Here is a 112,230-nt window from a genome sequence, read left to right as displayed (position 1 = left end):
GATCGCGTTGTTGCCGAACCCGCCGACGTTGAGCGCGAGTCCGGTTTCGGGGCCCGCAACCTGCCGGGCGTCGGCGTCGCCACGCAGTTGCCAGGTCAGTTCGACGAGTTGTGCGACCCCCGTCGCGCCGAGCGGGTGGCCGCGGGCCTTGAGCCCACCGCCGGGGTTGACCGGTAAGTCGCCGTCGAGCGCCGTCTCGCCCTCGAGGGTCGCTTCCCACGCCCGTCCGCCGTCGTAGAACCCCAGCTCCTCGAGTTCGAGCAACTCGAGGACGGTGAACGCGTCGTGGATGCAGGCGACGTCGACGGCCTCGCGCTCGAGGCCGGTATCGGCGAACGCGCGGTCGCCGGCCCGCGAGACGCTCTCGATGGCGAGCGGGTCCGGTCGCTCGGCGACGGCGTGGGTGCCCGTCGCGCCCGCGACGCCGGCGAGTTCCACGTCGTCGTCCCCGCCGGCCCGGAGAACGATCGCCGCGGCCCCGTCGCTGGTCGGACAGCAGTCGTAGAGTCGCAGCGGGTCCGCGACCGCCGGCGACGAGCGTGCCTCCTCGGCCGTGATCTCCCGCTGGAACTGCGCGTAGGGGTTTGCAGCCCCGTTGCGGTGGTTCTTGACCGCGACGGCCGCCAGCGCGTCCTCGTCCGCGCCGGTCGTCTCGAGGTAGCGGTCGGCCGCCAGCCCGGCGAACGAGGGCAGCGTCAGCCCTTGCTCGTACTCGCGGTCGTGGACCAGCCGGCTGATGAGTTCGGTCGCATCGTCGGTGTCGACCGCCGACATCGTCTCGACGCCGACGACCAGCGCGACCGACGACCGTCCGGCCCGGACGGCGTCGACCGCCCGGAGGACGGCGCTGGCCCCGCTCGCACTCGTATTCTCGATCCGGTCCGCCGTCGCGCCGTCGACGCCGAGCGCGCCACAGAGCGCGTTCTCGAGGCCGGTTCGCTCGTCGAACGCCTCGGCGGCCATGTTCCCGACGTGGACCGAGGTCACGTCCCCGGGCGCGACGTCCCCGGCGTCGTCGAGGGCGCGCCAGGCCGCCCGTTCGGCGAGTTCGAGCGCCCCGGCGTCGCTCTCGGATTCGAACGCCGTCATCCCCGCTCCCGCGACGCCGACGTCGGTCATGCCGAATCGCCGAACGCGCCCCGCTCCTCGAGGGCGTCGAGTTCGTCCTCGTCGTACCCGAGGTCGGCGAAGACGCTGCGGTTGTGCTCGCCCAGTTGCGGCGGCGGCGACTCGAAGCCGCTGTCGGCCCGGTCGTAGTTGAGCGGGTGTTCGACGACGGGAATCTCGCCGCGCTCGGGGTCCTCGATCGTCGTCGTGGTCCCGCGGGCCTCGGTCTGTTCGTTGTAGAGGGCGTCCTCGACCTCGTAGACGGGGCCTGCTGGAACCCCGGCGTCCTCGACGAGCAGCGTCATCCACTCGTCGGTCGTCAACTCGCGCAGTCGCTCCTCGAGTTCCGCCTCGAGTTCGTCCATGTGCTCGACGCGGTCGCCGTTGGTCTCGAAGCGCTCGTCGTCGGCCAGTTCCGGCCGGTCGATCGCCTCGCAGAACGTCCGCCAGAGCTTCTGGTTGAGACAGGCGACGTTGATGTAGCCGTCGGCGGTCTCGAACGTCTGGTAGGGCGCGAGGACGGGGTCTTTCGTCCCCATCCGGGAGGGTGACTCGCCGGCGAACACCTTTCCGGCCTGCTTGGTCAGCCACGGGAGGGTGGCGTCTAACATCCCGAGGTCGATGTACTCGCCCTCGCCGGTCAACTCGCGGCGGTAGAGCGCGTTCGAGATCCCGAACGCGGCCCACATCGCGGTGATGAGGTCGGTCATCGGAAGTCCGACCTTCACTGGTCTGCCGTCCTCCTCACCGGTGACGCTCATGATGCCGCTCATCCCCTGGATCATCAGGTCGTAGCCGGGCCGTTCCCGCCACGGACCGGTCTGGCCGAACGCCGAAATCGCACAGTAGACGATGTCCTCGTTGTGCGAGCGGATCGTCTCCTCGTCGACGTCGAGTCGTTCCGCGGTTCCGGGGCGGTAGTTCTGCAGGAAGACGTCGGCCTCGCTCACGAGGTCGTACAGCGCCTCCCGGCCGGCCTCGCTCTTGAGGTTCAGTTCGACGCTCTTCTTCCCGTAGTTGACCGTCCAGAAGTACGGCGACTCGCCGTCGATGAAGGGCGGTCCGGAGTGTCGGTTGTCGTCCCCCGCGCCGGGTCGTTCGACCTTGACGACGTCGGCACCCTGGTTCGCCAGCATCAGCGAACAGAACCCGCCGGTGACGAACGTCGTGAGATCGACGACTCTAATGCCATCGAGAATCCGATCGCTGTCTGTCATGCGGTGCCATGACAATCCAGTCGTCGCGTCAAAAACTTTCCTATCGTCACCCCCTGGTCACTCGAGGGCGGTCGTCGGCACCACGTCGACCCGCTCGCCGGCCTCGAGCGGGTCGGTCGTGAGCACGAACCCGTCCGCGCTCGCCGCCCGGGTGCTCGAGGAGAGCACGCTCGGATCGAACGTCTCCTCGTAGACAGACAGCGGGGAGTCGGCGTGGCCGAGCGGGTTCGCTTCCTTGCCATCGGGGTCGAGAGTGACCGGGATCGCGTACGTGAACCCCGCAGGTCCGAGGCCGACGTCCGCGCCGAACGTCCGCTCGAGGGTCGCCGGCCGCCGTTCGCCGGTGAAAAGGGGCCGGGCGACCAGCGCCGTACTGACGTACGCGCCGATCGGCTTCCCGGGGACTGCGACGGCGACGGCGTCGTGGTCGGGGAGGGACGCGATCGCGATCGGTTTCCCGGGACGCAGCCGAACCCGGTGGAAGTCGACCTCGCCGAGCGACGCGAGCGCGTCGATCACGTGGTCTTTCTCGCCGACGCTCGTTCCGCCGGTCGTGACGACGACGTCGTGGTCGCCGGCGAGGTCGTCGATCCGTTCCCGGACGCGGTCGCCCTCGTCCGGTACCGATCCCTCGTAGTCGGGGTCGTGGCCCCACGCCCGGAGGAGGTTGCACAGCATCGGCGAGTCCAGATCCGTGTGTTTCCCCTCGTGGATCTCGGTCCCGGTGGCCTGTACGCCGATCGAAAGCGGGTCCGCGACCGCGACCGACTCGCGGCCGAGGTCCCGCAACAGGATCGCGTCGGCGGCGTCGAGTCGGTCGCCGGCCGCGTAGAGGCGCTCACCCGCCGCGAGGTTCGACCCCCGCTCGTAGACGTAGGTGCCGGGAGCCAGGTCGGGGCCGTCCAGACGGCCGTCCTCGAGAACGGCGTCCTCCCGTTTGACGACCGTGTCGGCCCGCTCGGGGAGCGGTGCGCCGGTCGCGATCTCGACCGCCTGACCGGGCTCGAGCGCGGGCGGTTCGCTCTCGGGGTAGACGGCAGGGTCGACGACCTCGAGCGGTCCCGCCTCGGCGTCGGCGGCCGCGTACGCGTAGCCGTCCATCGTCGCCCGGTCGGTCGCCGGCCGGTCGGCGTCGGCGACCACGTCCTCGGCAAGGATCCGGCCGGCGATTCGCTCGAGCGGAACGGTCGTCGCCGGGCGATCCTCGAGAAGGGCGTCGCGGCGAGCGAGCGACCGGTCGATCGCGTCCTCGAGGGACAGGAGATCCGCGTGACTGTGGTCGTCGCGGTCGTCGTTCTCGTCGTCGGACATGACGGGGACGTTCGACCTGATCCGAGAAAGAGTTTGTTATGGCGTGACGATGGGGCGAGATGACGCGAGGACGAGGTGCCGGGATGACGGGATAGCGTGCTCAGGACGTCGGCTCGCCGCGCTCACCGCGCTCACCGTGCTCGCCGTGCTCGTCCGGCTCGCGGTCCTCCTTGACCGCCTCGATCGCCGGCTCGAGTTCGTCGTAGAGTCGGTCGACGTCTTCCGGATAGACGTCGATCGGTTTCGCCTGGCTGTGGGTGTGAATGCGGATCCGGTCCCGGTCGCGGTAGGTTCGATAGACGCTCCAGAGACCGAACGCCGTCAGTCCGAGCCCGACGAGGGCGTTCTCCGACACCGAGTAGACGCCGAACGCCGCGAGTGCGAGGCTCATGATGACCAGCAGCCAGTCGATCCACTCGTGGGTAACTTCGCTGACGTTGGTGTAGGGGACGCTCGTGACCTCGTCGGTCCGCACGAGGAGGACGCGACGGTCGGTCACCGCGATTTCGTCGCCGTCCCGGAGCCCGCCGCGGTAATGGAGACGTTCGCCCGTCTCGAGGTCGAGACCGTTTCGGTTCGGCATTACCGGCACTGATGGGGGACTCGTTATCAAACTTTCCCAGCGAGGAGGGGTCGCGGTTGGGTTAGTCGGCTCTGTCGACGGGAGTGGGCTCGTCCGAGGAGCGCATCGACTCGAAGAACGTGACGAACTCCTCTTCGTCTTCGGCGAGTTGCTCCCACTGGGTGAGGCCGCGTTCGTCGCGGGTCCCGCGGACGGTGTTGTCGAGGACGAACGCGATGATGCCGCCGACGGCCATCGTGGTCGATCCGATCACGAAGATGGTGTCGGCGATCAGCGGTTGGCCGAGCACCGGTCCGACGAGCGCCGCGTCCGCGGCGATCTGCTGGAACTCGGCCGCGCCGCCGACGTTGTCCATGTACTGAGGTACCGAGAGCCCCAGGAACAACGCGATGCCGATGATGAAGACGTTCCGGGAGGCGTCGAGATCGACGTACCGGAGGTTCGAGAGACCGATCGCCGCGATCTGTCCGAACATGGCGATGTACAGCGCGCCGACGATGGGGCTCGGGATCGTGGTGATCAGGGCCCCGAAGTAGCCGACGAAGCCGACGATCAGCATGACGATCGCGCCGATCTGGACGACGTACCGGGAGGCGACGCCGGTAATGCCGATCGCCCCGATGTTCTCGCCGTAGGAGGTCGACCCGTTGCCGGTCCCCATGATACCGGCGATGATGTTACCGATACCTTCCATGCCGATGCCGTGGTTGATCCGTTTCTCGCTTGGCGCGCCCACGCCCGCGATCCGGGCGACGGCGTAGTAGTCGCCGAGGCTCTCGACCATCGAAGCGAGCACGCCGGCGAAGATCCCGACGGCGAACGCCGGGGTGAACTGGGGCATCCCCCACTGCAGCGGCGTGATGACCTGGATCGCCGACGCTTCGGCGATCGCGCCGGTGTCGACGTAGCCGACCGTTTCAGGTCCGTACACACCGGTTACTGACAGTATTGCCGCGACGACCCAGGCGGTGACGATTCCGAGAAGCACCGGGAACAGTTTCGCGTATCGGCTGTACCGATCGAGGTACTGTGAGAACAGCACGATCAGGAACAGCGTCAGTCCCAGCAGCCACCAGTTCTGGTCGGGTCGGGTCACGTCCTGGACCCCGACCAGCGACAACCCGATCAGCACGATCACCGGCGCGATCACGACCGGCGAAAGGTAGTACTTGAGTTTGCCAAGCGCCCCGACGTAGCCCAGGATGACCTGGACCGTCGCGGCGGCGATGATCGCCCCCTGTAACTCGAGCAGGGTCGTTTGCCAGCCGACGCCCTCCGCGGCGAGCGCGCCGATCACCGCCAGTGCGGGGGCGAGCAGGGCGAAGGTCCCGCCCTGCACGATCGGGTACCGGTTCCCGACCGTCGTCTGTAACAGCGTGGCGATCCCCGACACGACGAAGAAGGTCCCGATAAGCCGTGCCGTTTCACCGGCCGGCATCTCCATCGCGCCCGCGAGCACGAGCGGGATCGCGACCGTCGCGCCGATCATCGTCAGGTAGTGCTGGATGCCAAGCAGTATCGATTCACCGAGCGGTGGTTTGTCCTCGATGCCGTACTCGACGAACGACGCCTCCTCGCGGGATACGTCCCCGCCGTCCGTCCGAATCTCGTTCGAAGTCTCGCTTTGGTCAGTCATATCTCCATCTCCTGGATTGCTACCGTGTCGAGTGTCCACACTCGACAGGTTGAGTCAAGAAAACTAAGCGAACGCCCATAAAGATACCGCCGTTCTGTCGGCCGTGCACGGCTATTACCGTCGGAAAGAGGTCCTCGTTCCGAGGCGTCTTCGGGTCGGTCGCCACGTTCCCCACTGGGGAATAACTATTACACTCCGCCCACATCGGTTAGTGTGATGGTATCTCATCCCGAGTACGCAGTGACCGCTGAGCTAGACGTGTCGATCGAAACCCGGGACGGGGTCGAACTCGCGACCGACATCTACCGGCCGGCGGATCCGGAGACGGGCGAGCCGATCGCCGAACCGAAGCCGGTGTTGCTCGACCGGACGCCGTACAACAAGCGTGGGCGGATGGAACGACACGGCGAGTGGTTCGCAAAGCGCGGCTACGTCGTCGCGATCCAGGACTGCCGCGGTCGCTTCGAAAGCGAGGGCGACTACTACATCTTCGTCAACGAACCCGAGGACGGGTACGACACCGTCGAGTGGCTCGCGGACCAGTCCTACTGTGACGGGCAGGTCGGGACGATCGGGACCTCCTACGGTGCCTGGGTCCAGACCGCGCTCGCGACCCAGGACCCGCCCCACCTCGAGGCGATGTTCGTCAACCAGGGAGCCGCGAACGGGCGGGAGGCCACCTTCCGTCACAACGGTACCTTCGAACTCCGGTGGCTGTGCTGGGCGCTCACGCTCGGCGGCGGGTTCGCGAAGCGAGCCCTCGAGGACGAGGACGTTCAGCAGCGACTCGCGAACGTCGACGTGCGGGACGTTCTCGCGAACGGCCCCGTCCAGCGCGGCCAGTCGCCGCTCCGGCACATCCCCGACTACGAGGAGTGGACGTTCGACATCATGACGAAGGGTGCTGCAAGCGACGAACTCTGGCAGGAACCCGGTCTCAACTTCGAGGCCTACTACGACGAGATGGCCGACGTGCCGACCGTCTACGCGGGCGCGTGGTACGACTCCTACACGAAGGCGACCTGCGACAACTTCGAGGGACTTGCCGACCGCAAAGACAGCGACCACTACCTGCTGATGGGGCCGTGGACCCACGGCTGGAACACGTATCCGCTGCCCTCCTGGAACAAGTCCTACTCGGGGGAACTCGAGTTCGGCGAGCAGGCGTTGCGGGACTATCAGGAGACGCGCCTGCGCTTTTTCGACCACTACCTCAAAGGGAAGGATACCTGGTCGGATCAGCCGACGGTCCAGTACTTCCGGATGGGGACCGGCGACGGCTCACAGACCCGCGACGGCCGCCTGTTCCACGGCGGGGAGTGGGCCGAAAGCGAGGAGTGGCCCCTCCCCGACACCGAGTTCGAGACCTACTACATCCACGAGGACGGCCGGCTCTCGACGGAGGAGCCGACCGTTTCCGACTCCGCGACCAGCTACGAGTTCGACCCCCGCGACCCCGTGCCGACGATCGGCGGCAACTGCTCGTCGTACATCACCTACGAACCCCGCGAGGAGTCGCTCCTCGAGTACCCGCTGAGCGAGCGCAAACTCCAGGACATCACCGGTCGCGGCGGCTTCGACCAGCGGACCCGTCCCGACACGTTCGGCGCGGAACCGCCCTACGGCCCGCTCGAGGAGCGCAACGACGTCCTGGTCTACCGGTCGGAGCCGCTCGAGGAGCCGCTCGAGATCGTGGGCCCGATCCGCGTGCGGGTCTACGGCTCGACCGACGCCCCGGACACCGACTTCACGGCGAAGCTGATCGACGAGTACCCGCCCAGCGAGGAGCATCCGAACGGCTTCGCGGTCAACCTCTGTGACTCGATCTGTCGGGGCCGCTACCGTGGCTACCGCGACGAACCGGACCTCCTCGAGCCCGGCGAGGTCTACGAGTTCTACATGGAGCCGTACCCGACGGCCAACGTCTTCGGCGAAGGCCATCGCATCCGGCTCGACATCTCCTCGTCGAACTACCCACGGTACGACGTCAACCACAACACGGGCGGCCCGCTGTACGACGACCGGGAGTACGAGGTGGCGACGAACACGGTCCACCACGACGCCGACTACGCGACACACGTCGAACTGCCGGTACAGCCGCGCTGAGAGGCCGATCCTTTTCCCGGCCCGCTACCGGGACCGGGACCGGGACCGGGACCGGGAAGCGCCCTCCGACTCGAGTTCGAAGCCCGTCAGCGTCCCCTCCATCTCGGCGGCCATCCCGTCGATCGCCTCCGAGACGTCGACGACCCGGTCGACGGTCGCCGTCTGCTGTTCGATGCTCGTCGAGACGTCGGCCATCCGGCGTTCGATCTCGTCGCTGCGCTCGGAGAGTTCCCGGACCACGTCCTCGACGGTCGCCGTGTCCTCGGCCTGTTCCTCGGCGGCGCGGGCGATCGCCTCGATCTCGCGGTCGGTCTCGCGGACGGCGTCCTCGATCTCCTCGATGTGGTCGACGACCCCCTCGACCGCGTCGGCCCCGGCCTCGACCGTCCGGTTGCTCCGTTCGATCGCCGCCGTCATCTCGTCGATCCCGTCCCGCAACTCCTCTAGATCGTCGGTGATCTCGGACACCGTCGCCTTCGACTCGTCGGCCAGTCCCTTGATCTCGTTTGCGACCACCCCGAACCCGTCGCCGGAGTCGTCGGCGTGGGCCGCCTGGATGTTCGCGTTCAGGGCAAGCAGGTTCGTCTGGTCTGCCACGTCCGCGATCAACTCCGCCATCTCGCCGATCGCGTCCATCCGATCCTCGATGCGCCGGACCTGTTCGACGTTCTCCTCGGAGGCCGCCATCGCCTCGCGGATCCGCTCGAGGGCGCGTTCGGCGTCGTCGACCCCCTCCTGGGTTCGCTCGCTTGCCGTCGCCGCGCGCCCCTCGATCCGGGCCGCGTTCTCGGAGATCTCCTCGACTGCGCCCGCGAGGTTCGAGACGTTCTTCGCGGCGATCGTCGCCTGTTCGGACTGCTCGCTTGCCATCTCGTCGACCGCGTCGCTCGCGTCGTCGATCTCCTCGGTCGCCGAGGTCGTCTCCTCGCCCGCCGCGACCAGTTCGTCGCTGATCTCGGCCAGTTCCTCGGCGGTGTCGCGGGCGTCGGCGAGCGCGTCGTGAATGCTCTCGATCGCGGTCCCCAGGTCCGCCGCCATCTCCGAGAACCGCTCGTGGGCCCGCTGTACCTCCTCGAGGTCGGAGTCGGGTTCCGGCACCTCGGGGTCGACGGTGAAGTCGCCCCGACTCAGCCGGTCGGTCCACCCCTTGAACGCCTCGATCACCTCGTCCTGGTAGTCCTGGTACTCCTCTAGGGTCTCCTGGCGGTTGACGGCCTCGACTCGCTCGGAGACGTCGCGGTTGATCTCGATCGCGCCCGCGAGTTCGCCCGCGGCGTCGAAAAGCGGGAAGAAGGTCCGGCTGACGTGGACCGTCTCGCCGTCGACCTCGACCTCGCCCTCGAGGTTCTGGATGGCTTCGCCGGTGTCGAGCACCTCCCGCATCACCGTGTTGTCGGCCTCGTCGTAGTCGAAGAGGTTGTCGCCGATCAGTTCGCCCGGTACCCGACCGAACAGGTCCCGACACTCCTCGTTGGAGTGGGTGAAGTTCCCTTCCGCGTCGACGACGAAGATCGGGTCGCTCGAGCCCTGCAGGTAGCTGACGATGATCGATTCGGCGGTGGCGCTGCCGAATGGCGTCCCCTCACGGGGCCGTTCGACGTCGCCGTCCGCGTCGAGGAGGGCGTCGCCTTCCGTTCGCCACTGCTCGCGGTCGATCGCGCCGTCGGTAGCCGCGTCGGTCGCGGAGTCGCCGTCCGAACTCGAGTCCGTGTCCGCGTCCGCGTCCGCGTCGTGGTCGGAACTGGTCGCGTCGGCCCGATCGAACAGCGATGTCAGCGAGGGGGTCATACCTATGTCAGTGAATCTATGTCACTTAAACTTACTCGCCGCTCGAGGTCGATGGAATCGAATACCGGAATTCCGCTCTCAGCCGCCGACGGTCCGCCGCCAGCAGAGCCAGATCGCGCCGACCGTCGCGCCCATCGCCGCGAACCCCGCGGCGTAGCCGTCCGTCGCGGCCAGCAAGCGCCCGACGAGCCAGGGATACGCCAGCGCGGCCCCGTTGCCCACGAGCATCATCCCCGAGAGCGTGACGCCGGCGTCGTCGGCGAGTTCCGAGAACGCGAGGCCGAACAGCGGTCCGAACGGCACGCCGAAGCCGAACCCGGTCAACACCAGGCCGGCGGTGATGCCGGCCGCCGAGTCGACGTCGATCGCCGCCGCGAGTCCGAGGAGCACGAGGGCGAGTCCCAGCAGCGTCCCGCCGACGGTCGCCCGCTCGCCGTAGGTCCGCGAGAGCCAGCCGCCGACGCCCCGGCCGAGCACTGTCGCCAGGGCGAACCCGACGAGCACCGCGGTGCCGGGCAGCGCCGCGTCGGCGACCACCTCGGCGTACCAGGTCGAAGCGACCATCAGGAACCCGAACGTGGCCACGTTGCCGAACCCAAGCGCCAGCCCGCCGGCGGAGGTGAACGGCTCGAGGTAGGCCCCCAGGACCGTTCGCGCGTCGGGGCCGACCGTCGCCAATCGAGCGGTGAACGCGCCGCCGGCGAGCGCGACCACGGCCGCGCCGACGGCCGGGAACGCCGGGCCGGCCCACGGCACGACGACGGGGCCGGCGGCGAGGCCGACGGCCAGTCCGAGGGTGAACAGCGCGCCGAGCATTCCCTGTGCGGTCGCGGTGTCCGCGCCGGTCGTCCGCAATCCGACGTACTTCATTCCGGCGACGAACGCGGCCCCCTGGCCGAGTCCCAGCAGGAGTCGGGAGGCGTAGGTGGCCTCGAGCGTCAGGACGGCCCCGAGGCCGATTCCGATCCCGGCCAGGACGAACCCGGCTGCGGCGACGCGCTCGACGGCCGTCCGGCGGGTCATCAGGTCAGCCGGGACGACGGCGGCGAACTGCCCGAACAGGAACAGCGACATGCCGAGTCCCGCCGCGTCGGGCGACACGCCGCGGGCTATCAGCAGTGACACGTAGGCCCCGTAGCCGCCGACGGCGAGTCCGAGCCCGAACAACCCAGTTCCCACGGCGGCGATCGCCGACCACGGCAGCGGCCGTTGCTCGCTCGTCGCTCTCGAGCGGAGCGTGCTCATCGTCCGGATATCCGGCTACCCGGCAATATGCGTTACGGGGCCTGACCGTCAGGCCAGACCGAACGTCATCAAGATTTATATATGGTTTGTTGAATGTTACACTATATCATGGCTACAGGTGACGAACTCGAAGCGACGGAACCGGAGACCGAACTGATCGCGTACGATATCGACGACGAACCGCCGCTGTCGGAAGCGGTCCCGCTCGGGCTCCAGCACCTGCTGGCGATGTTCCTCTCGACGGTCGCGTTGCCGCTCGTCATCGCGGGGGCGATCGGTCTCGACGGCGCACAGACGACCTACATCGTCCAGATGGCGCTGCTCGTCGCCGGCGTCGCGACCGTCGTCCAGGTGTACTCCGTCGGCCCCGTCGGTGCGAAGTTGCCGATCGTCATGGGGACGAGCGCGATCTTCGTCGCGCCGCTGATCGACATCGGGTCGACGTTCGGGCTCGCGGCGATCTTCGGGGCCGTCATCGTCGCCGCGCCCGTCGAGATCGCGATCGGCTACTTCTACGACGACCTCGAGCGGTTCTTCCCGCCGCTCGTCACGGGCACGGTGGTCATGCTCGTCGGCCTGACGCTGATCCCGACGGCGATCGACTACGCGGCGGGCGGCCCGGGCGCGGAGACCTACGGCTACCTCGAGAACCTGGCGCTTGCCGGACTCGTCTTCGTCGTCGCGGTCGGGTTCAACCAGTACTTCGAGGGCCTGCTCTCGATCGCCAGCGTGTTGATCGCCGTCGTGATCGGCTACGTCGTGGCGGTCCCCCTCGGGTTGCTCGACCTCTCGGGGGTCGCCGACGCCGGCTGGATCGCCGTCCCCGTCCCGCTCGAGTACGGCGTCGAGTTCCACCCGAGCGCGATCCTGGTGGTCGCGTTCGCCTACGTCGTGACCGCGATCGAGACGATCGGCGACGTCGAGGGGACGACCGGCACCGTTGGCCGCCGCGCGACCTCGGACGAGATGCGGGGTGGACTGTTCGCCGACGGCGCGATGAGCATGTTCGCCGGCCTGTTCAACGCCTTCCCGAACACGTCGTTCTCCCAGAACGTCGGGCTCATCGGGTTCACCGGGGTCGCCAGCAAGTTCGTCGTCGCGATCTGTGGCGGGTTCCTCGTCCTGCTGGGCCTCGTCCCGAAGGTGGCCGCCGTGGTCGCGGCGATGCCCAATCCCGTCCTCGGCGGCGCGGCGATCGTCCTGTTCGGGATGATCTTCTCCATCGGCCTCCGGATCGTCGCGAACCGGGTCGACCTGACCCGGCGCAACCTGACGATCGTCGCCGTCTCCGTCGTGCTCGGCGTCGGCGTCGAGGTCCGCCCCGACGCGATCGCCCAGTTCCCCGACGAGGCACAGGTGCTGCTCGGCTCGGGCCTGCTCGTCGGCGGCGTCACTGCACTCGTGTTGAACGCCGTTCTCCCGCGGGACGAGGCCGCTTCCGACCACGAGGCGGCGCCGAGTCCGGAGCCCGAACCGACCGACGACTAGGGCTCGAGTACGACCATCCCGTGGCTCTCGCCCGATCGGATCCGCTCGTGGACGTCCGGGACGTCCTCGAGGCCGACCCGCTCCGTGACGACGGGGGAGATCCGGCCGTCGGCGAGCAACTCGGCGGCCCGGACGACCTCGTTTTTCGTGGCGTACCGCGAGCCGAGGACGGCTGCCTCCTTCTCGACGAACTCCCGCAGAAGCGGCCCGAACGCGCGCTCGTGGTGGGTCGTCAGCGAGACCACCCGGCCGCCCATCGCGAGCGCGTCCCAACCCGCCCGCAGCGTCTCCACGTCGCCGACGGTGTCGACGACGACGCTCGGCCCGTTGCGCTCGCCGCCGGCAGCCTTCCGCACGCGTCGTGCAACGTCGTCGGGATCACCCCGGACGTCGACCGGCTGGACCGCACCGTCCGTGACGGCGTCGACGTGCTCAAGGCGGTCGTCGACGACGTCCGCGGCCAGCACCCGTGCCCCGCGGCGCGCGGCCAGTTGCGAGAGATGGACTCCGACCCGGCCAGCGGCGCCGATCACCAGCACCGTATCCGTGTCGTCGACGGCGGCCCGCCGGCAGACGTGCAGCGGCGTCGCGAGCCCGTCGGCCGCGATCGCACCCTCGGCGAACGTCGCCCCGCCGGGAAGCGGCAGGGCGTTCTCGGCCGGCAGGACGGCTTTCTCGGCGTAAGCCCCGTCGCGGTGGACACCGTACCAGCCGTCGAACGCCGTACACCGGTTGGCCTCTCCGCGGCGACAGGGGGCACAGTCGCCGCAGGTGAGATAGAAGTACGCGAGGACGCGATCCCCCGGCTCGAGGCCGTCGACGCCCTCACCGACCGCGTCGACGACGCCCGCGAACTCGTGGCCCGGGATACGTGGTGTAAGCGCGGGATCGTCGGACAGTCCACCGCCGATCGCGTTCTCGATCGTTCGGGTTACACCGCAGGCCCGCACGTCGACCCGGACCTCGCCGGGCCCCGGTTCCGGTTCGTCCACCGTGTCGATCGAGAGCGGGCCGTTCCACTCCTCGAGGACGCACGCGTCCATCGTGCTCATACCACACGATACTCGGCCAGGGTCTTAGCGTTCACCCTCGTGGCCGGTTTCGCTCGTTCCCGCGACCGGAGCGTTCGGCGAAGCTATATGTTGGTTGCGTTCGAAATGGGTGGTATGCCGAACCATGTCTTGGTACCGGTCGACAGCTCAGAACAGTCCGAAGACGCACTCGAGTACGCCATGGAGACGTTCCCGGAGGCCGACATCACCGCGTTGCACGCCCTCGAGATCGGGCAGGGCGACATCGGCACGTTCTCCGGGATGACCGGGGAGGTGCCGGACGAGGAGGCCGAGCGCGAACGCGCCGAGGAGTTGTTCGAGTCGGTTCGCCAGCGGGCCGCGGATCACGACGGCGAGATCGACACGGTGCTGGGTCGCGGTCGACCGGACCGCGTGATCGTCAAGGAAGCCGAGAAGGGAGAGTACGACTCGATCGTCATCGGCAGTCACGGCCGCGACGGCGTCGCTCGCGTGTTGCTCGGTAGCGTCGCGGAGAAAGTCGTGCGTCGGTCGCCGGTGCCGGTGTTCGTCGTTCGGTAACCGGTCGGACGACCCTCGTTTTCCGAGTTATTTGAAGGCGACACACCGACAGACGCTGGACTCCCCGCCGCGGAACCGCCACGGGAAGGTGCCGATCTGGACGCGCTCGTTGAGCAGTTCCTCGGGCACCTGTGCGTTCTCGACGTGGATCGTCCCCTCGGGGAACAGCTCGGTGTGCATGAGCTGGTACCCCTCCGGCGGGAAGATCTCGTCTAAGTCGTCGACGCCGAGGTGGTCGGCCGCTTCCTCGGCCAGTTCGGGGCGAATGTCCCGAATGACCGTGTTCATCGGGTGGTCCGCACTGCCACAGTCGAGGATGAGGTAGTTGATGTCCATCTCCTTGCACCACTCGGCGAACTCCGCGTTCGGACCGGGATGTTTGCAGAAGTACCGATGGGGGTCGGCGTTCTCCGTGTGCCAGGCGTACTCCTGGTAGCCCGTGTGGATGAACAGGATGTCGCCCTCGCGGACGTCACAGACGTCCTCGATCATCTCGCTCGTGTAGACGTCGTAGTCGCCGACCTTGTCGGAGATGTCGGCGACGACGGCGTCCCCGACGAGTTCGTCGAGGCCCACCTGTTCGATGTCCCGCCCGTGAGCGACGAAGTGTTTCTCGCCGTCCAGGTGGGTCCCGGTGTGGTTCATGAACTCGATCTTCTGGCCGTTGACCTTCTCGGTGTCGAGACTCTTCTCGTACCACACCTTCGGGTTGTCGTAGGTCGGCCACGCCGGCGTATCCTGTGACCACGGCTGGGTCAGGTCGTACATCTCGTAACCGTCGAGCATACCATCCACATTTCGCGCTCGTCACTTAAACTTACGTGAACGGGCGAAACCGAGTCGGGTGGGGCGACCCCTAAGTGTGCCAACATGCAACAACACTTATTAGTAACGTTACGGAAAATACGTGATATCCGCGTGACCGACACATGATTTCCCATACCACCCACCAGTATCGCTCGCGTTCGCGCCCGCGTTCGGACGGGAACGGACGGCGGACCGCCCTACACACGCTGTCGCGAGGGGATCCATGAAGCCGGCTCCGTTCACCCACCACCGACCGGAGACCGTCGAGGAAACCGTCGAGTTGCTGGCCGACCTCGAGGACGTGGAGTTGCTCGCGGGCAACCAGTCGCTGGGGATCGTGATGGCAAACCGGCTGGCGACGCCGGATCACCTCGTCGACTTGAACGGCCTCGAGGAGCTCCAGTACGTCGAGGAGACCGACGACGGGGTCCGGATCGGGGCGATGACCCGCCACCGGACGCTCGAGCGTTCGGACCCGCTCGCGGAGCTCGTCCCGATGCTCCCCGAAGCCGCGGAACAGATCGCTGGCCCCTCGGTTCGCAACCAGGGAACGATCGGCGGCAGCATCGGCGAGGCGGACCCCGCGGGGAACTACCCGGCCGCGCTGGTGGCGCTCGACGGCGTGCTCCACCTGCGCTCGGCCGAGGAGAGCCGCGAGGTGACCGCCGACGACTACTTCATCGCCTACATGTTCACGGACCTCCGCGAGGAGGAACTCATCGAGGCGGTCACGGTGCCGACCGACCCGTTCCCGCCCGAACGTACCGGGATGGCGTTTCTCGAACTCAAGCGGGCGGCCCAGACCTGGCCGACGGTCAGCGCGGCGACCGCCGTACGGGTCGACGACCCCTCAGCTGACGATCCGGTCCTCGAGGAGGTCCGGATCGCCCTCGCGAACGCCGCGGACATCCCGCTTCGGGTCCCGGACGCGGAGGACGTCCTCGAGGGCGAACCCCTCTCGGAGGCGGGTCTCGCGGAGGCGGCCGAGATCGTCACCGATGCGGTCACGCCGGAGGGGGAGATGCACGCGGATCGAGACTACAAGGAGGAAGTGGCCGGCGAGTACGCGAAACGCTCGCTCGAAACGTCGTACGAACGCGCGATCGATGCGGAGACCAACTGAGGAGACACAACATGCTAGAATTCACTGGCGAAAACGAGATGGAACAGTCGAAGGACGAACTCTGGCCGTACTTCACGGACACCGACGTCCTCGCGGAGTGTGCGCCCGGATGCAAGGAGATGACGCTCAAGTCGCCCCACGAGATCGAGGCGGTGCTCGCGGTCGGCGTGGGCAGCGTCAAACCCGAGTTCGACGTGGACGTCGTCGTCACCGAGGCTGACCGCCCCAACACGCTCGAGATGAAGGCGGTCGGCCACGCCCCGCGCAACGAGTTCGAGACCACCGCGGAGATGGAGTTGCAGGAGAACGACGACGGGACGACGGTCGTCTGGTCGGCCTCGGCCGACGTCTCGGGGACGATCGCCAGCCTCGGCGGCCGTGCGCTGAAAAGCGTCACTAACCGCCTGGTGAAGAAGTTCTTCTCGAACATGCAGGAGAAAGCCGCCGACGGCGTCGACGCCGAGTCCGAACTCGAGGCGGCACCGACAGAGGACGTGACGCTCGAGTCGGGCGACTGACGCCGCGCTTTTGATTCGGGTCGTTCCCGGGTTCGCCGGATTCGTCGTATTCATCGTGTTCGTCCCAGGTCCGTAGTGACGTCGCTGTCAAACGAGACGAACGGGACTCGAGAAGCGGAGTCGAGTCGAGTCCGATGCCGAAAGAAGCCGGGCCAAAACTGCGCCGTCGCGTCGTGGGGACGGGGGTTGGGGCGCTACGTTACTCCTCGTCTTCGCTTTCGTCCTCCGCCTCCTGGACTTTCCCTAGCAGGTGATCCGGCGCGACCGGGATCCGATCTGCCGGCTCGTCGGCCCCTATCGGCTCGAGGGCCGCGTTGATCGACGTGGCGATGCTCGCGGGGGCGTCGATCATCCCGCCCTCGCCGACGCCTTTCGCGCCCGTCTCGGTGTACGGCGACGGCGTCTCGGTGTGTTCCATCTCGATCTCGGGGACGTTCTCGATCGACGGCAGCAGGTAGTCGAACAGGGTGATCGCCTGGGGCTGGCCGTCGTCCTCGTAGCCGAACTCCTCGAGCAGGGCGGCGCCGACGCCCTGGGCGATCCCGCCGTGGGCCTGTCCCTCGACGATCATCGGGTTGAGCATCGTCCCGCAATCCCGGACGGTGTAGAACTTGAGGATGTCGACCTCGCCCGTTCGGGAATCGACCTCGACGATCGGGGCGTTCGCGCCGAACGCAGCGGTCGGGTAGACGGGGAACTTCTGGGTGAACGCTTCGTCGAACTCCTCGTGCTCGGTCGCGGGGTGGTCGTAATTGTAGCTGACGCTCGTCAGTTCGCGGTCCTCGACGTCGCGCTCGGCGTCGACGGCCGCCAGTTCGGCGAGCGACAGCGACTCGTCGCCGCCGATCCGGTCGACGGCGCCGTCCTGGTAGGCGACGTCGTCGGTCGAGACGCCCCAGCGGTCGGCCGCGACTCGCTCGGCCGCCTCGCCGACGCGCTCGGCGAGGCCGACCGTCGCCCCCGAGAGCATGACGGCCATCCGCGAGGCCGCGCTCCCGTACTCGGTCGGGGCGTCGACGCTGTCGAGATAGTCGACCTCGATGTCGCTCGGCAGGACGCCGAGTTCGTCCGCGAGCAGTTGTGAGACCAGCGTCTGGTGGCCCTGTCCGGACGAGTCCGTCGCCAGGTACGCCTGGACCGTGCCGTCCTCACGGACCGTCGCCCGGAGGTGTTCGGGCAGTTCGTCGACCTCGTCGCGGGACCGTTCCTCGAGTTCGTCCGTTTCGGTCCGCTGGCGGTCGGTCCAGTCGGAGCCGCTGACGCCGGGTTCGATGATGACGCTCGGCTGAACCCCGCGGTACTTGCCCTCCTCGCGCCGTTCCGCGACGACCTCGGGATCGAGCAGCCCGCCGTCGCGCTCGTCGGCGATGATCTCCTCGATCCGGTCCAGGGTCGCCGGGTAGTCCCCCGAGTCGTAGATGTTCTTCGAGGGGAGGGTGTATGGCAGCTGATCGGGCGTGATCAGGTTCCGCCGGCGGAACTCGGTCGGGTCGATTCCGATCTCGCGCGCCGCCTCGTCGACGATCATCTCGAGGGCGTAGATGTGGGGGTCGACGCCGAACCCGCGGTAGGCGGTCTGGGAGGTCTTGTTCGTCAGCACGAGGTCGTACTCGTAGCCGACGTGGTCGATCTCGTAGGAGTTCGTGAGCACCGACAGCGGCTTCAGTACCTGATTGACCGGGTATCGCGGGAACGCGCCGAAGTCGTCGACGAACCAGATGTCGAGGCCCCGCATCGTCCCGTCGTCGTCGACGGCCAGCCGCATCTCGTACTCGCGGTCCGAGGAGTGCATGTCCCCGCCCTGGAGGTTCTCGAGGCGGTCCTCGTTGAACTTCACGGGCCGCTCGAGTTCCTTGCTGGCCATCGCGGCCAGACAGCAGTAGCGGTGGATGCCGATCTTCGTCCCGTAGCTGCCGCCGACGTCGGCCGGGACGTTGACCCGGACGTCGTCGGCGTCGTAGCCCAGCGGCTCGTGGATCATCTCGTCGACGAGCGTGTGCAACTGGATGTTGCAGTCGATGTCGAACGAGTCGGTCTCGTCGTCGTACTGGGCGACGACGCCCGCGGTCTCGAGCGGGACGCCCGAGATCCGGCTCCACGAGTACTCGCCGGAGACGACGTGATCGGCCTCCTCGAAGGCGTCGTCGAGGTCGCCGAACTCGAGCCGTTCGCCGTCGACGACGTTCGTCCCGACGTTGTCGTGGACGAGGACCTCGTCCTCGCGGGCCTCCATCCCGTCGGCAACGGCGTCCCGGGGATCGTACTCGACGTCGACCAGGTCGGCGACGTCCTCGGCGGCGTACCGGTCGCTCGCGACGACCACTGCCACGGGCTCGCCGACGAACCGGACTTTCTCGTCGGCCAGCGACCACTCTTCCAGGGTCGCGACGCCGTCGTCGGTCTCGACCTCCGGGATGCCGACGGGCATCGGGCCGTACTCGGCCTTGACGTCGGCCGCGGTGAGGACGAGTTCGCAGTCGGGGTGGTCCTCGGCCGCGCTCGTGTCGATCGAGACGATGTCCGCGTGAGCGTGCATGCTCCGGACCAGCGCCATGTGCAGGCAGTTCTCCGGCGTGATGTCGTGGATATACTCGGCTTTCCCCGTGAGGATCCGCCGGTCCTCGACGCGCGGGAGGCCGGTTCCCGTGAACGATTCCGTTTCGGTCTCCGGTTCGACGTCGACGTCTACCTCGTCGGTTTCGGACGGCTGTGAACTGGACATGGTTACTCCCTCATCTCTTCGGCCGCCCGCTCGACGGCCTCGTAGATGTTCTGGTAGCCGGTACAGCGACAGATGTTGTCGGCCAGCCCCTCCTCGATCTCCTCGCGGGTCGGATCGGGGTTCTCCTCGAGCAGTTCCTTCGTGGCCATCACGAACCCGCTCGTGCAGAACCCACACTGGAGGGCGTGACTCTCGTGGAACGCCTCCTGGATCGGGTGCAGTGAGCCGTCCTCGTTCTCGGCCTCGTCGGTCAGTCCCTCGACGGTCTCGATCTCCGCGCCGTCGGCCTGGACCGCGTAGGAGAGACAGCTCTTGACGGTCCGGCCGTCCTGTTCGACGGTGCAGGCGCCGCAGACCCCGTGCTCGCAGCCGACCCGTACGCCGTTGAGTCCGCACTCGTTACGGAGGAAATCGGAGAGTTTGAGCCGTGGCTCGACCTCGGCGGTGACCTCCTCGCCGTTGACTGTCACGGTGATCTCTTCCGTGACTCGCTCGTCATAATCACCCGTGGCATCGGTACTCATGGGAATACGTACTATGTCTTCCGACCAGGACATAAACGTTGTGTTGCCCGGAGCCGCGACTGCGTCGGGTAACGTCACGCCGGTGTCGGATCGGCGGTCGACCAGGGGGCCACGGGATACACTCAAGTAGGATGAGGTGAGTTATCACGTATGGTCGAACAGACTGCAGACCTGCGTGTGACGAATGCGCGAGTCGTCACGCCGAACGGCACCATCAACGGCGGCGTAGCAGCGACCGACGGCACCATCGTCGGCGTCGGAACCGAGTCGAACCTCCCCGAAGCGGACCGGGAGATCGACGCCGACGGCAACTACCTGATCCCGGGCTTCATCGATCCCCACGTCCACTGGGGACTCTCGCGGTACGAGTACGAGTACCACGAGGGTCTCGAGCACGACTTCGAGACCGAGACGCGGGGGGCGGTCCACGGCGGCGTCACGACCGTCGTCAACTTCCTCCTGCAGAAGGAGCCGTACCTGCCGGACATGGACTTCTTCAAGCGCGCGGGCGAGGAGAACTCCTACATCGACTTCGCCTACCACGCGATCGTCCACCAGGACCACCACGTCGAGGAGATCGAGGGGCTGGCCGAGGAGGGGATCCGCTCGTACAAGGTCTTCTTCAACTGGTACAAGAACGCCTCCCCGGAACTGGGCATCGACCACTCCAACGCGGGCGGCGTCTACAAGGTCCTCGACAAGGTCTCGGACATCCCGAACGGCGTCGTGATGTTCCACGCCGAGAACGAGGACCTCGCGACCGAGCGCCGGAAGGAACTCAAGGAGGAGGGCCGCAACGACCTGAAAGCCTGGAGCGAGTCGGCACCGAACATCTGCGAGGCGATGCAGATCGAACAGATCGGCCGCCTCACCGAGTACACCGACTCGAGGGCCTACATCGTCCACATGAGTACGGCCGAGGGGGTCGACATCTGCAAGCGGTTCCAGGAGCAGGGCGTCAACCTCCACGCTGAGACGCTGCCGGCCTTCCTCTCCCATACCTACGAGCAGGAGGACCTCGGCGTCTGGGGCAAGATCTCGCCGCCACTGCGGGGCGAGGAGAGCAAAAAGCGCCTCTGGGAGGGGCTGCGTAACGGCGTCGTCGACTACGTCGGCACCGACCACTGCCCACACAAGATCGAGTTCAAGGAGAAGGAGGAGGGGAAACACGGCGACATCTGGGACGCGATCCCCGGCGACAACAACGGCATCGAGTACTTCCTCCCCGTGATGATGAGCGAGGGGGTCAACAAGAACCGCATCAGCATGGAGCGACTCGTCGAGGTCTGTTCGACCAACAACGCCAAGCGCTGGGGACTGTACCCGCGCAAGGGCGCGATCGCGGAGGGGTCGGACGCCGACATGGTCATCGTCGACCTCGACAAGAGCGCGGTCGTCGACGACGACTTCTATCACACGATGGAGCCTCGCTACTCGACGTTCCACGGCGAGGAACTGACCGGGCTGCCGACCCACACGATCGTCGGCGGCGAGGTCGTCGTCGAGGACGGCGAACTCCGGACCGACCCGGGCGGCAGGAACTACCTCCCGCGCGGTCCCGAAGGCGTCGAACTCGAGTGAGAGTGAGCCTGAGCGTAAGAGTGAGCGTGAACGTTCGATGACGGTAATCGGCGTCGTGCTGGCTGCGGGCCGGGGCACACGGTTCGCGGACGGCAACAAACTGCTCGCGACGGTCGGGACGGACGGCGAGCCGATCGTCTCCCGTGCGGCCCGTACGTTCGACGTCGCGGCTGTCGACCGCGTCATCGCGGTGCTGGGTCACGACGCCGATACGATCGAAGGGGCCGTCGCGGACCGGGTCGACGCGACGGTTCACAACCCCGACCACGAGCGCGGACAGAGCACGTCCGTCCGCGCGGGCGCTCGAGCGGCCCGCGAACACGGTGCCGAGGCGGCCGTGTTCCTGCCGGGCGACATGCCGCTGATCGATCCCGGAACGGTAACGCGACTCGTCGACGAGTACCGGTCGACCGACGCTCCGGTCGTCGTGCCGGTCTTCGACGGCCGGCGCGGGAATCCAGTGTTGTTCGACTCGTCGCTGTTCGACGCGCTGACCGAGATTTCGGGCGATACGGGCGGCCGGGCGCTGTTCGATTCGGTCGACGTCCGCCGCGTCGCCGTAACGGACCCCGGAATTCACCGCGACGTCGATACCGTCGCGGACCTCGAACGAATGCGTCAGTCCGACGGCGGCGACGGTTCCGACGGCTCGGACGGCGACCGCTCGTGAATCGGCCCCGCACGGTCGCGGAGCCGTCCTCCCTCTCGATCGTTACTCACCGCGAGTACCTCCGAGACGATACTGAGCGCGATCTCCACGGGTTCGCCCCCGCCCAGGTCCAGCCCGACGGGCGAGGCGATCCGGTCCCGGTCCTCGTCCGTCAGCGTCACGCTTTCTTCCTGCAGGTCGTCCCGTAGCCGCTCGAACCGCTCGCGCGGCCCCATCAGCCCGATGAACGGCGCCGGCGTCGACAGGAGCGCCTCGAGTGCGAGTCGGTCGTCGAGAAGGTTGTGGGACATGACGACGACGAACGTGCGGTCGTCGACCAGGTCCCCGAGGTCGCTCGGGTGGGTCGCCACGACCCGATCCGCTCGCGGGAACGACGATTCGTCGGCCTGTGCCCCGCGGGCCGTCGCCACCGTCACCTCGAGGCCGACCTCACGGGCCAGCCGCGTCACCGGCCGGACGTCCGGCTGGCCGCCGAAGACGAGCAGGCGTTTTACGGGCTCGATCCCGTCGACGAAGAGGTCGACGTCCCCGCCGTCGGTCGCGACGGTCCGGCGCTCCCAGCGGCCGTCGGCTGCTCGCTCGCGGGCGTCCGCGAGAACCGCCTCGAGGACGTTCTCGGGGACGGCCGGCCGGTCGTCGGGGTCGATCGGCTCGCCCTCGGCGGGAACGGTCGTTCGTGCGCCGACCGGGAGCGAGTCGGTGCCGTCGACCACGGTTACCGTCGCCCGTCGTTCGCCGGCTCCGAACGCCTCGACGGGGTCGCTCCAGGAGTCGTCTACGGGTTCGACGAGGACGTCGACGACCCCTTCACAGCCCAGCCCCAGCCCCCACCCGTCATCGTCGTCGGTCAGGTCGAACGTGACGACGGTCGGAGAGCCGTCCGCCAGGACCTCTCCTGCGACCTCTCGGAGTGGACCCTCGAGACAGCCGGCGGTGATGCCGCCGTAGGTCGATCCGTCGCTCCCGAGGAGCATCTTCGCGCCGGGCCGCCGGTAGGCGGAGCCGTCGACGCCAACTACCGTGGCCACCGCACGCTCCCCGTCGCCCTCGAGGGACCGCTCGAGGCGTTCGAACAGCTCGAGCCGGGGAACGCCCCACGGATCCGTCGGTTCGCTGTCGATCATATGCAGTGTGTTACCCTCATTCAGTATATTCGTTGTCCCTCGGCGGCTGTTCCACCATGTGGGATCGTTCGATTCGACTGGGGATGTTCGATCGTCCACTTTTCCACGTGTTTTGCGCCGCTTATCCTTCGAGCCCTTCGTCTGGCAACGTGTGACGATCGGTATTTCGGAAGCGACGATGTGTGCCGCTCGGTCTAGTGGTACCAGTTGTCATAATCCGTTCTGTAATGATGAACGCTTATATTGGTCGATCGTTATTGATGTAGTATGGCAACACCCGGCTCCGACGGAATACAGGCTGTCGATCGGGCGTTCGACATCGTGGAATCACTGAACGACCTCGACGGGGCGGGCGTCTCGGAACTGGCCGACCACGTGGATCTCCCGAAGAGTACCGTTCACAATCACCTGAAGACGCTCGAGCGCGGCGAGTACGTCGTCCGGGACGGCGACGAGTACCGGACGAGCCTGAAGTTCCTTCAACTCAGCGAGACGGCCCGGACCCAGCAGGAACTCTACCGGGTCGCCCGTTCGGAGGTCGACCAGTTGGCCGAGAAGACGGGCGAAATCTCGGCCCTGATGACGGAGGAGCACGGTCGCGGCGTCTTCCTCTACCGCAGCCGCGGGTCCGAAGCCGCCCGCATCGACACCTGCGTCGGGGACCGGGTCCCGATCCACTGTACGGCACTCGGCAAGGCGATCCTGGCCTTCCTGCCGGAGGAGCGCCGAACCGAGATCATCGACCGTCACGGGCTGTCGGCGGTCAGCCCGAACACCATCACGGATCGCGAGGTCCTGGCCGAAGAACTCGAGTCGGTCCGGGAGGAACGCATCGCCTACGACGACGAGGAGCGGCTGAACGGGCTCCGAAGCGTCGCAGCGCCGATCCTCGACGGCTCGGGGTCGGTAATCGGCTCGATCAGCGTGGCCGGGCCGACCCACCGCATGCGGGGCGACCGCTTCGAGACGGCGGTGCCCGAGACGGTGCTCGGAATCGCGAACGTGATCGAACTCAACCTCGAGCACTCCTGATCCGTTCGACGATACTGAACGACCTTGGTCGGGGGGCGACGACAGTTGGGGGTCAGCAGTCGTTTACGTCTGTACTGCTGTAAACGATACTGGGTTGGCGGGGGTTCCTCGAGTCGATTACTGTCGGTTGGCGAATCGGTCAGGTGGGGAGTTCGCGTTCTGCGCGATGAATCGAGGATCGGCTGTCGACGAAGTTAGCAAAATTACTAGATACATATTAGAAATACATAACTAATCGAGGGTGGAGTCATCCTGGTCGGTTCTACTATGGGTTTTGAACGGTTCTCAAGGCATCTAAGGTCGTTTTCCTCCAGAAACACGATTCGTGGTCTCGTGCCCAAAGTCGACGATATCGACGTTGTTGCCGGCTATCTATGGACCGGGCCAGGAGTTCGATAATGTATAGAATTTGTCTATTTAGGTAGACTATCAACTTCCTTTTTGGTCCAGCCGTTCGGAAGTTCCTCAAGCGTGCGGGTCAAGTGCGTTCGTTCCGTACGGAGGACAACCGTGACCGATACGCGAGGCCCCCTTCAGCCGGACCGACCCGACGTCGATCGTCCGTTCGAGGTCGACGCGCCGTTCGATCCCGCGGGCGACCAGCCCGAGGCGATCGAACAACTGGCCGACGGCTTCCGGCAGGGGATGGACAAACAGACCCTGCTGGGCGTCACCGGCTCCGGGAAGACCAACACCGTCTCGTGGCTGATCGAGGAGATCCAGAAACCGACGCTGGTGATCGCCCACAACAAGACGCTCGCGGCGCAGTTGTACGAGGAGTTCCGGAACCTCTTTCCCGAGAACGCCGTCGAGTACTTCGTCTCCTACTACGACTACTACCAGCCCGAGGCCTACGTCGAGCAGACCGACACCTACATCGACAAGGACGCCTCGATCAACGACGAGATCGACCGGCTGCGCCACTCGGCCACCCGGTCCCTGCTCACCCGCGAGGACGTCATCGTCGTCGCCTCCGTCTCCGCCATCTACGGGCTGGGTGACCCGCGGAACTACGTCGACATGTCGATGCGCCTCGAGGTCGGCGAGGAGGTCGGACGCGACGAACTGCTGGCGCGGCTCGTCGATCTGAACTACGAGCGCAACGACGTCGACTTCACCCAGGGGACCTTCCGCGTGCGGGGCGACACGATCGAGATCTACCCGATGTACGGCCGCTATGCGGTTCGTGTGGAGCTGTGGGGCGACGAGATCGATCGCATGGTCAAGGTCGACCCCCTCGAGGGGAAGACGCAGGGCGACCAGCAGGCGGTTCTGATCCACCCGGCGGAACACTACTCGATCCCCGAGACGAAACTCGAGCGGGCGATGGAGGAGATCCGGGAGGATCTGGACGAGCGCATCTCCTACTTCGAACGCCAGGGCGACATGATCGCCGCCCAGCGCATCGATGAACGGACGACGTTCGACCTCGAGATGATGCAGGAGACCGGCTACTGTTCCGGGATCGAGAACTACTCGGTCTACCTCTCGGATCGGGAGTCGGGCGAGGCGCCCTACACCCTGCTGGACTACTTCCCCGAGGACTTCCTGACGGTCGTCGACGAGTCCCACCAGACGCTCCCGCAGATTCGCGGCCAGTACGAGGGCGACAAGTCCCGAAAGGACTCGCTGGTCGAGAACGGGTTCCGGCTGCCGACCAGCTACGACAACCGCCCGCTCACGTTCGACGAGTTCGAGGAAAAGACGAACAAGACGCTGTACGTCTCGGCGACGCCGGGCGACTACGAGCGCGATCACAGCGATCAGATCGTCGAACAGATCGTTCGGCCTACGCATCTGGTCGACCCCGAGGTCGAGGTCTCGCCGGCCAGCGGCCAGATCGACGACCTGATGGACCGCATCGACGAGCGCATCGAACGCGACGAACGGACGCTGGTCACCACGCTCACCAAGCGGATGGCCGAGGACCTCACCGAGTACTTGGAGGAGGCCGGCGTCGACGTCGAGTACATGCACGACGAGACCGACACCCTCGAGCGCCACGAGATCATCCGCTCCCTTCGGTTGGGGGAGATCGACGTGCTCGTCGGGATCAACCTCCTGCGGGAGGGACTGGACATCCCCGAGGTCTCGCTCGTGGGCATCCTGGACGCCGACCAGGAGGGGTTCCTGCGCTCGGAGACGACGCTGATCCAGACGATGGGGCGGGCAGCGCGCAACGTCAACGGGAAGGTCGTCCTCTACGCCGACGATCCCTCGAATGCGATGGAGTCGGCCATCGAGGAGACCCGCCGTCGTCGCCGCATCCAGCGGGAGTACAACGAGGAACACGGCTTCGAACCCACGACGATCGAGAAGGAGGTCAGCGAGGCGAACCTGCCCGGCAGCAAGACCGACACGACCGAGGTCTCGGGCCGGTCGCTCGAGGACGCCGAGGAGGCCGCCCGCTACATCGACGAACTCGAGGAGCGGATGCAGGAGGCGGCGAGCAACCTCGAGTTCGAGTTGGCGGCCGACATCCGGGATCGCATCCGTGAGGTCCGCGAGGAGTTCGACCTCGAAGGCGAGGAAGACGAGGGGATCGCGCCGCCGACCGAGGAGTTCTAGCCGGTCGCGGTACGGTCCGCCTCGAGAGCGGATCGACTGTGAACCTCGCTGCACGTCCGGAAGCCGAGCTGTGCCCGCGGACTTTTGCCCGCAGCAGTCGTATCGGTTCCATGAGTATCGTCGCGGAGTTTTCGGTCAAATCGGACGATTTTGCGCTGAATCACGCGCTCACGGAAGCGCCCCACATGGTCGTCGAGATCGAGCAGGTAGTGGCGACGATGGAGGACGAGGTGATGCCGTACTTCTGGGTGAGCGGCGGCGATCACGCGGAGTTCGAGGCGGCGTTCGAACAGGACGACTCGGTGACGAACATCGCTGCTATCGATGCAGTGGACGAGGCCAGGTTGTACCGCGCCGAGTGGACGCGAAACGTCGAAACGATCGTCTACGCCTACGTCGAACTCGGGGCAACGATCCTCCAGGCGGTCGGCAGGGACCGGAACTGGGAACTGCGGATGCGGTTCGACGATCGGGAGGCCCTCTCTCGGTTTCAGGCGTACTGCGAGGAACACGGCATCTCGTTCGACCTCAACCGGATTCAGGAGCAAGAACAGCCCATGGCGAGCGCACAGTACGATCTCACGACGAAACAACGCGAGACGCTCGTCACCGCGCTCGAGGAGGGCTACTACGAGGTCCCACAGGGGATCTCGATGAGCGAACTGGCGGATCGGCTCGGGATTTCCCAACAGGCCCTTTCGAAGCGGTTTCACGCCGCACACGAGAACCTCATCACGAGTACGCTGACGTTCTCGGATCCCGACGACGAGTAGTTCGCCGTCTCCCGAGTGTCCGCACCGTCGCCCTCGAAGTGGTCAATACAACCCCTCATCACTTCCACAAGGTGGTTCTGTATATTCGTATGACGAGGAGCCAACAGCCGAGTAGATCCGACACCGCGACTGACGAGCGTCCGAAAGTGGCCGGGCGGTGTCGCGAGTGCGGTGCCGTCTATTCGGCGTGGATACTCGCCGACGGCACCGTGGAACCGATCGGGAAGAAAGGCGGCTGTCGGTGCGGTGCCTCGAACTTCGAGACGCTGTCACAGTAGTCCCGTTCGGGTCGTATTCACACTGTCTCGGTACGGAACGACGGGCCCGTTTCGGTACTCGATCGTCATACGGGTATCACAGCACCCCGAACCCGAACTCCGCCATCCCGAAGACGGGCCCCCACAGCAGGTTGAGCGCGACCCCGACGACGACGGCCGGCAGGAAGTTGTAGATAGTCGCTACCACCGCTGCCTTCGCGTCGACGGCCAGCAGCGGGAACAGGGCGTCGCCGTCCTGGGCGATAGCGTTGGCCGTGAGCGCGGAGAAGGGGAGTCCGCCGTCGGCGTAGACGCTGGCCAGCAGGATCTGTGGCCCACAGCCGGGAATCAGCCCCACGGCCGCGCCGCCGATCGGGGCCAGCACGCCCGCCGCCGCCGCGAGGGTCGCGACGTTCGCACCCGAAACCAGGACGAAGTACTCGTAGACGAGGAAAGCCACGAGCACCCAGACGGTGACGAAACTGGTCTCCATCGCGGCGTGGGTCAGCGTATCGTAGACCGACGAGAAGGAGTCCCTGGCCCGCGCGACCTCGCCCTCGCCGACGTAGTGGCGGCCGACCAGGTAGAGGTACAGCGATAGCAGCGCGCCGACGATGCCGACGACCGTGAACAGCCCGGCGAAGTCCGCCCCCGCAGTGATCGGCACCTCGGGACCGCCCCACAGCAGGTACAGCGTGCCGAGAACCAGCCCGGCGACGGCAGCCAGCCACCACAGGACGTGCGCGAGGTGCGAGAGGGGCGTAAGTACTCGAGAGTGACGGTCGGGGCCGGTCTCGTGGGCGTGAGTCGGTGCGGGCCCGGCGTAGTCGTGGGCGGGATTCGGCCGGACGCCGCCGTCGACCACGGTCCCGCCGTCCGGGGTAGCGGGGGAGAGTTTCGCGACCGCGGCGTCGACACGCGAGACGCCGAGGCCGACCGAGTCGACCAGGTAGCCGGTGACGACCGAGGCCGCGAACGCGATGGCGTAGGCGTACACCGCCGCCTCGGGTGCGAGCGCGAGGATGACGAACGCGGAGTCGCCCGCGGTCGCCCCCAGCGTCGCGACGACGGTCCCGAAACTGACGCTCCCGCGGACGTACAGCGGCATGACGACGATCGCGCCGCCACAGCCCGGAGTCAGCCCCAGCAGCCCCCCGAACGGGACCTGCAATTTCTCGTTCTCCTCGAGCGCGGCGAGCACGGCCCCGTTCGTCCGATACTGGATCAGTCCGAACGCGAGCACCGTCACGGCGACGAACGCGCTCACCTGGACGTAGCCGTCCCGGAGGGACTCGAGGAGGATCGCGAGCACGTCGTTCATCGCGTCCCACCGGCCGTCCCGTCCGCGGCGCAAAGATTAGACATCTCTAAAGATGTGTTTAGCAGTATAGGGTAAATGTGTTCCGGTGAAATTCGCTCAGCTAGTATCCGCTGTGAAAGCTGTCGCACGAAGGAGATTTCGACCAGTCTAATCCGACTCCCCCTGGACCGTCCGAACCACGACCGGTCTCCGCGTTCGGGGACCCCGACTCGAGGCAGTCGCCGGCCGGAGGTTCGACTCGAGGCGGTCTCGATTCCCCTTCGAAGTGCGCCGCCCGGACTACAATTCGAGCGTGTAGACCACTTCCTTCCGCTCCTCGCCGCCGATCTCGACTTCGCCCTCGCCCGTTTGTTCGAAGCCCAGTCGCTCGTAGAATGCGCGTCCGCCGTCGTTCGAGGCGAAGTCGATCGCCCGCATGCGTTTCATGTTGAAGTCCTCGAGGTCGTCCCGGAGCCGTTCGTGTAACGTGGTGCCGACCCCCTCGCGCTGGTGGTCGGGGTGGACGTACATCCGGAGGACGTCGCCCTCGTCGCCCTGGACGACGCCGTGGGTGAACCCCACGACCTCGTCGTCGACCTCGGCGACGAGCAGCGCTGTCCCCGCCTCCGAGAGGGCGCGCTCGAGTTCCGCCTCGCCGTACCAGTCGTCGATCGTCTCGTCGATGGTGTCGGCGTCGAGTTCGTCGTAGGTGTCGTGCCAGGTGTCGCGGGCGACCTCCCGGATCGCTTCGCGGTCGGCGGCGGTAGCCGGTCGGATCTCCATACAACGACGTACGGTAGCGATCACCAAAGTTGTACGCGCAACTCGAGTTGGACCGATCCAAGTGGAGTTTACAGCCGGTCGAGACGAACGCCCAGGGGCCTGACCCCGAAGCGATTCACGTTCCTACGTCGAACCCGTGCTCGCGGAGCAGGTCCGGCACGCGGTCGCGGTGGTCGCCCTGCAGTTCGATGTGGTCTTCGCCGACGGTGCCGCCGGTGCCGAGCGACGACTTGAGGTCCGAGGCGATCGATTTGAGATCCGATTTCGGAAGGTCGAACCCCTCGACGATCGTCACTGGCTTGTCGTAGCGGCGACTCTCGGTGCGGATCGAGAGCAGTTGCTGGGACGCGTCGAGGTCCCCCTGACTGTCGAGTTCCTCGAGCATGTCCTCGAGTTCGTCGTCCTCGTTTGCCATCGTTTCACGTAGGTGATGGTCGGAGATAGCCCTGTCCCTGCTCTCGCAACGCCCGAGAAAATCCGTGGGTACCGCCCGATCAGAGCCGGGACTTGATCGTCTCCGCGGTCTTCTTGCCGACGCCGGGGACGCTCCGGAGGTCCTCGAGGCTCGCTTCCCGGACGTTCTCGACGCTGCCGAACCGGCCGAGCAGCCGTTTCCGGGTCTCGGGGCCGACGCCGGGTACGTCGTCGAGCACCGTCGTCACGTCGTCGCGGATCGTCTGGTGGTACTGCACAGCGAAGCGGTGGGCCTCGTCGCGCACCCGCTGGAGGAGATGCAGGTGTGGCGCGTCGTCCGGCCAGGAAAACTCGCGGTACGGGGTGACGACGCGCTCCTCGGCCTTCGCCAGGGCGACCGCGGGGACGTCCCACCCGACTTCGGCGAGCGCGTCGCGGGCCGCCTCGAGTTGCCCCTCGCCGCCGTCGATCAACAGCAGGTCGGGGTCCGGCCGGTCGTCCCGTCCCTCGACGGCCCGTCGGGCGCGCCACTCGAGTAACGTCTTCATGTTCGCGTAGTCGTCGTTCTCGTCTTCGAGTTTCTTCCGCCGGTAGTCGGCCTTCTCGGCGCTGCCGTCGACGAAGGTGACGTCGCTGCCGACCGCCGACTTCCCCTGGGCGTGGCTCACGTCGAACCCCTCGATGCGCTCGACGCGCCGGGTCTCGAGGTCCAGCGCGTCGGCGAGCATCGCACATTCGTCGCGGCCGCCGACGTTGCGCCGGGCGTTCTTCAGCGCGAGGTCGACCAGTTTGGCCTCCCGGCCGGCACCCGGGACGCGAACCGAAACGCCCTCGGCCTCGAGCCAGGCCGTCACCTCCTCGTCGCCGTGGCGTTCGGGGAGCAGGAGGGCGTCGGGCAGGTTCCGCTCGGCGTAGTACTGGACGATGAAGGCCGCGAGGACGGCGGGGACGCCGCCGTCTTCCCCGCCCTCGCCTGCGGCGTCGCTGTCGTTGCCCCCCGGAGCCTCGAGCGTGTGTCGCTCCCGATCCACGAGTTTGCCGTCCTCGGCCCGCAAACGGGCGACCGTCGCGTCCCCGCCCTCGACGGCGACCCCCAGTACGTCGACCGCCCGTTCGTCGCCGACCGACTGGACGGCCTCGCCGCCCTCGCCGTGGAACGCCTCGACGGTCTCGAGTCGATCCCGCAGGTTGGCGGCGCGTTCGAAGTTCTGCTCCTGGGCCGCGGCCTCCATCTCCCGGCGCAGCGGGTCCGCGAGGATCCCCGTCTCGCCCTCGAGGAAGCGTTCGACCGCGGTGGCGTCCTCGCCGTAGCTCTCGAGGTCGATTTCGCGGGTGCAGGGGGCGGTACAGAGCCCCATTTCGTAGTCGAGACACGGCCGGTCGCGGTTCTCGTACTTGTGGTCGGAACACCCGCGAACGCCGTAGGTCTCCCTGAGGGCTTTCACGACGGTCTCGACCTGGGTCTTGTTGGTGTAGGGCCCGAAAACGGTCGCCGACTCGTCGGGGTCCCGCGTGATCTCGATCCGCGGGGCCGGGTGGTCCGTCAACTGGACCATCGGGTAGGACTTGTCGTCCTTGAGCCGGACGTTGTACCGGGGCTGGTGGCGCTTGATCAGGTTCGCCTCGAGCAGCAGGGCCTGGGTCTCGGTGTCGGTGACGGCGATCTCGATTTCGTCGGCCCGATCGACCATGCGCCGGATCCGCGCGCTTCGGGGGTCGGCGTACGAACGGACGCGGTCCCGAAGGTCGACCGCCTTCCCAACGTAGAGGGTCGTTCCGTCGGCCCGGAACTGGTAGACGCCCGGCTCGCGGGGCAGGGAGCCGGCGCGCTCGCGAACCGCCTCGGCGTTCATCGGCGGGCCTAGGGTGGCGGGGGGTTTCAGCCTGACTCATCACGTGGACGACGCCTGTCCCGTGCCGACGGGTGAAACGCGGTACTTTCTCGGTGCTCGACCTCCCAGGAACGGACATGACCGACTCGAGCGAGACGGTTCGGTGCTGGCTGGTCGAACGCGATTACAACGACAAGGGGCTGGTGACCCTCGCATACGCGACGAGCGACGGCGACCGCGTCTACCGCCGGGAACTCGCGGCGGGGGCCGCGACGCGATCCAGGGTGACCGCCGCGAAGGACGTCGATCCCGACCAGCTCGAACCGGTCGAGGACGAGGACACCCGCGACCGATACGCCATGGAGGTCGAACGGACTGCCGAGGGGTACGATCCCGACGACCCGATCTGACCGCTTGCTCGCGTTCGCACCCGCTCTCGTCCGTTGTTTCCGTCGCCGGAGGGCGTATATTATCCATCGAGAGTGACAAACCTTATCGGCGGACGCCGTTACCACACGGGTATGCCCGCCATTACAGTCGACGGCCTGACCAAGTCGTTCGGTGGGACGCTCGCCCTCCAGGACCTCTCGTTCGAGGTACGGGAGGGCGAGGTGTTCGGCTTCCTCGGCCCCAACGGGGCCGGCAAGTCGACGACGATCAACGTCCTCCTCGACTTCGTCCGGCCGACGACCGGCAGCGTCGCGGTTCTCGGCATGGATGCCCAGGCCCACAGCCGCGAGATCCGGTCCCGGACCGGCGTCCTCCCGGAGGGGTACCGGGTGTACGAACGGCTCACCGGCCGCCAGCACCTCGAGTTCGCGATCGACTCGAAAGGCGTCGACGACGACCCCGACCGACTGCTCGAGCGGGTCGACATCGCCGACGCGGCCGACCGGAAGGCCGGCGGCTACTCGAAAGGGATGGCCCAGCGGCTCATGCTCGCGATGGCGCTCGTGGGCGAACCGGATCTGCTGATCCTCGACGAGCCTTCTACCGGACTCGACCCCAACGGAGCCCGGGAGATGCGCGAGATCGTCCGCGCGGAGAACGACCGCGGCGCGACCGTCTTCTTCTCGAGCCACAGCATGGAACAGCATTGACCGCATCGTCGTGGTACCGGTCGATCATCTCGCGGACCTCGAGGACGGGACGACGCTTCGCGTGACGGTCGACCGGATCGACGACGACGCCCTGGACGCGGTTCGCGCGCTCGAGGACGTCTCGAACGCGGCCGTCGAATCCGGCGACCGGAACGAAGCCGAACCGACGCTCGTCGTGAGCGTCGACGGCTCGAAAACCGCTGTCCTGGGCGAACTCGAGGACCGCGGGATCGAGGTCCATGACTTCTCGACGCAGGAGGCCTCGCTCGAGGACGTCTTCCAGTCGTACACGACGGGATCGGAGGTGGAAGCTCGATGAGTACCGATTCCACGTCCGCCGGTCCAGGGTCCGCTTCCGGCGTCGGCTCCGTCAGCCCGGACAGCGTTCGAGCCATCGCGAAGAAGGACTTCCAGGATTCGATCCGTTCGTGGCTGTTCCTCTTCCTGAGCGCCTTCTTCCTCTCGATCCTCGTGCTTCCGACGGTGTTGCTGTGGTACCTCGGCGGCGACGTCCCGACCGCGGAGGCGACGACACAGGGACTTGTCGGTACCGTCCACAACGTCACCAGGCTGGTCATCCCGGTGATCGCGCTGGTGCTCGGCTGGAAGGCCATCGCCGGCGAGCGCGAGTCGGGGAGCCTCAAGGTCATGCTCTCGCTGCCCCACTCCCGGACCGACGTCCTCCTCGGGAAGTTCCTCGGCCGCTCGGCAGTGCTGTCGCTGTCGCTGTTCGTCGGGTTCTTCTTCGCCGCGTTCGTCGTCGCCCTGGCGTTCGGCGGCTTCGACCTGACCGACTACGTCGGTCTGTTCGTGGTCTCGGTCCTCTACGGGCTGGCCTACACCAGCATCGCCATCGCACTGTCGTCGCTCGCCCGGTCGACGACGGTCGCCGGCGCGCTCGCGTTCGGCGTCTTCGTCCTGTTCTACGTCGTCTGGGAGACGATGCTCGTCGCCGTCGACACGCTGGTCCAACTCGATTACCTGCCGGGCGTCGAGTACACCGTTACCGGCCCCGGCGGGGAGTCGATCGCGCTCGAGCGACCCCACGACGTGGCGTTCCTCTTCCATAGCTTCGACCCTGGGGTCGCCTACCGGAACGTCCTCTCGTTCGTTACCTCGATCGCCGAACAGAACCCCCAGGTCGTCCGATCCATGGAGAACGCCTTCGGCGGGAGTGTCCCGTTCTACCTCCAGGACTGGTTCGCCGTCGTCGTCCTCGTGTTCTGGATCGTCGTCCCGCTCGCGGTCGCGATCTACCGGTTCCGGCGAGTCGACCTGTAACCGGACACGGGTCGAGACGGTCCCGGTCGTTCGCTCCGCTCCGAACGGCCCGACGTTCGTTCGCGGGGTCGATGGTCGCTATGCCGTCCGGTCCCACTCGCCCACTTCCACGACCAACCCCGCCCGTCGAAGCCTGTCGGCGAGCGGATCGCCGATCCCCGACGCCGGCGTGAGAACGCCGCCCTCGAGCGGCGAGTCGATCTCCTCGCAGGCGAGACACATCGCGGCCTCGCCGAGCATCTTCGCGGTCGCGCCGTAGCCGGGATCCCGGTCAGCGCCGATCCGACCCTCCACGACGAACGGGCCGTCGGGTGCGGTTCCGCGGCCGAGCACGCGGACCGTGAAATATCCGCTCTCGATCTCCTCTCGGGTCGGTCCCTCGCCCGGATCGGGGAACACGAACCGACGGAGGGCTTCCCGCGTCGGCCCGAAGGCCAGCCCGGCGGTCGCGAGCCCGACTCCGGCTGTGACGGCGCTTGCACCGGCCATGCCGACGAGACCCGGTCCGATGGGCACGGACTCCCTGCACTCGAACTCGCGGCCCCAGGGATATCCGAGTAAGGCGTTGCTCCGTCTGATCACCCGCTCGTTCACGACCGCCATCGGCGACGGAGCCGTCCACTCCCCCCGTAGCGCGTCGTTCCTCGGAAGGGACTGTGTGCCGGGGTCGACGCCGTCGCGCTCGCCCGGCGGCGCCAGCGAATACGGGTTCCGAAGCGTCTGCCGGGCGACCGGATCGGTGGACGCGGCCCGGAACAGTTCGACGGCGCTCGCCATCGTTCCACCGCTTACCCCGCCGCGCCCGTCCTCGAGGTAGATCCGAACCAGCTCACAGGGGGTCCCGAACTCGTCGATGGCGAACGACTGGACGAGCTTCGTCCCGAGGTCGGCGGGGATCGAGTCGAACCCGCAACTGTGAACGATACGAGCGCCCGCATTGACCGCATCGTCGTGGTACCGGTCGATCATCTCGCGGACCCAGTTGATTTCGCCGGTGAGGTCGCAGTAGTCCGTTCCGGCGGAGATACACGCCTCGACGACCGGCGTGCCGTACTTCGTGTACGGCCCGACGGTCGTACAGACGACGCGGGTCGCTTCGGCGATGGCGTCCAGGCTCTCCCGATCCGTCGCATCGCCGACGAGGATCGGAATCTCCTCCCAGTCGGAGCGCTGGCGTACGAGCGTCGCCTCCAGTTCGCGAAGCCGCGTCTCGTCGCGACCGCCGAGCGCGAGCGAGAGGTCGTCCGGCGTGTACTGTTCGGTGAGGTGGTCGGCGACGAGACGGCCGGCGACGCCGGTTGCACCCCAGACGACGATATCGTGTGTTCGGTCAATGGTCGACACGAGTACCAGTCGCTTGGTGGGCTATCGACCTCAACTGTTCGGTGACCCCTGCAGTGTCTCGCGTTAGGTAAACCGGGGAAGGATCACCCGTCTGTAAAAGACGAGATAAGTGACCGTGACGAACAGGTACAGTCCACCGGTGAGCAGGGGGTGCCAGCCCAGCACGAAAATCAAAAACGCAGCCCAGAACCCACCTAACACGACGCCACCCAGCGAAACGACGTGTAGTCCCTCCCTGGACTGAACCTGCAGGTCGGTACCAGTCGTCAGCCGAATTCCGATCATTCCGCCCGTGAGAGACGCCCACGTGAGGACTGGGAGCCCAACTGCCGTCCAGACGGTTGATTGCAACCCCTCGGACGAGCTAACGAGTATTGCCCAACCGAACAACCCGAACGCGGCCCACGCAATGCTCCGCAACAACTCCTCACGTACGATCGAGTGGAGTCGCGGATGGTGTAGGAACTCCCGGAGCGGATTCTCCGTTCCGGCCGACTCGTCGTTCAGCGCTCGTTTTCCCTCCGGTGAGAGTGGCCACTCTGACTCCGGATAATTGATGTAATACAGTGTCGCGTCGGCAACAGTTTCCGTTGCAACGATCCCACGGTTTTCCAGTTCGTTCAGCCGGTTGCGGACGGTGACCTTCGAGACGTCCGGTTTGACCTGCTGTGCGATCTGCTGTAGTGAAAAGAACGGCCGATCGGACTGGTGCATCGTCTCGATGACGTGCCGTTCTGTGAGTTTCGTATTCACCCTCCTGTCTTCCGGCAATTCCTCGGAGATCCATGGAGGGAGTGACATCTATTCGTCACGAATCGCTGAAGGAGTATGGACGTTTCGACTGTAGAATTTCCGCTAGTGTAACGGGGTAGCCGGAGAGGTGTCTTCAGTTCCGGATTTTGCGGACGCAAAGTCGGTTTTGCGGCTACAAAACGCTACTATCCGGCCGCAAAATTCTCACCGGTGCTTTATCAGCAGAAATCCTTGCCGCACCTGCAGATATGAACCCACAACTACGACGCATCATCCGCGAGGAGTTGTTGCGAGGTATTGCATGGATCGGCCTCGGAATTGTCGGATGGCCACTCGTGATTTCGGCGGTAGCGTGGTTGGATGCCACGGCTCTGACAGTCTTCGGGCTCCCCGTGCTCACGTGGGCTACACTTACTGTTGGGATGATCGGGCTGCGACTCATCACGGGAAGTGACTTGCAAGTACGAACGAAGGCAGGCCTGGATATCGTCCTGCTGGAAGGGATTCTCGTCACTGGCTTCCTCGTCGTGTATCTGGTTGCCGTCGCAGGCTGGTCACTACTCCCCACAGTCGGGGGGTACCTCGCTATCACTGTACTGTATGTCCTCTACTACTGGCAGGTTGTACTTCCACAGATCGAGGTCCGCTTCGAGGGATGACTCCCTCACTCGTCCTGCCACGGCTGGTTCCGCTTCCCACGGATTGATCGTCGGTCCAGCCGATGGACCGGTATGTCGAACGCAACCGATCGCGCCTACGAACTCGGGTTCCGGACGGTCGAAACCGAGTACGCCGACCGACGGCTGCCGGTCGAGGGGGCCGTCCCCTCGTGGCTCTCCGGGGCCCTGATCCGGAACGGGCCGGGACGGTTCGAGTTCGGCGGGGAGCGTGCGACCCACTGGTTCGACGGCCTGGCGATGCTCCGTCGCTACGGCTTCGACGACGGCACCGTGTCGTATACGAACCGGTTTCTGCGTACCGAGGCGTACGCGGCCGCCGATTCCGGCCACGGCGCGACGGAGTTCGCGACCGGCGACGGTTCGCTTCGTCGGACGCTGCAGTGGCTCCGATCGCTCGGACCACCAGAACCGACGGACAACGCGAACGTTCACGTTGCCCAGCTCGGCGAACACTTCGTCGCGCTCACCGAGGCCCCGCGCCGGATCGCCTTCGATCCGGTCACGCTCGAGACTCGCGGCGAGTTTCGGTGGCGAGACGACGTTCCGGAGCATCTGGCGACCGCCCACCTCACGGTCGATCCGAACCGCGAGGAGACGATCGGTTACAGCACGGTGTTCGGTCTCTCCCCGACGTATCACGTCTATCGGATCCCCCACGGACGCGCCGCCCGACGGCACGTCGCTACCGTGCCGGCCTCCGGTCCCGGATACGTCCACGACTGTTCGGTTACCGAGTCACACGTCGTCATCGTGGAGACGCCGCTGCGGATCGCGGTGACGAAGGCGCTGGCCCCGTGGAACGGAAACGAGGGGTTGCTCGACCTGCTCGAGTACGACGAGACGGCTACGAGCAGGTTCCTCGTCATCGATCGGGACACCGAGACGCTCGCCGCGACGCTCGAGGCGCCGCCGTTCTTCACGTTCCACCACGTCAACGCCTACGAGGACGGCGACGAACTGGTCGTCGATCTCGTCGCGTTCGACGACGACGAGATCGTTCGGGCGCTCACGTTCGAGGCCCTTTCGGAGGGGGCCTTCGCTACGGCTCCCGACGGTCGGTTCGTCAGGTATCGGCTCCGTCCGGACGAGGACCGCGTTCGACGCTCCGAACGGTACGATGGCGGGATGGAGCTTCCGACCGTTCCGAAATCGGTTCGGGGGCGCCGGTATCGGTACGCGTACGCACAGGCGACCGACAGGGTGGGTGCGAACGGACTGGTCAAACTCGACGTCGAACGGGGCACCGCGACGGAGTGGTGGGAGCGTGGCGTCTACGTCGAGGAGCCGCGGATGGTTCGACGCCCGGACGGCTCGGCCGAGGACGACGGCGTCGTGATCGCGACGGCACTGGACACCCGGCGGGAGCGCTCGATGCTGCTCGTGTTCGACGCGGAGACGCTCGTCGAGCTGGCGCGTGCGCCGCTGCCACATGCCGTCCCGTTCGGGTTTCACGGCCGGTATTTTCCCGACGCGTGACCTTGCCGAAGGGTCGATGCGGGCGTTCGCCGCGACGATGAAAGTTAGGTAGCTGGTTCTGGTATCCGATGGCGATAGATGACCGACTGCATCTTCTACGGCGGCAAAGGCGGCGTCGGCAAGACGACCTGTGCGGCCGCGACGGCCGTCGCGCTCGCCGACGCGGGACGAGAGACGCTGGTCGTCTCGACCGACCCGGCCCACTCGCTGTCGGACTCGCTCGAGGTCGACCTCGGGCCGGAGCCCGCACCCGTCGCGCTCGAGCCGTCCGGCGGGAACGACGACGAACCGGCGAGCGGGTCCCCGACAAACGTGTCCGCCGGTAGCCTCTGGGCCGCCGAGATCGACCCCGACGCGCAGGCACAGCGATACGAGAAACTGGCGACCGCGCTGGCCGCTGACCTGCGCAGCGCCGGCATCCGGCTCTCCGACGAGGAGGTCGAGCGGATCTTCGCCGCCGGAACCCCCGCAGGCGGCGACGAAGTCGCCGCGCTGGACCTGTTCGTCGAGTACGTCGAGTCGGACGACCCGGACTGGGACGTCGTCGTCTTCGACACCGCGCCGACGGGCCACACACTGCGGCTGTTCGACACGCCCGAGGTGATGGGGTTAGCCCTCGAGACGGCCCGCTCGCTGCGCGGTCAGGTCCGGCGGATCGGCTCTGCGGCACGAACGGCGATGTTCGGCCCGATGGCGGGGATGCGTGGCGACGACGGCGACGACCTCGAGGCGTTCCGGGACCGCCTCGAGCGGGCCCGCGAACTGCTCGTCGATCCCGACAGGACGGAGTTCCGCGTCGTCACGATTCCGGAGGGAATGGCGATCGCGGAGACCGAACGGCTGGTCGATCGGCTCCGGGAGGCCGAGGTACCCGTCGAGCGCATCGTCGTAAACCGTGTGTTCGAGGCTCCGCCGGAGGGGTGCCCGCGGTGTGCGGACCGCCGGGGGAGACACGCGGAGCGCGTCGCCGAGATCCGCGAGACGTTTCCCGACCTCGAGGTCGTGACAGTACCGGAACTCGAACGCGAGGGGGAAGCGCAGGGACTCGAGGCGGTGCGAACGGTCTCGCGGCGGCTGCCCGCCGAGTGAGTCCGCCCATTATAGTCACTTTCCCAATATTTTTCATAGTTCCCGGCGTGGGGCCGGTATGTCGCTGTTTCCGACCGAACTGGAGAGCGATCGGCTCCGATACGAGCGGCTCCACCCTGACGACATCGACCCGTTCGAACTGTACGAGCACGTTCGCGCCGGCGCGCCCCACATCGACGAAATCACCGAGCACGTCACCTGGGAGCCGTACGACCACCCGCAAGAGGCCCTCGAGTGGATCGAGACCTGCGGCGAGAACTTCGAGGACAGCGACGCCGCGACGTACGTGATACGGCCGAAAGAGGGCGACCGGGCTGGCGAACTGGCCGGCCTGGCGGGGATACAGCCGGACTGGGACCGACAGCTGGCAGTGCTCGGCGTCTGGTTCCGGAAACCGTTCTGGGGTCGCGGCTACTCCGGCGAGCGAGCCGGCCGCATGCTCGAACTCGCTTTTGATCGGCTCGACCTCGAGGTCGTCGCGGTGACACACGACCCCGAGAACGACAACTCGCGGCGGGCCATCGAGCGCTACGTCGAGCGGTTCGGCGGCCGCAGGGAGGGCCGTATCCGCAACGACATCGTCATCGACGGCGAACCGCGGGACTCGATCCGCTACAGCATCTCGAGCGAGGAGTGGCGGGCGAACCGGGGGTGATCACCTTCACCTTCACCTTCACCTTCACCTTCACCTTCACTCGAGGTCGATCCCGCGTTCGGCAAGCAGGTCGTGGAACTCGTCCTCGTCGACGATCGGCACGTCGTTTTCCTCGGCGTCGTCCCGCTTCGTCTGCCCGGGATTGTCCCCGACCACTAGATAGTCCGTGTTCCCCGAGACGCTTCCCGTGGCGTTCGCGCCGTGGGCTTCGACGGTCTCCTGGGCCTCGCTGCGGGTCATACCCTCGAGCGAACCGGTGAAGACGAAGGTCAGCCCCTCGAGTTCGTCGCCGCCGGACGCGAGGTCGAGGTCGGACTCGTGGGGGGAGACGTGCTCGAGGACGTCGTCGACCGCCGCGGCGTTTGCCTCGCTCGTGAAGAAGTCGTGGATCCGCTCGGCGACCGTTTCGCCGACGTCGTCGACCCCCTCGAGCCGGTCGGGGTCGTCCTCGGCCGCCTCGCGGAACGCCTCGAAGGTACCGAACTCGCGGGCGAGTTCGCGGGCGGTCGTCGGGCCGACATGGGGGACCCCGAGCGCCGAGAGGAAGTCGGCGAGCGGCGGTTCGCGGCCCCGCTCGATCTCCGCGAGCAGGTTCTCGGCGCTTTTCTCGCCCCAGCCCTCGAGTTCGGTGAGGTCCTCGCGTTCGAGTTCGTACAGGTCGGCGACCGACTCGAGCAGGCCGGCGTCGACGAGCTGGCGGACGCTCTTCTCGCCCAGCCCCTCGAGGTCCAGCCCGTCGTCGCTCGCGTAGTACTCGATCGACCGGCGCAGTTGTGCGTCGCAGGCGAGCCCGCCGGTACAGAACGCCATCGGGCCGTCGCGTTCGATGGCACTGTCGCAGACGGGACAGTGATCGGGCAGTTCGTAGTGCCCCTCGCTTTCCTTCTCGACGACCTCCTCGACGTAGGGGATCACGTCGCCCGCCCGCTGGACGCGGACCGTGTCGCCGACGTTGACGTTCTTCTCGGCGATCTCCTCGGGGTTGTGCAGGCTCGCCCGCGAAACCGTCACGCCCCCGACGTCGACCGGCTCGAGCAGGGCGACGGGCGTCACCCGGCCGGTGCGGCCGATCTGGACCGCGACGTCGACGATGGGCGTCACCTCCGCGCGGGCGGGGAACTTGTAGGCGAAGGCGTAGCGATCGTGGCGTGCGGTGCGACCGAGTTCCTCGCGGGCGTCGCGGTCGTCGACCTTGATGACGGTGCCGTCGATCTCGAAGTCGAGGTCGTCACGGGCCTCGAGGGTACGCTCGCGGTAGTCGATCGCGCCGTCGATGTCGTCGACGACTTCGACGTGGTCGGTCACGCGCAGCCCCCACTCGGGGAACCGCTCGAGTTCCGCGCGGTGGCTGTCCTCCAGGTCGCTGGCCGCGAGCACGTCGAAGTAGAAGACCTCGAGGGGGCGCTCGGCGACGACGGCGGGATCGAGCTGGCGGATCGTCCCCGCAGTCGCGTTTCTGGGGTTGGCGAAGGGGTCCTCGCCGCGTTCGATCCGCTCGCGGTTGTACGCCTGGAAGGCGTCTTTCGGCATGTAGACCTCGCCCCGAACCGCGAGGAAGTCGGGGTAGTCGCCGTGGAGCCGCTGGGGGACCGAACCGATCGTCCGGGCGTTGCGGGTGACGTCGTCGCCCTCGCGGCCGTCGCCGCGGGTGACGGCCCGCTCGAGGCGGCCGTCCTCGTAGACGAACTCCATCGAGATGCCGTCGAACTTGGGTTCACAGACGTAGTCGACGGGTCCCACTTCGCGACGGACCCGCTCGTCGAACTCCCGGACGTCCGCCTCGTCGCCGCTCCCCTCGATCGAGAGCATCGGCGCGACGTGTTCGACGGTGTCGAACTCCTCGACGGGTTCGCCCCCGACGCCCCTGGTCGGGCTGTCGGGGCGGGCGAGGTCGAACGCGTCCTCGAGTTCCCGCAGTCGGGAAAAGAGCGCGTCGTAGGTTCGGTCGGCGATGATGGGATCGTTCTCGACGTAGTAGCGGCGGTCGTGCTCGCGGACGGCCTCCCGGAGCAACTCGACCTGCTCGCGGGCCTCCTCCGGCGAGAGCCCCTCGACCGGCTCGAAGTCGGTCGGCGGATCCCGGAGGTAGGGGTTGTCCTCGGCGTTCTCGTCGACGACTGGCATTTCCCGGAGATAGCCGTTCGCCCCCGTTAACGTTACTGACTGGGCGTCGGTGATCCACTGTCCCGTTCCGCCCCGTCCCGCCCCGTCCTGCCCCATCCCGATCCGGGAGTCACTTCCACGGGTTGTCGACCAGTTCAGTGTGGACGCTCGAGCCGACCGCGAACCGGCAGTCGGTCCGCGGCGTGGCGATACACAGCAGCACGTACCCCGCTTCCCGATGGCGGTCTTTCAGCGCCCGCGGCCGACGACGGGAGGAAAACGCGTCCCCGACGTCGACCCGGCCGGTTTCGGTCGCAGTGGCCGTCGGTTCCGATCCCTCGCTCCCGAGCAGCCGTCCCGTGCAGGTGCCACAAGCGCCCGTGCGACAGCCGAACGGGAGTGCGACGTCGGCCCGTTCGGCCCCCTCGAGGACGGTTTCCCCCTCGCGAACCACGATCGTTCGCGTCCGGCCGTCGGGCCACTCGAGGGTGACGTCGTGGCTCGTCATGTGATCGATCGGGCCGTCGTGCCGCGGGCGATCACTGCCAGACGTCGCTCGTGCAGTCGCCGTCGGGCCACCGGATCTCGTGGGCGCGGGCCGGCCCCGCGGGGCACTCGCCCCAGTCGACGAGGAAGTCCTCGTCGAGCGTCATCGTCCCGTTCCGGGGATCGACGTCGGCTTTCAGCATCACCGACCCCTGCTCGCCCTCCTCGGGATAGAACTGCTCGTCCCACGAGGAGAACAGCGAGGTGGTCCAGTAGAGGCGCTCGCCGTCCAGCGAGAGCTGGAGCATCTGTGGACCGGCGTTCAGTTCCCGGCCCTGAACCTCCTGAACCTCGCCGAAGGTGCCGCCGACCGACAGCGAGTCGGCCCGCCGCGGGTTCGACGGGTCCGAGATGTCGTACATCCAGATCTCGCCGTGGAGCCAGTTCGACCCGAACAGGTACCGATCGTCCATCGAGATGAGGATGTCCGTCGGCAGGGCTGGCACGGGCATGTCCCAGTCGTCGTGCTCCCGGCTCTCGAAATCGATCACTTTTTCGGCGCGGTACTTGCCTGCGGCTCGCGGCTCATCGCCGCTCGCTTCGTCCGCGGCGCGTGGCGCCGCGCTTTCGTCGCGCCAGAAGTGGAAGACGTTCGACGAGAGCGCGGCCCCGACGAACCCGTGGGTCGATTCCGGCGTGTGGAGGAACCGCACCTCGAGCGGAATCAGTCCCTCCTCGCCGAGGTCGATCGTCTGCTCGACGGTGCCGTCCTCCCAGTCCCAGAAGTGGAGTCGCTGGCCGTAGTTTCCCGCCTCGACGTCGTCGAGGTCGAATCCCGGGTAGTACGTCTTCGGCGCAGCCCACTCGCTGGAGACCATCACGTTCTGGCGTGGCTGGTACCAGTAGTCGTAGTTCATCTCGATCTCTCCCGGCGGCTCCCATCGGCCCTCGATCTCGAAGTCGTCGTTCAGCTCGAGGAACCCGCCCGGAAGGTCCCCGTCGGCGTCGCCCAGCATGCTAATCAGGATCTCCCCCTCCGGGATACAGTGGACCGTGTGCGGGGCCGAGAGGTCGTATTCGTAGACTTCCTCGGGTTCGATCACCGTCTCCAGTTCGGGGTTCCGGCGATCGGCGGCGTCGATGACGTGGATCCGTGAGGACCGCTGGCCGGGAACGATCAGGTGTTGCCGCTCGAGTCCCTCGACGTGACACGACGACGAACACGCGTTCCACCCGAAGTGATGGAGTTCGTCGCCGCGGTTCGGGAGTTCGACGCGGTCGACGATCTCGCAGTACGTCTCCGAGTCGGGATCGAGGTCGACGACCGCAACGAAGTCCGACGCGTCGACGTCGGTGCCGACGTAGAGACTCATCACGTAGGCCAGTTTTTCACGTCCGCCTTCCTCGATCGCGGCCTGCGGCGTCGCGTAGCCGGGGCCCTCGAGTCGGTGGTGATCGTGGTCGTGGTCCGATTCGACCTCGCCACCCGTGCTAGCATCACTCATGGTTTTCCCGACCACGACCTCATAAATAAGCCTATCCGGGGGCGTGACGGCAGCGAACCGGACGCTACGCCCACGGACTGTCGCCGACTTCGGCCCGGATCGCCGGCCCGACCGCGACCCGGCAGTCGGCCCGCGGCAGGGCGATACACAGCAGGACGTAGCCGTCCGCGCGTTCGCCGTCGGTGAGGGCGGCGGGCTGGCGACGGTAGTCGAAGGCCTCGGCGGCGTCGACCGGGCCGCTCGCGCCGGCCGCGCCGTCCCCGTCGACCCCCACCACCCGACCGACGCAGGTCGTACAGGTCCCCTTCCGACAGTCGGCCGGCAACCGAATCCCCTCCTGCTGGGCGGCCTCGAGTACCGTGTCCCGCGAGTCGACCGCGACCGTGTCGGTTCCGCCGTCCGGCCACTCGAGGGTGACGTCGTACTCCGTCATCGTCGCCCCGTCGGTCCCGCCGGGCGTTCGCGTGGTTCGATCATGATGGGGGAACGGTACGGCCCGCGACGAGAAAAACCTGCGCTGGGAAGGAGAAGGGGCCGCGAGAAACGACGAGTTGCAATTCCTCCGAAAGAAACAGCCCAACCGGACCGTTAGTCCACGGACGGTGCCGCCACCTCCTCCGCCGGGGCCTCCTGCTCCGGCCCCTCCTTGTAGAACATCCGCCAGCCGGTCGCGCCCATCAGGACCAACACCAGCGGCGAGATGATCCCGAAGAAGTAGTACGGGGCGTACTCGATCACCGGGACGCCGAGCGCCGAGGCCATGAAGACCCCGCCCGACCCCCAGGGAACGAACGCCGACGTCGTCGTCCCCGCGGCTTCGACCGCCCGCGAGAGGTTCCGGCTCTCGAGGTTGTAGTCGTCGTAGAGGTTCTGCAGGGTCATGCCGGGGACGACGATCGCCATGTACTGTTCCGCCGCGAGGAAGTTCATCGCGATGGTTCCCGCAGCCGTCCCGGCGGTCAGGCCCGCGACGCTGCTGACGGCCCGGCCGATGTAGTGTGCGATCGCCGCCAGCACGCCGGTTTCCTGGAGGATTCCCCCGAGCGCCAGCGCGGCGACGACGATCGAGATGACCCACATTGAGCCGTTGAGACCGCCGCTGGCGAGCAGTTCGTTCGTGAGTTCGACGCCGGTCTCCGGGCTGGTCCCGTAGTGGACGGTCTCCCAGGCGGCGGCGAAGCCGACGCCCTGGACCGTGGTGGCGACCCCGACGCCGGCGAAGATCCCGGCCCCGAGCGACGGCAGGGCCGGGAACCCGTAGAACGCGAGCGCGAAGGTGAGGACGAGCGGGAGGAAGGTTAGCGGCGAGATCGCGTAGCTACCCGCGAGTCCACCCTGAATCTCGGCGACCCGATCGGCGGGAACCGAACCGCTGGCGTCCAGCCCGAGGAAGATGAACAGGACGAGCGAGATCCCGAACGCGATCAGGGTGCCGGGACGCATCGCCCGGATGTGGTCCATCAGTTCGGTGTTCGTCACCGCGGCGGCGAGGTTCGTCGTATCCGAGAGCGGTGAGTTCTTGTCGCCAGTGTAGGCCCCCGAGAGGACGGCACCGGCGGTCATCGCCTCGGGGATCCCCAGGCCGGAGCCGATCCCGATCATCGCGACGCCAAGCGTCCCGGCCGTCGTCCACGAGGAGCCGATCGCGAAGGCGACGATCGCCGAGAGGACGACGGTAAACGGGAGGAAAATCTCCGGCGAGAGGAACTCCAGTCCGTAGTACATCAGCGTCGGAATCGTTCCGGAGTCGATCCAGGACGCGATGAGCATGTAGATGACGAACAGGATGAGAATGGCCTGGAGGCCGGTCACTACGCTTCGACTGATCCCGTCGTACAGATCGGACCAGGTGTATCCGAAGTAGTATCTGCCGAACAGGCCGGCGAAGGCGATACCCCACAACAGCGGAATCTGCGGGTCCATCTCGAGCCAGATCATCCCGGCAGACAGGAACAGCAACATCCCGACGATCGGGACGAGGGCCTCTCCCAAGGATGGCTGTTTGTCCTCGGGAATTTCGTCGTACGTTTTCGGTCGGAAGTCCAGGTCCATGTTACCGATTAGCTTATGATTTCTACACCGGGTATATATATCATCGCCATTCGGAACGGGGTTTATGATACGGTAGCAATTCTCATTCCCCGACCGCGCGATCGGACCCAGCACTTTACCCGTCCCGGCCCCCTACGATCCGATAGATGGGACAGGGACCGGATTCCGAGTACGGACTCGTCGAGCTCGAGGAGGTCGACACGCCCGGCGACGAGTGGGAAGAGATCGACGTCTCCGACACCGAAGCGGATCGGATCGCCCGCAAACGCGACCGGGAGTTCGAACAGTTCGAGGAGCGGATCAAGGACGCCGACCAGTTCAAAGTCGAGCAGTCGGTGTTCGACGACGCGACGTTCGCGGCGCTCTACAAGCTAGTACAGGACGGCTACGTCGAGGCCTTCGGCGGCCCCCTCTCGACGGGCAAGGAGGCGAACGTCTACCACGCGCTGGGCGACGACCGGGAGGTCGCGGTCAAAGTCTATCGGATCAACGCCTCCAACTTCCGGCAGATGCGTGACTACCTCGAGGGCGACCCCCGGTTCGAGGGCCTGGGCGGCAAGAAGAAAGACGTCGTCCTCGCCTGGACGAAGAAGGAACTGGCGAACCTCCGGCGGGCGAAAGCGGCCGGCGTTCGCGTACCGGAGCCGATCGCCGCCGAACGCAACGTCCTCGTGATGGAGTACATCGGCGACGAGGACGGCCGTGCCAAGCGACTCGGCGAGGTCCACATCGAGAACCCCGAAACCGCGTACGGAGTCATGCGCGAGTACATGCGCCGGCTCTATTCGGCCGGCATCGTCCACGGCGACCTGAGCGAGTACAACGTCGTCTTCGACGAGGGCCAGCTCGTGCTCATCGACCTCGGACAGGCCGTCACCGTCCACCACCCCAACAGTCGAGAGTTCCTAGAGCGGGACTGCGAGAACGTCGCGAGCTTCTTCTCCCGACAGGGTCTCGAGACCGATCCCGACGAGTTACTCGAGTTCGTGACGAGTCCGGAACCGGACCCGTAGCCTAACCGAAACGCCCCACGTGATCCGATTCCAGACCCGTTCGTACCCGTAGTAGGTCCCGGTTTTCGTCGGATCGGTCGCTGGCCCGATGTTCGCCGCCTCGTCGACGTTGCCGGTAACGACAGCGCGACCGAGCACCGTGTCGACGATCACGCAGAGTTGTGCTCGGTGCGGTCGTCGACTCGGGGGCGTCCGGTAACCGTGCGGGCGACTACGGGAGCATCCCGAACGAGGGGCGGGTACGAACCCGAATGTGGCTCCCGAAGCAGCACCGATCCGACGACTAGTTCTGCCGCCCGAGTGTCTCTCGAGCCCGACCGTCCGGATTGCTCATCCCAATCGTTATCGATGTGAACTCCCTCGTTCTCATATGCGGAACAGTAACACACGGCGGCTATTTCTCCGATCGATCGCGGCGGCGAGTGCAGTCGGTGCTGCGGGGGTCGGAATCGGGAGTGGACAGTCTGACGACGGGACCGACGCCGACTCCGAGGGGGCGGAATCACTCGTCGCGACCGTGGCGGTCGCGCCGGAGGGCGACCTGGCGTTCGAGCCGGACTCCGTCGAAATCCCCCTCGGCGGGCGTGTCGAGTGGGAGTTCGAGGACGACGGGCACAACGTCTCGACGTACGACGTCGCCTCGGACGCCGTCTCGATCCCGGCAGGGGCGGAGCCGTTCGCTTCCTATGCCGAGGACGACGAGGACGAAGACCTCGAGCCGGACGACCTCGACCACGATGCCGTCATCGAGGAGGGGGAGACCTTCGCGCATACGTTCACGGTAGCGGGCGAGTACGCGTACGTCTGTACGCGACACGAACCGGAGATGGCCGGGACCGTCACCGTCCATCCATGCGTCGACGAGACGGTGGCGGTCGCACCGGACGGTGACCTGACGTTCGATCCCGAGACCCTCGAGGTGGGACTCGGGGACACCGTCGAGTGGGAGTTCGAGGACGACGGGCACAACGTCTCGACGTACGACGTCGCCTCGGACGCCGTCTCGATCCCGGACGGGGCGGAGCCTTTTGCCTCCTACAACGAGTACGACGTGGATCCGGAGGACCTGGATCACGACGCCGTCCTCGAGGAGGGGGAGACCTTCGCGCAGACGTTCACGGTGGCGGGCGAGTACGAGTACGTCTGTACGCGACACGAACCGGAGATGGCCGGGACGGTCGAGGTCAGCGACGAACCGGACGCGGAGGTAATCGCCGGCCCGGACGGGGCCTGGCGATTCGAACCCGAGACGGTTCGGGTCACGGCGGGCGACGTGGTGCGCTGGGAATTCGACAGCGCCGGCCACAACGCCACCTCTCACCCCGGGGCGGCGGACGAGACGTCGAACCCCGAGGGGGCCGACTGGTTCGCGACCTACGAGGGGGACGACCACTTCTCCGTGGTCGAGGAGGGGACGACCTTCGACCACCGGTTCGTCGTACCGGGAACGTACGAGTACGTCTGTACGCCCCATCTCCCGACGATGGCCGGCGAGGTCGTCGTCGAACCCTGTCCGACCGACGACGAGGATTCGGACTCGACGTAACTGGGCTCGATGCCGACCGGAGACCCCCGCGATGCCGGCCGGAGATCCCGGTGTCTCGTCTCGAACGCACCGTGTCGAATCGAGGTATCTCCTCCGGACTTATTCAGGTCGCTACGAGCGGGGTGAGCGAGCATTTCTTTCATCCTCGCTGGTGGTTTTATTATCGTCCATTCGTTCCGTTGGTCGTTTCGTTACCTACAGCAATTCCTTAATGAATTTTTATTATGATGCGGTCCGTGCATTGCCGTGCCATGCAGGGGGAGACCACAGACGCGAACGACGAGCGAGCGGGCGAGAAAACGAAGCGGCGGCAGTTTCTCGACCGGCGAAAGTTCATGGCGGCGACCGGCATGCTCGCCGGGCTGAGCATCACCGGACAGGGAGTCGGCGCACAGGAGATGGAAGAGGACGATTCCGAACTCGAGCGCGGCAGCACGGCGTTCCTCGAGGAGAGGTATCCGGGGCTGCGGATCTATTCGCCGGACCCGGAGAACGCCGAGGCGGCGGTCCGTGACACGTACACGAGCTATATCACCCCACGGGAGGAGCATTATATCCGGAACCACTACCTCTCACCCGAAATCGACGAGGACGAGTGGGAGATCGAACTCCGACTCGAGGAGGGGTCGACGTCGCTGACGATGGACGAGATCAGACGCGACTTTTCGACGGAGTCGGTCGCCCACACGATGCAGTGTTCGGGCAACGGCCGCTCGTTCTTCGAACCCGAGGTCGCGGGCAACCCGTGGACGTTCGGCGCGGTCGGGAACACGATCTGGACCGGGACGCCGATGTCCGAAGTCCTCGAGGCCTACGGGGCGGACACGGGCGACGGCAAGTGGCTGATGGTCGCGGGCGGAGACGTTCCGGACGAGGAGTCTGACGTGTTCGCACGGTCGATTCCGATGCAGAAGGTCGTCGAGGACTGCCTGCTGGCCTACGAGATGAACGGCCAGCCGCTGAGCGCCGAACACGGGTTCCCGGTGCGGATGCTCGTGCCGGGCTGGATGGGCAACAACAACGTCAAGTGGGTCGCCGAGATGGAGGTCATGGACGGCATGATGATCGGCGAGGAGTGGGAGCGGTACACCCGCTGGCAACACAGCTCCTACCGCATCCTCGCGGAGGGACAGGATCCCCAGGAGAACGAACGGATCGACATCTTCGACACCCGCGATGCGATGGACGCCGAGGCTGCGGGCGAGATCGACTGGCAACCCTACATCTACGACCAGACGGTCAAGTCGATCATCGGCTATCCCGGACAGGAGGCGACGGTGACGCCCCGGTCGTCCGACGGCAACGTCGAAGTGATCGGGGTCGCGTGGGCCGGTGACGATCAGGTCGAGGCGGTCGAGGTGTCGACTGACGGCGGCGACAACTGGGAGGAAGCCGAGTTCTTCGGTCCCGACCTCGGCCCGTTCGGCTGGCGACAGTTCCGCTACCTCTGGGATGCCGAACCCGGCGAGTACTTCGTCGTCTCGCGGGCGACGGACGAGCGCGGGCGCACCCAGCCGCGAGAAATCTCGGACCCCGAGGACGGACTCCGGACGATCCAGGACGACCAGTTCCCATGGGAAGCGGGCGGCTACCTGTGTAACGCCTACGAACCGCACGGAGTCGACGTGACGATCCAGTAAGCGGCGACCGCGCGACCGGGCCGTCCCCCGGAGGCGGGTCGGCTACGTCCCGCACCGGCAACCGTCTCACGCGGTCCCTTCGCCCGGCGATCCGCGAGCGTCCAGCACGTGGATCTCGCACTCGATCCGCGTTCCCGCGAGTTCGTGGTTGAAATCGACCGTCGCCGTCTCCCCGTCGACGGAGACGACCCACCCGGTGTCGCCGGTTTCGCTGCCGACGAGGGTCCCGGGTTCGATCGTCTCGGTTCCCTCTCCCCCAGTTTCGTCTTCTCGCTCGAGGTGGTCCAGCGGCACCTCGAGGATATCGTCCTCTCGTCGGGGGCCGAACGCCTCCTCCGGCTCGAGTTCGACCGTGGTCCGGTCGCCGACCTCGAGGTCCTGAACCACGCGGTCGATCCCCTCGAGTACTTTGTCTTCCCCGACTCGGAACTCGAGCGGCTTGTAGTCGCGGTGGTCGTGGTAGATGCCCTCCTCGAGGGCGACGTCGACGTTCGTGGTGTCGAAGACCTTCCCCTCGTCGTCTCCCTCGGCGATCCGTCCCGTGAAGTGTACGACGGCGATCTGTCCGGGTTCGACCATGATTGGTGTCGGACACGTCCGTCTTCGCTCGAGCGGTAGATCAATCATTTTTCCAGGCGGACGGACTGACAGGGACTCCAACCGGTGCTCGAGCTGAAATATTCGACTGGAGATAATCGTCAGCATTGCACCCCGGAAACTGCTGTTCGCACCGATATAGCCTGCGGCGTCAAGTGGTATGGGCCGCCCGGACGAACGATGGGTATGCACAACGAGGGCGATCGAGTCCGCCCGTCTTCCACGCGTCGTCGCGGGACGGTCGATTACATGCGAATAGCGGGCTCCCGGAGCAACGTCCATGGCCTCGTCGAAGTGGACGTTACCGAGGCCAGAGAGCGGATTCGGACCATAGCGGAGCAAACCGACGAGACCCTCTCGTTCACCGGATTCGTCGTGTTCTGTCTGGGGCGCGCCATCGAAGATCATCCCGAGAGCAACGCATATCGGGACTGGCGAGGTCGCATTCACGTCTTCGACGACGTGGACGTGAACGTCCTCGTCGAGACGACGATCCATGGCGAGCAGTTAGGGGTTCCCCACGTCGTGCGGGCGACGAATCGACGATCGCTGCGGTCGGTTCACGACGAGATCCGAACCGCACAGGAGTCCTCGGATCCGACGGCACTCCCGCGACGGAGTACACTCGCGCTCCGACTCCCCGGAATCGTCCGACGACAGCTCTGGCGTCTCCCGCAGTTGTTCCCGAAGCGATGGAAAGGGATGGCGGGCACCGTCGCCGTGACGTCCATCGGCATGTTCGGCGGGGGAAGCGGTTGGGCGGTCACCCCGACGAACTACACCGTCCAGTTGACCGTCGGCGGGATCGACACGAAGCCCCGATACATCGACGGAGAGCTTTCGCCGCGGGAGATCCTGAATCTCACGGTGACGTTCGATCACGACGTCGTCGACGGTGCAACCGCGACCAGATTCACGGGACGATTACGGGAACTCATCGAAGACGCACACGGAATACCCGAACCGGACGACCTCTGATCGCCGTCTAGCGGGACGACCCCTTCGCCCTCGTCAACTGCCCACCGAACTGCCCGTCCGACGACGCGCCGCCCGGCGAAAGTTTCAACAGACCGAGGGTCGAACGGGCACCCGTGACGTCCGCTCTCGAGCGCCGGTGGCGCCTGCACCCCTCGAGAGCGGACAGTGTCGTCGCGGCGGACGGCGCGGCCTAACCCGTCGGCCGTCGGGCGGGCGCTCCCTCCGTGTTCTCCCGGTTCCGGATCGCTCCCAGACTGTCGACCGACGCTCCAGACGAATGTCCGACTCCGACGACACCGATCACGACGACACGGATTCCGATCGTACCGCTCGCGAAACGCCGACCGACCCGACCGCGAACCCCGCCGACGAGCAGGCGTTCACCGTCACGCCCTACGCCGTCGAGGGAACGATCGACTACGAGAAACTCCTCGAGCGGTTCGGGGCCGAACCGCTGACCGCCGATCGGGTCGAGCGGTTCCCGGATCACCCCGCGATCCGCCGCGGGTTCTTCTACGCGGGCCGGGACGTCGACCGCTACCTCGAGGCTGCCGAATCCGGCGACCCGCACGCGATCGTTACCGGCCGCGGTCCGTCGGGACCGATGCACCTCGGGCACGTCCTGCCGCTGTACCTCGCGAAGCACCTCCAGCGGGAGACGGGCGCGACGGTCTACGTTCCGCTCTCGGACGACGAGAAGTTCCTCGCGAAGGAGGGGTCGTTCGAGGCTATCGGCGAGCACACGCGCGACAACCTCCGTGACATCCTCGCCGTCGGCTTCGATCCCGAGCGGACGCGGATCGTCGTCGACACCGCCGACGCCGACCTGATCTATCCGCTCGCAGTCCGTCTCGCGGAGTACCTCACGCCGGCCACCGTCGAGGCGGTCTACGGCCAGCAGGGGACGGTCGGACTGCAGTTCTACCCCGCAGTGCAGGCGGCGCATCTCCTCCTGCCGCAACTCGTCGCGGGCCGCCAGCCGACGCTCGTCCCCGTCGCCATCGACCAGGACCCCCACGTCCGGGTCTGTCGCGACGTCGCCGCCAAGGAGTCGCTGCCCGTCGAGAAGCCAGGGGCGCTGCTCGGACGGTTCCTCCCGAGCCTCGAGGGGCCGGGCAAGATGAGCTCCTCCGGGGACGCGCCGTCGATCGGCCTCGCCGACGATCCCGAGACCGTCGCCGAGACGATCCGGGATCACGCCTACACTGGCGGTCGGGCGACCCTCGAGGAACACCGCGAGAAGGGCGGCGACCCGTCGGTCGACGTCCTCTTCCAGTACCTCCGGTACTGCTTCGAACCGGACGACGACCTCGAGCGGATCGCCGAGCGGTATCGTGCGGGCGACCTGCTCAGCGGCGAACTCAAGGCGATCGCGATCGAGCGGATCACCGACTTCCTCGCGGCCCACCAGCGCCGCCGAGGGAAGTTGGATGAACTGGCGACCGAACTCGAGCCGTACCGGCTGACGGACGCCGAGCGTCGCCGGGCGCTCGAGCGGGCCGGCGTTCCGTCGATACTCGGATAGCTGGTTCGACGGCCCCCCCGAACTCCTTAGTGGTTCGCCGGCACCTCTTTGCGTATGAACATCGGTATCGTGTCCGACACCCACGACAACGTCGAGGCTACCGAACGCGCGACCGAAATCTTCGCCGAGGAGGGCGTCGAAATCGTCGTCCACTGCGGGGACTTCGTCGCGCCGCTGATCCCGCCCTATTTCGACGAGTTCGAACTCCACGGGGTCCTCGGGAACAACGACGGCGACGCGCGTAACCTGCAGGCTGCGTTCGATTCGCTGGGTGGCGAGAGCGAACTCCACGGCCGGTTCGCCGACCTCGAGTTCGACGGCCTCTCGATCGCGGCGCTGCACGGCGAGTCGAAAGCCGAGGTAGAGGCCGTCGCCGCCGCGGAGGAGTACGACGTCGTCTGCTACGGTCACCACCACGTCGCCGAACTGCGCGATGACGGCCGCACGACGGTCGTCAACCCCGGCGCACACTTCCCGACGACGGCGGACGACGATCGAACCGTCGCGATCCTCGACACCCTCTCGGAGTCGATCCGGTTCCGGTCGGTACTCGAGTAGCCAGCGGGTTTCGATCGTCGAGGGACGGGACCAAGCGCTTAAACTCGCCGAGCCACTACGGAGGATATATGCAGCACGTGAAGATTCCGCAGGACCGAATCGGCGTTCTCATCGGCGAAGGCGGCGAGACGATGCGGGAAATCGAGTCCGAAGCCGAAGTTCGTCTCGACATCGATTCCGAGAACGGCTCCGTCGCGGTCGAAACCGTCGGCGACCCGGTTCTCGGCCTCAAGGGTCCGGAGATCGTCCGTGCGATCGGTCGCGGCTTCGCTCCCGAGGAGGCACTGCGCCTGCTCGAGAACGAGATGATGATGTTCGACGTCGTCGACATCGACGCGGCCGCCCGCAACAAGAACGACCTCCAGCGACACAAGGGCCGGCTCATCGGCGAAGGTGGCCGTACCCGCGAACTGATGGAGGAACTCACCGGTGCCTCGGTCGTCATCTACGGCTCGACGCTCGGCATCATCGGCGCGCCCGAGGAGGTCGACGCCGTCCGTACCGCCGCCGAGATGCTTCTCGACGGGGCTCCCCACGGTGCGGTCTACTCGTTCCTCGAGGAGCGACACAACGAGATGAAACACCAGGGGATGGAGTACCACCGGTTCCCCGGTGGCCAGTCCTGACGACGCGGTTGCGCCGACTCGAGCCGTGACGGCGCCGATCCGGTCCCGGTCGTCTGCCGCTTCGTTTTTCCTGAACCGAGCGACCTTCTCTCCCCTTCGAGCGCTTCGATCCCGACTCGACGCGTCGGGTCGGAAATAAACGACCTGCCATGTTTCTCGGTCACACACTTTCCCGCCCCCGTCCGGCGGTTTGGTGTTCGCATCTCCAAAAGATTTATATAGAATAGCAATCAATCCTTCGGACGACTATGGCACAACAGCAGATGGGCAACCAGCCCCTTATCGTTCTCTCGGAGGACAGTCAGCGGACTTCCGGCAAGGACGCGCAATCGATGAACATTCAGGCCGGGAAAGCCGTGGCCGAATCCGTACGGACCACCCTCGGTCCGAAGGGGATGGACAAGATGCTCGTCGACTCGACGGGCAACGTCATCGTCACGAACGACGGCGTCACGCTCCTCTCGGAAATGGAGATCGACCACCCGGCGGCCGACATGATCGTCGAAGTCGCCGAGACCCAGGAGGACGAAGTCGGCGACGGGACCACGAGCGCCGTCGTCATCGCCGGCGAACTCCTCAGCCAGGCCGAGGACCTCTTAGAGCAGGACATCCACGCGACCACCCTCGCCCAGGGGTACCGCCAGGCCGCCGAGGAGGCCACCGAGGCCCTCGAAGAGATCGCGGTCGACGTCGACGAGGACGACGAGGAGATCCTCGAGCAGATCGCCGCCACGGCGATGACGGGCAAAGGCGCCGAGAGCGCTCGCGACCTCCTCTCGAACCTCGTCGTCGAGGCCGTCAGCACCGTCGCCGACGACGGTGAGGTCGACACCGACAACATCAGCGTCGAGAAGGTCGTCGGCGGCTCCATCGACGAGTCCGAACTCGTCGAGGGCGTCATCGTCGACAAGGAGCGCGTCTCCGAGAACATGCCGTACTTCGTCGAGGACGCCTCGGTTGCGATCATCGACGGCGACCTCGAGGTCAAGGAGACCGAGATCGACGCCGAGGTCAACGTCACCGACCCCGACCAGCTCGAGCAGTTCCTCGAGCAGGAGGAACAGCAGCTCCAGGAAATGGTCGATGAGATCGCCGACGCCGGTGCCGACGTCGTCTTCGTCGATGGCGGCATCGACGACATGGCCCAGCACTACCTCGCCCAGGAGGGCATCATCGCGGTCCGCCGCGTCAAGTCCAGCGACCAGAGCCAGCTGGCCCGCTCGACCGGCGCGACGCCCGTCTCCACGGCCGCTGACCTCGCCGAGGAGGACCTCGGCTTCGCGGGCAGTGTCGCCCAGAAGGAGATCGCCGGCGACCAGCGCATCTTCGTCGAGGACGTCGAGGACGCCAAGGCCGTCACCCTGATCCTGCGCGGTGGCACCGAACACGTCATCGACGAGGTCGACCGCGCCATCGAGGACTCCCTCGGTGTGGTGCGAACGACCCTCGAGGACGGCAAGGTCCTCGCGGGCGGCGGCGCCCCCGAGGTCGACCTCTCGCTTTCCCTGCGTGACTACGCCGACTCCGTCGGCGGCCGCGAACAGCTGGCCGTCGAAGCCTTCGCGGACGCGCTCGAGGTCATCCCGCGTACGCTGGCCGAGAACGCCGGGCTGGACCCCATCGACTCGCTGGTCGAGCTGCGCGCCGACCACGACGGTGGCAACGAGTCCGCCGGCCTGGACGCCTACACCGGCGACACGATCGACATGGCCGAGGAAGGCGTCTACGAGCCCCTGCGCGTGAAGACTCAGGCCATCGAGTCGGCCACCGAAGCCGCTGTCATGCTGCTGCGCATCGACGACGTCATCGCCGCTGGCGACCTCGCCGTCGAGGACAACGACGACGACGAGGAGATGCCCGGCGGCCCCGGCGGCGGCATGGGCGGCATGGGCGGTATGGGCGGCGGCATGGGCGGCATGATGTAAGCCGTCCGGCCACGCCGTACCACTAATCTGCAGACGACCGTCGTTTCCGTCCTTACGAATCCACTTTTCCTTTCGACTACCGACGTACCGTTCGCGTCGACTCCGACGATCGATTGCGACGGCCCTTCCGTTGCCGGCGTCGGCCCCAGCGCCGGCACGCCTTCTCGGTTCGCGATCGGCTCCCGGATCCCGATCTCTCCCGCCGCGATATCGGTGCCGTCACAGGTCCGTGCCGGCGACGGTCAGTACGACTTAAGTACCCGCCCGCAATACTCGCCGATATGAACACGCTCCTTTTGGACAGCGACGACGTCGACGAGAATGCCCGAATGGCCGCCGTAATCGACGCGGTGGAGGAGGCCTTCGGCGCGTTCGAGCGCGGCGACTCCCAGATGCCAGCCAAGTCCTACATCGATCTGCCCCAGTACAACGGGGACTTCCGCTCGATGCCCGCGTACCTCGATACGGGCGAGTGGGATGCCGCAGGCCTGAAGTGGGTCAACGTCCACCCGGACAACCCCGAAAAGCACGATCTGCCGACCGTCCTCGGGACGATGATCTACTCCGATCCCGAAACGGCCGTCCCCCTCGCGATCATCGACGGCACGGCGCTGACGATGAAACGCACCGGCGCCGCCGCGGCCGTCGCCACTGACTACCTCGCCGTCGAAGACGCCACCTCCATGGGGATCGTCGGGGCCGGCGTCCAGTCCTACACCCAACTCGAGGCGATCAGCGAGATCCGCCCGATCGAGGAAGTCGTCGTCGCCGACAAGGACGAGGAGCGTACCCGGGCCTTCATCGACACCTTCGACGACCGCTTCGACGTCCGCGCCGGGTCGATCTCGGAGGCCGGCCACTGCGACGTTCTCTCGACGGTGACGCCGGTCGAGGACCCCATCGTCGGCCCCGACGACGTCGCGGAGCACACCCACATCAACGCGATGGGTGCCGACGCCGAGGGCAAACACGAACTCGCCGACGACCTGCTGCTCGCCGCCCGCATCGTCATCGATGACCACGAGCAGTGTACCCACTCGGGCGAGATCAACGTCCCGTACCACGAGGGGGTCCTCGACGACGAGGACATCTACGCCGAGATCGGCGAACTCGTCGTCGGTGCGAAGGAGGCCCGCGGCGACGACACCGGCGTCACCGTCTTCGACTCCACCGGTCTCGCCATCCAGGACGTCGCCGCCGCCCACGTCGTCTACGAGCAGGCGCTCGAGAACGACAACGGAACGTCGTTCGGCCTGATCGATACCGACGACGTCTGACCCTGAACGGTCAGCCCTGCAACCGTCTCGGAATCGACCCCGTCATCTCGAGTTCGCCACAGAAGTAACAGACCGGCTCCCCCTCTGGCTCCGGTAATCCGTTCGCCTCGAACAGCGTGTTCTCGTGGATCGTCACCTCCGCCGGCCGCAACGGCCACCGATCGTGGGCGATCTCGCCCGTCAGGACGCCCTGCCGCTCCGGTGCGTAGAACCGTCGGCGCTCGGTGAGCCAGTACTCGAGCGTCCCGTGGTCGGCCCTGAACGTCTCCCCGGTCGGCCCGTAGGTCGCGTCGAACCGGGCCTCGCCCGCGCCCGACACGGTCCGATACCGCGAGCGGCGACTCGAGAACGCCACCTCGTTCCCGTCGGCCCCGATCCGCATCCGGGCGTACCTGACCGGTAACCGCGTCGTCCGTCGGACCAGGGACGCTATAACCGAATCACCCACGTCGATGCTGAAGAAGAACAGGCCGGAGTCGCCGCCGTACCGGACGTAGGTCCGAACGTTGAGTTCCGGGAAGGCGGTCCGCACGATCGACGGCGATCCGCGGAGGCCGACGTCGGCGAGTACGAACGGCAACACGCTCACCCAGGCCCGTCCGTCCCGGGTCTCGAGGGTCACCTGATCCGGCACGTGCGGGCGCAGGTCGCCGGGGTCGACGGGCCAGTGGGCGAACAGCCCGTCCCGCCAGGTCATCGCTGCGACGTGGGGCGCTCGCGGCGTCGACCGACTTCCGCTCGCGCTTCCCTGTTCGTCCGGAACGTCTGGCTCGCTATCGTTCATCTGGGGGACACGTCCCCCGGGCTACCACGGGAACTCGCATAAAATACCGTGTGGCGTATCAGCTCCGATGGTCATTGTACTAGAGTAGCGACTGAAACGATTCCTTCACCGATCGTACAGCGGTCGTACGATCGAGGACGCCTCGACTTTCAGTAGCGACTATAAGCGTCGCCATCGGATCTCGGTCTACCTCGTACGAATAATTTCTTCCTCTTTTACCTTAATATATTCTAATCCATTAAATTAAATAGGTGGACGGAACCACGTTTGAACGATACTGGGGATTTCCAATGGCTGACCCCGATTCGACTCCAACGTGCCCAGAGTGCAACGGTGTACTACGGACCCGTGACGCCGAGATCGTCTGCGAGCAGTGCGGTCTCGTCGTCGACGAAGACGCGATCGATCACGGTCCCGAGTGGCGATCGTTCGACGACGAGGAGATCGACCGACGACGAACCGGCGCGCCGCTGACCCGGTCCCGACACGACCGCGGTCTCTCGACCGAGATCGGCTACGGTTCGAACGCAAGCTCGAGTTACAACGCCCGCCTCACCGGTCGAAAGCGCAGACAGATCGCCCGCTTGCGGCGGGAGCACAACCGGGCGCGCATCTCCTCGAAAGCCGAGCGCAACCAGGTGTATGGGTTCGCAGAGATTCGACGGGTCAACGCCCTCCTTTCCCTTCCGGACTGCATCCGCGAACAGGCGTGTGCGCTTTTCGAATCCGCCCAGTCGGCCGACCTCTTCCAGGGCCGGTCTCTCGAGGGGTTCGCTGCAGCGACGATCTACGCGACGTGTCGGACGCGGTCGATCGCCAGAACGGTCGACGAGATCGTCGACGTCGCCCGCGCGGACGGGAGCGAACTCCGGGCGGCCTACGACGCGTTGAACCGCGAACTGGGGCTACCGACGGGGCCGATCGACCCCACCGAATACCTCCCGCGGTATGCGACGAAACTCGAGCTCGACACCGACGTCGAGAAACGCGCCCGCGAGTACGCGACGGCCATGATCGAGGCCGGTCGCGTGGGCGGGCGCAACCCGAGCGGCGTCGCCGCGGCCTGTCTCTACAAAGCGGCCGGTGACCGCGAGGAGTGGCCCTCGGTCACCCAGGCCGACGCTGCCGACGCTGGCGACGTCGCACCGGTGACCATCCGGTCGACGGTAGACGTGTTACGGGACATCGGCCACAGGGAACTGCCCGCGGACTGATACGGATCCCTGTCCCGATGTATCGGCGCAACCGCCGCCACGGTCCGGGTCGCGGCTGCGCCGGAACGGACTACAGTAAACCGTATGAGAAAGCGAATATCAAGTCGTCCGCAGGTTGTCCGTACTCGGCTCGTAGACCTCGCCTTTCTGTTTGAGCTTGTCGATCTCGTGTTCGGCCTTGGACTGATCCATGCCGATCTCTTCGGCCCGCTCTAAGACGATGTCGACCGGCGCGCCCTCGTCGTACTCCTCCTCGATGTCGCCGATGAGCTGTTTGATGTTCTTGATCCGGTCGCGCTGGGACTTGGAGGTGCCGGCCTCGACGATGTCGGCGTCGAACTCGCCGGTCTCGGGGTCGACGCCGATGTCCTGGAGACACGAGTGGACGATGTCGATCACCCGCTCGGCGTCGGCCCGCTCGACGGTGTCCGAGAGTCGCACGCGGGCGCTGGCCTCCGAGAGCCGGACCAGGGCCTCGAGTTTCCGGGCCGTGACGGGCACCGCCGCGTCCTCGTCGGTTCCCTTCGAGCGCAGGTCGACGTAGAAGTCCCGGATCGCCTCGCGGGCCGCCTCGGTCATCCGCGGGTGGCAGTTCTGTTTCGCGTAGGCGATGTACTTCCGGAGGAGTTCGGAGTCGATTTCGGGGTCGACCTGCTCGGTCATCTGTTCGATCTCGTCCTGATCGACGTCCAGGTTGGTCATCTGCTCGCGCTGGGTGGTCAATTCGCCCGCGTAGTTGGTGGTGAGGATGTGTTCCGCCAGGTTGCGGTCTTTCTCCTCGTCGGGCTGGTCGGTGACCGTAAAGATCAGATCGAACCGTGAGACGAGCGCCGGCTCGAGGTCGATCTGCTCGCTGATGGGTTCGTACTGGTCGAAACGGCCGTACTTGGGGTTTGCCGCCCCCAGCAGCGAACAGCGGGACTTCAGTGTGGCGTTGATCCCGGCTTTGGAGACCGAAATCTTCTGCTGCTCGAGGGCTTCGTGCATGGCACTCCGGTCCTCCGAGTTGTGGACGACCATGCCGTTGGCGATGAAGTTGTGGGTCCCCTCGACTGTGAGGTCGTACACTCGAGGTCGATCCCGCCGTTCGATCTCCTCGAGAAGGTTCGAGATCCGACGCCGTTTCTCGTCGAGTAGTTTCTCGCAGACGGATCGAACGGTATCGAAGTTTTCGACGTCGACGGTTTCGGAGAACCACCGCGAGACGGTCGATCCTGCGACGTCCATCTCCGACGCAACCTGCTGGAACGACACACCGTACGCCTCGAGCCGCTCTCGGAGTTCATCCCACGTTTCGGCCGGTTCGTCGTCTTCGAGCAGGGAACGTGCCCGTTCTCGAGCCGGATCGACGGTTCCCGTGCCGAGTTCATCGGCGAGACGCTGTTCGAGAACCCGAACTCTGGTGTCGGTGTGATCTCGCGAGTCGATTCGGCGGACGGTTTCCACCCGACGCCACTTCACGTCGCTCTCGATTAGCTCTCGAAGTGGGCCGAGATCGACCGACGCCGGCGTCTCGAGGAGTTCGCGAAGTCGGTTGCGGATCCGTTCTCGGAGGTCGGCATCGCCTCCCCACCGAGCCGAGAGTTGCTGCTGGGAAATCTCCATCTCTGCGGCCAGTTCCCGTTGCGAGACGTGGTAGCGCTCGCGGAGTTCGGAGAGCCGGCTCCAGGACGTCTCCGTCGCGAGTTCATCGTGATGTTCTCCTGCCTTCCGTTTTCGATCTTCGAACGTTTCGAGGATCGTTTTGGAAAGCCGAAGTGACGCGTTTGCGTCCCCGTTTTCGAAGTTGCAGTACGTTGGATCGCTCTCGAGACCGCACTCGGATTGGTGTAGGCGGAGCGCACCACGAGCCTGTTCGAACAGTTCACCACAGTCCGGCAGTACATCTATGATGGATCTCGTTCCCGTCGTCCGTTCACAGGCGCGTTCTAACGAACGCTGCTTCCGGCCGAGAGTGAATCCGATATAGCGGTCGAACGCGGCGAGTGATTCGTCGGACGTGATCGCGAGCACGAACTGGTCGCGTTTTCCGTCCCTCGTTCGCGTCTGTATCTGACTCGAGATACCGAACTCGAGTAGCAGCATTTTCGTCCCGAGCAGCAATTCGTAACTCGAGGAGGAGATTTTGACCGCGCGCTCGCCGACGGTCCCCTCTGAGTCCGCAAGGGCACGAACGAATGCCGCCTTCGTTTCTCGGGATGCGTCGGTCACTTCCTCCGGAAGCCGTTTTCCGTCGTAGTTCTCGAGGTTTGCCCTCGACTCGAGGAGTTCGTCCACGTACTCTTTCCCGTGTACACGGACCGTTCCAACGCCGTCGTCTCGTTGTTCGCTCGGATGGCGAACCGGTTGTGTCTCGAACGCGTCGACACATGCCTCCTCAAAGTCGGTCAACAGTTCTTCTTCCTTGTTCGTAAAGCGGAAGCCGTAGCACCCCTCGTCGCGGTCGTAGAAGACGTTTCCGTCGCCGGCGATGTATCCCAAAACCGCGCCGTGTGAAGGGGTCAACTGTCGTGGTCCTGTTTCTGTACCGTTCGAAGGTAATACGCTGACGCCACCGTCTGTCACTTCCGACGGGATGTTCTTGGGAACGAATACCCAGTCCCCTTCGTTCAGTTCCTGTGCTTGGCGTTCGTCCCGCTTTCCGTTCTCCAAGACGAAGAACGGGTGGTCGGCCGTCGTCGTTACCTGTTCCCCACTTTCTAGCGTGACCTCGAGGAGTTCGTCGGGTGCATCGTACTCGTGAATGGCCTGGACGTCGCGCCTGACGATGGTCCCGTCTTCGGTCATCGTCCAGACGTCCATATCGACGTCCCGAATCGATCGTCCGTTCTCGAGTTCCTCGACTGTACCGTCTCGTATCGCTTCGTAGGCGAGTTCGCGAACCGGTCTGATTCCGTTATTGGTATGAACTAATGTATCCCCCGTGACACACCGCATCTTGTCGAGTTCGTCGACCGCCGCGATACCCTGGTCCGCGAGAACCAAAGCCCCTGCCTCGAGCGTCCACTGCTGGCCATCGCCGAAGTCGTCGCGGACGGCGGCGGCGGTGAGACCGGCCGAGGACGAACCCTTACCGGAGGTGTAGACGGACCGAGGTGCGATATTTTGTATATATCCGATCATTTGAGACTTTCCTGTACCCGGATCCCCGATCAACAGCATATGCAGGTCGCCCCGAATTCGCGATCCGTCCGGCAACTGTTTCGTCACGCCCGAGAACAGTTGCAGGACCATTGCGAGTTTCTCCTGCTCGTAGCCGTAGATCGAAGGTGCGATCGAGCCGACCATCCGCTCGTAGACGTCCTCCTGGTTGGAGATCTCGTAGATTCGCTTTTTGTCCTCGTCGGTGATGTTCATGTCCTCGAACTGTTCTTCCTCGATCTCGACGGACATCCCCTCCATGTAGAAGTCGAAGACCGGGGACTTGTCCTGCCCGTCGCCCTGCTGCTCGAGGCGGAGGACGCCGGTCGCGGAGACGTGGTCGCCGGGGGTGACCTCGCCGGTGATGTCGTCCTCGACGTTGACGTCGAGCGACTGCGGGGTCTCGCCGCCGCGCAGGCCCTCGGGGCTCTCTTGAATCCGGAGCTTCTGGGAGTCGACGAACTCCGACTGGTCGAAGTTGACCTGGAACGGTCCCTGGCGTTCACACCCCTGGCACTCGTGGGGTTCCTGGAAATCGCCGCTGGACTGCGGAACGCGCGTCAGCGTGCCACAGAGCTGGCACTCGAAGGCGGCCTCCTCGATCTTGGGACGGACGTCGGTCGCTTTCCGGACGATGCCCCGGACCTCGACCAGCGAGTTCATGTCCCGCGAGCGGATCTCCCGGATCTCGGGGGACTCGGTGTCGGGGAGGTTCCGGATCCGGACGTGGGCTCGCCCGAGGCTGACGTCTATCGGGAGGTCGTACAGCCGAAGGGCCTCCTCGGCGTAGCGCTGGAGCTGTTCAGGCTGGGCGAGAAAGTCGTCGGCGAGATCCGGATCGAACCGGTAGAGGTCCTGCCAGTCGACGTGCAGCGAGCGCTGCTCGTTGGGGTACTGCTGCGCAAGCTGTTTGATCTCGTTGTCGTAGTAGTTGCGAAAGAACTGCTCGAAGGAGTCGACGAGTTCGGAATTTCCCGCTTGCGCCATTGCACTGTGTTACGGTCGCCACGGCGTATAAATGTGGGCAAAGCGGGGCGAAACTGATCGCCGGCGGCGGTGACCGTGGTCGCGTCGCTCGAGTGTGTGTCGCCGTTCCCGGTCGGTCGTCGTTCCCGGTGGTTTCGCCGCTGTACGCGGTCGAACGTGGAGGTGACGCCTGAGACGGCCGCAGAAAGGCGAACGAAGCGTTCGGGCCACGTCGAACGTTCGTTCCGGCGAAGACACACGCCGTGTTTCTCCCTGTCTGTCTTTCACGTGGCCACGTCGGTTCGTTGGACAGTCCGGATTATGTATGTACGGCCAATCTCTTTTGGTACTGCCTTCGCGAGATCCGGATCATTCCCTCGACGACGGGCGAGAGGATTCCGAGGACGAACTCGAGGACGACCAGCACCACGAGCAGGGTCGCGACCAGCGGAATCGTGAGCGCGATCCCGTTGACGAGCCACCGTTTCGGCTTGGGTTTCAGTTTCCGTCGCATCGCGGAGGGCGACATGCGCCGGAAGCTTGCCGCTCTCGGGCGGAAACGGTTCGGCTTGCAGCGACTACACTGCCCGGCGTCCCTCGAGTCGTCGCCCGTTCGGGTCCGGAGGAGCTATCGTCTCGAACGACTGTCGTTACTACTGTCACAACACCGCTGTTACTCCGTTCTTCCTCTCACTGCCGTTAGGTGGCGACCGTGGCGACGTCGAACCGATGTCCGACGACGATTCCGAGTCGCGAGTCGTGGCCGCCTGTGTCGACTGTGGATCGGTGTACGCCGCTCTCTCCAGGTCCGACGGAATCCGACCGATCGGTACTCGAGACGGCTGTGCGTCCTGTGGTGGTACCGAGTTCACGACGCTCGAGGAGCTGTCGGAGGGGACCGGTCCGGTAGACCCGGACGATGATTGATCGCCGGGGAAGGGCGTTCGACGGTGGCCTGGCTGGTGATTGATCGGTTCGGTTCGTCGGTGTCCATTCCATACTAATTCCTTATATTCGTTGTACGATCTACCGGTTCCTATTGGATTTCGGTGGTCGTGTGGACACCTAGTACGGGGTTCTTATTACGAACGAGCGAATCTATCCGGTGCAGTCGGAGCATCGCCCGCCGATCAAATCCCATACCTTGCCAACGAACCGCTGCATTGGTGTCGCCGCGGGTCGACGACACACCGACTCGCGGCCCCACTTCTGCCCTCGAGTGTCACTCCACGGGCCAGGAGCGACGGCTCGAGCGCTGTGACTTCCAGGGTTCAAAACCCGGCCGATATGACGACTGTGCGTCACGGGTCCGTTCGGCACAAAAGTAGTGGGGTCGCCCGGCTTTGAACCACGCCCGAGAACCTGCGCGGAGCGCGGAACTTCGGCTATCTCGAATCCGGGATCCGGGTTTTCTAATTTTCCAATGGCCGTCGCTCACACGTTTGCTCGCGGTAGCAATATGGGATCGCCCGGATTTGAACCGGGGTCACGGGCACCCAAGGCCCGAAGTATACCAGGCTAACCCACGATCCCGTACCCTCACTTTCGGGTCGACGTCATAAAGGGTTTCGTTCCGGTCCGAACGGTTTTGTTCGTTGCATGGCTAGAGTCGGCCATGGTTACAGGACTCGAGATCCTCCTGCTGGTCCTCGTGCTCGCTGCGGTTCTGGGTGCCTCCACGATCGTCCAGACCGTCCGGCCCTTCATCGTCAACGCGGTGGTCGGCCTCATCGTGTTGTTCCTCGCGCAGGCGGTCTTCGGCCTCTCGGTGGCCGTCACGCCGATCGCCCTGGTGATCGTCGCGCTCGGCGGATTCCCCGGCGCGTTGCTGGTCATCTTGCTGTCGCTGTTCGGGGTCGCGTTCGTCCCCTGACCGGGACGGCCAACGGTCATCGACGGTTTCGTTTTCCGTAAGCTACCGGAGGAGTGGTACAGTCGATACGGCGTCCTGCTCCGGTATAATTATGGGTAAGTTGACATTTCCCGCGACGCATTTTTCCCGCTCAGTCGTCTTCGATGGATGATGAACGGGACCCCGATTACAGCGATCGACCCTGCGGGCAGCGACCCGCAGCGTGTTTCACCCTCCACATCGGCCGCCTGCCCGAGCGCGCGTTACCCTCCACTCGAGCCGACACTCGAGCCGATGCTCCGAACGCCGCGGGTGAAACGGTGAGCGAACGGACCGGCGCGTCCGCCGTCTCGAGTGCGGACGCCGACGCGAACGCGGACGAGGTCACCCTCGAGACGGGGTTCGAGGCCCTCCGGGCCAGCCCGTCGTTTCGCGGACCGGCAGAACCCCTCGAGGACCACGAGCACGAACACGCGAACGACCACTTCGCGCTCATCCACGAGTCCGAGGCGGAGCAGTTTGCGGCCGCGATGCCGTTCGTTCGGCAGGGGCTCGAGCGCGACGAGCGGTGTCTGTACATCACCCACGACCACACTGCGGCCGAGATCGAGGCTGCGATGCGGGCCGACGGGATCGACGTCGACGTCGCCCTCGAGTCCGGGCAGTTGTCGATCCACGACGGGGACGAGACGTACCTCCGGAACGGCACCTTCAGTGCGGACGAGACGATCGAGTTCCTCGATGCCGCCATCGCGGAGGCCACCGAGGAGTACGAGGCGCTCCGAGTGACCGGCGAGATGAGCAGCGTCCTCCGCGAGGATCCCGCAGGCGAGGAACTCGTCGAGTGCGAGGCCAAGGCCAACTACCTCTTCGACGACGTGGACGGCATCGCGCTCTGTCAGTACGACCGGAACCGGTTCCCCGCGGACGTCATCCGCGATGTCATCAGCACCCATCCGATCCTCGTCCAGGATGATCGGGTCAGCTACAACGTCTACTACACGCCACCCGGGGAGTTCTTCGGCCCCGAGAAGTCGACCCGCGAGGTCGACCGACTGATGGGCTCGCTCCGGGACCAGACCGACACGAAGGTCGAACTCCAGCGGCGCGAACGCTTCCTGCGCGAGAGCTACCGGATCACCTCCGATCCGGACCTCGAGTTCGAGTCGAAACTCGAGCGGTTGCTCGATCTCGCGCGAGAGTGGATGGGCCTCGAGGCGGCGGGGGTGACGAACCTGCCGTCGTGGGACGACCGGTTCCACAACGAGTACACGGTCGGGAACGGCTGGGGCGGCCCGGACGACGAACTGTGGACCGACCCGAACGAGGGGTGTTACTGCCGGAAGGCGATCAGCGCAGACGAACCGGTCGGGATGACGGACGTCCGCGGAACCGAGTGGGAGAACGACCCGATCTACCGGAACTACGGGCTGACCTGCTATCTCGGGACGAAGATCACCGACGGCGATCGCCCGTACGGGACGCTGTGGGTCGGCGACACCGGGCCCCGCGACCGCCCGTTCACCGACACGGAACGAACCTTCCTCGAGTTGCTGGGTCGGTGGGTCAGTTACGAGATCGAACGGAAACACCGCGAGGAGGCGCTCGAGCGGTCGAACGAACGGCTCGAGCAGTTCGCCTACGCCGCCTCCCACGACCTGCAGGAGCCCCTTCGGATGGTCTCGAGCTACCTGCAACTGCTCGAGGGCCGGTACGGCGACGACCTCGAGGGCGACGGCGAGGAGTTCCTCGAGTTCGCGGTCGACGGGGCCGACCGCATGCGCGAGATGATCGACGGCCTCCTGGAGTACTCGCGGGTCGAAACGCAAGGGGAGCCGCTCGAACCCGTCGACCTGGACGACGTGCTCGAGGACGTCCTCGCGGACCTGCAGCTACAGATCGAGGAGACCGACGCCGAGATCACGGTCGACTCGCTCCCGCGCGTCGAGGGGGACAGGAGCCAGCTCCGCCAGGTGCTCCAGAACCTGTTCGACAACGCGATCACCTACAGCGGCGACGACCCGCCGCGGATCCACGTCGACGCGACGCGGCGGCGCGAGGAGTGGGTCGTTTCGGTTCACGACGACGGGATCGGTATCGATCCGGAGGAACAGGAGCGCGTGTTCACCGTCTTCGACCGGCTCCACGGTCGCGACGAGTACGAGGGGACGGGAATCGGCCTGGCGCTCTGTCGGCGCGTCCTCGAGCGCCACGGCGGCGACATCTGGGTCGACTCGGAGCAGGGCGAGGGTTCGACGTTCTCGTTCACGCTGCCGGCTGCTGACGTCTAGCGACCGGCAGTTTAGAGGTCCGCGTCCTGGAGTTCGATGTCCGCGACGAGTTCGTAGGGGTGGGCGTCCTTCCGAATGCCGTCCAGCAGGGTGAACGCCTCGTCGGGGTCGAGGAAGTGTTCCGTCACCACTCGTCCCAGCGGCGTCGGTTCGAAGCCGTCGATGAAGTCGTACTGGAGCAGTTTGCCGATCGCGTGTTTCGTCGGAACCTGGCCGATCATCCGGTCGTTGAGCGCCTTCGCGGCCTTGCCGCCGACCGTGACGTTCGCCAGCGTCTCCTCGACGGCGGCCGACTCGTCGTACTCGGTCATCACCGGCTCCATCTCGCCTTTGAGGAGTTTGAACGCGACCTCGTCCTCGGTCATCTCCATCGAGTTGTGGTACGCACAGTCGGGTTCGACCAGCACGTACACTTTCCCCTTGTCGTGGTAGTCGGGGCGACCCGCGCGGCCGAGCATCTGGGAGAACTCCTGGACGGAGAGCCACTCGATGCCCATCGCCAGCGAGTCGAAGACGACCTGCGAGGCCGGGAAGTCGACCCCGGCAGCGAGCGCGGCGGTGGTCACGACCGCCGACAGGTCCTGGTCGCCGAACTGGCGCTCGACCTTCTTGCGGCGCTTGTAATCGAGCCCGGCGTGGTACGGCGCGGAGGAGTACTCGAGTTTGCGGGAGATCTCGTGACACCGCCGGCGGGAGTTCGTGAAGATGATCGTCTGGCCGCGATACCCCTTGGAGGATTCGCTGTCGAACTCGCGTCTGACCAGCTTGTTCTCGATCCGGACCTTCTCCTGGCCGTCGGCGAAGGTGACGTGGCGCTCGATCGGCACCGGCCGCTCCTCGAACTCGATGAGTTTCGCCTCGAGTTTCCCCGCTAACTCTTCGGGGTTACCGACGGTCGCCGAGAGGTAGACCCACTGGGCGCCCCCGTACTCGTCGCGGCGTTTCGCCCGCTGTTCGCAGGTGTACTTGAGCCGCGAGATCAGGCCGTCGAGCCGGTGGCCCCGCTCCTCTTCCTTGAGGGTGTGGACCTCGTCGATGACGACGGTGCCGATGTCGCCCATGTCCTTGCCCGTCCGCAGGGCGTGGTCGATCCCCTCGTAGGTACCGACGATGACGTCGGCGTTCGGGTCGAACTGCTCGCCCTCGTCTGCGATCCGGCTCGCGCCGACGCGGATCGAGACGTCCACGAGGTGGCCGTACTCCTCGGTGAAGTCCTCGTACTTCTGGTTTGCCAGTGCCACCAGCGGGACGAGAAACAGCATCTTCCCCTTGCCGTTTAGGACGCGGTTGATCCCGGCCATCTCGCCGACCAGCGTCTTCCCGGTCGCCGTCGCGGAGACGACCATCTGGTCGTCGCCGTCGAACAGCCCGTTCTCGACCGAGAGGCTCTGGACCGGCAGCAGGGTGTCGAACCGGTCCTCGAGCAGGTTCTGCAGGCCCGGGTGCAGGTTCAGCGAGTCGGTCCGGACGGGGTCGACCTCGTCGGTCGTCGCCGAGATCGTGTCGAACTTCGTCAGGTCGGGATCGAGTTGCCCCTTCAGGAGGTTGACGATCCGTTCGAGGTCCTGGACCTCGAGCATGAGTTCCTCGAGGCGTTCCTTTGCAGCACCGGTGACGTCGCCGCCGCCGCTGTAAGTGAGCTGACGCTCGAGTTCCTGGCGGGCGCAGTCCCGACAGATCCAGTCGTTGTCGTCCTTGACGGCGGTGTCGGTCGTGATCGGAGAGTACCGACCCGAGGAGGCACAGTACCGGCAGGTCCGCACGGTCTTTGCCTTGTCCTCGAGCTGGTACCCCGCGAGCATCTCCGTGAGTTCCGCGCGGGCCTCCGGGGAGGTCTGTTCGGAGATGCGGATGCGCTTCGCACGGCGGGCGAGTTCGACGAACTCGTCGGGCTGGCGGGGCTCCTCGCTCGAGCCCTGCTTGAGTCGGAACTTGGCCGGACGGGGGCCGGCCGAGGTTTCCGAGAGGACGAGCCGCGCCCGAAAGAGTCGATCGCCGTCCCGTTTGACGACGACGAGGTAGTCGTCACCCGTCTCGTGACAGAATATCGTTTCGACGTCCTGGACCTGCTGCGACACGATCACGGTTAGGACGGGGCGGTATTTCAGCGGTTCGGACTGGGACGAGCCGACGCCGCCGTACGACCGGATCCGTACTGGTCACGAGTCCTCTATAGCCGTACGTGAAACTCTTACAAAACTACATGTTTCGAGGAGCAGTCGCCTCAGTCGATGGGTCCGGATCCATGGGCGCTCGTCCCGGTGATACGCCGTCGTTACGCGCTTCGATTCACAATCGCTCTCATCGTCGTCGTACTCGTCGTCGGCGCGTTCGGCGGGGTTATCTACGCACACACCGGTAACGAGCTCCAGACCGACGTTCAGGAACAACTCGTTACGGATGCCGAAACCGACGCCGACCGTCTCGGAACGTGGCTCGAGTCGTCCGAGCGGTACGTCGAATCGATCACCCGGTCGTCGGTGTTCCGGAACGACGATCGGTTCGCGATCACCGGTTCGTTGAATCGGCTCGCCGACCGGCCGGGGTTCGAGGGGGCGTACTACGTCGACTCGAGGACCGGCTCCGTCGACACGCACGCCGGAACCGACGAAATCGTCGAGGACGGGCAGCTACGGGTCGACGTCGACGAGCGAATTTCGTCGACGACCGACGGAACGTCCGAAGTCGCCTTCTCCGATCCGTTCGAGACCGGCGCAGGACGGCCGGTACTTCTCACCGTCAGCGAGGTTCCCGGTGATTCCGACCACGTCGTCGTCGGACTCGTCGACCTCGAGGCCCTATCGGAGTACGTGCTCGGAAGCGACGAAACCGGCAACGTCTCTGTCGCCGACTCGACCGGTACGCTCGTCCTCGCGGACGATCCGTCGCTGCTTCTGACGACGGCCGACCTCGAGTCGATCGATCCGGGAGACGGATCGGACACCGTGACCGTCGATACTGACGCCGGTCGTGCAGTCGTCGGGTACGCACCAGTCGAGGAGAAAGGGTGGACGCTAACGACCCGGGTTCCGACGGGGGAGGCCTACTCGTTGCAGTCGGACGTCTCGAACCAGATCCTTGCGATGTTGGGTGTCGTCTTCTTCGGCATGCTCGCGCTCGGTGCGACCATCGGCCGGAACACCGCACGCTCACTGCGAACCCTTTCCGAGCGGGCCACCGCCATCGAGGGAGGTGACCTCGAGACGCCGGTCGAGTCGGACCGTCGGGACGAACTCGGGGAGCTCCACCGCTCGCTCGACCGAATGCGTCGGTCGCTCCGGGATCGACTCGAGGAGGCCGAGCGAGCCCGCACGGAGGCCGAACGGGAGCGCGAGCGGGCCGAATCGGCTCGAGCGGAGGCCGAACGGGCCCGCGAGAAGGCCGAGCGAGCCACGGCCGAATCGGAGGCGTTCTCCCGACAGTTAGAGCGGACGGCCGACGACTACGGCGAGGCGATGCGGGCGTGTGCGGACGGCGACCTCACGCGGCGGCTCGAGCCCGACGCGGAGAGCGAGGCGATGGCGACGGTCGCCTGCGAGTTCAACGCCATGATGGACGACATCGAGGAGACGGTCGCCGCGAGCCGGGCATTCGCGGACGCGGTCGACGAGGCGGCCGAGTCGACGGTCGACGGCGTGGTCGAGGTGGAGACAGCGGCCGAACGGGTCGCGACCTCCGTCCAGGAGATCTCGGACGGCGCGGAACGTCAGAGCGAGCACCTCGCAGCCGTCGGGAGCGAGATCGAGGACCTCTCGACGACGACCGAGGAGATCGCCGTGACCGCGTCCAACGTCGCCACGCTCGCGGAACGAACGGCTTCGACCACCGCGTCCGCACGCGAATCGGCCCAGCGTGCGATCGAGGGGATGGACACCATCGCGGCCGACGCCGACGACGCCGTCGCCGAGGTCGACCGACTCGAGGACGAGATCGCAGCGATCGACGACCTACTCGAGTTTATCCGGGAAGTGGCCCAGCAGACGAACATGCTGGCGCTGAACGCGAACATCGAGGCCGCGCGCTCGCGGTCATCGGGGTCGGCCGGCAGTTCCGTCTCCGGGTTCACGACCGTCGCCGAGGAGATCAAAGCGCTCGCCGAGGACACCGAGGACGCGGCAGCGGACGTCGAGAGTCGCCTCGAGGCGGTTCGTGCCCAGACGGACCGCGTCGTCGCGGTCGTCCGGGAGACCGACGAACGGATCGGAACGCACCGCGACGCCGTCGAATCGTCGCTGTCGTCTCTCGAGGAGATCTCGACGCATGCGGAACGGACCAACGAGGGGATCCAGGAGATTTCGGCGGCGACCCAGCAGCAGGCCGCGGCGGCCCGGGAAGTCGCGACCAAGGTCGAGGACGTGACGGCGATCAGCGACCGGACGAGCGCCGAATCGGAGACGGTCGCGGCGGCCGCGGAGGAACAGACGGCGTCGCTCGGCGCGGTCTCCGGGACCGCGACCTCGCTGTCCGAGCGGGCGGACGAACTCTCGAGCGTGCTGTCGTCGTTTACGGTCGCGGCGGAACGGGCCGGGGAGGAGACGTCGCCGGCAGAGGACACAACCCGAACCGGGGATGGAGACGGGGGCGACCCTCTTGAGGCCGAATTGATCGGGGATGGGGACGGGGGCGACGAGAATTCAGGTCCGACCGAGGAATCGCCGCCTGCGTCGCCTCCTGCCTCGCGGTAGAACGCCCGTCGGGGCCCGAAGCGAGTGTGGGTTCGGTCCGCTGCCTCGGCTACGGCGTCGCGTGCCGCGTTACAGGTCGCCCTCGACGATCTCGACCACGCGGTCGCGGTCGAACAGTTCCTCGTCGACGTCGTAGACCTGCTTTGCCGCCCGTTCCGTGAGCACGAGGTTCGTGATCGGGCCCTGGTACAGCGGGCCGCCGCGGTAGACGTCGCCGTTCTGAACCGCCTCGAGGTCGCTCGCCACGTTGTGGTCCTCCATGTACGCCCGGACCGTGTCGGCGAACTCGTCGGCCGTCTTCCCCTCGTGACCGCGAAGGAGGATCACGTCGGGGTCGACCTCGAGCAGGGTTTCGTAGTCGACCTCGGACCGGCCGGCGTGGAAGTCTTCCACGTCGGTTTCCGCGAGCGCGTCCGTGACGTCGAGGTCGCGCCACTGCTTGAAGCTCGTTCCCCCGTCGATGATGTACGGGGAGAACGAGTCGGGTTCGTCGCCGCTGGCCCACATGATCGCGACCGATGGACGGTCGTCCTCGGAGGGGACGACGTCCTCGAGGGTTGCCTGGAACTCCTCGTGGAGCGACTCGAAGGCCTCGTAGCGTTCCCGCTCCTGGAAGACCTCGGCCAGCTTTTCGAAGGCCTCGTACAGCGACAGGTACTCGTAGTCGTGCCACTCGTAGCCCCGGGAGAAGATGCTGTTGCCGAAGAAGGGGGTCCCGGTCGCCTCGATCTGGGTGATGTCGTCCTCGTCCCAGTGATCGGTTCGACCGATGGGGAAGTTCGGGTCGATGACGAACACGTCGACCTCCCCGCTGAGTTCGAGGAACTGCTCGGGGTCGAGTTCGCCGCCCCAGAGGGAGGTCATGTCGCTTTTGTCGACGTCCAGTCCGGGGATCTCGTCGTACAGCTGGGTGTGGTACCGCGAGGTAAGGTAGACGGCCTCGGGGGGTTGTTGGCCGAGTGCGATCCCCATGTCGGCCCAGCTTCCGTTGTTGGCGGCCCACGTTTCGGGCACCGAGTCGAACTCGACGGTACCGACCGGTTCCATCGTCACGGAGTAACTGTCGCCGTCCTCGTCGCCGCTTTCGTCGCCGGCGTTGTTTCCACCGCCGGAGCCGCCGCCGGTCTCGGTCTCCTCGTCCTCCCCGTCGTCGGACGTACAGCCGGCGATGAGGCCCGTCCCGGCCAGCGCTGCGGTCGTTCGAAGTACGTGTCGTCTCCGCCACTGATCGTCGGTCATGGTTTTTAGGCTAGCCTAAAAGTTGAAAAGGATTCCGAAACGCGCCGCGCTACCGCTCGTTTGCGTTCGAAAGGGATCGCTTGGGGAGAACCTGGAGTTCGGGTTCGTACTGGACCCGCGCCTCCACCTCGAAGACGTCGGCCAGCAGTTCTTCCGTGACGATCTCCTCGGGCGGGCCCCAGTCGTAGGGCTCGCCGTCGCACATCGCGATGAGGTAGTCGGCGAACCGCGCGGCTTGGGAGATGTCGTGGAGGACGACCGCGACGGTCACGTCCTCCCGCTCGTTCAACTCCCGGATCGTCTCGAGGACGCGGAACTGGTGGTGGAGGTCGAGGAAGGTGGTCGGCTCGTCGAGCAGCAGGATGTCGGTGTCCTGGGCCAGCACCATCGCGATCCAGGCCAGTTGCTTCTGGCCGCCGCTGAGTTGGCCGAGTTCCGCGTCGCGGATGTCGTCGATCCCCGCCAGGTCGATGGCCCGTTCGACCGCCTCCTCGTCCTCGGCCGTGAGCCCGTCGAAGAAGCCCCGGTAGGGGTATCGGCCGTGGTAGACCAGGTCCTCGACGGTGATGTCGCCGACCTGGTCGTTCTCCTGCGAGAGGATGCCGAGTTCGCGCGCGAGTTCCTTCGGGTCGAACGACTGGAGGTCGCTCCCTCGAAGCCGCGCCGTTCCGGCCGCAGGCTCGAGTTGGCTCGAGAGGGCCTTCAGCAAGGTGCTCTTGCCGCTGCCGTTCGGACCGACGAGAGCAGTGATCTCGCCCTCGGGGACGTCCAGTCGCGTGCAGTCGACGACCGGCTCCTCGCTGGTCGGGTACTCTAACTCGAGGTCGTCGGCCACGAGCGCGCTCTCGCGGGGCCGGTCGTCGGTTTCGGTCCCGGTAGCCGTATCGTCGTCCGCGTCGACGTTCACGTCCGCTCCCGCTCCGATACCATCGCGTCGCGTCGGAGGCTCGACGTCCGTGTCGGTTTCGCCTGTGTTCGTGGTCGGTTGCGTCATCAGAGTTCACCCATCGATCGCTGCTTGCGCATCAGATAGAGGAAGTACGGCCCGCCGATCAGGCCGGTGACGACCCCGACCGGCAACTGCGTTCCGCCGAGTGCCAGCCGCGCGCCGACGTCGGCGGTCACCATCAGGGCGGGGCCGGCAAACAGACAGCCGACCATCAGTCGCCGGTAGTCGCCGCCGAGGGTGTTCCTGACGATGTGGGGCACGACGAGTCCGAAGAAGCTCACGACGCCGGCGACCGAGATGGCGACGCTCGCGGCCAGGATGGCGACCGCCGAGAGGAGAAAGCGGACCCGTTCGACCCGCATGCCCAGCGAGCGGGCCGTCCGCTCGCCTAACAGGAGGACGTTGAGCTGTCTCGAGCCGGCGAGCGCGAGGCCGATGGCCAGGACTGCAGGCAGGACGGCAACCCGGACCTCGTCCCAGCCGGTCCCCGTGAGCGAGCCGGTGAGCCACGCGATCGCCGTCTGGACGACCCCGAGGTCGTCCGCGAAGAAGAACAGCCCCTGTTGGAGCGACTGAAAGACCATGTTGACGATGACGCCCGCGAGGACGAGCCGGACGGGGCTGGTCCCGTCCTTCCAGGCGATTCCGTAGACGAGCAGGAAGGCGATTGTCCCGCCGACGGCCGCGACGAAGGGCAGAAACGGCGCGAGGCCGCTAAACACCACGAGCGTCGCGAGAACGGCGAAGCCGGCCCCGGAACTCACGCCCAGCACGAAGGGGCTCGCCAGTTCGTTGCGGGTCACCGCCTGGAAGATCGCACCCGAGACGGCAAGCGTCGCGCCGGCGATGATCGCGACGAACACCCGCGGGAGCCGAATGTTCCAGACGACGATGCTGTTCCGGCCCATCTGCGGGAGTTCGCCGCCGAACAGGAACGCGTTCCAGGCGTCGGCATTCAATACCACGTCGGGGTTCGCGACCGCCCGCCAGGCCTCGAGGATCGTCATCGAGTACTCGCCGAAACTGACCTGGACGAGGCCCGCGGCGATCGTAACGATCGTGCTCGCGAGACAGAACAGTACGAGCGTCCCCGTGAGCCACCCCTCCTGTCGTCGGGCAGCGCCGTCCGTCCCGACGGAGTGCGATCCCGCCATTCACATTTAGGTCGCCCTAAAGAACGTTTAGTAGTTGCGATCCTCGCCGTGGCCGGTCTCAGAAGGGATCGGTTGGCGGACCTGAGACCGGTCGCGTCGTTACTCGAGCAGTTCGATCTCGTCGTCGCCGTTCGGTACCGCACAGAGGAAGGCACCGGGCTCGTCGCTCTCGTTGCGGTACCAGTGGACCGTTCCAGCGGGGATCAAAAGGGAGTCGCCGGCTTCGACCTCGTACTCCTCGCCGTCGGCGGGGTCGTTCGCCCGGGACCCTTCCGATCCGTCGCCGATCCCGACCGTGTACTCGCCCTCGAGGACGTACTGCTCGTGTTCGACCTCGTTCGTGTGAGGCGGTACCTCGGCTCCGGGCTCGAGGACGAACCGTCGGATCGCGAACGTCGGCGCGCCGTCGGTCTCGTCGATCAGGACGCCTTTCCGGAGGCCCTCAGCGGCGTCGATTGACTCGTACTCGATCTCCTCGCTCGAGCGGATCAGGGGTTCGGGATCTGCCTCTGTGTCTGCCATGTCCGTCGGTCCGCGGCGAAGCCACTAAACGCTACGCGTTCTCGGGTCGATCACGTCGCAGGAGATGGCTACCGCTGGTCGGTGTAAAATACTGCAATCAAGAGCCGATACCGCTGCGAATTCGCCTTACAGGCGCTCGACGTTCGTCGCGCGCGGGCCCTTGGGGGCCTGCTCGATGTCGAACTCGAGTTCCTGACCTTCTTCGAGGTCCGGGCCGCCGATGTCTTCCATGTGGAAGAAGACGTCCTCGTCCGCGTCCTCAGTTTCGATGAATCCGTAGCCGCCAGTGTCGTTGAAGAAATCAACGGTTCCTTGCGCCATTGCTTCTAAAGAGAACTGCCCGGAACGTATAAACCCTGCGACTCCGGGATCGTCTCCGGATCTGTCCGATCCCGGCTGCTTACCGTCTCAGATGCTGTCCCCGCCCTCGAGACGCTGCACAGAGATCGCGATGAAATACACCAGCATGAACAGGAAAAAGCCAACCGAGAGCCCGACCAGCTCCACCGTGCCCACGCCGCCGGGGTTGATCGCTGCGAAGACCACCATGCCGACGACGAACACCGCGATGATGAAGCCGCCAACGGCGTAGTAGAACCCCAGATCCGACTCGAGTCGTTCTCGCATGCGTGTTCCTTTCGGCTCCCAGTATAAGTATTCGAAGCCTTGTGGGCCGAAGTTCCTTATAGCGGCCGCGGCCAACGGGAGTGTATGTCGGAGTACGAGCTCGACGCGGTCGACCAGGAGATCCTCTACGCGTTACAGGAGGAGGCGCGGAACCTCTCTTCGAGCGAGATCGCCGAACGGACCGACGCCTCCTCGAGCACGGTCCGCAAACGCATCCAGCGACTGGAGTCGGAGGGGGTGATCAAAGGCTACAGCGCGAACATCGATTACACGAAGTCCGGCTACCCGATCCGGATGCTGCTCTTCTGTACGGCACCCATCTCCGAACGGGGGGAGTATATCGAGGACCTGCTGTCGATCCCGGGAGTCATCTCGGTGCAGGAACTGGTGAGGGGCGAGCGGAACCTCCTCGTAACCGTCGTCGGCGAAACCGACAGGGACGTCACCCCGATCGCACAACGGATCGCCGACATGGGACTGACGATCACCGACGAAGTGCTCGTTCGCAGCCACCGATCGACGGCGTTCGACGAGTTCTCTTCCTGACGCCGTCGGCGGCGTGTCCGTCTCCCGACGACCGGTGACTACTCCGGCTTGCGATTTTCCGAAAGCGAGCCGCTCGGCGCTCGAGCGGCCGGATTCGGTCCCTCATCATCTTTCGTACTGATGATAACGAACGATTTGTTCGTACCGAAGGACATAATAACCATCCTGTTCGTGTATGGTGTAGAAGCGACCAGTTGCGCAAGTGTTGCCACGAACGACACGTCGTGACGGGAGCCGGTCCCGTGCTGGTCGGAGTCACCGAGACATGACCGAGGACACAACGACGATCGACGACGTCGCACAGCGCCCCGAACCGACCCCGCCGAGTTCGGCCGTGGCGCGAGCGTCGACCTGGGCGGTCTGGACGCTCTTTCTCGCCAGCCTCGGGGTCCTCGCACTGGCGATCCGGGGCGGAGCAGGCTGGGAGTTCGGGACGCTCCTGTGGGTGGACGGGCTGACCGCGATCATGTGGGTTGTGGTCACGTTCTTTAGCGGGATCGTCCACAGCTACTCGCGGCGCTACATGGCCGGCGATCGCGACGTCGAACGGTTCTTCGGCCGCGTGTTTGGGTTCACCGTCGCCGTCATGACGATGACCGCGGCGAACCACGTCGCGCTGTTCGTGGCCGCGTGGCTGGCGATGGGGCTGGCCATGGCCTCGCTCATCGCCCACGTTCGCGACTGGCCGCAGGCCCGGGCCGCCGGCCGCGTCGCCCGCCGCTACTTCCTGGCCAGTAGCGCCCTGCTTGCCGGCGCCGTCGCGCTGCTGGTCTGGGCGACCGGCGCGGCCACCCTCACCGGCGTCCTCGAGGGGATCGGGGACCTCTCGCGGACGGTCGTGCTCGTCGCTGCCGGCGGGATCGTGCTGGCGGCGCTCATCCAGTCGGCGCTGTTCCCGTTCCACAACTGGCTGCTCTCGTCGATGACGGCGCCGACGCCGGCATCGGCTCTCATGCACGCCGGCTTCGTCAACGCGGGCGGCATCCTGCTGACCAGGTTCGCCCCGCTGCTCGCCGACGGGACGTTGATCATGTCGGTCGTCGTCCTCGTCGGCGCGTTCAGCGCCGTGCTCGGGCAGGCGATGTTGCTCGTCCAGACGGACGTCAAACGCGAACTCGGCAGCTCGACCGTCGCGCAGATGGGCTTTATGATACTGCAGTGTGGTCTCGGCTTTTTCGCCGCTGCGATCGCCCACCTCATCATTCACGGGTTCTACAAGGCCTACCTCTTCCTGTCGTCGGGCGCCGTGGTCGAACAGACGGCGCCCACGAGCGCCGAGCGGACTCACCTCGGCTTCCCGGGTGTAGCCGTCAGCCTGGTGACGGCCGTCGGCGGTGGCATCCTGTTCGGCGTGCTCACCGGGAAAGCGACCGGGTTCGAGCTGAACAGCGGGACCGTACTGACGCTCGTCGTTGTCCTGACGACGCTGACCGCGGCCCGCGACATCCTCCGGCGGTCGACGCTGCCGACGTCGGTCAGGTTCCTCAGCGTCCCGCTCGTCGTCCTGACTGCCATCGGCGGCTACGCCGTGACGTTCAACGCGGTCTCGACGATGCTGTCGGACGTGCCGATGACCTACGTCTCGACCGAGATGACGGTCGCACACTTCCTCGTCGTTGCGCTGTTCGTCGGCGCCTACCTCGTGGCGGAGTTCGGCTGGCACCGCTCGAGCGAGCGCCTCTACGTCGCCCTGCTGAACGTCTCCCAGCCAGACCCCGACACCGTACTCACCAACACGGAGGACTACCATGACGCGTGAATCCGACGACCGCCGTCGTATCGAGACGAGTATCGACCGCGCGGCAGCCCGCATCGGTTCGGTCTGGCGGCTGCACTCGTTCGTCACGGCCAACCCCCTCTCGGGGTTCGAGGACGAGCCGTTTCACCGGGCCGTCGCCGAGGGCGAACGCCTGTTCGGTGGCCGCGGCTACCCACACCCGTCCGTCTTCCGGCAGGCCTGGGAGGACGGTCGGATCGCTCCGGACGTGCTCCGGGAGGAACTCGAGGCCCACGGCATCGACGAGGAGCCCGAGGCGCTGTTGGACGAGCTGGCCGCGGCCGAGGCCGAGCGCGACCGCGGCGGCGAGACCGACGACGCGACGGCGGCCGTCGACCGCGTGCTGTCGAAGTGGCTGGCCGCCTTCCTCGACGAGGGGGAGGCGACCTGGCCGATGCCGAACCGCGAAGACGGGTTCTACGCCGCCTGGCGTCAGGTGGCGCCACACGACGGGGACGTGCCCGGCTGTGACGACGCCGACGATCTACCCGAAACGGCGATCGAGGCCCTCGAGTCCGTGCTCGGCGACTATCCCGAGGGACGCTGGGTCGACATCCTCGAGCACCACCTGGCCGCGCTGCCGGGCTGGAGCGGGTTCGTCAAGCAACGCGTCGACGACGACGATGCGTGGCAGGAGACGTACCCGATCACGATGGCGGAGTACCTGGCGGTGCGGCTGACGCTTTCCGAGTTGCTGGACGCGCCGATCGAACCCGACGACACCGACCCCGACGACGCGGAGGAGGACGTCCCCCTGCCGGAGGTCTGGCTGACCGCCTGGGAGAAGAGCTACCGACGCCGCCTCCTCGAGGGGATCGACGATTCGGTCACGGAGTCGTCCCACGGCGACGGCGAGCGGCCGGCGGCACAGCTCGTGTTCTGTATCGACACGCGCTCGGAGATCATCCGCCGTCACGTCGAGGACCAGGGGCCGTACGAGACCCACGGCTACGCGGGCTTTTTCGGGATCCCGATGCAGTATCGGGGATACGACAGCGACGCCGTCGCCGACGCCTGCCCGCCGATCGTCGAGGCGGAACACCTCGTCACCGACGAGCCCGATACCGATTACGACCGCGCCGAGAAGACGACCTACGACCGGTGGCACGGGCTGGTCCGTGCGACCCGGAAACACTTCAAACGGCTCAAGACGAACGTCGTCGCCGCGTTCCCGTTCGTCGAGGGTGCCGGGACCGCGTACGGTTCGGCCCTGGTGGCTCGTACCCTCGCCCCCGCCGCCATCTCCGAACTCGACGACGCCGTCGACGACCGCATCCCGAGCCCCCACGAGTTCTGTTCCCCCACGATCGAGTACCCGCGGATGAGCCACGAGGAGAAAGTCGAGTACGCCCGGACCGCCTTCCAGCTTATGGGGTGGACGGAGTTCGCCCGGCTGGTCGTTTTTACGGGCCACTCGAGCCACACGACGAACAACCCCTTCGACTCGAGCCTCGACTGTGGCGCCTGTGCCGGAAATCCCGGCGGTCCGAACGCCCGCGTGCTCGCGGAGATTTGTAACGACGAGGACGTCAGAGCCGCCCTTCGCGAGCGCGGGTTCGAAATCCCCGAGGACACCGTCTTCCTGGCGGGCGAGCACAACACGACCACCGACGAGATCACGCTGTTCGACGACGGCATTCCCGAGAGCCACCGCGAAGACCTCGAGTCCCTGCGCGAGGACCTCGAGCGGGCTCGCGCCGGCTCCGCGGCCGAGCGTACCCCGTCGGTCGACGACCCCGACGACGCCGTCACCGAGGTAAAACGCAAGGCGGCGGACTGGGCGGAAACCCGCCCCGAGTGGGGGCTGGCCGGCAACGCTTCGTTCGTCATCGGACCGCGGGAACTGACCGACGACCGGAATCTCGACGGCCGCGCGTTCCTCCACTCCTACGACTGGTCGACCGACCCCGACGGGGAGGCACTCGAATTGATCATGCTCGGCCCGCTCGTGGTCACGCAGTGGATCAACAACCAGTACTACTTCGCGACGGTCGACAACGGCGTCTACGGGAGCGGTTCGAAGATCACCCAGAACCCAGTGGGTAACGTCGGCGTCGTGCAGGGCAACGGCGGCGACCTGATGACCGGACTCCCGCTGCAGTCGCTCAAGCTCGACGACGAGCGGCCGTTCCACCAGCCGCTGCGGCTGACCGCGGTGATCCACGCGCCGGTCGAGCGCGTGACCGAGATCCTCCGCGAGCACGAGGACGTCCGGGAACTGCTCGACAACGGCTGGATCGGCGACCTGACCGTCGTCGATCCCGAGCGGGACAACGAGTCGTTCCACTACGCGGGTGATCTCGAGTGGGCGAGCGATGCGGAGACGGCGACGGTACCGGAACGGACGACGCCGGTCGCGACGTCGCCGGCGGAGGACTGACCGCGACGACCGGCCATCAGTCGTCGGATTCGCCGCCGTACAGCAGGCTCTTGACCGTCGATGCGTAACCCGCAGGCACCAGCTCGCGGAGCGTGTCGGGGTCGGTCTCGCCGTCGACGGTAACGAGGTAGGTTCGGCCGGGGCGATCGCCGTAAATCCCCTGGAAGTCGTAGACGAAGCCGTAGACGTCGACCCGATCCGGGACGTCATCGGCGGCACGCAGCAAGCGGGCCTGATAGCCGACGTTGTACTCGACGAGCTGGTTGATCACGAGCGCCTTGTCCGCGTCGCGGTCGATGGGGTCGCTCTCGAGGCCCTCTTCGACGACGGGGACGAGCATGTCGACCCACTTGTCGACGCCGCGCGGTCCGGGCGGGTCCGCGCCGGTCGCGACCCCGTAGGCGGCGGTGACGGCCCCGCAGCCAGTGTGGCCCACGACGGCCACGGCGTCGGTACCGGTGTGGTGAATCGGGTAGAGGACGCCCCCGTCGATGATCCGGTCGCCGTCGTCGTCGTCCCAGACCTGATTGCCGATGTTGCTGGGCGTAAAAACCGTCCCCGGTCGATCGACGCCCCACATTCCCTCGTTGGCGACCCGCGAGTCCGAACAACAGACCGCGACGACGGTCGGGTGCTGGCCCGTCTGGACGTCCGCGAAGTAATCGTCCGGCAACGACTCGACGTGGCGGCGGTTGCCGGCGAGCAGCCGCTCGAGGGTCTCGCGATCGATTTCCATACGCAACCTACACGAACGATAATCAAAAAAGTTCGAGCTCGTCGGCGACGCGGTCGTCGTTTCCGCGGTGGCTCGTGCTGTCGGTTCAGTCGCCGGACCGCTCGCTCGCGTCTCGGGCGCACGAGTGGTTGAACTGCCGGTAGCGAGGCGAATCGACCGATTCATCGACGAGCTCTCGACTCGTTCGGGGGCGACAACATCCGGCGGCAGCCGTCAAGGTCGCCGAGCGAGACGAGTTGGTGCGTCGATCCGGCGACGGTCAGTCCGTCAGCCCGTACCCGATCTTGAACAGGTAGACGTCGAGCGCCACGACGAGAGCCGTCAGCAGCGTCAACACCCCGAGCGAGGCGTAGGGCGCGAACTCGGCGTAGGCAGCCGGCGCGACGAGTTGCATGTCGGAGTGGCCGAGCAGCCCGTACCGGACGCTGTCGACCATGTAGACCATCGGGTTTACCAGCGAGAGCTGGATCTGCCAGGCCTGCTCGAACGTCTCGAGCGAGTAGAAGACGGCCCCGAAGAACACCAGCGGCCGCAGGATGAACTGGTTCATGACGGTGAGGTCGTCGAAGTCCCGGGCGACCAGTCCACCGATGATGCCCAGGCCGGCAAACAGCGCGGTGATGACGACCATCGTCGCGACGAGGAAGAGCCCGTGTTCGATGCTGATCGGGACGAACAGGCGCCCGACGGCGGCGATGATGACGCCGACGATCAGCCCGCGGACGGCACTGGCCGCGACGTACGCGCCGACCATCTCGGCGTACGACAGCGGCGAGGTCAGCGTCTCGTGGATGTACTCGTTCCACCGGCCGTGGAAGATCGAGAACGAGGCGTTCTCGAAGGCGTTCGAGATCGCCCCGAGGACGATCAGCCCGGGGACGATAAAGAGGATGTAGGGGAAGCCCGCGATCTCGTCGATCCGGCCGCCGAGGATGAGCCCGAAGACGGCGAAGTAGAGGACGTTCGTGATCGCCGGCGGCATGAACGTGTTCTTCGGCCGCCGGACGAACCGCAACACCTCGCGACGGAACAGCGCGCGGAAGCCGACCGAGAGCATCAGGCGATCCCCTCCGTCTCCGTCTCCGTCTCCCGCTCGCGTTCGGACCGTTCGCCGCCGTCTTCGTCCACGTCCGCGTCCGCGCCCGCGTCCACGTCCTCGTCGTCGTCCGACCCGCTCGAGGCGCTCGGCGCGGACGATCGGGTCACCGTCCGGTCCTCGCTGCGTGTGAGATCGACGAAAATCTCCTCGAGCGACGTCCGCGAAATCTCCAGGTCCGCGATTTCGTAGCCCGCAGCCTCGAGGTCGTTGAGCAGGCGCGGCGCGGTCGAACCGCCGTCGTCGACGCGGACCTCGAGGCGGTCGTCCGCCGTCGCGGTCGACACGTCGTGGGCGTACGCGCCGAGTTCACTTTCGATCTCGCCCGTTCGTGGTCGTGGGCCGACCGACGACTCGAGGCGAACGGAGATGGTGTCGGTGCCGCGTTGCTTGAGTTCGTCCGGCGTCGCGACGGTCACCTTCCGGCCCTCGTTCATGATTGCGACCCGGTCACAGAGGCGCTCGGCTTCCTCGATGTAGTGTGTCGTCAGCAGGACGGTCGTCCCCTCCTCGTTGAGTTCGGTGACGAGTTCCCAGAGATCGTGGCGCAGTTGGACGTCGACGCCGGCCGTCGGCTCGTCCAGGATGAGCAGGTCGGGATCGGTGACGAGCGCCCGCGCGAGCAGGAGCCGGCGTTTCATCCCGCCGGAGAGCCAGTCGAAGCGCTCGTTGCGCTTGTCGTAGATGCCGACGCGTTTGAGGACCTCGTCGGCGCGTTCGGCGGCTTCGTCCTCGGACACGCCGTGGTAGCCGGCCTTGTGCATCAGCACCTCCTTGATCGGGAAGAACCGGTCGACGTTGAACTCCTGGGGCGCAAGCCCGATCGCGTCGCGGGCCTGCCGGTAGTCGTCCTCGACGTCGTAGCCGAACACTCGCGCGTCGCCGCCGGTCTTGCGGACCAGCCCGACCAGCGTGTTGATGAACGTCGTTTTGCCCGCCCCGTTTGGCCCCAGCAGGCCGAAGAACTCGCCTTCCTCGACGGTCAGCGACAGCTCCTGGAGGGCGCGCAAGTCCCCGTACTCCTTCACGAGATCGACGGTCTCGATGGCCGGTGGCATCGGTATCGGGGAATCGTCGGCCCCGACCGCGGTTAAGAATGTTGGTCTCGGCACCCGGAACCGTCGAGAACGGGTGTTCGGGCGGTCGTCGGCTGCCGGCCGAGACGACCGACCCCTACGGCTGCCCCATACTGCTTGCCGGTCGCGGTCGCTCGCCGAGGCCGACCTCGCCGCCGCTTTGCTGGACGATATCGAAGGCCGTCATCAGGTCCGTCCGGGTAATCAGCCCGACGAGATCGTCGCCCTCGACGACGAGCAGGCGGCCGATGCCGTTCTGTTGCATGCGTTCGATCGCCGTCATCGCGTCGCTGTCGGGCGTGATCGTCTCGAGGTCGGTCGTCATCACGTCGTCGACCTCGTAGGCGTCGCGCTCGACGGGGTCGACCTCGCGGGCGTCGTCGAGCGTGACCAGGCCGATCAGCCGGTCATCTCCCCATCCGTCGCGCTCGACGACGGGGTAGCCGGTGTGGCGTTCGGCGAACATCCGCTGGACGAGTTCCGAGATCGTGGTGTCCGGGCTGACGGTGTGGAGGTCCTCCGCGGGCGTCATGATGTCCGCGACGGTGACGTCCTGGAAGGCCGCCTTCATCGTCACCTGCTGGGCCTCGCTCGAGGCGGCGATGTAGACGAAGAAGGCGACGCCGATGAGGATGATGTTGAACGCGAACAGCCCGAATAACCCCATGAAGACCGCGAACAGCTTCCCGATGCTGGCGGCCTGCTGGGTCGCCCGGGCGTAGGGCTGGCTGCGGGCGAGCAGCGCCCGCAGGATCCGGCCGCCGTCCATCGGGAACGCCGGGAGCATGTTGAAGACCGCGAGCGCGACGTTCAACACGGCGAGATAGCCGAGCACGAAGCGAGCGCCGTCGAAGCTCTCGGGAGTGAACAGGAACAGCGCGTACGACCCCACGCCCACGAGGACGGAGACGATCGGGCCGGCGATGGCGATGGTAAACTCCTGTCGCCAGTCCTCGGGCATCTCCGAGAGTGCGGCGATGCCGCCGAACAGCCACAGGGTGATCGAATCGATCGGAAACCCGTACCGCTGGGCGGTCAGGGAGTGGCCAAGTTCGTGCAAGACGACGCCGACGAACAGCCCGATCGCGGCGGCCAGCCCGACCGCATAGGGGAGCCACCACTCGGTGGTGAGCGCAGCCACGTCGATCCCGGCATCCATGCTCGCGTTGAGAATCTCGATGACGGGGCCGATCTGGTTCCCGATGAGATAGGCGAACACCGGCAGTATCAGCAAGAACGTGAGATCGAGTTTGATCGGAATCCCGAACAGGGAGCCGATCCTGAAACTTCTCATCATACGTTACGGTAGCGGTGCAGGACCCTTAAAAACGCCGACGCTCCTCGGATTCGACGGCTCGAGCCCGGTTCCCGGAGACGATCACGACGGGACGACTGTCGCCGAGACGGCGTATAATGGGCCTTATATCGACACAACAATATCCACTCTATGGGGCATAGAGTTATATATGGGTTCGTGGTCCGCTCAGGTAGCATGAACCAGAAGCAACTCACGTCCGATTCATCCCGCACGCTCCCGAGCGAACTCGAGTCCTCCCAGGCGAAACTCGTCTACCTCTACCTCGAGGCGACCGGCGGCGCGACGGCGGCCGACCTCTCGGGCGCGCTGTCGATGAAGAAACTCGCGATCCTGAGCGTCCTCAACTCGCTCTCGAGTGCGGACCTCGTCGAGAAGACCGGCACGGAGTACGTTCCCCACGCTCGCTGACACCGCCGCTCGAGATTGCCGGTTTCAGCGCCTGTGGCTGTCGCCTTGCGGACGACTCCAGTAGACCGACTGCCGATGTTCCCGTCGCCGTCGTTCGAAACCGCGCTTCGAAGGCTTTATCCGGACGGTAGGCTTCCGTTTTCGTAAGTAACTACGATGTCCGAGAAACCCGCCTCAATGTACCGGGAGATCAGTAAGCCGGCCTACACGCGCCGCGAGTACATTACTGGGATCCCGGGCTCGAAGATCGCACAGCACAAGATGGGCGACATCGCCGCCGACCCCGAGGACTACCCGGTCCAGATCAGCCTCGTCACGGAGGAGGAGGTCCAGATCCGCCACGGCAGCCTCGAGGCCTCGCGCCTGTCGGCCAACCGCCACATGCTGAAGGAAGCCGGCGAGAACAACTACAAGATGATCCTGCGCAAGTTCCCCCACCACGTCATCCGGGAGAACAAGCAGGCGACCGGTGCTGGTGCGGACCGTGTTTCCGACGGGATGCGCCAGGCGTTCGGGAAGATCGTCGGCACTGCGGCCCGTATCGACGCCGGCGAGCGCATCTTTACGGTCTGGTGTGACGTCGACGACGCCGAACACGCCAAGGAAGCGTTCCGCCGCGCCTACAACAAGATCACGCCGCCGTGCCGCATCGTGGTCGAGAAGGGCGAAGAGAAGCTGATCGCGTAAACCGAACGTTTGCGCTGTCGTTCGGAAGACGCTACGCGTCTTCCGTGACTGAGCGAATCACAGATGCGCGATGTCCGCGAGACCGCCGGTCTCGCTTGATGACGAGACGCCTTCGGCGTCTCGAACCACGTACGGTCGCTTCGCGACCGCACTCGGCAAAATCTCGAGAGAGCTTCGCTCTCTCGTACCTCGCGGGATGATCGTGCGACTCTCGCGTCTGCTCGAGTCGCACTCCCGGCCATCGAGCCGTAGACCGACCGGCTTCGTTGCGAGCCAGCTTTTTGCCCGCCCGGTCCCGACTCGAGCGTATGATCGATCTCGCGGTCGCCAACGACCAGGAAACGTTCCGGCGGATGCGCGACCCCCTGGCGGAACGCGGAATCGCGGTCCACCACGTGCCCGCGAGCGGGCGCGTCGTGGACCTGACTGACCCGCCCTGGGAGGCCGACGAGTACGACGCCGGTTTCGTCTACCCCGGTCGGCTGATGGAGGGCGGTGTCGCCGACGCCTTTCTCGAGGTCCCGTGGCTCAACGACCACGAAACCGTCCTCACGTCCCGGAACAAGGCCGAGGTGCTTGCCCGTCTCGAGCGGGCCGGCCTCCCGGTCCCGGACTCGGTGTACGTCTCGAACGACGTCGACGAAACGATCCTCGCCGAGGTTTTCGAGCGGTTCGAGCCTCCCGTCGTGGTCAAGCCGAACTCGACGACCAGGGGCGTCGGCGTCGCGAAGGCGTCCGACCTCGATTCGTTCCTGGGGATCTGTGACTACCTCTCGCTGGTCCACGACTACCGGGCGACCGGGGACCGCTCCTTTCTCGTCCAGGAGTACCTCCCCGAGGCGACCGACTACCGCGTGATGGTCCTCGAGGGCGAGTACGTCGGCGCGGTCGAACGCCGGCTCCCCGAGGAAGCCGTCACGGAGGGTCGGTGGAAACACAACGTCCACCGGGGTGCGGAGGCGACGGGCGTCGACCTCCCCGACGAACACCGGGCGCTGGCCGAATCGGTCGCCGCCGAACTCGAGATCCCGTTCGTCGGCGTGGATCTGCTCGAGGCCGACGGGCGACTGGTGGTCAACGAGACGAACGCCCGGCCGACGATCGACGAGGCGACGAAGTACGAGGCCGACTTCTACGATCGGCTCGCGGGTGCGATCCGGGCGACGGCGGGGGACGGCGGAAGCCCGGACTGATACGGGTCCCTGTCCCGAGGGACCGCCGCAACCGCGACCCGGGCGGCGGTTGCGCCGGAACGGACTCCAGTAAACCGTCTGGGGGGCGAGTTAGTTCCGGAACCGGTCCGAGGAAAGCGTTGCGTCCGGGCGACTAGGGGTCGGTTCGCGACACGACCACGACCGCGACGTTCGCGTTACTCCAGGCTAATACCCGAGGACTTCTCGGCGGGCTCGAAGATGACCTCGAGAACGCCGTTGTTGTACGTAGCGGAGGCGGTGTGTTCGTTGACGCGGCGGGGCAAGGAGACACGTTCGTCGTACTCGCGGTGCTCGCTGCTGGCGGAGATAGTCAGGGTCTTGCCGTCGCACTCGAGTTCGATGTTGTCCTTTTCGACCCCCGGGAGGTCGGCGACGACGCGGATCTCGTCGTCGGTGTCGTGGATGTCCACGTGGGTGTCGGTGCCGAAGCCGTTGTCGCCGGGGCTCCCGGGGCCACCGGGGGAGTCGAAGTTGACGTTCGCATCGGCACCGTTCATCATTTCGTTCATCATTCGCTCGATTTCGCGAAAGAGGTCGTCGAAGGGTTCGTCACGGTCGTCTCGGCGCATGGGTGGTCATAAGAAAGGGAGGTGCAAAAGCTTTCCCCGGATCGAAGCAGTCAGCGAACGATGGGGTGTTCCGTCGGGTCGGGCAGACGGTCGGTTACTGTTCGTGAACCAGTCACACAACTCCGGGACGATTCGAAACGCGAGTCGGTCCGTGGTCGAGGGGGGCGAACTGCGAGTCGCGCCGGTCGCGGACTGCCGTCCGGCCGTCCGCCGGCTGGGTCCGGACGCCGACTACCGGCCGAACGCTCCTACGGCTTCCTGTAACTACAGGAAGTCCGTTCCGGCGCCACCGCGACCCGGGCGGCGGTTGCGCCGGTACATCGATACAGGGTCGGTATCAGTCGTCCGCCAGCGATCCGTCGGGCGTCCGTCGGTCTGCCGTGAGGTCGGTCCGGTCGTGGAGGTGTGTGAGATCGATTCCGAGCGTCTCGTTCGTGATCGCTCGGCTCTCCTCACTCGAGAGTTCGCCCTCGAGCGCGCGGAGTGCGTCGACGTTCTCGGGGACGACGTCGGCCTCCTGGTGGATCGCCTGCATGCAATACAGATCCTGACCCTGGAGGGTCAGTGACTCCTCCCAGAGGCAGTTCTCCCAGATGTCGCCCCGCGGTCGACCGGCGTCCTGTGCGAGGTCTTTGAGCGTTCCGGCGCCGTCGATGCCGGCGTAGTCGGGGATCGTGAGGACCCGATCCTCGTTCCGGTACAGCTCCGTGACGTTCTCGACGTCGTCGGGCCGTTCCTCGAGGGTGACGTTGACCGAGTGGACGTGCATCATCGTCGTCGGTACCTTCAGCCCGACCGTGTCGATGTCGAGTTCGGGGAAGACGGTCTGGACGTCCGGGCCGTGGTGGGACGGAATCGACACCGGGTCCGGAACCGCGTCGTTGATCGGGCCACGGCCGGTCTGGTCCGGATCGCCGCCGCGGCGAACGAGGGTCACTCGAGCCTTTTCGACGCCGTAGTTCTCGTGGAGGGGGGCGAGGAACCGGGAGAGACCGGTCGTATTGCAGGAGACGACCCGAACGTAGTCGGCGTCCTCGGCTTCCTCGTAGTTCGCGCGAGCGTTGAAACTCACTTCGGCGACGGTCGCGTCCTCGCCGCCCTGGAAGAGTGCGGGGGTTTCGTGGCGTTCGTACAGCGGGCGGTTCTCGGCACCGATGCCGGACGGCGTCGCGTCGACGATCACGTCGCTTTCGGCGACCAGGTCGTCGACGGTACCGGCGAGGTCGATGCCGATCTCACGGAACCCGTCGGCGCGGCTTTCGTCCGCGGCGTAGACGGCGTAGTCCCGTTCGTCCGCGTTGACCGCGACGTAATCCGGGCTACGTTTCCCGACGCCCTGGACCTCCATGTCGGGCTGTTTGCGGACCGCATCCGCGACGCGTTTGCCGATGGTTCCGTACCCGTTGATTCCGACCCGTAACATACGGGTCTATCTCCACCGCCAACGCTCATAACCTTTTTGCAGTAAATTGATAGATGTTAACTCGAAATTGAGTAATGGGGGAGAGAGTGCCAGACGGTAGTATGAAAGTCGATGAAATGAAACTAGTGGAACATATACGGCAGATGGTAGTCACTTGCAATCGCCGACACTTCCTGGATTGGTTACTACTCATCCCCCGGTATATAACGGTTCTAAACTGGGCAACAAATATAACGCTGGCGATCCTACTACTCGGATATGAGTGAACTTTCGTACAACGAGGTCGAGGGAACGGTCCGTATCGGCCTCAACGGGTTCGGCCGAATCGGCCGAAACGTTCTCCGCGCGTCGCTGTCCGACGACGACGTCGAGATCGTCGCTATCAACGACGTGATGGACGACGACGACATGGAGTACCTGCTGGAGTACGATTCCGTCCACGGCCGACTCGAGGACGTCTCCCGCGACGGCGATACGCTCCTGGTCGGTGACCGCGAGATCCAACTCTACTCCGAGCGCGATCCCTCGGAACTGCCGTGGGACGAACACGACGTCGACGTCGCGTTCGAGGCGACCGGCCTGTTCCGGACCTACGACGACGCCGCTCAGCACCTCGAGGCCGGTGCCGACAAGGTCGTCATCTCGGCCCCGCCGAAGGGCGAGAAGGAGGTCCCGATGTTCGTCTACGGGGTCAACCACGAGGAGTACGACGGGGAGGACGTCGTCTCGAACGCATCCTGTACGACCAACTCCATCGCGCCGGTCGTGAAGGTCCTCGAGGAGGAGTTCGGCATCGAGTCGGGGCTGCTGACGACCGTCCACGCCTACACCGGCTCGCAGGAACTCATCGACGGACCGAAAAGCAAGCGCCGCCGCGGCCGCGCCGCCGCCGAGAACATCACCCCGACGAGCACCGGGGCCGCGATCGCCACCACCGAAGTCCTCCCCGAACTCGAGGGGAAACTCGACGGCATGGCGATGCGTGTACCCGTCCCGAACGGCTCGATCACGGACCTCACCGTCGACCTCGAGGCCGACATCACGAAAGACGACCTCGAGGAGGCGATCCGCAACGCTGCCGACGACGAACTCGCCGGCGTCCTCGGCTACACCGACGACGAGATCGTCTCCCGCGACATCGTCGGCCTCCCGTTCTCCTCGTACGTCGACCTCGAGGGGTCGATGGTCCTCGAGGATGGCCTCGTGAAGGTGCTTGCGTGGTACGACAACGAGTTCGGCTTCTCGAACCGGATGCTCGATCTCGCTGAACACGTCGTCGCGGATTCCGCGGACGTCGACGCCGAGGAAGCGGTCCCGCAGTAACGGCGGTTCCGTTCCCCCGTCTTATTTGACCGCGTTGGCCGACCTATTACCCACGTACTCAGCAGTCATGACTACGACCACGCCCACACCTACATCCGCCTTCCGGACCATCGACGACCTCGAATCGGGACAGCAACTGCTCGTCCGCCTCGACCTCAACGCCCCGGTCGAAGACGGCGAAGTCCAGGACAACCGTCGGTTCGCCCGCCACGCCGAGACCGTCGCGGAACTGCTCGCCGACGACCACGCCGTCGCCCTGCTCGCCCACCAGGGACGGCCGGGCCGCGATACGTTCGTCTCGCTCGAGGGGCACGCGGACATCCTCGCTGACCACCTCGGCGGGGCAGTCGCGTTCGTCGACGACACGTTCGGCGAGGACGCCCTCGAAGCGATCGACGACCTCGAGTCCGGCGAGGTGTTGCTCCTCGAGAACACCCGGATGTGTGACGAGGAACTACCCGAGGAAGACCCGGACGTGAAGGCCGACACCGAGTTCGTCCGGACGCTGGCCCCCGAGTTCGACGCCTACGTCAACGACGCCTACTCGGCGGCCCACCGTTCCCACGCTTCGCTGGTCGGCTTCCCGCGGGTGATGGACGCCTACGCGGGCCGCGTGATGGAGGCGGAGTACACCGCGAACTCGGCGATCCAGGAGCGGGAGTTCGACGGGCCGGTGACGATGGTGCTCGGCGGCACGAAGGCCGAGGACCTCATCCCGGTCATCGAGGAGGTCGACGACACCGTCGACCGGTTCTGTCTGGGCGGGATCGTCGGGGAACTCTTCCTGCGTGCGGACGGCTACGACGTCGGCTACGACGTCGAGGGCACCGAGTTCTTCGACCACCAGTGGGACGACCACCAGGAGACGATCGAGCGCGTCCTCGAGGAGTACGGCGATCGGCTCCACCTCGCGAGCGACCTCGCCTACGATGCGGACGGCGAGCGCGCCGAGCACGCCGTCCAGGAGATCGAGAAGGAGACGCCGTACCTGGACGTCGGGAGCGAGACCGCAGACGAGTACGCCGACCTCGTCGCCGAGTCGGAGGCCGTCTTCGTCAAGGGCGCGCTCGGCGTCTTCGAGGACGAGCGGTTCGCCGACGGGACCGTCGAGGTCCTCTCTGCGATCGCCGACACCGACTGCTTCTCGGTGATCGGCGGCGGCGACACCTCGCGAGCGATCCCGATGTACGACCTCGAGGAGGAGGACTTCTCCCACGTCTCGGTCGCCGGCGGGGCCTACGTCCGTGCGCTCACGGGCCAGGGGCTGGTCGGGGTCGAGGTCCTCGAGGCCGCCGCCGACTCCTAACGGGCTCGCGACCGCCGCCGACCGAGGGTCGGCCGGACGGGAGAAGGCAAGACCTATCGGCGCTACGGCCGGACGTAGGAACATGTCCGAACTCCGAACTGCCGCGGAGACTGCCGTTCATCAGTGCCTCGAACTCGAGGCCGAGGAATCCTGTGTCGTCGTCACCGACGACGAGCGAGAGCCGATCGGCGAGGCGCTCTACGAGGTCGCACGCGAGATTACCGACGACGCGACGATCGTCCGCTATCCGCCGGGCGAGCAACACGGGGCCGAACCGCCGGCACCCGTCGCTGCCGCGCTCAGCGGGGCCGACGCCTTCCTCGCGCCGACCACGAAGAGCCTGAGCCACACCCGTGCCCGGTCCGACGCGACCGCCGAGGGGGCCCGCGGCTCGACGCTGCCCGGGATCACCGAGGAGGTGTTCGTCACGGGCCTCGACGCCGACTACGATCGCATCGCCGCGGAGTGTGAACGCACCCTCGAGCGCGTCGCCGACGCCGACGAGATCCGCGTGACGACCGACCTCGGCACCGATATCACCTTCGCGGTCGGCGATCGCGAGTGGTACGACGACACCGGCGACGTGAGCGAATCGGGCTCGTTCTCGAACCTCCCCGCTGGGGAGGTGTTCATCAGCCCCGAATCGGCCGACGGCACCTACGTCGTCGACGGGACGATGCGCCCACACGGGCTGCTCGAGGACGGCCATCGACTCGAGTTCGAGGTCGATGACGGCCTCGTCACGGAGATCTCGGACGACGAGATCCGCTCGCAGGTCGAGGCGGCCTCCGAGGAGGTCGGTGACGCGGCGTACAACCTCGCCGAACTCGGGATCGGGACGAACGTCGGCGTCACTGACCTCGTCGGGTCGGTCCTGCTCGACGAGAAGGCGGCGGGGACGGTTCACATCGCTATCGGCGACAACGCGAGTATCGGCGGCGAGACCGAAGCGCCGATTCACCTCGACGGCATTCTCCGGGGCCCGACCGTCTACGCCGACGGCGAGGAGATCGAACTGCCCGAGGCGTAAGGTCGACCCCTTCGAGCGTCTACCGACGCTTGCCGGAACGCCGCGGTCGAGGGTGTCCCGGTACCCCCACCGTCTCGCAGTCAGGACCGTAACACGGACCGGAGGAGCTTCGACTCGGCTTTCTGGAGGTGTTCGGCGGCCGTACTGGGCGCACAGTCGAGCGCTCGAGCCACGTCCTCGTGATCCGCTTCGCGCGGTATCTCGTAGTAGCCGAGTTCGAACGCCGCCTCGATCGCCTCGCGTTGCCGGTCGCTCAGCGTGGAGTCGAGTTCCCCCGGTACGCCCGCGAGGCCGCCGATCTCCTCGACGACCACCTCGATCGAGTCGGGGATCCGGTCGATGATACCCGTTATCTCCGCGGAAGGGCCGAAAACGGAGTACGACACGGTCCCGTCGGCCCGATACTCGACCGGGGGGATCGCGACGACCGGGCTCCGCTCGAGCAGGTCGAGCAGTTCGCGAACCGGTTCGTTCGTCGTGTCCCGGATGTAGACGTAGAAGTCGTCCCCGCCGCCGACCGTGAGGTCGTAGTCGATGACCTCCGGAACGCGTTCGACGTCCGACCGGAACTCGGTCGCGTCGCCCTCGACGTAGTGCATGATCCCGAGTTCGTCCCCCGAGTAGTTCCAGTGCATCGCCGTCGCCCGTTCGACGTACGGGGCGTTTACGAGGAGATCGTACATCGGATGGATCTCCGCCTCCCGTCCCCCGGCGTCGAGCGTGAGGCGCACCCGCTTCATACGGACGACCCATTCGGGCCGCTGAGTTAAATGTCCGATACTGCTGCCGCAGTAACGACTCCCGTGTGGGGCGCGACTAGACGACCGAGATGCGCGTATTCGTTACCGGTGCGACCGGCGTCCTCGGGACCCGCCTCGTCGAGCGACTCGCCGACCGTGGTCACGACGTCTACGGCCTCGTCCGCGACGACGAGGGAGCCGATCGGGTCGAGTCGCGTGGCGGGATCCCGCGTCGTGGTGATGTCCTGGACCGCCGTTCGCTCGAACGGGCGGTCCCGAACGTCGAGGTGCTCGTTCACGCGGCTACGTCGATTCCGACGGCTACCAGGCCGAGCGAGGCCGACTGGGAACGCAACGATCGGGTCCGGGTCGACGGCATCCGAAACCTCGTCGGAGTCGCCGGGGAGGGCGTCGACCGCGTCCTCTTCCCGAGCGTCGTCTGGGTCGCTCGCCAACCGGACGGCTCGCCGTTCGACGAGTCGGCGAAGCGAAGCCCGGATCGGACGACTCGGTCGGCGGCGGCCGTCGAGGACTTCCTTCGGGAGCGTCGGTCGGCGTTCGGGTTCGAGGCCGCGATCCTGCGCTGTGGCTTCTTCTACGCACCCGACTCCGCCCACACGCGTCAGTTCGGGCGGTCGGTTCTCGCGGGACGGCTCCCGATCCTCGGTCGTGGGTTGCTCGGGCGGGAAGACGCGAGGCTGTCGTTCCTGCACGCCGAGGACGCGGCCCATGCCTTCGCTGAGGCGATCGAGACCGAAGTCGGCGGCCTCTACCACGTCGTCGACGATCGCCCGACGACGTTCGGCGAGTTCCTCTAGTACTCAAGATAACTTTTGCAAGTCGAGGAACTGCTTGATCCAGTTGCCAGCGAAGCTCACACGAGCAGTCAATCTCTCGAAGACAGTACTGACGAGAGCGCGGAACTCTTCCGCGCTCTCGACGATTAGCGGAGATATTTCCCACTTCAAACTCTTCCAGACCGATTCGATTGGGTTGAGGTCTGGCGATCCAACCGGCAAGAATACGAGATCGATACCGAGTTGGGACGCTCGCTTACGCGTGTATTCGCACGTGTGCGAGAAGAGATTGTCCAAGACGAGCAGAATCCGCTTGCCGGGATTCTGCTCGCGTATCCTTTCGAGACAGTCGCAGATTCGTTCTTTCGTCTGATCTTCCGGGAATGAGACGATGCTCTCGCCGTTGAGTGCATAGAAGCCGACCGCTGGTTCATCGATTCGAACCAGCGGTCGCTCAATGTGCGGGTTATCGACGTACCACATCCGACGCGAATTATCCCACGGTTGGGGATGTGAGGCGTCGAAGAACCCAACGACAGTACCCCCATCTGTACAAATATCGTCGTCAAGTTCCCAGCCACCGTCTTCGTCGGCTTCCTGTTTGTTGTGTGGCTGGTTGTCGTCCTCGGCGAGCGCCTCATCAAGGCGCTCGTCGAGGATCTCTTCAGCATCGTCAGGCCGTGATGGGCGCTTTGTTCGTGGGATTGAGTACGAAAGCCCTAGTTCACGGAGGAACGTACTCAGATAATCTGGATGGTACTCAACGTCGAATTCCTCGTTGAGGAGATGCTGTATCTCTTGTTGTTTCCACGGTTGGCCCTCACGCAGGAGTTCGAGAAGTTCTTCTTGTTCATCTTCGCCGAGCTTCGGGGGACGTCCGTCCCCGAAGTTCGGCGTCAGTTGACCGAGTCCGCCCTCATTCCAGCGCTGTGCCCACCGGCTTCCGGTTGATTCAGATTTCCCCACCCGGTTTGCTGCCTCCTCAAGCGTATCTCCTTCATAGAGATTCTTCACGAAGGTAAGGCGGCGGACGACCTTCGGATCGTCCGCCTCGGTCAGAAGTCGATCAAGATCCTCATCGGAAAGATGTCGAACAACGTCCTTTCGACGATCGCTGCTCACTGTTCATCAACCATCTCACTCCAGCCCCAAAACTTCTCTCACGTACTAACGGAACTCGCCGACGAACTCGGCGCGCCGCCGCCGCGCCGCCTCCCGGCCTGGCTGGCGCGTCCGGTTCTCGGCGGAGAAACGACCGCCTTGCTGACGGAGCCGATGCCGACGACGAACGACCGGTTCCGCGACGCCACCGGGTGGGAGCCGGCGTACCCCACGTACCGGGACGGGTTGCGACAGGTCGTCGAGCGCTGGGCCGAGGACGGCACGCTACGGGAAACGCCGGAGGGCTACAGGTGGAACGAGGGCCGAACGGCGGCGACCGCGTAGTCGGCCGGGGCCACGCGTCGTCGCCCGTGCGTCTCCTACCGGCTCCAGTCGTCCCCGCCGCCTGAGCGCCGACCGCCTGCCGGGCCAGGTCCAATCGCCTTTTAGGTACGTGGCCGCTACGAGGTGTTATGAGCGATTCATCGGAGCTGCCGGATCGGGTGCCGACGCCCTGTCCCTCCTGTTCGCCGGACCTCGAGACAGTCCACGAGGTCCTCACCGCGACCGAGGGGGGCGGGACCGTCACCGTCCGCTGCAGCGAGTGCGATCACGTCCACAAGGTACAGCCCGAACGACCGTCCGAAGTGACTCTCGACGTCGTCGTCTCCCAGGAAGGCGAGTCCTTCACGGCGAACGTCACGACGCCCGAAGAGGAGACCGTCGAGGTCGGCGACGAGTTCATCCTCGAGACCGAGGAGGTCCTCTCGACGGTGCGGGTGACCAGCGTCGAACTCGAGGGCCACAAGCGCGTCGAGGAGGCCCCGGCCGAGGAGATCGAGACCGTCTGGACCCGTGAAGTCGACAACGTCGCGGTCAACGTGACGATCCACCCCCAGGACGGCTCGAGGGACGACAGTCGCTCGATCACGGTCCGTGTGCCGGGTGACTACGAGTTCGAGGTCGGCGAGGTCGAGAGTTTCGGCGACGACGAGTTCGAGATCGACGCGTTCGTCGTCCGCGGCGACGCCTCGGGCTACGACCGGGACCGTTACGAGATCGAGGGCGATACGGTACTCGCGAAAGACGCCAAGCGCGTCTACGCCTACGACGAACAGACCAGCGCCTGGTCGGCCTGGTAACTGAACCGAACCGAACCGAACCGAGCCCAGCGTCGGTTTTCCGTTCGATTCGGCTTCACTCGTTTTCCCCGCCGGTCGGCGTTCGTCAGTACCTGCTCGAGTACGGTTTGCAAGCAGTCGCGTCCCATAGGCTATTGCCCACCGCCGCGTACGTTCGGCCATGTTCGATCGTTTCGGTTCCGACGACGGGGGCGTCGACGACGGCGAGTACGAGGCCGCCCGCCAGCGGATGGTCCGGACCGTCGCCTCCCGGGTCGACGACGATCGAGTCCTCGAGGCCCTCGAGGCCGTACCCCGCCACGAGTTCGTCCCGCCCGACCGCCGCGACGGCGCCTACCGGGACCGGCCGCTGCCGATCGGGGACGACCAGACGATCAGCGCCCCGCACATGGTCGCGATCATGGCCGATAAACTCGACCTCGAGCGGGGGGACGAGGTCCTCGAGATCGGCACCGGCTGTGGCTACCACGCGGCCGTCACCGCGGAACTCGTCGGCGCGGAAAACGTCTACAGCGTCGAGTACGGCGAGAACCTGGCCGAGCAGGCCCGCGAGCGACTCGAGCGCACCGGCTACGGCGAGGTCTCGGTCCGGACGGGCGACGGCCGGAACGGCTGGCCCGAGTACGCCCCCTACGACGCCGCCTACTTCACCTGTGCGACCCCGGAGCTGCCGGACCCGGTCGTCGACCAGGTCCGTCCCGGCGGTCGGCTGCTCGCGCCCGTCGGCACCGGTTTCCAGACGCTCGTGAAAGCGACCAAACGGCCCGACGGGAGCCTCGAGCGGACGGAACACGGCGGCGTCCGCTTCGTCCGGATGCGGGGGTGACCTATCCGAGCAAGCGCGCCATTGATTACGTCTCGACGGGTAGCCCGACTAGACATGGACCCCGCGGTACTGCGAGAGGACATGGTCGACGGCCTCGAGTCGCCGGCCAAGGGTGTCCTCGCGGACGAGGACGTCGCCGTCGCCATGCGTGACGTCCCGCGCCACGAGTTCGTCGACGACGAGCGGACGGCCTACGCCGACCGCGAACACGAGATCCTCGGGACGCGGGTCCTCCCGCCCAGCATCGTTGCTCGCCTCTTCGAGGCGCTGGCGATCGAGGACGACGACAGCGTCCTGATCGTCGGGGCCGGCGTCGGCTACACGGCCGCCGTCGCCGCCGAACTCGTCGACGAGACGGACGTCCACGCCGTCGACATCGCGCGCCCGCTTGTCGCCGAGGCCCGGACTAACCTCGAACGCGCGGGCTACGGCGGTGTCCTCGTCGATCGCCGTGACGGCGCTGAGGGGCTCCCTGAGTACGCCCCGTTCGACCGAATCCTCGTCGAGGCGGCGGCTGTCGACGCGCCGCGGGCGCTGCTCGAGCAACTCGCCCCGGACGGCCGGCTCGTCTTTCCGCGGGGGTCCCGACGCCAGCGGCTCGTTTCGATCTCCCCGAATGGAGTGGACCGGGAGTTCGGCGTCGTCTCCTTCGATCCGCTACTCGTGGATGGGGAACAGTCCGGCGCGGTCGAACGCAACCGGATGGCCCGTGAGGACCGCGAACGCGCGCGCCGCCGCGCGGCGTCTCGCACCGGCTGGGAGCAGGAGTGGATCGAGTGGGACGACCGCGTCGAGTCGAACTGATACGGTCTGCTGTACCGATTCCCTGGCCGGACCGCAGGCGTTCGCGGTCCGGCCGGCAATGACGTCCAGGAAAGCGTATGCTGCCGGTCGGCGTTCGGGACCTGTTCTCACCGATACGCGACACTGGTAGGGTTACGTCGCGGAACGAAAATGGGGGTGGGGATTGGGGGATTGGGGGTGGCGACAGCGTATCGCAGATCGCCACCTAAACGTATGGAACGACGGGGTTTAAATATGATCTCTAACTGTTTAGTAGTCCGTTCTGACTGGTACTAATTATTTAGAGTCCATCGAACGCGAGCGCGGCAAGCTTCCGTTCCGCAGCCCGCAGGTGGTAGTGGTAGGTCGGCGCCGAGACGTCAAGCGCTGCCGCGAGGTCTTCGCCCGTACTCTCTCGGGGCCACTCGAAGAAGCCGCCGTAATGAGCGGCCTGCAGGGCCTCGAGTTGCTTGGCGGTGAGCCGCTCCTCCAGATGGGTGTCGAGCTGGCGGGCCGAGGGAACGGCGTTGGTCTCCCGGCGGGCGCTCAGCTCCGTCTCTGGGTACTCCGTGCGGATCGCCTCCACAAGTTCGCGCGCATCGACACGTTGTGGCACCTCGAGGACGACCGTCGACGTGCCGTCGTCGCCGGTCATCGTCCGCACACGGACGTCGTAGCGCCGGACGACGTCGAGAAACGGCGTCGGCTCGGTCGTCACCTCGAGCAGCCGCTCGTCGTCGCCGGCCGAGACCGTCGTGATCGACTCGACCGAGGCGGACTCGTCCTCGAGGGCGTCGACGTCGGCGTCCTCGGGGACGCTGACGAAACCCACGGCCTCGTCCTCGCTTCGGTCGACGATCCCCTCGAGGGTCGCTCGGCCGACCCGCGCCGACAGCCGGTTGAACAGCAGCCGCTCGTCGCGACACTCGAGTTCGAGTTCGAGACGGCCGTCGTCGAGCATCGCCCGCGTTCGCTCGACCGAGCGGATCGCGTGGCCGATCGTCTCGCCCAGTTCGGACAACACTGCCCGTTCGCGGTCGCCGATCGAGTCGACGCCGCCGACGTGGACGACCAGGGCCCCGTGATGGCGTTCCTCCCCGACGAGGGGCACGGCGAGCACCGTCTGGAAGCCGTGGGTGAGCGCCTCCTTCCGGCGTCGGTCCCAGCCGTCGGCCTCGAGGACGTTTCCGACGACGCTGACGCGCTCGTGCTCGAGGGCCTCGCGAACCAACTCGCGCTCGGGCGCGCGCTCGCCGTCGTCCCGGAGCCGGTCCACGTAGGTCGCGTCGACGCCCGCCCACGCGGTCGGTTCGGGCGGGTCGTCGGTGGTCGCGATCCAGGCGAAACGGTAGCGGTCCGTGTCGGCGAGCCGTTCGCAGACCGTCGTCTCGATCTCCTCGCGGGTCGAGGCGCGGGCGATCCCGTGGTTGATCTCGCGGACGATCTCGTTAGTGTGGTTGAGCCGGGTCAGCTCCTCGTTCTGTCTGGTGAGCGTCCGGTCGCGCTCGCGGAGCAGTTCCTCGCGTTCGGCCCGGTCCAGGGCGGCCTCGGCGTTCGCCGACAGCACGTGCAACAGTTCCGTCATCGTCCCGTCGAACCCGTCCTCGCGGTCGGTACCGGCGACCAGGACGCCGTGGGTTCCCAGGGGGACGATCAACTCGCTGCGGCCGGGGGCCGTCGGCGCGGGCGTCGCGTCCGCTTCCGTTCCGACGGTGATCGCGTCCGCGGGCCCTCTCCCCTCGAGGGTCGCGCTCTCCCCTTCGGAGAAGGCGTCCCAGATCGCCCCCTCACCGCGTTCGAAGCGGTCGACGGGGCGGTCGGCCGTCGGCTCGAGCGTCGTATCGGTGCCCCGTTCCTCACTTTGTGGGCGTTCCGCGTCCACGCCCGAGTTCGCCGTCGACTCGCGTCCGCCTCCGGGTTCCGGTCCGGATCCGGGTCCGGGTCCGGGACCACGGCCCGAATGAGATCCGGTGCCGGCAGCGGCCCCGACATCGGCACCCGCAGGCGCTCCCGTTCCTGCACCGCCCGCCGGACACTCCCCAGTCGACGCCACTAACTCGAGCGCCCCGTCGGTCGGCTCGAAGGCGTACGCCGCGACGGTCGCGGCCTCGAGGACGTCGCGGGCGGTGTCGACGGCCGTCCGGTAGATCTCCGCCTTGCTCTCGGCGCGCATCAACTCCCGTGTCGTCTCGTGGAGGGTGGTCACCGTCCGCTGGTACCGCCGCTCGTTCGCCCGGAGTTCGTTCTCGGTCCGGTACTGTTCGACGGCGTTGACCACCTCGTTCGCCAGCACGGCGTACTGCTCGCTGCCCGTCTCTTTCCTGAGGTACTGGCTCACGCCCGCGTCGATCGCCTCGCTCGCGACCGCTTCCGATCCCTTGCCGGTAAAGAGGATGAACGGGAGATCGGGGTCGTCCTCACGGACGCGCTCGAGCAACTCGAGGCCGGTCGTTCCGGGCATCTCGTAATCGCTGACGATACAGTCGACCGGCGGGTCGCCGGGGGCGTCGAGTCGCTCGAGTGCTTCGTCCGGGCTCGTGGCCGGTTCCGCGTCGATCGCCTCGCGTTCGCGCTCGAGCATCTCACAGGCCAGTTCCGCGAAGCCGGGTTCGTTGTCGACGACGAGGACGGTGATGCGGTCGGTCATGGGTCTGCGTGTTCCGACGGATCGCGGTCGTCGGCGTGGGGACCGACGGCGCCCACAGTCATCGGCGGACGGCGATCCGGAATCAGCTACCGTGAGATATCCGTTCGATCGGAAATACGTTGTTATTAGGAACGGTCGGAGCAGTCGTCAGTTCGTGCGTCGACTCGAGGGGTTCGACTCCGCGTCCGACGGACTACTGTGAACCGTTATTGGTCGCTGAGCGCCACGAGGTCGGTCGCCTCTCCGTCGCCGTCGTCTTCCTCTCCGTCGCTTGCGTCCGTTCCCGCACGGGGATCGTCCGTCTCGGAGGTCTCGAACCGACCGACCAGCGTCTGCAGTTCGTCCGCGCGGCCGGACAGCGACTCGGCGTTCTCGGTGATCCCCTGGATCGCGCTCGTCTGTTCCTCCGCCGCGGCGGAGACGTTCGTCGCCTCGTCGGCGGTCCGTTCGCTGACCGCCGTCACGTCGTCGACCATGGAGGCGACCTCCTGTGTCGACGTCGCCTGGTCGTCCGTCGCCTCGTTGATCGACTGGACGCTCGCGTTCGCGTCTTCGACGGCGTCGACGATCCGCTCGAGGGTGTCGACGGTCTCGTCGATCGTCGTCCGCCCGTCCTCGATCCCCGCCTGCATCTCGAAGACGTCGTCCGCGACCGACTCCGTCGATTCCTCGACCGTCTCGACGAGTCGTTCGACCTCCTGGGTCGCCTCGGCGGTCTCCTCGGCCAGCGACTTGACTTCGTCGGCGACGACGGCGAAGCCGTCGCCCTCGCTCCCCGCGGCCGCGGCCTCGATCGAGGCGTTGAGCGCCAGCAGGTTCGTCTCCGCGGCGATGTCGTCGATCAGGTCGACGATTTCGCCGATCCGTTCGACCTCGTCCCGGAGCGACTCGACCTTCTCGACCGTGTCCGTGGCTTTCTTCTCGATCCCGTCCATCGTCTCGACGGTCTCCCCGGCGGCTTCCTGGCCGTCCTGGCCCCACTCGGCGGCCTGTGCGACCTGGTCGGCGACGGCGTCCGACGAGGAGGCGATCTCCTCGACCGTCGCCGAGAGGTCGCACATCTCGGTCGCCGCGGTGGCGAGTTGCTCGCTCTGTCTGTCCGCGCCGACCGAAATCTCCTCGATGCTCTCCGCGACCTCGGTGCTCGAGGCCTCGATCTCCTCGGTCGAGGCTGTCACCTCGTCGCTCTGTTCGTCGATCCGTGCGGCCACGCGCTGGATGCGGACGACCAGTTGTTCGACGTCGGTCAGCATGCCGTTCAGCGCCCGTCCGATGTCGGTCATCGCCCCGCTTCGGCTCTCGGTGTCGAGCCGTCGGGTCAGGTCGCCGTCCGCCGCCGCCTCGATCGCCTCGCTGTACTCCTGGGCCTTCTCCTCCAGGTGCCGGCTGAGTTCCTCGGCTTCGGCTTTGGCCTGCTGGGCGTCGGCCTGGGCCCGTTCAGCCTCGGCCTTCGCCTCCTGGGCCCGCTCCCGTTCCCGCTCGGCTTCCCGGGCCTGCTGTTCGACGTCTTCCAGTTGCTCCCGCATGGTGTCCCGGATTCGGGCGAACAGCGAGGCCAACTGTCCGAACTCGTCGACCCGGGACTCGTCGATCGACACCTCGAGGTTGCCCTCCTCGATCTCCTCGGCGTAGCCGGTCATCTCCTCGAGAGAGTCGTTGATATCCCGGCTGATGACGGCTCCGACGACGACGAAGCCTCCGACGGAGAGTCCGATCAACAGCAGCAGGCTCCGGGTGACGTCACCGACGGTGTCGAAAACGGTTCCATAGGGGGCGACGACGGTTACGGCCCACGGCTTCTCGTCGACCGGGACGGTGGCGACGACTGCGCGGTCGTCATCGATGTCGTAGCCCGACGCCGTGTTACCGTTCCCATCCTCGAGTTCGACCGCGTCGACACGGGACTCGACGCCCCCGTTCTCGAGGTGCTCGAGGTCGTCGAGCAACCGGTACTGCTCGAGGATCGCGTCGGCGTCCCCGCCGAGGGCAACCTGGCCCGTCTCCGTCGAGACGACTTCGATGAGACCGCCCTCGACGGGCGCCGTCAGCAAGTCACCGCGCTCCGTGAGGTCGACGGTGACGACGATCACGTGGCTCGACTCGCCGGCGACGGGACTGGCAAAGCCCATCCGAACCCCGTCGTCCGTCTCGTAGGGCTCGAACGAGCGGACCGCGTGGGTGCCGGCGAACGCGTCGGGACCGACCGCCCACGGCCGGTCGGACTCGGCCACCCGCTGGCCCTCCCGGTTGGCGTGGGTACTGACCGCGATCGCGTCCGCCTCGAGGTCGTAGTAGTGTATCGAGTGAACGTCGTCGGGGAGCATCTCGAGGTTCCCCAGTAACTCGTCGCGGATCGCGCCCTCGTTGTCGCCGTCCAATCGGTCGACTGTCCCCGAGATCCGGGCCGCGTCGTCGTTGCGGGCGCCGAGGAACTCGTCGATCCCCTCGGCCTCCCGATCGGCAGCGTTCAGCATCGTCTCTTCGGCGTCGCTCTCGACGCTCGCCTGGATCTCTGCGAACGTGACGTAACTGGCACCGAGCAGTACGACCGTCAGTACGAGAATCGCCGCACCGATCTTGAAGAGGTATCGCCCCCGGAGCGCGTCGTACACGCCCCGGACCGACACCCCGTCGCTCCCGTCGTCTCGACGTTCCATAAATCCGGAATATCAGATGAATTCATTAAGTCTGATGGCCTTCTTGACTGTGTCTCTGTAGCAATAATATTTGCTCTTACATTGGTGGATGATATGTGATGACACGGAACTGCGACAGCACCGACTGTCGAAAATTGAGGGTTGTACCGGGGACGATCCGTCGGTGGTCACCTCGAGGCCACTACCGTCTCGAGTCGACCGAACGGAGCCGTCGCTCTCGAGTCTCCGTCGTCGGGTATCGAAGGGAAGCAGTCGCTCTCGAGAACTGAGATCGGAAGAACGCCCGAGGCGGGATTTGAACCCGCGTCACAACCGTGACAGGGTTGTATGATGGGCCACTACACCACCCGGGCTCGCATCCCTCTCTTTCCCGGTGACAGTATTAAGGGTTTTGTTCTCGGCCCGTCGTGGGATGGAATCACGTCGCCCCCGCCGGGATCGGATCCTGTTCGAGGCTCCGCTTCGACGGTCGCCGGAACCCGAACCTGTTCCCGGTCGGTCGGCGACGGCGGTCCGTGCTCTCGAGCTGCCGGGTCGATCCGCTCGCGGTCACTGTCGGGAACGGCCCAGGGCCCGTCGACCCTCGATCGGAAACTCCGTCGCTCGAGCAGCTACTGCTGCTACTGTCGTCGAATCTTCGAGAACTGCGACAGCACCGACTGTCGAAAATTGAGATCGGAAGAACGCCCGAGGCGGGATTTGAACCCGCGTCACGACCGTGACAGGGTTGTATGATGGGCCACTACACCACCCGGGCTCGCATCCCAACGTATCCGGCTGATAGTATTAAGGCTTTTCAATCGAACGCCGTGTGGCACGGGGAATCGGGCCACGATACGGCCGAAAACTGACGGCTCACGAACAGTTCGGTCGACAGCTATCAACGGGTCACTGATCACACCACACGGCGAGCTCCGGTTCCGTCGCTGTCGGTCTCGTCGGGATGGACCCTCGACTGGTCGTCGATCGTCCGAAGGAATGCGCCGGCCGGGAATTGAACCACGCCGAGACGTCCCTGCTCACTCCGTTGTGCGGGCTGGGACTCGTCTCCCTCAATTCCCGCCGGTGATTTCACTGCTCACTGACGTTCGCAGGAAATGCGCCGGCCGGGAATTGAACCCGGGCTATGAGCTTGGGAAGCTCATGTCCTACCACTAGACCACCGGCGCACTGCACTCACTTCGTTCGTTTGCGCGCCGTACTTCGACGGACGCCGTCCGTCTCACCACCGGCGCACGTCGCTCGCTTCGTTCGCTCAAGCGAGCGTATCCTCGACTTGCAGCCGATCCCACTTCAACGTAGCGCTCTCTCGGCCTTCTTGAAACTGGCCGTTCGTACAGGCTCTCCGCTGTAGGGGGAGGATATTTGGCACCTCGAGCCGTAATATGAATCGAATGATCGACATTCGGTTCTCGGAGTCGGAGTTGAACCGTCGTCGCGACCACATCACTGCGTTCATCGCCGATCGAGTCGACGCAGCGGGTGCGGACGGAGCCGTTCTCGGGCTCTCTGGTGGGATCGACAGCACACTCACCGCCTACCTCGCCGTCGAGGCTCTCGGCCCGGAAAACGTCCACGGGCTCGTGCTCCCGGCCCGCGTCAGCGGCGACGAGAACATGAGCGACGCCGAACGGGTCGCCACCGATCTCGAGATCAGTTACGACGTCATCGAGATCGAACCGATCGTCGACTCGCTGCTGTCGGCTTACCCCGACGCCGAGGGGGATCACGTCGCCGTCGGGAACGCCCGTGCCCGCGTACGTGCGGTCCTGAACTACCTCGTCGCCAACCACGAGAACCGCCTCGTCCTGGGGACCGGGAACCGCAGCGAAGCCGCCGTCGGCTACTTCACGAAGTACGGCGACGGCGCGGTCGACTGCCACCCGATCGGCAACCTCTACAAGGCCCAGGTCCGCCAGCTCGCGCGCCACGTCGGCGTCCCCGAGGACCTCGCGGCCAAGACCGCGACGGCGGAGCTGTGGGCCGACCAGACCGACGAGGAGGAACTGGGGATCAGCTACGATACCCTCGACTCGATCCTCGCGACCCACGTCGACGGCCCGTTGTCGGTCGCCGCGACGGCCCGTGAACTCGAGGTCGATCGGGAGACGGTCGAGCAGGTCCGGGAGATGTACGAACGCAGCGAGCACAAACGATCGGTGCCGCCCGCGCCGGAGTCGTCGAACTAGCTCAGTCCCGCCACTCCTCCTCGAGCAATCCGTACCAGTACGTATCCTGGTACTCGCCGTCGATGAACTGGGACTCCCGGCTCGTCCCCTCGTGGACGAACCCGATCGACTCGAGGAGTCGCTGCGAGGCCTCGTTGAACTCGAACACGTGGGCCTCGATCCGGTGGAGGCCCAGTTGGTCGAAGGCGTACGCGACCATCAGTTCGGTCGCCTCGGTGCCGTACCCCTGCCCGTGCTCGTCCGGATCGATCCAGTAGCCGATCTCGCCGCAGCTGGCCTCCCAGTCGATCTCGCGGAGGCCGATCGTCCCGACCGGTGAGCCGTCGGCGGTGATCAGCAGGTGGACGCCGTTGTCACCACAGACCACGTCGTCGAAGAACTCCTGTTCCTGTTGCCGGTTGATCGGACGGGAGCCGCCGATCGGCCGCCAGACCTCGGGATCGTTGATCGTGTCGCGCAGATAGTCCAGGTCGTCTTCCTCGATCGGCCGGAGGTCGACCTCGTCGCCGGGAAGGAACGTCGAATCGGGCATGCGTTTCCGCTCTCGTCGCACCGACAAAAAGACCTTGGATTACTTATGGGTCTCGTCACTCGTCACTCGTCACTCGAGAACGCTCTCGACGTCGTCGGCGTGGGCGTTCACGAGCCGCCCGAAGGCCTCGGCTTCCCGTCGCTCTTGAGTCGCGCGTTCGCGGTCGTCCCGCAGCCGGCGTTTCAGGACGCACAGTGCGTCGTCGGCGTTCCCCGCGATCTCCTCGGCGACCGTCCGCGGGTCGTCCTCGATCCGCGAAATGAGTCCCATGCGGAGCGCCTCGTCGGCGTCGATCGTCCGGCCCGTCAGCCCCAACTCGAGGGCGGGCCCTTCCCCGACGATCCGGGGCAGTCGGACGGTTCCGCCCCAGGCCCCGAACAGCCCGAAGCTCACGCCCGGTTCGCCGTAACTCGAGTCCGGCGTCCCGACGCGTACGTCACAGGCCAGGGCCAGTTCCAGCCCGCCGCCGACCGCCGGACCGTCGATTCCGGCGACGACGACGGACGAGGAGTCGGCGATCGTCCGGGCAACGCGCTGGCCCAGGCGGGCGAACGCTTCGGCCTGCTCCGGATCGCCGTCCAGATTGCTCACGGCCTCGAGGTCCGCACCGGCACAGAAGGCGGGCCCGGCCCCACGGAGGTAGATCACCGGCTCCTCGGCGTCGTCGATCGCGGTCTCGAGGGCCTCGAGGCCATCGATAGTCAGGGCGTTACGTGCGTTCGGCCGGTCGAGGGTGATCGTCCGGATCGGCGAGGCGGTGCCGTCGCGGATCGCGTCGCCGTCGGACGTGGCATCGCCCGCGGCGGCTACGGTGACGTCTATCACGCCGTCCAGTCGATCCGGCGTTTCCAAAGGTCTTTGCCTGCTCCCTCGTAAGGGTCCCCCAATGGAAACGGCCGACAACTGTCGGCGTGCCGCTTTCGAGGCCGTCGCGGACGTCGAACCGCCGCGGTTGCACGCCCTGGTCGAGTCCGTCCTCGACGAGGCGTCGATGGTGCCGGGCGTGCTCGCCCTCGAGAGTGCCGCTGCGGTTACCACTGAGGCGAACGCGAACGCCACCGCAAACGCAAAGGCAAAGGCAAACGCAAGCGCCGCCAGTACGAACGGACAACCCCCGCTCGAGCAGTCGGACGCACCGACGGTCGATGCGGACGATTTCGACGGTATCGTCACCCACGCGGCCGGTGTCCAGCTCATCTACGAAGGGTTGCGACTCACGCGGGCGCTGGCACACGATGAACCGTGGACCACTCCGATCGGGGGCCAGGAGACCGAGACGGACGCCGACACCGAAGCCGACCTCGAGATTCTGGCTGCGGACATCCTCGTCGCTCGCGGCTTCTACCTGCTATCTCGAACCGAAGCCGCCAACACGGCAGTCCGAACCGTCCAGTCGTTCGGTCGAGATCAGACTCGCCGGGAGGATCTCCTCGGCGAGAGGGCCGACGATGGCGATGTGGACACGGACGCGAACCCGAGCCCGAACCCGAACGCCGACGACCGCGTCGAACGGGCCGCCGAACTCGACGCCAACCTCGAGCGCGACGTCCTCGAACTCGCGGTTCGAACCGGAGCCGCTGCGGCCGGCGAAGCGCCGCCGCCCCGCCTGCTCTCGGTCGCTGACGATATCGCCACCCAGGTCGGGACGTCGTTCCCACCCGTCGAGGAGTGTTTCGACGGCCCGGACGCTCCGATCTCCGATCGTTCCCTCGAGGACCACACGACCGACCGGGCGACGTCCGCAACGGATCCCTGACACGACCTCGAGCGGGGCCAACCGCACTACGGCAGACCGACTCACAACCGGGAGGAATCGAAACCCATAAAGACGACTCGAGTCAACAACGAAGTACGCGCCTGGGTAGCTTAGAGGTAAAGCGCGTCCTTGGTAAGGACGAGAGCCCGGGTTCAAATCCCGGCCTAGGCTTGTTCCTGCGGCGCAGACTGTGATTCACAGCCAGCGCCCCTCTAGCATAATTCTGTCACCGATCAGCGACGGGAAGGTCACCGCTTTTCGGCTTTTTACTGGCAAACCGTACCTTCTGAAGTAGTCTCCGCACCGGCGTGGATAGCTCGTAGTCAAGCGTAGTCCTTTACCTACGAAGGATAGCGGTTAATTGGGGCAGGAAACGTTGAAAACCCGGTATAGGTATGTTAGAACTCGACTGCGCTGTTTAGAGTCTCAATACATGCTACGGCTAAAATACGTTTAGGTCTTGCGGTGTTTCTGAACGGCACCGTCAGGGCTTGTACCCTACGGTATCAACGAACGGTCGGGTAATGACACACGATCTGTTCCCCGAACGTATCGAGACGAACCGACTGAAATTCGAACGTTTGAGTCACGAAAACGTAGATTCCTTCGAATTCTACGAGTTCGTTACTCACGATGCTTGGCAAGGTGACGCAACGGAGCATATGCCCTGGTTCCGCTTTCGGCGGCTTGACCAAGTTATTACCTTCATAGATAGGGCCGAGGAAAAGTGGGCCGATCACGGGAGCGCACGATACTTGTTACGGTCGAAAGAAGAAGACAACGAGATCGTCGGAACTACTGCGTATGGCCCCGACTGGGAAGAACGGCGAGCTAGTTCAGATATTGTCCTCTCGAAACGTTATTGGGGACGGGAGTACGGCCTGGAGCGGGCGTCAGCGTTCATTGAACTAACGTTTGAGAAGTACGACCTCGACGCCTACTATACGACTTGTGCGGCGAATAACGAACCCTCAAGACGGATGATTGAGAAATACATCGAAAAATACGGGGGATGTCATGAAGGACTACTACGACAGCACTCATCACGACCCGATGGTAAAGTAACCGACCAGCATCGATTCACTATCCTCCGTAGCGAATACGAGGAGGCAATACAGGGGAAGGACACATTGGACTTCGAGATAGATTGGTAGGTGAACGTTATACTGATGATATTTCGATCGTATAATCTCCCGAATCATATCGCCCGCCCGGTGGACGAGCGTCTCTGGCGTTTTCCCGGCTGACCCCTTTCTTTACTCGTTCCACCGTCTCTTTTACGAGCGAGTACTGGCTCCGTGCGCTCGCTGGCTCGGTTCCCCGGCACCTCACGTAGTCGGCGCGACGTTTGCACCATTGCCAGGGGTACCCAGGTCTCACTCGGTTTCGAGCAGGCTCAGTCGATCGTAACTCCCGCTATCGGTGTCTTCGACTCGTCCCTCGAGCGTCGCCCGACGTCGGACTCGAGGGGAAAGTCACTGCCACTGGCGACGGTTCGGACGGTTCGTCACGGGGTCGGCTGGACCAGGGGGATCCGGTCCGTGATCGAACGGAAACCGTGACGAACCGAGAGGGGCGCGTGCTGCGGAGTGAGACTGGTCCGGTCGGGTTCGGGTTTCGGACGCCGATCGTGATCGGGGATCCGGAGCCGGGTCGGTGCTCCGGGTTCGGCGTCCGAGTTCGGACTTCGTCCGGATCGGGTGGGTGGGCGGGGTGCAACCACGGCAGCTGGATGGCCCCGACGATCATCGACGGGGCTCCAGGCCCCCGCAGTGCAGACTTGCGGCGCTCGGCATGTGAATCAGTTGGTACGTTTCTAGAAGACCGTACGTGGAACTGCCAAATCGGGCGACGCAGTCGAGCCGCCCCTTCGATCCCGACGCGAGCAGTCGGACCGGTGGCTACAACTCGAGGCACCGACCGCCGACGTTCACGAGGGGAATCCCTCCTCTCGCAGTCTGGTCTCGAGGTCGGCCGCGAGTTCGTCGACGTCTTCGTAGGGGAACTCGGCGTCGCCGTCGGCCAGCAGGACCAGCAGCTCTCGGGGAGTCAGCGAGAGCTCCACGTCCGGATCCCCTCGTTCGGAGGTAAACGTCGTGTTCGCCCAGGACGGGAAGTTGGGTGCCAGATCGAGCGGGCCTTCGACGGGGTAGTTCAGATCTTCGAAGGCGGCGACGAGTTGCTCCTCGAGCGGTTGCGTTTCGTCGGCCATGGCCTGTCCCCTAGTGACGAGGGTGCTGTCATTAGTGTGTCGACGGTGATCGACGGAGCCCGACGTCTTCCGGCGTCGAAGCTCCGATCACCGGTGGATCGACCGGGTCAACGTGAACACGAACAGTGCGATGAAGAACGCGCCGATAAAGGCCTGTACCTGTGAGAGGAGACTGATGAGCGGATCGGGGACGTCGGTGACGCCGCCGATGATGAAACTGACGAA

96 protein-coding genes, 5 tRNA genes and 1 pseudogene (2 of these 102 running past the window's edge) are annotated in these 112,230 nt (G+C 66.0%); 49 read left to right on the top strand and 53 right to left on the bottom strand.

Annotated features, from left to right (window positions below; all coding sequences use genetic code 11):
• The 5 genes from CHINAEXTREME_RS03620 to CHINAEXTREME_RS03600 form a co-directional block, all read right to left on the bottom strand.
• Positions 1–1,119 carry the 5' portion of a thiolase family protein gene (locus tag CHINAEXTREME_RS03620; RefSeq protein WP_007141106.1) on the bottom strand. The gene continues 24 nt to the left of window position 1, outside the view, so 1,119 of the gene's 1,143 nt are visible here — the first part of the coding sequence; the start codon lies at positions 1,117–1,119; the stop codon falls past the left edge of the window.
• Positions 1,116–2,324 carry a CaiB/BaiF CoA transferase family protein gene (locus CHINAEXTREME_RS03615; protein WP_007141105.1) on the bottom strand — a complete coding sequence of 403 codons (1,209 nt, stop codon included), beginning with the start codon at positions 2,322–2,324 and terminating at the stop codon, positions 1,116–1,118. Before CHINAEXTREME_RS03615 ends, CHINAEXTREME_RS03620 begins: the two co-directional genes overlap by 4 nt.
• Positions 2,325–2,381: 57 nt before the next feature.
• On the bottom strand, positions 2,382–3,635 hold the full coding sequence (locus tag CHINAEXTREME_RS03610; RefSeq protein ID WP_007141104.1) for a molybdopterin molybdotransferase MoeA: 1,254 nt from the start codon (positions 3,633–3,635) through the stop codon (positions 2,382–2,384).
• A gap of 100 nt (positions 3,636–3,735) precedes the next feature.
• Positions 3,736–4,218, bottom strand: a complete 483-nt coding sequence (locus tag CHINAEXTREME_RS03605; RefSeq protein WP_007141103.1) for a PH domain-containing protein — start codon at positions 4,216–4,218, stop codon at positions 3,736–3,738.
• Between the two features lie 61 nt (positions 4,219–4,279).
• Positions 4,280–5,854 carry a uracil-xanthine permease family protein gene (locus CHINAEXTREME_RS03600; protein ID WP_007141102.1) on the bottom strand — a complete coding sequence of 525 codons (1,575 nt, stop codon included), beginning with the start codon at positions 5,852–5,854 and terminating at the stop codon, positions 4,280–4,282.
• Positions 5,855–6,070: 216 nt separating this feature from the next.
• Here CHINAEXTREME_RS03600 and CHINAEXTREME_RS03595 point away from each other — a divergent pair, with 216 nt between their 5' ends.
• The gene (locus tag CHINAEXTREME_RS03595) at positions 6,071–7,960 is read left to right on the top strand and encodes a CocE/NonD family hydrolase (RefSeq protein ID WP_029601440.1); all 1,890 of its coding nucleotides are present in this window, start codon (positions 6,071–6,073) and stop codon (positions 7,958–7,960) included.
• 24 nt (positions 7,961–7,984) lie between these two features.
• On the opposite strand, the gene CHINAEXTREME_RS03590 is transcribed toward CHINAEXTREME_RS03595, so the two are convergent.
• Positions 7,985–9,748: a methyl-accepting chemotaxis protein gene (locus CHINAEXTREME_RS03590; protein ID WP_007141100.1), complete on the bottom strand. Its 1,764-nt coding sequence runs from the start codon at positions 9,746–9,748 to the stop codon at positions 7,985–7,987.
• Between the two features lie 78 nt (positions 9,749–9,826).
• Entirely contained in the window at positions 9,827–10,993 is a 1,167-nt protein-coding gene (locus tag CHINAEXTREME_RS03585; protein WP_007141099.1) for an MFS transporter, read from the bottom strand.
• A gap of 108 nt (positions 10,994–11,101) precedes the next feature.
• On the opposite strand from CHINAEXTREME_RS03585, the gene CHINAEXTREME_RS03580 reads away from it, so the two are divergent.
• Positions 11,102–12,481, top strand: coding sequence for a uracil-xanthine permease family protein (locus CHINAEXTREME_RS03580; RefSeq protein ID WP_007141098.1), 1,380 nt, complete (start codon positions 11,102–11,104; stop codon positions 12,479–12,481).
• On the opposite strand, the gene CHINAEXTREME_RS03575 is transcribed toward CHINAEXTREME_RS03580, so the two are convergent.
• Positions 12,478–13,533, bottom strand: a complete 1,056-nt coding sequence (locus tag CHINAEXTREME_RS03575) for an alcohol dehydrogenase catalytic domain-containing protein (RefSeq protein WP_007141097.1) — start codon at positions 13,531–13,533, stop codon at positions 12,478–12,480. The genes CHINAEXTREME_RS03580 and CHINAEXTREME_RS03575 overlap by 4 nt on opposite strands.
• A 114-nt stretch (positions 13,534–13,647) precedes the next feature.
• On the opposite strand from CHINAEXTREME_RS03575, the gene CHINAEXTREME_RS03570 reads away from it, so the two are divergent.
• Positions 13,648–14,073: a universal stress protein gene (locus tag CHINAEXTREME_RS03570; RefSeq protein WP_007141096.1), complete on the top strand. Its 426-nt coding sequence runs from the start codon at positions 13,648–13,650 to the stop codon at positions 14,071–14,073.
• A 27-nt stretch (positions 14,074–14,100) separates the two neighbouring features.
• Here CHINAEXTREME_RS03570 and CHINAEXTREME_RS03565 read toward each other — a convergent pair whose 3' ends face one another.
• On the bottom strand, positions 14,101–14,859 hold the full coding sequence (locus CHINAEXTREME_RS03565) for a cyclase family protein (RefSeq protein ID WP_007141095.1): 759 nt from the start codon (positions 14,857–14,859) through the stop codon (positions 14,101–14,103).
• A gap of 244 nt (positions 14,860–15,103) precedes the next feature.
• Here CHINAEXTREME_RS03565 and CHINAEXTREME_RS03560 point away from each other — a divergent pair, with 244 nt between their 5' ends.
• Positions 15,104–16,003 (top strand): FAD binding domain-containing protein, encoded by a 900-nt coding sequence (locus CHINAEXTREME_RS03560; RefSeq protein ID WP_007141094.1) that lies wholly within the window; start codon positions 15,104–15,106, stop codon positions 16,001–16,003.
• 11 nt (positions 16,004–16,014) lie between these two features.
• On the top strand, positions 16,015–16,521 hold the full coding sequence (locus CHINAEXTREME_RS03555; RefSeq protein WP_238593338.1) for a CoxG family protein: 507 nt from the start codon (positions 16,015–16,017) through the stop codon (positions 16,519–16,521).
• Positions 16,522–16,720: 199 nt separating this feature from the next.
• Here CHINAEXTREME_RS03555 and CHINAEXTREME_RS03550 read toward each other — a convergent pair whose 3' ends face one another.
• On the bottom strand, positions 16,721–19,243 hold the full coding sequence (locus CHINAEXTREME_RS03550; protein WP_007141092.1) for a xanthine dehydrogenase family protein molybdopterin-binding subunit: 2,523 nt from the start codon (positions 19,241–19,243) through the stop codon (positions 16,721–16,723).
• A 2-nt stretch (positions 19,244–19,245) separates the two neighbouring features.
• Positions 19,246–19,767 (bottom strand): (2Fe-2S)-binding protein, encoded by a 522-nt coding sequence (locus CHINAEXTREME_RS03545; protein WP_007141091.1) that lies wholly within the window; start codon positions 19,765–19,767, stop codon positions 19,246–19,248.
• Between the two features lie 150 nt (positions 19,768–19,917).
• Between CHINAEXTREME_RS03545 and CHINAEXTREME_RS03540 the strand changes: the two genes are divergently transcribed.
• Together CHINAEXTREME_RS03540 and CHINAEXTREME_RS03535 are read left to right on the top strand one after the other, a co-directional pair.
• Positions 19,918–21,348, top strand: coding sequence for a dihydroorotase (locus tag CHINAEXTREME_RS03540; protein WP_007141090.1), 1,431 nt, complete (start codon positions 19,918–19,920; stop codon positions 21,346–21,348).
• 37 nt (positions 21,349–21,385) lie between these two features.
• Positions 21,386–22,018, top strand: coding sequence for a nucleotidyltransferase family protein (locus CHINAEXTREME_RS03535; protein WP_007141089.1), 633 nt, complete (start codon positions 21,386–21,388; stop codon positions 22,016–22,018).
• Here CHINAEXTREME_RS03535 and CHINAEXTREME_RS03530 read toward each other — a convergent pair.
• On the bottom strand, positions 21,967–23,142 hold the full coding sequence (locus CHINAEXTREME_RS03530; protein WP_007141088.1) for an XdhC family protein: 1,176 nt from the start codon (positions 23,140–23,142) through the stop codon (positions 21,967–21,969). The genes CHINAEXTREME_RS03535 and CHINAEXTREME_RS03530 overlap by 52 nt on opposite strands.
• A gap of 267 nt (positions 23,143–23,409) precedes the next feature.
• Here CHINAEXTREME_RS03530 and CHINAEXTREME_RS03525 point away from each other — a divergent pair, with 267 nt between their 5' ends.
• From CHINAEXTREME_RS03525 to CHINAEXTREME_RS03515, 3 genes are all read left to right on the top strand, one after another.
• Positions 23,410–24,174, top strand: a complete 765-nt coding sequence (locus CHINAEXTREME_RS03525; protein WP_007141087.1) for an IclR family transcriptional regulator — start codon at positions 23,410–23,412, stop codon at positions 24,172–24,174.
• 510 nt (positions 24,175–24,684) lie between these two features.
• A complete protein-coding gene (uvrB, locus tag CHINAEXTREME_RS03520) occupies positions 24,685–26,742 on the top strand; it encodes an excinuclease ABC subunit UvrB (RefSeq protein WP_007141086.1) in 2,058 nt (685 codons plus the stop codon).
• 110 nt (positions 26,743–26,852) lie between these two features.
• Positions 26,853–27,515, top strand: a complete 663-nt coding sequence (locus CHINAEXTREME_RS03515) for a helix-turn-helix domain-containing protein (protein WP_007141085.1) — start codon at positions 26,853–26,855, stop codon at positions 27,513–27,515.
• A gap of 354 nt (positions 27,516–27,869) precedes the next feature.
• Here the strand turns inward: CHINAEXTREME_RS03515 and CHINAEXTREME_RS03510 are convergent, their stop codons facing one another.
• From CHINAEXTREME_RS03510 to CHINAEXTREME_RS03495, 4 genes are all read right to left on the bottom strand, one after another.
• Positions 27,870–29,093 (bottom strand): putative manganese transporter, encoded by a 1,224-nt coding sequence (locus CHINAEXTREME_RS03510; protein WP_007141083.1) that lies wholly within the window; start codon positions 29,091–29,093, stop codon positions 27,870–27,872.
• A 279-nt stretch (positions 29,094–29,372) separates the two neighbouring features.
• Positions 29,373–29,855, bottom strand: a complete 483-nt coding sequence (locus tag CHINAEXTREME_RS03505) for a GNAT family N-acetyltransferase (RefSeq protein ID WP_007141082.1) — start codon at positions 29,853–29,855, stop codon at positions 29,373–29,375.
• A gap of 115 nt (positions 29,856–29,970) precedes the next feature.
• The gene (locus tag CHINAEXTREME_RS03500) at positions 29,971–30,270 is read right to left on the bottom strand and encodes an SUI1 family translation initiation factor (protein WP_007141081.1); all 300 of its coding nucleotides are present in this window, start codon (positions 30,268–30,270) and stop codon (positions 29,971–29,973) included.
• A 79-nt stretch (positions 30,271–30,349) separates the two neighbouring features.
• Positions 30,350–32,122 (bottom strand): excinuclease ABC subunit C, encoded by a 1,773-nt coding sequence (locus CHINAEXTREME_RS03495; RefSeq protein WP_007141080.1) that lies wholly within the window; start codon positions 32,120–32,122, stop codon positions 30,350–30,352.
• 116 nt (positions 32,123–32,238) lie between these two features.
• Here CHINAEXTREME_RS03495 and CHINAEXTREME_RS03490 point away from each other — a divergent pair, with 116 nt between their 5' ends.
• The 3 genes and pseudogenes from CHINAEXTREME_RS03490 to CHINAEXTREME_RS03480 all read left to right on the top strand — a co-directional run bounded on the left by CHINAEXTREME_RS03490 (position 32,239) and on the right by CHINAEXTREME_RS03480 (position 34,482).
• Positions 32,239–32,511 carry a hypothetical protein gene (locus tag CHINAEXTREME_RS03490; RefSeq protein WP_007141079.1) on the top strand — a complete coding sequence of 91 codons (273 nt, stop codon included), beginning with the start codon at positions 32,239–32,241 and terminating at the stop codon, positions 32,509–32,511.
• Positions 32,512–32,622: 111 nt separating this feature from the next.
• Positions 32,623–33,520: pseudogene (locus CHINAEXTREME_RS03485) on the top strand (ABC transporter ATP-binding protein).
• Positions 33,517–34,482 carry an ABC transporter permease gene (locus CHINAEXTREME_RS03480; RefSeq protein ID WP_007141077.1) on the top strand — a complete coding sequence of 322 codons (966 nt, stop codon included), beginning with the start codon at positions 33,517–33,519 and terminating at the stop codon, positions 34,480–34,482. Before CHINAEXTREME_RS03485 ends, CHINAEXTREME_RS03480 begins: the two are co-directional and overlap by 4 nt.
• A 78-nt stretch (positions 34,483–34,560) precedes the next feature.
• Here the strand turns inward: CHINAEXTREME_RS03480 and CHINAEXTREME_RS03475 are convergent, their stop codons facing one another.
• Positions 34,561–35,826: a saccharopine dehydrogenase family protein gene (locus CHINAEXTREME_RS03475; RefSeq protein ID WP_007141076.1), complete on the bottom strand. Its 1,266-nt coding sequence runs from the start codon at positions 35,824–35,826 to the stop codon at positions 34,561–34,563.
• A gap of 63 nt (positions 35,827–35,889) precedes the next feature.
• Positions 35,890–36,627 carry a hypothetical protein gene (locus tag CHINAEXTREME_RS03470; protein ID WP_007141075.1) on the bottom strand — a complete coding sequence of 246 codons (738 nt, stop codon included), beginning with the start codon at positions 36,625–36,627 and terminating at the stop codon, positions 35,890–35,892.
• A 200-nt stretch (positions 36,628–36,827) separates the two neighbouring features.
• Between CHINAEXTREME_RS03470 and CHINAEXTREME_RS03465 the strand changes: the two genes are divergently transcribed.
• The 4 genes from CHINAEXTREME_RS03465 to CHINAEXTREME_RS03450 all read left to right on the top strand — a co-directional run bounded on the left by CHINAEXTREME_RS03465 (position 36,828) and on the right by CHINAEXTREME_RS03450 (position 40,479).
• Positions 36,828–37,238 carry a hypothetical protein gene (locus CHINAEXTREME_RS03465; RefSeq protein WP_007141074.1) on the top strand — a complete coding sequence of 137 codons (411 nt, stop codon included), beginning with the start codon at positions 36,828–36,830 and terminating at the stop codon, positions 37,236–37,238.
• Positions 37,239–37,310: 72 nt separating this feature from the next.
• Entirely contained in the window at positions 37,311–38,735 is a 1,425-nt protein-coding gene (locus tag CHINAEXTREME_RS03460; RefSeq protein ID WP_007141073.1) for a carotenoid oxygenase family protein, read from the top strand.
• A 78-nt stretch (positions 38,736–38,813) separates the two neighbouring features.
• On the top strand, positions 38,814–39,824 hold the full coding sequence (locus CHINAEXTREME_RS03455; RefSeq protein WP_007141072.1) for an ArsA family ATPase: 1,011 nt from the start codon (positions 38,814–38,816) through the stop codon (positions 39,822–39,824).
• Positions 39,825–39,882: 58 nt separating this feature from the next.
• Positions 39,883–40,479 carry a GNAT family N-acetyltransferase gene (locus CHINAEXTREME_RS03450; protein ID WP_007141071.1) on the top strand — a complete coding sequence of 199 codons (597 nt, stop codon included), beginning with the start codon at positions 39,883–39,885 and terminating at the stop codon, positions 40,477–40,479.
• 36 nt (positions 40,480–40,515) lie between these two features.
• Here the strand turns inward: CHINAEXTREME_RS03450 and ligA are convergent, their stop codons facing one another.
• The 5 genes from ligA to arcD form a co-directional block, all read right to left on the bottom strand.
• Positions 40,516–42,603: an NAD-dependent DNA ligase LigA gene (ligA, locus tag CHINAEXTREME_RS03445; RefSeq protein WP_029601442.1), complete on the bottom strand. Its 2,088-nt coding sequence runs from the start codon at positions 42,601–42,603 to the stop codon at positions 40,516–40,518.
• A gap of 109 nt (positions 42,604–42,712) precedes the next feature.
• A complete protein-coding gene (locus CHINAEXTREME_RS03440; protein WP_007141068.1) occupies positions 42,713–43,090 on the bottom strand; it encodes a 2Fe-2S iron-sulfur cluster-binding protein in 378 nt (125 codons plus the stop codon).
• A gap of 31 nt (positions 43,091–43,121) precedes the next feature.
• Positions 43,122–44,573: a selenium-binding protein SBP56-related protein gene (locus CHINAEXTREME_RS03435; protein WP_007141067.1), complete on the bottom strand. Its 1,452-nt coding sequence runs from the start codon at positions 44,571–44,573 to the stop codon at positions 43,122–43,124.
• A gap of 64 nt (positions 44,574–44,637) precedes the next feature.
• The gene (locus tag CHINAEXTREME_RS03430) at positions 44,638–45,006 is read right to left on the bottom strand and encodes a 2Fe-2S iron-sulfur cluster-binding protein (RefSeq protein ID WP_007141066.1); all 369 of its coding nucleotides are present in this window, start codon (positions 45,004–45,006) and stop codon (positions 44,638–44,640) included.
• A 155-nt stretch (positions 45,007–45,161) separates the two neighbouring features.
• Positions 45,162–46,625: an arginine/ornithine antiporter ArcD gene (gene arcD, locus CHINAEXTREME_RS03425; RefSeq protein WP_007141065.1), complete on the bottom strand. Its 1,464-nt coding sequence runs from the start codon at positions 46,623–46,625 to the stop codon at positions 45,162–45,164.
• Between the two features lie 146 nt (positions 46,626–46,771).
• On the opposite strand from arcD, the gene rio1 reads away from it, so the two are divergent.
• The gene (gene rio1, locus CHINAEXTREME_RS03420) at positions 46,772–47,638 is read left to right on the top strand and encodes a serine/threonine-protein kinase Rio1 (protein ID WP_007141064.1); all 867 of its coding nucleotides are present in this window, start codon (positions 46,772–46,774) and stop codon (positions 47,636–47,638) included.
• Here rio1 and CHINAEXTREME_RS03415 read toward each other — a convergent pair.
• A complete protein-coding gene (locus tag CHINAEXTREME_RS03415) occupies positions 47,600–47,791 on the bottom strand; it encodes a DUF2061 domain-containing protein (RefSeq protein ID WP_007141063.1) in 192 nt (63 codons plus the stop codon). The genes rio1 and CHINAEXTREME_RS03415 overlap by 39 nt on opposite strands.
• 217 nt (positions 47,792–48,008) lie before the next feature.
• Here CHINAEXTREME_RS03415 and CHINAEXTREME_RS03410 point away from each other — a divergent pair, with 217 nt between their 5' ends.
• Positions 48,009–49,184 carry a cupredoxin domain-containing protein gene (locus CHINAEXTREME_RS03410; protein WP_007141062.1) on the top strand — a complete coding sequence of 392 codons (1,176 nt, stop codon included), beginning with the start codon at positions 48,009–48,011 and terminating at the stop codon, positions 49,182–49,184.
• A 251-nt stretch (positions 49,185–49,435) separates the two neighbouring features.
• Positions 49,436–50,824: a sulfite oxidase gene (locus CHINAEXTREME_RS03405; RefSeq protein WP_007141061.1), complete on the top strand. Its 1,389-nt coding sequence runs from the start codon at positions 49,436–49,438 to the stop codon at positions 50,822–50,824.
• A 66-nt stretch (positions 50,825–50,890) separates the two neighbouring features.
• Here CHINAEXTREME_RS03405 and CHINAEXTREME_RS03400 read toward each other — a convergent pair whose 3' ends face one another.
• Positions 50,891–51,403, bottom strand: coding sequence for an FKBP-type peptidyl-prolyl cis-trans isomerase (locus CHINAEXTREME_RS03400; RefSeq protein WP_007141060.1), 513 nt, complete (start codon positions 51,401–51,403; stop codon positions 50,891–50,893).
• A 204-nt stretch (positions 51,404–51,607) separates the two neighbouring features.
• Here CHINAEXTREME_RS03400 and CHINAEXTREME_RS03395 point away from each other — a divergent pair, with 204 nt between their 5' ends.
• The 6 genes from CHINAEXTREME_RS03395 (at position 51,608) to CHINAEXTREME_RS03370 (ending at position 58,310) form a co-directional block, all read left to right on the top strand.
• On the top strand, positions 51,608–52,399 hold the full coding sequence (locus tag CHINAEXTREME_RS03395) for a 2-oxo acid dehydrogenase subunit E2 (protein WP_007141059.1): 792 nt from the start codon (positions 51,608–51,610) through the stop codon (positions 52,397–52,399).
• A gap of 277 nt (positions 52,400–52,676) precedes the next feature.
• Positions 52,677–53,924, top strand: a complete 1,248-nt coding sequence (locus CHINAEXTREME_RS03390; protein ID WP_007141058.1) for a tryptophan--tRNA ligase — start codon at positions 52,677–52,679, stop codon at positions 53,922–53,924.
• A 54-nt stretch (positions 53,925–53,978) separates the two neighbouring features.
• Positions 53,979–54,482 (top strand): YfcE family phosphodiesterase, encoded by a 504-nt coding sequence (locus CHINAEXTREME_RS03385; protein ID WP_007141057.1) that lies wholly within the window; start codon positions 53,979–53,981, stop codon positions 54,480–54,482.
• 68 nt (positions 54,483–54,550) lie between these two features.
• Positions 54,551–55,108 carry a KH domain-containing protein gene (locus CHINAEXTREME_RS03380; RefSeq protein WP_007141056.1) on the top strand — a complete coding sequence of 186 codons (558 nt, stop codon included), beginning with the start codon at positions 54,551–54,553 and terminating at the stop codon, positions 55,106–55,108.
• 263 nt (positions 55,109–55,371) lie between these two features.
• The gene (gene thsA / locus CHINAEXTREME_RS03375) at positions 55,372–57,033 is read left to right on the top strand and encodes a thermosome subunit alpha (RefSeq protein WP_007141055.1); all 1,662 of its coding nucleotides are present in this window, start codon (positions 55,372–55,374) and stop codon (positions 57,031–57,033) included.
• A 281-nt stretch (positions 57,034–57,314) separates the two neighbouring features.
• Positions 57,315–58,310 (top strand): alanine dehydrogenase, encoded by a 996-nt coding sequence (locus CHINAEXTREME_RS03370; RefSeq protein WP_007141054.1) that lies wholly within the window; start codon positions 57,315–57,317, stop codon positions 58,308–58,310.
• Positions 58,311–58,320: 10 nt separating this feature from the next.
• Here the strand turns inward: CHINAEXTREME_RS03370 and CHINAEXTREME_RS03365 are convergent, their stop codons facing one another.
• On the bottom strand, positions 58,321–59,094 hold the full coding sequence (locus CHINAEXTREME_RS03365) for a YqjF family protein (RefSeq protein ID WP_007141053.1): 774 nt from the start codon (positions 59,092–59,094) through the stop codon (positions 58,321–58,323).
• Between the two features lie 290 nt (positions 59,095–59,384).
• Here CHINAEXTREME_RS03365 and CHINAEXTREME_RS03360 point away from each other — a divergent pair, with 290 nt between their 5' ends.
• Positions 59,385–60,308, top strand: coding sequence for a transcription initiation factor IIB (locus tag CHINAEXTREME_RS03360; RefSeq protein ID WP_007141052.1), 924 nt, complete (start codon positions 59,385–59,387; stop codon positions 60,306–60,308).
• A 99-nt stretch (positions 60,309–60,407) separates the two neighbouring features.
• Here CHINAEXTREME_RS03360 and CHINAEXTREME_RS03355 read toward each other — a convergent pair whose 3' ends face one another.
• On the bottom strand, positions 60,408–64,436 hold the full coding sequence (locus CHINAEXTREME_RS03355; RefSeq protein ID WP_007141051.1) for an LAGLIDADG family homing endonuclease: 4,029 nt from the start codon (positions 64,434–64,436) through the stop codon (positions 60,408–60,410).
• Between the two features lie 298 nt (positions 64,437–64,734).
• Complete coding sequence (locus CHINAEXTREME_RS03350; RefSeq protein WP_007141050.1) at positions 64,735–64,944, bottom strand: hypothetical protein; 210 nt, start codon at positions 64,942–64,944, stop codon at positions 64,735–64,737.
• A gap of 200 nt (positions 64,945–65,144) precedes the next feature.
• Between CHINAEXTREME_RS03350 and CHINAEXTREME_RS03345 the strand changes: the two genes are divergently transcribed.
• Positions 65,145–65,342 carry a hypothetical protein gene (locus CHINAEXTREME_RS03345; protein ID WP_007141049.1) on the top strand — a complete coding sequence of 66 codons (198 nt, stop codon included), beginning with the start codon at positions 65,145–65,147 and terminating at the stop codon, positions 65,340–65,342.
• 533 nt (positions 65,343–65,875) lie between these two features.
• Here CHINAEXTREME_RS03345 and CHINAEXTREME_RS03340 read toward each other — a convergent pair.
• Positions 65,876–65,948, bottom strand: a tRNA-Pro gene (locus tag CHINAEXTREME_RS03340).
• Positions 65,949–66,030: 82 nt separating this feature from the next.
• Between CHINAEXTREME_RS03340 and CHINAEXTREME_RS03335 the strand changes: the two genes are divergently transcribed.
• Both CHINAEXTREME_RS03335 and CHINAEXTREME_RS03330 read left to right on the top strand, forming a co-directional pair.
• Positions 66,031–66,288: a pro-sigmaK processing inhibitor BofA family protein gene (locus tag CHINAEXTREME_RS03335; protein WP_007141048.1), complete on the top strand. Its 258-nt coding sequence runs from the start codon at positions 66,031–66,033 to the stop codon at positions 66,286–66,288.
• 299 nt (positions 66,289–66,587) lie between these two features.
• Positions 66,588–68,558: an MEDS domain-containing protein gene (locus tag CHINAEXTREME_RS03330; RefSeq protein WP_007141047.1), complete on the top strand. Its 1,971-nt coding sequence runs from the start codon at positions 66,588–66,590 to the stop codon at positions 68,556–68,558.
• 11 nt (positions 68,559–68,569) lie between these two features.
• On the opposite strand, the gene CHINAEXTREME_RS03325 is transcribed toward CHINAEXTREME_RS03330, so the two are convergent.
• Positions 68,570–70,636, bottom strand: coding sequence for a DEAD/DEAH box helicase (locus CHINAEXTREME_RS03325; RefSeq protein WP_007141046.1), 2,067 nt, complete (start codon positions 70,634–70,636; stop codon positions 68,570–68,572).
• A gap of 153 nt (positions 70,637–70,789) precedes the next feature.
• Here CHINAEXTREME_RS03325 and CHINAEXTREME_RS03320 point away from each other — a divergent pair, with 153 nt between their 5' ends.
• Complete coding sequence (locus CHINAEXTREME_RS03320) at positions 70,790–73,243, top strand: methyl-accepting chemotaxis protein (protein ID WP_007141045.1); 2,454 nt, start codon at positions 70,790–70,792, stop codon at positions 73,241–73,243.
• 69 nt (positions 73,244–73,312) lie between these two features.
• Here CHINAEXTREME_RS03320 and CHINAEXTREME_RS03315 read toward each other — a convergent pair whose 3' ends face one another.
• From CHINAEXTREME_RS03315 to CHINAEXTREME_RS03290, 6 genes are all read right to left on the bottom strand, one after another.
• Positions 73,313–74,482 carry an ABC transporter substrate-binding protein gene (locus tag CHINAEXTREME_RS03315; protein ID WP_007141044.1) on the bottom strand — a complete coding sequence of 390 codons (1,170 nt, stop codon included), beginning with the start codon at positions 74,480–74,482 and terminating at the stop codon, positions 73,313–73,315.
• A gap of 49 nt (positions 74,483–74,531) precedes the next feature.
• Positions 74,532–75,476, bottom strand: a complete 945-nt coding sequence (locus CHINAEXTREME_RS03310; RefSeq protein ID WP_007141043.1) for an ABC transporter ATP-binding protein — start codon at positions 75,474–75,476, stop codon at positions 74,532–74,534.
• A complete protein-coding gene (locus tag CHINAEXTREME_RS03305; protein ID WP_007141042.1) occupies positions 75,476–76,585 on the bottom strand; it encodes a FecCD family ABC transporter permease in 1,110 nt (369 codons plus the stop codon). Before CHINAEXTREME_RS03305 ends, CHINAEXTREME_RS03310 begins: the two co-directional genes overlap by 1 nt.
• 99 nt (positions 76,586–76,684) lie before the next feature.
• Positions 76,685–77,107 (bottom strand): cupin domain-containing protein, encoded by a 423-nt coding sequence (locus CHINAEXTREME_RS03300; protein ID WP_007141041.1) that lies wholly within the window; start codon positions 77,105–77,107, stop codon positions 76,685–76,687.
• Between the two features lie 126 nt (positions 77,108–77,233).
• Positions 77,234–77,428 carry a cold-shock protein gene (locus CHINAEXTREME_RS03295; RefSeq protein ID WP_007141040.1) on the bottom strand — a complete coding sequence of 65 codons (195 nt, stop codon included), beginning with the start codon at positions 77,426–77,428 and terminating at the stop codon, positions 77,234–77,236.
• 87 nt (positions 77,429–77,515) lie between these two features.
• Positions 77,516–77,734, bottom strand: a complete 219-nt coding sequence (locus CHINAEXTREME_RS03290) for a hypothetical protein (RefSeq protein WP_007141039.1) — start codon at positions 77,732–77,734, stop codon at positions 77,516–77,518.
• An 84-nt stretch (positions 77,735–77,818) separates the two neighbouring features.
• On the opposite strand from CHINAEXTREME_RS03290, the gene CHINAEXTREME_RS03285 reads away from it, so the two are divergent.
• The 3 genes from CHINAEXTREME_RS03285 to CHINAEXTREME_RS03275 all read left to right on the top strand — a co-directional run bounded on the left by CHINAEXTREME_RS03285 (position 77,819) and on the right by CHINAEXTREME_RS03275 (position 82,437).
• On the top strand, positions 77,819–78,280 hold the full coding sequence (locus CHINAEXTREME_RS03285; protein ID WP_007141038.1) for an Lrp/AsnC family transcriptional regulator: 462 nt from the start codon (positions 77,819–77,821) through the stop codon (positions 78,278–78,280).
• 265 nt (positions 78,281–78,545) lie between these two features.
• Positions 78,546–80,039 carry a proton-conducting transporter transmembrane domain-containing protein gene (locus tag CHINAEXTREME_RS03280; RefSeq protein WP_007141037.1) on the top strand — a complete coding sequence of 498 codons (1,494 nt, stop codon included), beginning with the start codon at positions 78,546–78,548 and terminating at the stop codon, positions 80,037–80,039.
• On the top strand, positions 80,029–82,437 hold the full coding sequence (locus CHINAEXTREME_RS03275; RefSeq protein ID WP_007141036.1) for a DUF2309 domain-containing protein: 2,409 nt from the start codon (positions 80,029–80,031) through the stop codon (positions 82,435–82,437). The genes CHINAEXTREME_RS03280 and CHINAEXTREME_RS03275 overlap by 11 nt, the downstream gene beginning before the upstream one ends.
• 16 nt (positions 82,438–82,453) lie before the next feature.
• Here the strand turns inward: CHINAEXTREME_RS03275 and CHINAEXTREME_RS03270 are convergent, their stop codons facing one another.
• The 4 genes from CHINAEXTREME_RS03270 to CHINAEXTREME_RS03255 all read right to left on the bottom strand — a co-directional run bounded on the left by CHINAEXTREME_RS03270 (position 82,454) and on the right by CHINAEXTREME_RS03255 (position 86,642).
• Positions 82,454–83,173 carry a carbonic anhydrase gene (locus tag CHINAEXTREME_RS03270; protein WP_007141035.1) on the bottom strand — a complete coding sequence of 240 codons (720 nt, stop codon included), beginning with the start codon at positions 83,171–83,173 and terminating at the stop codon, positions 82,454–82,456.
• 259 nt (positions 83,174–83,432) lie between these two features.
• Positions 83,433–84,230, bottom strand: a complete 798-nt coding sequence (locus CHINAEXTREME_RS03265; RefSeq protein WP_007141034.1) for an ABC transporter permease — start codon at positions 84,228–84,230, stop codon at positions 83,433–83,435.
• On the bottom strand, positions 84,230–85,327 hold the full coding sequence (locus CHINAEXTREME_RS03260; protein ID WP_007141033.1) for an ABC transporter ATP-binding protein: 1,098 nt from the start codon (positions 85,325–85,327) through the stop codon (positions 84,230–84,232). The genes CHINAEXTREME_RS03265 and CHINAEXTREME_RS03260 overlap by 1 nt, the downstream gene beginning before the upstream one ends.
• A gap of 115 nt (positions 85,328–85,442) precedes the next feature.
• Positions 85,443–86,642 (bottom strand): CBS domain-containing protein, encoded by a 1,200-nt coding sequence (locus tag CHINAEXTREME_RS03255; protein ID WP_007141032.1) that lies wholly within the window; start codon positions 86,640–86,642, stop codon positions 85,443–85,445.
• 195 nt (positions 86,643–86,837) lie between these two features.
• Here CHINAEXTREME_RS03255 and CHINAEXTREME_RS03250 point away from each other — a divergent pair, with 195 nt between their 5' ends.
• From CHINAEXTREME_RS03250 to CHINAEXTREME_RS03240, 3 genes are all read left to right on the top strand, one after another.
• Positions 86,838–87,071 carry a hypothetical protein gene (locus CHINAEXTREME_RS03250; protein WP_007141031.1) on the top strand — a complete coding sequence of 78 codons (234 nt, stop codon included), beginning with the start codon at positions 86,838–86,840 and terminating at the stop codon, positions 87,069–87,071.
• Between the two features lie 156 nt (positions 87,072–87,227).
• Positions 87,228–87,758 (top strand): 50S ribosomal protein L16, encoded by a 531-nt coding sequence (locus CHINAEXTREME_RS03245; RefSeq protein WP_007141030.1) that lies wholly within the window; start codon positions 87,228–87,230, stop codon positions 87,756–87,758.
• A 308-nt stretch (positions 87,759–88,066) separates the two neighbouring features.
• Positions 88,067–88,951, top strand: a complete 885-nt coding sequence (locus tag CHINAEXTREME_RS03240; protein ID WP_007141029.1) for an ATP-grasp domain-containing protein — start codon at positions 88,067–88,069, stop codon at positions 88,949–88,951.
• 176 nt (positions 88,952–89,127) lie between these two features.
• Here the strand turns inward: CHINAEXTREME_RS03240 and CHINAEXTREME_RS03235 are convergent, their stop codons facing one another.
• A complete protein-coding gene (locus CHINAEXTREME_RS03235) occupies positions 89,128–89,541 on the bottom strand; it encodes an Hsp20/alpha crystallin family protein (RefSeq protein ID WP_007141028.1) in 414 nt (137 codons plus the stop codon).
• Between the two features lie 337 nt (positions 89,542–89,878).
• A complete protein-coding gene (locus CHINAEXTREME_RS03230) occupies positions 89,879–90,964 on the bottom strand; it encodes a type II glyceraldehyde-3-phosphate dehydrogenase (protein WP_007141027.1) in 1,086 nt (361 codons plus the stop codon).
• Positions 90,965–91,222: 258 nt separating this feature from the next.
• Between CHINAEXTREME_RS03230 and gap the strand changes: the two genes are divergently transcribed.
• From gap to CHINAEXTREME_RS03215, 3 genes are all read left to right on the top strand, one after another.
• Positions 91,223–92,287, top strand: a complete 1,065-nt coding sequence (gene gap / locus CHINAEXTREME_RS03225) for a type I glyceraldehyde-3-phosphate dehydrogenase (protein ID WP_007141026.1) — start codon at positions 91,223–91,225, stop codon at positions 92,285–92,287.
• A gap of 67 nt (positions 92,288–92,354) precedes the next feature.
• Positions 92,355–93,593, top strand: coding sequence for a phosphoglycerate kinase (locus CHINAEXTREME_RS03220; RefSeq protein WP_007141025.1), 1,239 nt, complete (start codon positions 92,355–92,357; stop codon positions 93,591–93,593).
• Positions 93,594–93,675: 82 nt separating this feature from the next.
• Positions 93,676–94,623, top strand: a complete 948-nt coding sequence (locus CHINAEXTREME_RS03215; RefSeq protein WP_007141024.1) for an aminopeptidase — start codon at positions 93,676–93,678, stop codon at positions 94,621–94,623.
• An 80-nt stretch (positions 94,624–94,703) separates the two neighbouring features.
• Here the strand turns inward: CHINAEXTREME_RS03215 and CHINAEXTREME_RS03210 are convergent, their stop codons facing one another.
• On the bottom strand, positions 94,704–95,363 hold the full coding sequence (locus CHINAEXTREME_RS03210) for a helix-turn-helix domain-containing protein (RefSeq protein ID WP_007141023.1): 660 nt from the start codon (positions 95,361–95,363) through the stop codon (positions 94,704–94,706).
• Positions 95,364–95,452: 89 nt separating this feature from the next.
• Between CHINAEXTREME_RS03210 and CHINAEXTREME_RS03205 the strand changes: the two genes are divergently transcribed.
• Positions 95,453–96,181: an NAD-dependent epimerase/dehydratase family protein gene (locus CHINAEXTREME_RS03205; protein ID WP_007141022.1), complete on the top strand. Its 729-nt coding sequence runs from the start codon at positions 95,453–95,455 to the stop codon at positions 96,179–96,181.
• A 3-nt stretch (positions 96,182–96,184) separates the two neighbouring features.
• Here CHINAEXTREME_RS03205 and CHINAEXTREME_RS03200 read toward each other — a convergent pair whose 3' ends face one another.
• Positions 96,185–97,282, bottom strand: coding sequence for an IS630 family transposase (locus CHINAEXTREME_RS03200; RefSeq protein WP_029601817.1), 1,098 nt, complete (start codon positions 97,280–97,282; stop codon positions 96,185–96,187).
• Between CHINAEXTREME_RS03200 and CHINAEXTREME_RS22125 the strand changes: the two genes are divergently transcribed.
• The 4 genes from CHINAEXTREME_RS22125 (at position 97,247) to CHINAEXTREME_RS03185 (ending at position 100,033) form a co-directional block, all read left to right on the top strand.
• Positions 97,247–97,606 carry an NAD-dependent epimerase/dehydratase family protein gene (locus CHINAEXTREME_RS22125; RefSeq protein ID WP_049918406.1) on the top strand — a complete coding sequence of 120 codons (360 nt, stop codon included), beginning with the start codon at positions 97,247–97,249 and terminating at the stop codon, positions 97,604–97,606. The two genes, CHINAEXTREME_RS03200 and CHINAEXTREME_RS22125, sit on opposite strands and share 36 nt — an antisense overlap.
• A gap of 128 nt (positions 97,607–97,734) precedes the next feature.
• Positions 97,735–98,403 carry an HVO_0476 family zinc finger protein gene (locus CHINAEXTREME_RS03195; protein WP_007141020.1) on the top strand — a complete coding sequence of 223 codons (669 nt, stop codon included), beginning with the start codon at positions 97,735–97,737 and terminating at the stop codon, positions 98,401–98,403.
• A 160-nt stretch (positions 98,404–98,563) separates the two neighbouring features.
• On the top strand, positions 98,564–99,229 hold the full coding sequence (locus CHINAEXTREME_RS03190; RefSeq protein WP_007141019.1) for a protein-L-isoaspartate(D-aspartate) O-methyltransferase: 666 nt from the start codon (positions 98,564–98,566) through the stop codon (positions 99,227–99,229).
• Positions 99,230–99,283: 54 nt separating this feature from the next.
• Entirely contained in the window at positions 99,284–100,033 is a 750-nt protein-coding gene (locus CHINAEXTREME_RS03185) for a protein-L-isoaspartate O-methyltransferase family protein (protein WP_007141018.1), read from the top strand.
• A gap of 280 nt (positions 100,034–100,313) precedes the next feature.
• Here the strand turns inward: CHINAEXTREME_RS03185 and CHINAEXTREME_RS03180 are convergent, their stop codons facing one another.
• From CHINAEXTREME_RS03180 to CHINAEXTREME_RS03160, 5 genes are all read right to left on the bottom strand, one after another.
• Complete coding sequence (locus tag CHINAEXTREME_RS03180; protein ID WP_007141017.1) at positions 100,314–102,659, bottom strand: bacterio-opsin activator domain-containing protein; 2,346 nt, start codon at positions 102,657–102,659, stop codon at positions 100,314–100,316.
• Between the two features lie 206 nt (positions 102,660–102,865).
• On the bottom strand, positions 102,866–105,316 hold the full coding sequence (locus CHINAEXTREME_RS03175; protein WP_007141016.1) for a methyl-accepting chemotaxis protein: 2,451 nt from the start codon (positions 105,314–105,316) through the stop codon (positions 102,866–102,868).
• 280 nt (positions 105,317–105,596) lie between these two features.
• Positions 105,597–105,669: transfer RNA gene (locus CHINAEXTREME_RS03170), tRNA-Asp, on the bottom strand.
• 331 nt (positions 105,670–106,000) lie between these two features.
• Positions 106,001–106,073 (bottom strand) — tRNA-Asp (locus CHINAEXTREME_RS03165).
• A 341-nt stretch (positions 106,074–106,414) separates the two neighbouring features.
• Positions 106,415–106,485: transfer RNA gene (locus CHINAEXTREME_RS03160), tRNA-Gly, on the bottom strand.
• Positions 106,486–106,710: 225 nt separating this feature from the next.
• On the opposite strand from CHINAEXTREME_RS03160, the gene CHINAEXTREME_RS03155 reads away from it, so the two are divergent.
• Complete coding sequence (locus CHINAEXTREME_RS03155; RefSeq protein ID WP_007141015.1) at positions 106,711–107,505, top strand: NAD+ synthase; 795 nt, start codon at positions 106,711–106,713, stop codon at positions 107,503–107,505.
• Position 107,506: 1 nt separating this feature from the next.
• Here CHINAEXTREME_RS03155 and CHINAEXTREME_RS03150 read toward each other — a convergent pair whose 3' ends face one another.
• Both CHINAEXTREME_RS03150 and CHINAEXTREME_RS03145 read right to left on the bottom strand, forming a co-directional pair.
• The gene (locus tag CHINAEXTREME_RS03150) at positions 107,507–108,037 is read right to left on the bottom strand and encodes a GNAT family N-acetyltransferase (protein WP_007141014.1); all 531 of its coding nucleotides are present in this window, start codon (positions 108,035–108,037) and stop codon (positions 107,507–107,509) included.
• A 69-nt stretch (positions 108,038–108,106) separates the two neighbouring features.
• On the bottom strand, positions 108,107–108,808 hold the full coding sequence (locus tag CHINAEXTREME_RS03145; RefSeq protein WP_029601443.1) for an enoyl-CoA hydratase/isomerase family protein: 702 nt from the start codon (positions 108,806–108,808) through the stop codon (positions 108,107–108,109).
• 115 nt (positions 108,809–108,923) lie between these two features.
• On the opposite strand from CHINAEXTREME_RS03145, the gene CHINAEXTREME_RS03140 reads away from it, so the two are divergent.
• The 3 genes from CHINAEXTREME_RS03140 (at position 108,924) to CHINAEXTREME_RS03130 (ending at position 110,947) form a co-directional block, all read left to right on the top strand.
• The gene (locus tag CHINAEXTREME_RS03140; RefSeq protein ID WP_007141012.1) at positions 108,924–109,793 is read left to right on the top strand and encodes a DUF7114 family protein; all 870 of its coding nucleotides are present in this window, start codon (positions 108,924–108,926) and stop codon (positions 109,791–109,793) included.
• A gap of 99 nt (positions 109,794–109,892) precedes the next feature.
• A tRNA-Thr gene (locus tag CHINAEXTREME_RS03135) sits at positions 109,893–109,964 on the top strand.
• A gap of 353 nt (positions 109,965–110,317) precedes the next feature.
• Entirely contained in the window at positions 110,318–110,947 is a 630-nt protein-coding gene (locus tag CHINAEXTREME_RS03130) for a GNAT family N-acetyltransferase (RefSeq protein ID WP_007141011.1), read from the top strand.
• 776 nt (positions 110,948–111,723) lie between these two features.
• Here CHINAEXTREME_RS03130 and CHINAEXTREME_RS03125 read toward each other — a convergent pair.
• Together CHINAEXTREME_RS03125 and CHINAEXTREME_RS03120 are read right to left on the bottom strand one after the other, a co-directional pair.
• Positions 111,724–112,005: an MTH865 family protein gene (locus CHINAEXTREME_RS03125; protein WP_007141010.1), complete on the bottom strand. Its 282-nt coding sequence runs from the start codon at positions 112,003–112,005 to the stop codon at positions 111,724–111,726.
• A gap of 87 nt (positions 112,006–112,092) precedes the next feature.
• On the bottom strand, positions 112,093–112,230 hold the 3' end of the coding sequence (locus CHINAEXTREME_RS03120; protein ID WP_007141009.1) for a pentapeptide repeat-containing protein. Its footprint extends 2,115 nt past the window's final position; 138 of the gene's 2,253 nt are visible here — the last part of the coding sequence; its start codon lies beyond the right edge, outside the window; its stop codon occupies positions 112,093–112,095.

This window comes from Halobiforma lacisalsi AJ5, assembly GCF_000226975.2.
Lineage (GTDB): Archaea > Halobacteriota > Halobacteria > Halobacteriales > Natrialbaceae > Natronobacterium > Natronobacterium lacisalsi.
The sequence above is the reverse complement of the archived record's forward strand: the minus strand, read 5'-3'. Positions and strand labels throughout refer to the sequence as shown.

Bases quoted from the DNA above. Each gene is read 5' to 3' on its own strand.
- CHINAEXTREME_RS03405 (WP_007141061.1), top strand. From the start codon at position 49,436: ATGCAGGGGGAGACCACAGACGCGAACGACGAGCGAGCGGGCGAGAAA.
- CHINAEXTREME_RS03125 (WP_007141010.1), bottom strand. From the start codon at position 112,005: ATGGCCGACGAAACGCAACCGCTCGAGGAGCAACTCGTCGCCGCCTTC.
- CHINAEXTREME_RS03370 (WP_007141054.1), top strand. From the start codon at position 57,315: ATGAACACGCTCCTTTTGGACAGCGACGACGTCGACGAGAATGCCCGA.
- CHINAEXTREME_RS03570 (WP_007141096.1), top strand. From the start codon at position 13,648: ATGCCGAACCATGTCTTGGTACCGGTCGACAGCTCAGAACAGTCCGAA.
- CHINAEXTREME_RS03195 (WP_007141020.1), top strand. From the start codon at position 97,735: ATGAGCGATTCATCGGAGCTGCCGGATCGGGTGCCGACGCCCTGTCCC.
- CHINAEXTREME_RS03610 (WP_007141104.1), bottom strand. From the start codon at position 3,635: ATGTCCGACGACGAGAACGACGACCGCGACGACCACAGTCACGCGGAT.
- CHINAEXTREME_RS03270 (WP_007141035.1), bottom strand. From the start codon at position 83,173: ATGGAAATCGATCGCGAGACCCTCGAGCGGCTGCTCGCCGGCAACCGC.
- CHINAEXTREME_RS03355 (WP_007141051.1), bottom strand. From the start codon at position 64,436: ATGGCGCAAGCGGGAAATTCCGAACTCGTCGACTCCTTCGAGCAGTTC.
- CHINAEXTREME_RS03260 (WP_007141033.1), bottom strand. From the start codon at position 85,327: ATGCCACCGGCCATCGAGACCGTCGATCTCGTGAAGGAGTACGGGGAC.
- CHINAEXTREME_RS03480 (WP_007141077.1), top strand. From the start codon at position 33,517: ATGAGTACCGATTCCACGTCCGCCGGTCCAGGGTCCGCTTCCGGCGTC.
- CHINAEXTREME_RS03505 (WP_007141082.1), bottom strand. From the start codon at position 29,855: ATGGAGATCCGACCGGCTACCGCCGCCGACCGCGAAGCGATCCGGGAG.
- CHINAEXTREME_RS03365 (WP_007141053.1), bottom strand. From the start codon at position 59,094: ATGAACGATAGCGAGCCAGACGTTCCGGACGAACAGGGAAGCGCGAGC.
- CHINAEXTREME_RS03320 (WP_007141045.1), top strand. From the start codon at position 70,790: ATGGGTCCGGATCCATGGGCGCTCGTCCCGGTGATACGCCGTCGTTAC.
- CHINAEXTREME_RS03190 (WP_007141019.1), top strand. From the start codon at position 98,564: ATGTTCGATCGTTTCGGTTCCGACGACGGGGGCGTCGACGACGGCGAG.
- CHINAEXTREME_RS03515 (WP_007141085.1), top strand. From the start codon at position 26,853: ATGAGTATCGTCGCGGAGTTTTCGGTCAAATCGGACGATTTTGCGCTG.
- CHINAEXTREME_RS03395 (WP_007141059.1), top strand. From the start codon at position 51,608: ATGCACAACGAGGGCGATCGAGTCCGCCCGTCTTCCACGCGTCGTCGC.
- CHINAEXTREME_RS03555 (WP_238593338.1), top strand. From the start codon at position 16,015: ATGCTAGAATTCACTGGCGAAAACGAGATGGAACAGTCGAAGGACGAA.
- CHINAEXTREME_RS03550 (WP_007141092.1), bottom strand. From the start codon at position 19,243: ATGTCCAGTTCACAGCCGTCCGAAACCGACGAGGTAGACGTCGACGTC.
- CHINAEXTREME_RS03465 (WP_007141074.1), top strand. From the start codon at position 36,828: ATGAACCCACAACTACGACGCATCATCCGCGAGGAGTTGTTGCGAGGT.
- CHINAEXTREME_RS03600 (WP_007141102.1), bottom strand. From the start codon at position 5,854: ATGACTGACCAAAGCGAGACTTCGAACGAGATTCGGACGGACGGCGGG.
- CHINAEXTREME_RS03205 (WP_007141022.1), top strand. From the start codon at position 95,453: ATGCGCGTATTCGTTACCGGTGCGACCGGCGTCCTCGGGACCCGCCTC.
- gap (WP_007141026.1), top strand. From the start codon at position 91,223: ATGAGTGAACTTTCGTACAACGAGGTCGAGGGAACGGTCCGTATCGGC.
- CHINAEXTREME_RS03490 (WP_007141079.1), top strand. From the start codon at position 32,239: ATGACCGACTCGAGCGAGACGGTTCGGTGCTGGCTGGTCGAACGCGAT.
- CHINAEXTREME_RS03560 (WP_007141094.1), top strand. From the start codon at position 15,104: ATGAAGCCGGCTCCGTTCACCCACCACCGACCGGAGACCGTCGAGGAA.
- ligA (WP_029601442.1), bottom strand. From the start codon at position 42,603: ATGCCAGTCGTCGACGAGAACGCCGAGGACAACCCCTACCTCCGGGAT.
- CHINAEXTREME_RS03500 (WP_007141081.1), bottom strand. From the start codon at position 30,270: ATGGCAAACGAGGACGACGAACTCGAGGACATGCTCGAGGAACTCGAC.
- CHINAEXTREME_RS03240 (WP_007141029.1), top strand. From the start codon at position 88,067: ATGATCGATCTCGCGGTCGCCAACGACCAGGAAACGTTCCGGCGGATG.
- arcD (WP_007141065.1), bottom strand. From the start codon at position 46,625: ATGGACCTGGACTTCCGACCGAAAACGTACGACGAAATTCCCGAGGAC.
- CHINAEXTREME_RS03245 (WP_007141030.1), top strand. From the start codon at position 87,228: ATGTCCGAGAAACCCGCCTCAATGTACCGGGAGATCAGTAAGCCGGCC.
- CHINAEXTREME_RS03315 (WP_007141044.1), bottom strand. From the start codon at position 74,482: ATGACCGACGATCAGTGGCGGAGACGACACGTACTTCGAACGACCGCA.
- CHINAEXTREME_RS03615 (WP_007141105.1), bottom strand. From the start codon at position 2,324: ATGACAGACAGCGATCGGATTCTCGATGGCATTAGAGTCGTCGATCTC.
- CHINAEXTREME_RS03130 (WP_007141011.1), top strand. From the start codon at position 110,318: ATGACACACGATCTGTTCCCCGAACGTATCGAGACGAACCGACTGAAA.
- CHINAEXTREME_RS03210 (WP_007141023.1), bottom strand. From the start codon at position 95,363: ATGAAGCGGGTGCGCCTCACGCTCGACGCCGGGGGACGGGAGGCGGAG.
- CHINAEXTREME_RS03290 (WP_007141039.1), bottom strand. From the start codon at position 77,734: ATGCGAGAACGACTCGAGTCGGATCTGGGGTTCTACTACGCCGTTGGC.
- CHINAEXTREME_RS03150 (WP_007141014.1), bottom strand. From the start codon at position 108,037: ATGCCCGATTCGACGTTCCTTCCCGGCGACGAGGTCGACCTCCGGCCG.
- CHINAEXTREME_RS03455 (WP_007141072.1), top strand. From the start codon at position 38,814: ATGACCGACTGCATCTTCTACGGCGGCAAAGGCGGCGTCGGCAAGACG.
- CHINAEXTREME_RS03235 (WP_007141028.1), bottom strand. From the start codon at position 89,541: ATGCGCCGAGACGACCGTGACGAACCCTTCGACGACCTCTTTCGCGAA.
- CHINAEXTREME_RS03510 (WP_007141083.1), bottom strand. From the start codon at position 29,093: ATGAACGACGTGCTCGCGATCCTCCTCGAGTCCCTCCGGGACGGCTAC.
- CHINAEXTREME_RS03220 (WP_007141025.1), top strand. From the start codon at position 92,355: ATGACTACGACCACGCCCACACCTACATCCGCCTTCCGGACCATCGAC.
- CHINAEXTREME_RS03230 (WP_007141027.1), bottom strand. From the start codon at position 90,964: ATGTTACGGGTCGGAATCAACGGGTACGGAACCATCGGCAAACGCGTC.
- CHINAEXTREME_RS03295 (WP_007141040.1), bottom strand. From the start codon at position 77,428: ATGGCGCAAGGAACCGTTGATTTCTTCAACGACACTGGCGGCTACGGA.
- CHINAEXTREME_RS03180 (WP_007141017.1), bottom strand. From the start codon at position 102,659: ATGACCGACCGCATCACCGTCCTCGTCGTCGACAACGAACCCGGCTTC.
- CHINAEXTREME_RS03285 (WP_007141038.1), top strand. From the start codon at position 77,819: ATGTCGGAGTACGAGCTCGACGCGGTCGACCAGGAGATCCTCTACGCG.
- CHINAEXTREME_RS03250 (WP_007141031.1), top strand. From the start codon at position 86,838: ATGAACCAGAAGCAACTCACGTCCGATTCATCCCGCACGCTCCCGAGC.
- CHINAEXTREME_RS03400 (WP_007141060.1), bottom strand. From the start codon at position 51,403: ATGGTCGAACCCGGACAGATCGCCGTCGTACACTTCACGGGACGGATC.
- CHINAEXTREME_RS03305 (WP_007141042.1), bottom strand. From the start codon at position 76,585: ATGGCGGGATCGCACTCCGTCGGGACGGACGGCGCTGCCCGACGACAG.
- CHINAEXTREME_RS03360 (WP_007141052.1), top strand. From the start codon at position 59,385: ATGGCTGACCCCGATTCGACTCCAACGTGCCCAGAGTGCAACGGTGTA.
- CHINAEXTREME_RS03215 (WP_007141024.1), top strand. From the start codon at position 93,676: ATGTCCGAACTCCGAACTGCCGCGGAGACTGCCGTTCATCAGTGCCTC.
- CHINAEXTREME_RS03495 (WP_007141080.1), bottom strand. From the start codon at position 32,122: ATGAACGCCGAGGCGGTTCGCGAGCGCGCCGGCTCCCTGCCCCGCGAG.
- CHINAEXTREME_RS22125 (WP_049918406.1), top strand. From the start codon at position 97,247: ATGTCGAACAACGTCCTTTCGACGATCGCTGCTCACTGTTCATCAACC.
- CHINAEXTREME_RS03435 (WP_007141067.1), bottom strand. From the start codon at position 44,573: ATGAGTGATGCTAGCACGGGTGGCGAGGTCGAATCGGACCACGACCAC.
- CHINAEXTREME_RS03410 (WP_007141062.1), top strand. From the start codon at position 48,009: ATGCGGAACAGTAACACACGGCGGCTATTTCTCCGATCGATCGCGGCG.
- CHINAEXTREME_RS03525 (WP_007141087.1), top strand. From the start codon at position 23,410: ATGGCAACACCCGGCTCCGACGGAATACAGGCTGTCGATCGGGCGTTC.
- thsA (WP_007141055.1), top strand. From the start codon at position 55,372: ATGGGCAACCAGCCCCTTATCGTTCTCTCGGAGGACAGTCAGCGGACT.
- CHINAEXTREME_RS03390 (WP_007141058.1), top strand. From the start codon at position 52,677: ATGTCCGACTCCGACGACACCGATCACGACGACACGGATTCCGATCGT.
- CHINAEXTREME_RS03280 (WP_007141037.1), top strand. From the start codon at position 78,546: ATGACCGAGGACACAACGACGATCGACGACGTCGCACAGCGCCCCGAA.
- CHINAEXTREME_RS03140 (WP_007141012.1), top strand. From the start codon at position 108,924: ATGGAAACGGCCGACAACTGTCGGCGTGCCGCTTTCGAGGCCGTCGCG.
- CHINAEXTREME_RS03470 (WP_007141075.1), bottom strand. From the start codon at position 36,627: ATGTCACTCCCTCCATGGATCTCCGAGGAATTGCCGGAAGACAGGAGG.
- CHINAEXTREME_RS03580 (WP_007141098.1), top strand. From the start codon at position 11,102: ATGGCTACAGGTGACGAACTCGAAGCGACGGAACCGGAGACCGAACTG.
- CHINAEXTREME_RS03535 (WP_007141089.1), top strand. From the start codon at position 21,386: ATGACGGTAATCGGCGTCGTGCTGGCTGCGGGCCGGGGCACACGGTTC.
- CHINAEXTREME_RS03575 (WP_007141097.1), bottom strand. From the start codon at position 13,533: ATGAGCACGATGGACGCGTGCGTCCTCGAGGAGTGGAACGGCCCGCTC.
- CHINAEXTREME_RS03460 (WP_007141073.1), top strand. From the start codon at position 37,311: ATGTCGAACGCAACCGATCGCGCCTACGAACTCGGGTTCCGGACGGTC.
- rio1 (WP_007141064.1), top strand. From the start codon at position 46,772: ATGGGACAGGGACCGGATTCCGAGTACGGACTCGTCGAGCTCGAGGAG.
- CHINAEXTREME_RS03430 (WP_007141066.1), bottom strand. From the start codon at position 45,006: ATGACGGAGTACGACGTCACCCTCGAGTGGCCGGACGGCGGAACCGAC.
- CHINAEXTREME_RS03595 (WP_029601440.1), top strand. From the start codon at position 6,071: ATGGTATCTCATCCCGAGTACGCAGTGACCGCTGAGCTAGACGTGTCG.
- CHINAEXTREME_RS03530 (WP_007141088.1), bottom strand. From the start codon at position 23,142: ATGATCGACAGCGAACCGACGGATCCGTGGGGCGTTCCCCGGCTCGAG.
- CHINAEXTREME_RS03565 (WP_007141095.1), bottom strand. From the start codon at position 14,859: ATGCTCGACGGTTACGAGATGTACGACCTGACCCAGCCGTGGTCACAG.
- CHINAEXTREME_RS03585 (WP_007141099.1), bottom strand. From the start codon at position 10,993: ATGAGCACGCTCCGCTCGAGAGCGACGAGCGAGCAACGGCCGCTGCCG.
- CHINAEXTREME_RS03385 (WP_007141057.1), top strand. From the start codon at position 53,979: ATGAACATCGGTATCGTGTCCGACACCCACGACAACGTCGAGGCTACC.
- CHINAEXTREME_RS03335 (WP_007141048.1), top strand. From the start codon at position 66,031: ATGGTTACAGGACTCGAGATCCTCCTGCTGGTCCTCGTGCTCGCTGCG.
- CHINAEXTREME_RS03590 (WP_007141100.1), bottom strand. From the start codon at position 9,748: ATGACCCCCTCGCTGACATCGCTGTTCGATCGGGCCGACGCGACCAGT.
- CHINAEXTREME_RS03545 (WP_007141091.1), bottom strand. From the start codon at position 19,767: ATGAGTACCGATGCCACGGGTGATTATGACGAGCGAGTCACGGAAGAG.
- CHINAEXTREME_RS03300 (WP_007141041.1), bottom strand. From the start codon at position 77,107: ATGGCAGACACAGAGGCAGATCCCGAACCCCTGATCCGCTCGAGCGAG.
- CHINAEXTREME_RS03175 (WP_007141016.1), bottom strand. From the start codon at position 105,316: ATGGAACGTCGAGACGACGGGAGCGACGGGGTGTCGGTCCGGGGCGTG.
- CHINAEXTREME_RS03450 (WP_007141071.1), top strand. From the start codon at position 39,883: ATGTCGCTGTTTCCGACCGAACTGGAGAGCGATCGGCTCCGATACGAG.
- CHINAEXTREME_RS03605 (WP_007141103.1), bottom strand. From the start codon at position 4,218: ATGCCGAACCGAAACGGTCTCGACCTCGAGACGGGCGAACGTCTCCAT.
- CHINAEXTREME_RS03540 (WP_007141090.1), top strand. From the start codon at position 19,918: ATGGTCGAACAGACTGCAGACCTGCGTGTGACGAATGCGCGAGTCGTC.
- CHINAEXTREME_RS03350 (WP_007141050.1), bottom strand. From the start codon at position 64,944: ATGTCGCCCTCCGCGATGCGACGGAAACTGAAACCCAAGCCGAAACGG.
- CHINAEXTREME_RS03345 (WP_007141049.1), top strand. From the start codon at position 65,145: ATGTCCGACGACGATTCCGAGTCGCGAGTCGTGGCCGCCTGTGTCGAC.
- CHINAEXTREME_RS03310 (WP_007141043.1), bottom strand. From the start codon at position 75,476: ATGACGCAACCGACCACGAACACAGGCGAAACCGACACGGACGTCGAG.
- CHINAEXTREME_RS03155 (WP_007141015.1), top strand. From the start codon at position 106,711: ATGATCGACATTCGGTTCTCGGAGTCGGAGTTGAACCGTCGTCGCGAC.
- CHINAEXTREME_RS03440 (WP_007141068.1), bottom strand. From the start codon at position 43,090: ATGACGAGCCACGACGTCACCCTCGAGTGGCCCGACGGCCGGACGCGA.
- CHINAEXTREME_RS03275 (WP_007141036.1), top strand. From the start codon at position 80,029: ATGACGCGTGAATCCGACGACCGCCGTCGTATCGAGACGAGTATCGAC.
- CHINAEXTREME_RS03255 (WP_007141032.1), bottom strand. From the start codon at position 86,642: ATGATGAGAAGTTTCAGGATCGGCTCCCTGTTCGGGATTCCGATCAAA.
- CHINAEXTREME_RS03185 (WP_007141018.1), top strand. From the start codon at position 99,284: ATGGACCCCGCGGTACTGCGAGAGGACATGGTCGACGGCCTCGAGTCG.
- CHINAEXTREME_RS03265 (WP_007141034.1), bottom strand. From the start codon at position 84,230: ATGCTCTCGGTCGGCTTCCGCGCGCTGTTCCGTCGCGAGGTGTTGCGG.
- CHINAEXTREME_RS03380 (WP_007141056.1), top strand. From the start codon at position 54,551: ATGCAGCACGTGAAGATTCCGCAGGACCGAATCGGCGTTCTCATCGGC.